Source organism: Acuticoccus kandeliae (genome assembly GCF_003073115.1).
Genome location: NZ_QBBV01000004.1, coordinates 345710 through 461052 on the forward strand (window position 1 = coordinate 345710; position 115343 = coordinate 461052).

A 115343-nucleotide genomic window follows, 5' to 3' on the forward strand; every position below is an offset into this window, starting at 1 on the left:
CGAGATCGTCGTTGAGGAGCTGGAGCCGCGCGCCGGTCTCCTCCAGGACCTGGAGGTTGCGCCGCGTGACGATGATCGTGAACACGGCGAGCACCACGAGGAGGACGCCCGTCACGAGGAGGACGAGATAGGTGAGCTGGCCCGAGGCGTATTGCTCGCGCGTGCGGTCCGCGAGGAGGACGCGCTCCTGCTCGATCATCTCCTGCGCGACGCGGCGGAGCTGGCGCACGGTCTCGATGTCGGTGTTGTCGAAGATCGCAGCGGCCGAGGTCTCGGTCCCGCCGTCCGCCCTCTCCTGCATCGAGCGGCGCATGATCCCGACATGCTCGGCCCAAAGCTCGACCACCCGGTCGAGCCGCGAAAGCTGGGTCGGATTGTCGAGAAGGAGGGCGCGCAGCGTCTCGGCCGCCATGTCGAAATTGGCGAGGTTGCGCTCGAAGATGCTGGTGTTGAACTCGCTCGGGTCGATGAGGAAGGAGCGGCGGCCGATCTCGGTGCGCTCCACATAGAGCTGCAGCTCCGCGATCGCCGTCTCCACCTGATAAGTGTGTCCGACCCATCCGGCGATCCGCTCGGTCCGCTGCATCAGCACGGCCACCAGGATGGCGGCGCACGCGAGGAGGACGAAGCCCGAGACGACCGAGGCGAAGATCAACCGTCTCGTTCGCTTTGCGGATCGCTGCATCATGGCCCCGGGCGGTGCCGGCGTCCCGAGGGCCGGTCGTGATGGACGCGCGAACGGGATCGTTTCGCCGAGGGATCGGCAGTGCGCGTCCGCCATATAGGGCGCTCGTCCGCCGCCGTCGACGGCAGACCGGCGCGTCAGTAGGTTTTCGGCTCCCAGTTCAGGCAGAAGCCGACATTGCCAGGCATTCCGCCCTGGGTTGGGCACAACCTTCAGAGGGCCGCGCGCGCGATGGATGCGCTTGGACACGGAACGCGGCATGATCGCGGGAGGCTGTCATCGCGAGCACGCGAACCATGGGAGGAACCGATGGGCAAGAAGGACAAGCGCAAGAAGAAAGAGGCTGAGGCGGAGGCCGCCCTCGCGGCGGCCCCGGATTCGGCAGAGGGGGCGGCCGAAGCGCCCGTCTCGAAAAAGGCGCGCAACAAGGCCTACGAGAAGGAACTCGCCCGCCTCCAGGTCGAGCTCGCGCACCTCCAGGCCTGGGTGCAGGCGACGGGGGCGCGCATCATCATCGTCTTCGAGGGGCGCGACGCGGCGGGCAAAGGGGGCGTGATCAAGCGCCTCGTCGAGCGGGTGAGCCCGCGCGTCTTTCGCGTGGTGGCCCTCCCCGCCCCCAGCGACCGGGAGAAGTCGCAGCTCTACTTCCAGCGCTACATGGCCCACTTCCCCGCCGCCGGCGAGATCGTGATCTTCGACCGCTCCTGGTACAACCGCCCCGGCGTCGAGCGGGTGATGGGCTTCACGCCGGAGGAGACGGTCACGCGTTTCCTGGAGATCGTGCCGCATCTCGAAGCGCTCATCGTCGAGAGCGGGATCACCCTCCTCAAATATTTCCTCAGCGTCAGCGAGGACGAGCAGGAGCGGCGCTTCCGCCAGCGCATCGACGACCCGGTCCGCCAGTGGAAGCTGAGCCCGATGGACCTCGAGAGCTATCACCGCTGGTGGGACTACACGAAGGCCTATGACGCGATGATCGATGCGACCGACACGCCGCGCACGCCCTGGTGGATCGTGGAGTCGGACGACAAGAAGGCCGCCCGGATCAACTGCATCAGCCACATCCTCGGCGCGATCCCCTACGAGCGGATCAAGGCGGACGAGCCGAAGCTCGGCAAGCGCCAGAAGCGCCCGGACGACTATGCCGCCCCGAAGACGGCGCGCAACGTGGTGCCGGCCGTGCTCTGAGGCGGCGGGGCGGCCTCCCGGCGCGCCGACAGGCGCTCAGCCCGCGACGGAGACCTGGTTGCGGCCGCCCGCCTTCGCCTCGTAGAGGGCCTTGTCGGCGCGCTGGATGGTGTCCTCGATGTCGCGGTCGGCGCCCTGTGCGAGCGCGACGCCGATGCTGACCGAGACCGTGAGGTGCGGGTCGATCGTGTCGAGGGGCATCGTCGCGATCTCCTGGCGCAGCCGGTTCGCGAACGCCTCGACGTCGCGCTCCGCGGTCTCGCGCAACAGGACCACGAACTCCTCGCCGCCGAAGCGGGCGACCTTGTCGGTGTCGCGCATGTCCGCCTGGATGACGCCGCCGACGCGCCGGATCACCTCGTCGCCGGCCGCGTGGCCGAACGTGTCGTTGACGCGCTTGAAATGGTCGATGTCGAACAGCAGCACGCCGATATTGCGGTGATAGCGCTTCCAATAGGACATCGCCTCGTCGGCCGCCGCCAGGAAGGCGCGGCGGTTGAGGAGGCCGGTGAGCGGATCGGTGTCGGCGAGGAGGCGCAAGGACTGAAGGTCGGTGTCGAGGCGGCGCGTCACCGCGTCGACCTGCTCCTCGCGCACCCGGATCTCGCGCCGGAGGTCGGCGACCTCGACATTGGTCGCCTCGATCTGCGCCTCCGCCGTGCCGATGCGGCGCAACAGCGAGCGGATCGTGGAGGAGAGCTGCACGAGGTCGAACGAGCCGTCCTGCCGCCCGATCGCCGTCACCTTCGGCTCGCGGCCGATGAGGTCGAGATTGCGCGACAATTCCGCGAGCGGCCGCGTCACGGTCCCCGCCACGAACCAGGCGAGGATCACGGCGATGAAGGCGATCGCCCCGCCCGCGACGAGGATGCGCGTGCGCAGCGCGTCCGCCGGCGCCTCGACGAGGGCGCGCGGGCGCTGCGCCGCGACGACCCAGCCGAGGCCGGGATAGGCGCCGAGCCCCGACGTCGCCGCGAGCGCGGTGATCATCGGCCCGCCTGCATCCTCAACGATGATCGGGCGCTCCCGCCGCACGGCCGCGACGAGGTCGGCCCCGTCGGTCACCGTCTCGGGTCCGATCAGCACCTGCCCGTCGCGCGACAGGACGAGGAGGTCGGTCGCGGGCGCGACGCCGGCGCGGCTGAGGATCGAGGCCTGCACCTCCTGCGCCCAGCGCCAGCTGAGATGCGCCCCCACGACGCCGGTGAGCCCTCCGTCCGGCGCGTGCACGGGCGCGGCGACATCGACGAAGCGGAACGGCGCCTCGTCCGGTGAGGTGCGCAGGTAGGAATCGAGGAGTTTCGCGGCGTGGACGTCCTGGACGGTGACGCCCTTCAGCCCCTCGATGAACCAGGGCCGCTCGGCGACCGAGACGCCTTCGAGGAGGCCGCCGGTCGCGACCCTGACGGTCCCGTCGGGCGCGGCGAGGCCGATCCAGGCATAATCCGGGACGGTCTTCTGGAGCTGCTGGAGGAGGTTGCGCGCCTCGTCGGGCCGGCTCGCCCAGATCGGCCGCAGCGGCTCCAGCCCGATGATGTTGACGACCTCGCGATAGCGCTCGAACATGTGCTGGTCGAGCCGCGCGGCGAGGGTCTGTGCGAGTGTGACGAGCTCACGCTGGCTGCCCTCGATGGCGGCCCGCCGCGCGACGCTCCCCGACCAGAGCGCGGCCATCATGACGGCGGCGATGCACAGGAGCGCGGTAAACAGCGCCGTCTGCGCCCGCAGGCTCAGCCGGTTGCGCAGGACCCGCGCAAAACTCGTGATCCGCCTGATCAATTCCATGCAAGATGTCGGGGGAGTTGCAGCCGAGTGGAGGGGTGTTTGTAGCGGGGGAAATTGGACCGGACAACTGGGTGCGGGGTTTGGTTTCGCGTTGGCTGGACATTGTCGGTTGCGCGGCGTGCCGGTTCTCAGAGGTGGGAGCTGGTGATCGGGACGATGCTTGGAACGGTGGCGAGATGCGAACGTAGCAAAACAGTTTACATTAGAAGTCTTTCCAAAATTGGCGATTATTGCGAGGGACATGATGTCAGCCGGATCTATCACAGTCGCCGACCTGTCGCGCGGTCTATACGATCACGAGCAGCATTTATCCGTGCGAGACCGGGGCTGGCGGCGATATCATCCGTTTGTCTACGACTTCGACTCCACGCCGATGATCCTCGACGAGCCCGGGGAGAACTGGACAGAAGAAGCGAAGGCGCTCCATATCGATAATCAAAACAAGGCGATTGCGAAACTTAAAGTCGATTATGGTGAACGCCGCCATGAACAGGTAGTACAAAATACTAAAGACCTTGGCCCAAAAGCAATATCTATAGTTAGTTATCACAATGATATGCATGAGCAGGCACGAAATTCGTTCGTACTAGGTCTATATTTTCCTGCTCTGGTCGCGACCTGCGCCATCGGCGAACGCATCCTCAACCACCTCATCTTAGATCTTCGCGACTGTTACAAATCGTCACCGCACTACAAGAAAATCCATCGCAAAGCGTCCTTCGATGACTGGCGCTTCGCGGTAGACGTGCTAGAGGATTGGGGAGTTCTTATACCAGATGTCGGACTGACTTTCATGGAGCTCGCGGCGCTACGGAACCGCTCGGTCCATTTCAACGCGGCAACTTACAATACGTTGCGGGAGGACGCCCTATCGGCGCTAGTGAAGCTTGGTCGGATTATCAAATTACAATTTGGACTCTTTGGCAGCCAAAAATGGTTCATTGAGGACACACCTGGGGCTCAATTTATTAAAAAGACACATGAAGACACTCCCTTCGTGAGAACTTACATCATACCTCTGAGCGGATTTGTTGGAATACACTACGGAATGGAATTCACGGAGCGTGGTTGGTGCCATCTGGATTACGAAGACTATGGCACGGGAAGTGTTGACGACGCTGAGTATGCGCGTCTCTACCGCGAACGAGATCATAGCAAAGTTGTGACCCGCAATATGGTAGAGCAGGCTGCGCGCTCGCAGGCGTTGGCCGCGGCCCGAGAAAAGTCGGACTGTCGCGATCAGTGAGATGCTCCGCCGTCGAACTCACAAATCGCCTTGAAACAGAATTCATGACTCAGTTTCAAACCACACCAACGCCGGTCCGTCGGGCACAGCAATCTCGACCTTGACCTGCGCATCGAGGACGGCATCACGCCACGCGCCACTCCCCTTCGCCACCCCAAATCCACTTTGCCATTACCGAGAATTCATGTATCCATGAATCATGGATCATGACCTCGACGCAGACGCCCTCACCGCCCTCGGCCATCCCGGCCGCCTCGCCGTCTTCCGCCTCCTTGCCCGGCGTGCGCCGCATGGGGTGCGGCCGAGCGAGATCGCGGAGGCGCTCGACCTCAAGCCCAACACCCTCTCGGCCTATGTCACCACGCTGACCCGCGCGGGCATCCTCACGACGTGGCGCGAGGGGCGGTCGGTCTATTATGGCGTCGACCTGAAGCGGGTCGGGACGCTGATCCAGTTCCTCGTCAACGATTGCTGCCGCGGCAGGCCGGAGCTGTGCGAGCCACTCGCCGCGCGATCGCTGGAGCGGCTCGCCGCACGCCAGGCCGGCGGCACGCGCAACATCCTCTTCGTGTGCTCGGGCAATTCGGGGCGCTCGCAATTCGCCGAGGCGATCCTCAATCGCAACGGGGATGGACGGTTCCGCGCCTATTCGGCGGGGACGCGGCCCGGCCGGCGGCTGAACCCGGAGGCGGCCTCCGTCCTCGCCGCGCACGGCCACGACACGGGCGGCCTCGCGCCGAAATCCGTCACGCGCTTCGAGGCGACGGACGCCCCCCGCATGGACTGCGTCATCACCGTCTGCGACCAGGCCGCGAACGAGGATTGCCCGCCCCTACCGGGCCTTCCCCTCACCGCCCACTGGTCCATCGCGCGCCCGAGCGCCGTCGAGGGGGCCGACCGCGCCGCCGCCTTCGCCGCCGCCTATGACGCGATCGAGGCGCGGGTGACACGCTTCCTCGCGCTCCCGGTCGAGACCCTCGACGCGCTCGCCCTCCAGAGCGCGCTCGACGCCATCGGCGCGACCCGCGCCGCCGGAAAAGGAGCCTGAGCGTGGCAAAGATCGCGATCGACGGGCACGGCCGCCTCGACGCGCTCGCGGGCGATCCGGCCCGGCACGCGATGCGCCCCCGGTTCGACGACCTGCGTGTCCGCCGGCCTGCCGCACGCGCCAACGAAGCGGATGCGCCCATGGCCGCGTCGCGCGTCGTGCGCACCGGTCAACTTCAAAGAACGATGGTCGCCGCGCCGGGTGGCGTCTGACCGACCTCGCAGCTCTCCGGGAGGAGCTCATGGACCCCATCGCGCGAAACCTCGCCTCCGCCCTCATCGCGATCGGCGCCGCCGTGCTCGCGGGCGCGGCGGCGGCCGAGACACGCGACCGCCTCCACATCGTCGGCTCGTCGACCGTCTATCCCTACACCAACGCCGTCGCCGACCGTTTCGCGCAGGCCGGCCGGTTCCTGCGCCCCGACATCGAATCGACCGGCACCGGCGGCGGCTTCGAGCGCTTCTGCGTCGGCAGCGGCCTCAACACGCCCGACATCACCGGCGCCTCGCGCCCGATGCGGCTCGAGGAGTGGGAAGCGTGCCGCGCGAACGGCGTGTGGCCGATCACCGAGGTGCCGATCGGATATGACGGCCTCACGCTCGCCGTGTCGAAATCCTCCCCCGACACCTTCTCCCTGACTCTGAAGGACCTCTACACCGCGCTCGCCGCGCAGGTGCCGGTCGACGGCGCCCTCGTCGACAACCCGCACAAGGCGTGGTCGGACGTGCGCCCGGATCTGCCGGACGCGCCGATCTCGGTCATCGGCCCGCCCGCGACATCGGGCACGCGCGACTCCTTCGTGGAGCTCGCGCTGCATGTGGGGTGCCGCCACTATGGCGCGCTCGTGCGCCTCGAGGCGAGCGATCCCGCCGCCTGGCAGGCCGTCTGCTCGACGATCCGCACCGACGGCGCCTATATCGAGGCCGGCGAGGACGACGAGGCGATCGTCGCCGACATCGAGAAGGCGCCCCATACGCTCGGCATCATGGGGTACGGCTATCTCTTCGAGCACGAGGCGACGTTGAAGGGCGTGCCGATCGAGGGCGTCACCCCCGATTTCGGCACGATCTCGACGCTGGACTATCCCCTCGCCCGCCCGCTGTTCATCTACCTGAAGAACCAGCACGCGAGCGCCATCCCCGGCATGTCGGAGTTCGTGCGCGAGTATGTCAGCGGGATGGACCCGAGCGGCTATCTGTTCGCGCTCGGCCTCGTCCCCTACTTCGAGTTCGTGGACTTCGAGCAGGTCGCCGGCGACGCGATCGACGGAAGGCCGATGCGCCCGCCGACCCATTGAGGGGGCGGAGCCCATCGATGTGCGGCGGGTGTGCCCCGCCGCCTCAACTTGTCCGGCCGAAACGCCTCACTCGGCCGAGTGGATGGCGTTGTAGAGATCGGCGAGACGCCCGCCCTCGAACGTGTCCGGCAGCGTCGAGACCTTCTCCTGGAAGGTCGCAAGGTCCGGCTCGATGACGTTCATCCCGTCCGCGCGGAACTTGTCGACGAGGCTCGCCTCGGCGTCGAGGATCAGCTGGTCCTGATAGTCGCCGGCATCGTGCGCGGCCTCGGTGATGAGGGCGAGCTGCTCGGGCGACAGGCGGCTGTGCGCGTCCTCGCTCATCGCGATGGCGAACGTCGCAACGATGTGCCCGGTGAGCGTCAGATTCTTGTGCACGAGGGGGATGCCGACCGACTGGATGACGGGGAGCGGATTCTCCTGCGCGTCGACGACATTGGTCTCGAGCGCGGTGAAGAGGTCGCCGAAGGCGATCGGCGTCGGCACCGCGCCGAGCGCCCGCCAGCCCGCCTCGTAGATCGGGACGGGCAGCACGCGCACCTTCATCCCCTCAAGATCCGCCGGCGTCTCGACCGGGCGGTTGGAGGTGAGATGGCGCGTGCCGAAATACCAGGAGCCGTCGACCGTGCGGATCGAGGTCTCGTCGTAGAGGGATTCGGCGAGGCGCTCGCCGATCTCGCCGCGCATGACGCTCTTCATGTGGGCCTGGTCGCGGAAGGCGTAGAGCATGCCGAGGACGTTGAGGTCGGGGGCGACGGTGCCGAAGCCCGCGCCGACGGTCATCGCCATGTCGACCGCGCCGAGCTGGAGGCCTTCGATCAGCTGCTGCTCGTTCCCGAGCCCGGCCCCGCCGATCACCTCGATGGTGATCTCGCCGCCGGAGCGCTCGTTGACGAGCTCGGCGAAGCGCAGCGCGCCCTGGTGGTTCGGCGTGTTGATGGCGAGGCCGTGGCCGAGCTGGAAGGTCAGGCCCTGGGCCGAGGCGGGCGTCCCGGCGAAGCCGATCCCGGCCGTCAGGACGACCGCTGCCGCGGCACGGATTCGAAGTGCGAGCATGGTTGCTCCTTTCACGATGATGCGGAGTAGGTGAGAGACGGGACGAGGGTGACGAGCCCGGGCCAGGCCATCATGAGGATGAGGATCGCGACGAGCGGGACGAGGAACAGCGCGGCGGCGCGCACCACCTGCTCGAAGCCGAGGCCCGAGACCTGGCAACCGACGAAGAGACACATGCCCATGGGCGGCGTGATGAGGCCGATGCCGAGCCCGTAGACGATGAAGACGCCGAGAAAGACGGGGTCGACCCCGGCGGCGACGAGCGGCGGCACCAGCACCGGGGTGAGGATGATGATCGCGGCCGACACCTCGAGGAAGGTCCCGGCGACGAGGAGCACCAGGGTGACGATCGCGAGGAGGACGAACGGCTCCGCGCTGACAGCGAAGAGGATCTCGGCAAGCTGGGCCGCGATCTGCTGGCGCGCGATGATGTAGCCGAGCGGCGCGGACAGGCCGATGATGAGGAGGATCGATCCCGACAGGACCGCCGTCGTGGTGAGCGCCTGGAGGAGCTGGGCCGGCCGGATCTCGCGATAGACGAGGACGGAGACGAGCGCGGCGTAGATGGAGGCGAGCACCGCCGCCTCCGTGGGCGTCGCGTAGCCGGAGAAGAGCGCGCCGAGGAGGACGATCGGCGTCATCAGGGCCCAGAAGGCGCTGCGGAAGGCGCGCCAGAGCGAGACCTGGACGATGACCGGCGCGACGACGCCGCGGCGGCGATAGAGAACCGCGAACGTGATCATCAGGGCGATGCCCGCGAGCACCCCCGGCAGCACCCCGCCCATGAAGAGGAGGCCGACCGGGACGCCGGCGATGCTGCCGTAGATCACCATGTTGATGCTGGGCGGGATGATGGGGCCGAGGGTCGCCGAGGAGACCGTGAGACCGACGCTGAGATCGTCCGGATAATGGCTCTCGCGCATCGCCTTGATCTCGAGCCGCCCGAGGCCGGCGACGTCGGCGACGGCCGAGCCCGACATCCCGGCGAAGATCATGCTCGCAAGGACATTGGCGTGGCCGAGCGCGCCCGGAATGCGCCCGACGACGGCGAGCGCGAAGCCGAAGATCCGGCTCGTGATGCCGCCCGTGTTCATCAGCTCGCCGGCGAGGATGAAGAAGGGGATCGCGATGAGCGGCAGCCCGCTGATCTGGCCGATCACCTGCTGCGGGTAGACGATGAAGTTCGCGCCCGAGATCCAGAAGAAGACCAGCGAGGCAAGGCCGACGGCGAAGGCGACCGGAATGCCGCCGACCAGCGCCAGCGCGAGAGTGAAGGCGGCGGCGATCATCGCGCGGCGCCCGTCCCGCCGGGAAGCTGCACGGTGGCGGCCGGGCTTTCCCAGAGTTCCTCGAGGAAGACGAAGGAGTGGCGGAAGAGCTTCGTCTGCACGAGGCGGAGCGCCATCAGCACCACGAAGACGGGCGCGGCCGCATAGCACCAGGCCCAGGTGATCGGGAGAGGCGAGGCGATGGTGCGCACGCGCGAGGTGAGGCGGAAGCCGTAGCGGCCGAGGACGACGAGAAGCACGGCGATCGCGACCAGCCCGACGATCTCCACGATCCGCCGCGCCGGCACGGGCAGCGCGCGGACGACGACATCCACCTGCACGAGGGCGGAGCGCTTCGCCGCCCCGACCGCGCCGAGGAGCGAGGCCCACACGAGGAGGAATTGCGACACGACCTCGGGCCAGCCGAGCGGGTTGTCGAAGACGCCGCGCAGGACGAGCTGCAGCGCCATCACCGCGCCGATCCCGAGGAGACACGCGATCGCGACGATCTCTTCCGCGTTGTCGAGGAGGATGCGGGCAATCGAAGGGGCCGGCGTCGCCATGCACTCTCCTGGGCTCGAACCAATGAGGGTCTTGTACCGCTGGCACGCAGGTTATCTTGCGCAAATTGGTATGCAAGATGATTTTTTGGGTATGCCTAAAAATGCCGCGTAGCGTCTGACAAATAAGCGAAATTCGCTCGCACCGACGACAACGCTGGCCGAAATCGCATCTTTTCATGCCCTCGGTGTCGCGAGGCGCTGACAATCATGCGCTTTCGGCATCCCAAGACATTGACAAAGGTATACCTAATTGGGTGGTGATAGGAACCAAGCCGACCAACCGGCTCCCGCCCCCCGCAACGCCACGTCAGGATGACCCGCCATGCCGAACGTTCCCGCCCAGGACTACGTGGAGATCCTCAACCTCTACGCCGAGTACAACCTTGCGAGCGACGCAGGTGACTCCGAAGTCTACGCCTCCTGCTTCTCCTCCGACGGTCTTCTCGAGCTCGTGACGCCCGGCATCACGGTCTCCGGCCACGAGAACTTCGTCGCCTTCAAGAATCGCGACAAGGCGGGGCGGCCGCACATCTATCGGCGCCACTGGAACGGCTCGATCCACCTCGAGCTCCTCGATGACGGCGCGGTCCGTGGCCGGGCCTATCTCCTCGCCTTCAACGGCACACCGGGGGATCTCCCCATCATCGCCGACTGCGGCGTCTATGAAGACCGGATCGTCAAGGAGAATGGCGCGTGGAAGTTCGCCCACCGCTATCTCGTGATGGACGGCACCACCTTCGCCCTGAAGGACAAGGCTGAGTGAGCGAGCTCACCGAGCTCAGCGCCGTCGCCATCGCCGAGAAGGTCGCGCGGCGCGAGCTCAGCGCCGAAGCGGTGGCGACGGCGTTCCTCGCGCGCACCGAAGACCTCAACCCCGCGATTGTCGCCATCACCACGATCAACCCGCGCCTCCTCGACGAGGCGCGGGCGGTCGACGCGCGGCTCGCGTCCGGCGGCGCGCCGCGCCCGCTGGAAGGCGTGCCCTTCGTCGTCAAGGACATCTTGCCGACGCGGGGGGTCCGCACCACCTACGGCTCGCGCATCTTCGCCGACCATGTGCCCGAAATTTCCGCCATCTGCGTCGAGCGCCTGGAGGCGGCGGGCGGCGTGCTCCTCGGCAAGACCAACACCCCTGAATTCGCGACCGACATCAACACCACCAACGCGCTCTTCGGGATGACGCGCAATCCGGTCGACCTCAATGTCAGCACCGGCGGATCGAGCGGCGGCACGGGCGCGGCGATCGCCGCCGACATGGCCCCGATCGGCATCGGTACCGATCTCGGCGGGTCGATCCGCATCCCGTCGGCCTGGTGCGGGATCGTCGGGATCCGGCCGTCGCCGGGCCGTGTTCCGATCTGGCCGGCCGAGTTCGCGTGGGACACGATCGTCGCGCATGTGCAGGGGCCGATGGCCCGCACGGTCGCCGATCTCGGCCTGATGCTGAAGATCATCAGCGGCCAGGACGATCGCGACCCCTCCTCCCTCCCCGACCCGACGCAGGACTATGCCGCCATCGCGCGCGCGGGCATCGCGCTCGAAGGGCGCCGGATCGCCTATTGCGAGAGCTTCGGCGGCCTCGTTCCGGTCGACCCGGAGGTCGCGGCGGCGACGCGCAAGGTCGCCGACGACCTCGCGAGCCTCGGCGCGATCGTGGAGCCGATCGAGATCGACGCGTCCGATCTCAAGGCGATCATCGCCGGCACGCGCGGGTTCGGCATCGTCGCCCGCTTCGCCGAGCACGCCGAGCGGCACCGCGATGTGATGGCGGGCCAGCTCCTCGGCCAGGTGGAGGACGCGCTGAAGCAGGATCTGCGCACCCTCGCGCATGCCGAGCGCCTCCGTTCGGCCTATTGGGGCCGCGTGCGCGGTGTGCTGGAGGGCCACGATTTCGTCCTGACCCCGACCATCGGCGCCCCGCCCTTCCGCCTCGACCAGCCGCTCCCCACGACCGTCGGCGGGAAGCCGGTGGACCGCTTCTACGACGTCTTCCTCGCCGCCTACGCCTTCACCGTGCTCGGGCTGCCGGCGGCCTCGGTGCCTGCGGGATTCACCGCGTCCGGCCTGCCGATCGGGGCGCAGATCGTCGGACGGCGGCTGCGCGAAGAGGAGGTCCTCGGCGTTGCCGCGCGCCTCGAGGCGCTGCATCCGGAGCGGATCGCGCGGCGGCCGATCGACATCAACGGCGCGGTGCTCGACTACACAATCGAGACGCCGGGGATGCGCACCACCTAGCCGGTGCAACGTGGCATTCGACCTCCCGCCCGGTTCGACCTACTAGGCGATGGCGGGAGGCGGAAAACGGAGAAACTGGTGGGGAATGATTCGGAGACGGCGCGGCCCGTCGAGATCGAAAGCCAGCGGGAGCGCGTTCTCCGCGAGATGGAGACCGCGATCATCAACGGCGAGTTCGCACCCGGCGAGCGGCTGGACGAGCGGATGCTCGCCGAGCGCTTCAAGGTGTCCCGGACGCCCGTCCGCGAGGCCCTGAACAGCCTCGCCTCGACCGTCCTCGTCGAGAATCGCGGCCGCCAGGGGTGCTATGTCGCCACCCTTTCGGTCGCGGAGATGTTCCAGGCGTTCGAGGTGATGGCCGAGCTCGAAAGCTACGCCGCCCGCCTCGCCGCGCTGCGCATGAGCGAGGAGGAGCGCACCGCGCTGATCGCGCTCGCCGCCCGCTTCCCGCTCGACGGCCCGACGCTCGACCTCGCCGACTACATCGCGCACGCGGAGGCCTTCCACCGCGCGATCTATCGCGGCGCGCACAATCCGGTGCTGGAGGAGATCGCCCTCCAGGTCTACCGGCGCACCCTGCGCTATCGCCGCCAGACGCTGGTCGACAAGGGCCGCATGTACAAGTCCGCCGCCGAGCACCGTGAGACGGCCGCCGCCATCGCGAGCGGCGACGCAGAGAAGGCGGCCAACGCCATGTCGCACCACATGGACATCCGCCGCCTCGACCACGCGGATTTCGTGTCCCTCATCATGCGCATCAGCGAGCAGCGCCCCCAGCCTGTGAAGGACTAGTTCATCCCGCGCTCGTCCGAGCGCGAGGATGATCGATCAACCAGCGTCTCGGCATCCGAGCGAAGGGCGCTGGCTCGGCGGGCGCACCGTGTCGCCCCGCCTCCGGCCGTGGCCGCAATGCGCGTGGGCGTCCGTCTGAGCCAAGGGCCGGCATCTAACTTGCCGTGGCGGCTATGAAAAAACCTAATGAAACGCCCAGATCTTTTCTCTTGCCACTCACCCCGGAGCCCCTACTGTCCTCGTCTAAACATGCAGTAGTGTCAAAGTGAAATTCGTTCCGACCGGACGAATTACTTCCTTGGAACAGTCGTTCCTTCCCCTCCGCTTCCCGGCATTTGCCTCCATCGTCGGAGCAGGCCGGCGCGCTGCCGGGACCCCGGCGGCGGTTGTCACCACACTCGGAACGCGAGGCGATCACATGATTGGGACCAGAAACCTTACCTCCGCACTGGTCGCGACGTTCGTCGCGCTGGTTCCGGCCGCGATGGTCGGTCCCGCCCAGGCGGCCGACGACGTGGCCTTCGCGCTCAACTGGATCATCAGTGGGCGCAATGCCGGCTACTTCGTCGCACTCGACAAAGGTTTCTACGCCGACAAGGATCTCAACGTCACGATCACCCGCGGCCGCGGCTCGGGCGACACGCTGAAGCGCGTCGCGATCGGCGAATCCGATTTCGGCCTCGTCGATTCCACGGTGGTCACCACCGGCGTCGCGAACGACCAGGTTCCGGTCAAGATGATCGGCATGATGTATTCGAATGCCGCCATGGCCGCGATCTACCCGAAGAATACTGGTATGACCGTTCCGAAGGATCTTGAAGGCAAGACGATCGCCCGCGCCGCCGCCGGTGCGGCCGCGAACATGTGGCCGGTTTTCCTGAAGCTCAACGATGTCGATCCGACGACCGTCTCCGAGGTGATCGCCACCTCCTCCACCAACGTGCCGCTGCTCCTCTCCGGGCAGGTTCAGGCCGTGGTCGACCAGAGCTCCTATCTCGGCCGCTACCAGAAGGCCGCCGACGCGCAGGGGCTCGACCTCACCGTCTTCCGTTTTTCCGACTATGGGCTCAGCCTCTATGGCGACGCGATCGTCGCCTCCGACGAGACCATCGCCGAGAAGCCCGACCTCGTGAAGCGCTTCCTCGAGGCGACGCTGGAAGGCAACCTCTACGCCTTCGAGCATCCGGACGAGGCGATGGAGATCCTCGTCAAGCACGCCGAGGAGGTCGAGGCCGATGTCGCCAAGGCCGAGCTCCTCGACACCAAGGAGATCGCGATGACGAGCGAGGTCGAGGCGAACGGCTACGGCTATATCGACCCCGCGCGCATCACCGAGATCGTCGAGCTGATCAACGAGCCCTTCGGGATGACCCGCAAGGTGACGCCGGACGAGGTGATGACGGACCAGTTCCTGACGCGCTGAAACCGGATACTCTCGAACTCATGCAGCAGGTTATCCTGGAAGCATCCGACGTAGGCATGACCTACACGATGCAGTCGGGGCGGGAAGTCACCGCCCTCAGCGAGGTGTCACTGTCGATCCGGCGTGACGAGTTTCTGACGATCGTCGGACCGAGCGGGTGCGGGAAGAGCACGCTCCTCAAGATCCTCGGCAAGATCATCCCGGCGACGAGCGGCGAGGTCCGGCTGAACGGGGAGACGCTGACGCGCCCGACCGCCGACATCAGCATCTGCTTCCAGCAATCGCTGCTCTTCCCCTGGCGCACGGCCGAGGAGAACATCCTCTTCCCGATCGAGATGCTGGGGCGCTCGAAGAAGGCCTATCGCGACGCGGTGCGCGAGCTGATTCAGATGGTCGGCCTCACCGGGTTCGAGAAATCCTATCCGCGCGAATTGTCAGGCGGGATGCAGCAGCGCGTCGCCATCTGCCGCGCGCTGGTGACGGACCCGCCGATCCTCCTCATGGACGAGCCGTTCGCAGCGCTCGACGCGATGACGCGCGACGAGATCGGCATCGAGCTCCTGCGCATCTGGAACGAGCGCAAGAAGACGGTCGTCTTCGTGACCCATTCGATCCCCGAAAGCATCCTCCTCGCGGACCGCGTCATGATCATGTCGGCGCGGCCGGGCAAGATCGACCAGATCATCGAGATCGACCTGCCCCGCCCGCGCACCCTCTCGATGGTCTCGACCCCCGAGTTCGGCCGCTATGCGGAATTCATCCGCGGCCGGATCGCGGCAGCGCGGCAGGCGGCGGCCTGACCATGAAGCGCAATTTTGCCCGCAAGTGGGGCTCGTCCGCGATCTCCGTCGGCGTCATCGTCGGCCTCATCCTCTTCTGGGAGATCATCTGCCGCGCGATGGCGGTGCCGAGCTGGCTCCTGCCCACCCCGTCGGCCATCCTCGCGATGACGTGGGAGAACCGGGACCGCCTCCCCCGCCACTTCCTCGCGACCCTCAACGCGACGCTCGGCGGGTTCATCCTCGCGGTCGCGGCGGGCGTGCCGATCGCCATCGCGATCACCGCCTCGCGCATCCTGCGCAACGTGATCTACCCGGTGCTCCTCGTGTTCCAGTCCGTGCCGAAGGTGGCGCTCGCGCCGCTGATCCTCCTGTGGGTCGGGTTCGGCCTACCGTCGAAGATCGTGGTGGCGGCGATCACGGCCTTCTTCCCGATCGTCATCAACACCTCGGCCGGCGTCTCGTCCGTCTCGGAGGAGATGCTGCAGCTGACGCGCTCCTACAATTCGCCGGCGCTGCGCACCTTCCTCAAGGTGCGGCTGCCCTTCGCGATGCCCTACATCTTCAGCGGCATGAAGATCGCGATGACGCTCGCCGTCATCGGCGCCGTCGTCGGGGAGTTCGTGGGATCGGATGTCGGCCTCGGCTTCATCATCCTCACCTCGTCGAGCACCATGAACACGGCGCTCGTCTTCTCCGGGATGATGCTCCTCTCCATCATGGGCATCACGCTGTTCTACTGCATCGCGCTGATCGAACGCGTCGCCTGCCCCTGGTACCAGTCCAACGACCAGAACCTGCGCTGACGCGACGGAGACCGAGCCCATGACCGCCCCACAGGTGCCCATCGCGGTCGACCCGAAGACCGGGATCTGGACCACCGACGGCCTGCCGATGATCTACCTGCCGCGGCACTTCTACGTGAACCACCGCGACATGTTCGAGGCGGCCTTCGGGGCGGAGGCCGTCGCCAAGGTGTTCTGGGACGCGGGCTACGCGTCCGCCTGGCAGTGGTGCGAGAAGGAGTCCGCCACGCACGGCCTTTCGGGGCTCGACGTGTTCCGCCACTACATGAAGCGCCTCTCACAGCGCGGATGGGGCCGGTTTACGGTGCTCGATGTCGACGCCGAGACGGGCGCCGCCCGCGTCGCGCTCGACCATTCGATCTATGCCGAGCACCGCGGGACGGCGGCGGGCGGCCGCGCCTGCGGGCCGTTCGCGAGCTGGATCGTGGGGTCGCTGGAATGGGCGGGCCGCGACATGGGCCGGCCATGGCACCTCACCGCCGAGGAGACGGCGTGCGCCTGCGAGGGCGCACCGCGATGCCTCTTCACCGCGCGCCCGAAAGACGCCTGAACAGGGGGGCGGTCGTCAGGCCTCGATCACCTCGCGCGGGACGTGGTTGACCGCCTCGCACCCCCGCTCCCCGACGATCGCCGTCTCGCCGAGACACATGCTGGAGCCGCTCTCGCGGTCGAACAGCGTCATGTGCAGGAAGAACACCATCCCGGTGTCGATCACCTGCGGATTGCCGGCCCACACCATCGGCCAGTCCATCCAGGTGGGCGGATACATGGCCCCCAGCGTGTAGCCGCAAGCGCTGAGCGCCTCGGCGCCGAACCCGTGCTCGGTGAAGGCGCGCTTGTAGGCCGCGAACACGTCCCCGACGGTGCGGCCCGGCCGCAGCGTGTCCTGGCAGGCCTCCAGCGCCGCGGAACAGGCGGTGTGCATCGCCCGGTGCTTCTCGCTCACCCCGCCGGTCAGAATGTTGTACATCGCGCACGCATGATAGTGGCGGTAGGCCGCGCCCGGCTCGAAGCAGACTTGGTCCGTCTCACCGACGATCTCGTCCCCGGTGTGATAGCGCGCCATCATCGCCTGCGGGCCGGCGCCGAGCGGCCAGCGCGACGCGGCGGGGTCGCCCCCGTTCACCATCAGCGTGCGCATCATCTCACCATAGATGGCCTTGGTGGAGGCGCCCGGCCGCGTGTGGGCGATGCTCGTCTCGACCACGAGGTCGCACAGTTCGCCGGCCTTCCTCACATAGTCGAGCTCGGCCGGGCTCTTCACGAGGCGCAGCAGGCGCACGAGGTCGGAGGCGTCGCTCAGCGTGCAGAACGTGTCGAGCGCGGCGTCGACCATCTTCGCCCGCTGCCCGGTCAGGCCGTAGGCGTGATACTCGACCCCGACCCGCTTGCCCTCCATCCCGTGGTCGCGAAGCATCTCGCGCACATCGAGGGCGGGGTCCACGTTGTCGCCGTCATACCAGATGCGGATGTCCTTGATGATGGAGGTCATCTGCGACTGGAGCCGGTCGATCGGCCGCGTCACCAGCGCGCAGCGCCCGTCGGCGGAGAGGAACATCGCCTGGAACATCGTGTAGCCGGCCGTGTCGTAGCCGGTCAGGTAGTACATGCTCTCCTGGCGGAAGATGAGGAGGCCATCGAGGCCATCGGCCGCCATCTGCGCGCAGGCGGCCGCCTGCCGGGCCAGGAGCTCACGCTCGGAGAAGAAGATCGTAGCCATGCGCGTCTCCGTGCGGCCGCCCCGGACCGGGCGAGCGCTCTAGTCGATGTCGGGGCGGTCGTGGAAGGGCAGCCCGTCCTCCGTCGGCGTCCATCGGCCGGCGGCGATCATGGCTTCCACATGGTCGTAGACCGCGCCGAGGGGGGCCAGCCACGCGCCGCCACGCTCGCGGATCCGGTCCACGAGGTCGAGGATGGCGGTGAGCCGCGCCGGGCGGCCGGACAGGAAGGGGTGCCAGACGGTCACCCAGTGTCCGCCATAGCGCCACGCGGCCTCGAACTCGGCCTCGTAGACCTCGACCGCGCGCTTGGGGGCCGAGATCGGCATCATGAAGCCGAAATCGCGGCTGTGCATGTAGTGCGGCCAGTCGTCGGAGGTCCAGTCGATCGGGAACTCGATGAGGCGTCCGTTGCGGCCATTGAAGACGCAGGGCATGTCGTCGCCCATCAGCGAGGAATCGTAGCGGAAGCCGGCATCGATCAGGAGATCGGCCGAGTGCTTGGAGAAGGTGAAGCCGGGCGCGCGCCACCCGCGCGGACGCTCGCCGACCCGCGCGACATAGGCCGCCAGTCCGCGCTCGAGCGCCGTCGCCTCTTCCTCCGCCGAGATCTCGCACATGCGCTCGTGCAGGTAGCCGTGAAGGCCGATCTCGTGGCCGTTTTCGAGGAGGAGGTCGATCGCGGCCGGATAGCGCTCGATCACCCAGCCGGGCACGAAGAAGGTCTGCACCATCTCCCGCTCGCGCAGCACCTCGACGAGGCGCGGGATCGCGATGCGGGGCCCATAGCGCAGCTGCGTGCGCGTCGCGACGAGCTGCTCCATCCCTTCGCGATGGCGATAGGCGAGCCCGCTTTCGGCGTCGATGTCCCAGGTGATGGAGACGCAGCAGCGCGCGTCGTCAGGCCAGGGGATGGGGTTCGCGAGCATGATTGTCCCTCGGCATGTGGATCGGGCGGCGGTCGATCAGGCGGTTCCGGAGACGGGCGTGCCGGCGATCGGCACGTTCATCACGTCGTAGGCGAAGAGCCATTGCGGGTCGCGCGCGCCGCGGCCGATCTTGTTCTCCTGCGAGGCGATCTGCACCTCGGCGGTCCGCTCATAGCGCGTCGCCTCGTAGAGGCGGAACGCCTCCGGCACATCCTCGCCCTCGACCGCCTCCAGGCAGCGCATCAGCATCGCGGCATCCTCCACCGCCATGCCGCCACCCTGGCCGAGATGCGGCGTCATCGGGTGCGCGGCGTCGCCGAGGAGGGTGATGCGCCCGCGGCTCCAGCCCGGCTGCGGCGGCCGGACCATCATGGGCCAGCGGATCACGTCGATGCAGTTCTCAAGGACGAGCTGCGTGTCGTCGCAGAACTCGGTGAACATCGACCGCATGTGGTCGGCGGACATCGGCATCGGATGATACTCGTCCGGCGTCAGCGCCTCCGCCCCGGACGCCACGATGTTGTAGACGTCCCGGTCCTCGTTCATGCAGTAGATGAGGACGTAGCGCTCCTGCGGCCCCCACCAGCGGATATAGTCCTCGAGCCCGACCTTGCGGATCGCCTCGGAAGGCACGATGGCGCGGTACGCGACGTGCCCAAAATAGACCGGATCCTGCGGCCCGAAGAGGTGCTCCCTCACCCTTGAGCGCAGCCCGTCCGCGCCGACCACGGCGTCGACGGTCACCGTCGTCCCGTCCTCGAACGACAGGACGACATCGTCCTCGCGCGCCTCGATCCCCTTCAGCCGCTTGTTCATCTCGAAGCTGTCGGGGTCGACGGCGCTGTGGAGCATGTCGTGGAGGTCGGCCCGGTGGAAGGCCATGAACTCCGAGCCGTACGTCTCGAGGAGGCCCCAATTGTCGAAGGCGAAGAATTGTTCGCCCGTGTCGAACGTGCGGTTGGCCTTGATCTTCGGGTGGATTCCGACGGACCGCATCACGTCGCCGAGCCCCATGGCGTGGAACACGCGGGTGCCGTTCGGCGCGAAATTGATGCCCGCCCCGAGGCGGAGGAACTGGGACGACTGCTCGAAAACCGTGCAGCGGTACCCGGCTTTTTGCAACAGAGCGGCCGCCGTGGTCCCGCCGATCCCTGCACCGATGATCGCGATATGCGGGCGGCGTTTCGTTGTCATCGGAGAACTCATCGGGTCGAGGAAAGTGCTGGCGGGCGGCAGGATGTGCCGAATGCTGAAAGCTTATTGAGGCGCTGGATGTGCGCCAAATGATTTTACGTCATGCGCCGATCCAATTGCCTCATCTGCATGCAACGCATCCGCGCCGGATCGGGACCGTCACCTGCCCTTCAAACAGGCAGCCGCTGCAAGGACTTCACGCTTGACCCGGATCAGGCGCTCGGGTGCAGTCTCATGTCGACCGTCGGCGGGGCGCCTGGCGTGCGGAGCGGCCCGCGAGCGGCGCTCGGCAGGTCCACGCGCCCGGCGCGACGAACCAGGTGCCAACTCCAGGTGTGATCCATGTCTCGCCTCCCCCCGCTGAATTCCTTGAAGGCGTTCGAGGCCGCGGCCCGGCATCTCAGCTTCACGCGGGGCGCCGAGGCGCTGAACGTGACCCAGTCCGCGATCAGCCATCAGGTCCGCCAGCTTGAGGAGCACCTCCAGAAGCCGCTGTTCAACCGGTCGGCGACGGGGCTGAGCCTCACCGAGCACGGGCGGACCCTCTTCGAGACGGTCCACACCGCGTTCGGCAGCATCCTCGCGACGGTGAACGAGCTCGAAGGCGGCTCGCGCGGCGAGATCCTCACGGTGAGCCTGCGCCCGTTCCTGTCCTTCAACTGGCTGTCGCCGCGCATCTCGGACTTCTACGCGCGGCACCCGAACGTCACGATCCGCCTCAGCCACACCTACGAGCAGCCCGATCCGTCGGCCGACGATGTCGACCTCGCGATCCTGCTCGGGACCGGCGACTGGCCGGACGCCGACGTTCAATATCTGATGCCGTGCGACCTCACCCCGGTGTGCAGCCCGCTTCTATGCGAGCGGCTCGGCCGCCCGATCGAACTGTCGGACCTGCGGACCCAGACCTTCATCCACGAGCGGACCTACGGCCACTGGCCGCGCTGGCTGACGCTCGCCGGCGACCCGACGCTCGGCGCCAAGCACGAGCTCTTCATCGACGACACCAATGTGCGGATCCAGGCCGCGATCCGCGGGCAAGGGATCCCGATCAGCAACCCGCGCCTCCTCGCCAACGAGTTCGCCTGCGGCAACCTCATCGCCCCGTTCGACATCCGCCTCACGGACCTCGCCTACTATGTCGTGAGCCCGAAGAAGGCGCGCCCGCGCGAGAACGCGCACGTGCTGCGCGAATGGCTGGTCGCCGAGGCGCAGCAGATGACGCTGCAATAGGCGGGGCCCCGAGGGGCGCGGATCAAGCCGGCCGGAAGACCCGGACCGCCCGGAAGGCGGCGAATTTCCAGCCATCGTCACACCGCGCGAAGGTCGCGAAATAGCGCAGGATCCCGGCCGGGATGGCGGGGATCGGCGGGGCGGACCCGTCCGCGCCGCGGGTCGCGGCGAACGCGAGGGCGTAGCAGCTCCCCTCCCCCCGCTCCGCGCTCTCGAAGGTGACGAGCACGTTGCTGACGAAATGCTGGCACACGAAGTCCGGCCCGCGCCCACCGAACAGCGCCCTGGCCGTGGGGACGATCTCGGCGCTTCCGACCAGCGGCGCGTCGTTCATCGGGCGGTGCCAGGCGGCATCCTCGGTGAAGAGCGCCAGGAAGGCGTCGACGTCGCCGGTGTCCTGCGCCAGCGCGTATCGGGAGAAGAGCGCGGCGCACGCCTCGTGCGGGGTCGCGGTGGGAATGGTCATCGCGAGGCCTCTCTGCGGCGCGGGGACAGGAGATAGACGAGCGCCGCGCCGATCAGCGTCAGCACCAGGAGGATCGAGGCCAGCGCCGCGATCTCCGGCGTCACGCTCTGCTGCAGGTAGCCGAACATGCGCACCGAAAGCGTCGGCTCGACGCTCGGGCCGATGAAGATGGCGAAGGTCGTCTCGTCCCACGCCACGTTGAAGGCGAGGAGGAAGGCGACGATCAGCGCCGGGGCGAGGAGCGGCGCCATCACGCGGCGTGTGGTGGTGAGCGGCGAGGCGCCGAGCGAGCCGGCCGCGGTCCACAGGAGCGGGTCGGTCGCCGCGAAGGCCGGCACCAGGACCGACATGGCGACCGGGATCGACACCGTCCCGTAGACGAGCGCCAGAGGCCAGTGGGACTCGAAGTCGACGCCGAGAAAGAGCATCACCGCGAAGAGCCCGGATCCGACGATGATGTGCGGCGCGAGGAGCGGGATCATCAGCGCCCCCTGCACGGTCCGCGGCAGGCGGCCGAGCCGGTAGATGGCGAGCGCCACGCAGAAGCCCGCGAAGGTGCCGATCGCCGCCGCCATCGACGAGATGGAGAGGGAGACAAGGCCGGAATTCAGCCACGTGTCGTCGGCGGCGACCTCGGCATACCAGTCGAGAGTCAGGCTCGAGGGCGGGAATTCCAGGATCGTGCCGGTCGCAAGGCTCGTCGGCACGATGAGGAGCGCCGGCAGGATGAGGAGCGCCAGGAACCCCCAGGCGTAGACGGCGAGGAGGCCGCGCAGGGTCCGGTTCATGCGCGCCTCCTGACGGCATAGGGCTTGGCCGACAGCACCGCCACGACCGAGATCACGAGGAGGACGAGCGTCAGGATCGTCCCCGCCGTCGAGGACAGCGCCGTGCCGTTGCGATAGTCGTTGACGAGGTCGCTCTGCATCACCTGGCCGAGCATGGCGTTGGTGGGACCGCCGAGGAGCGCCGGAGTGACGTAAATCCCCGCCGACAGGACGAAGGTCAGCACCGCGCAATAGGCAAGGCTCTGACGGATCTGCGGCAGGTAGGCGAGGAAGAAGGTGCGAACGGGACCGGCCCCGAGGGAGCGCGTCGCGAAGACGATGTCGCCGTCGACCTTGCGCATCCCCGCGAACAGCACCGCCGCGGTGAGCGGTGCGACGATCTGCACGGTGCCGATGACCACCGCGGGCGTCGTGTAGAGGAGGTTGACCGGGCGTTCGATGAGCCCGGACTGCACGAGCAGGTACATGATCGGCCCGCCACGGCTGAGGAGGATGCTCCAGGCGAGCGTCTTGATGAGGGCGGAGACGATGAAGCAGAGGCCGAGCCCGGCGAGGAAGACGTTCTGCAACCGCCGCGAGCCCGACGCGAAATAGGCGCAGGCCGGAAACGCCCCGAGGACGCACAGGAGCGTCGAGGCGAACCCCACGATCAGGCTGTTCTTGAGCGCGAAGAGATATTGTCCGCGGCTGAAGAAGGTGACGTAGGCCTGAAGGCTCGGCACGTCGTCGTAGAAGAAGGAATTGTAGATCCCCGCGCCGATCGGCAGGAGGATCGTGGCGCACACGAGCGCCAGCGCGGGGACCACCAGGAGGAGCCCCACCACAAGCCGGTCCGTGCTGATGCGCGGCGGCGGCGCGGCTTCGGTGACGGGGTCGGTCGGGGATCGGAGCGCGGCCGCGTTGCCGCTGGGCGTGTCGGTCGGCATGGCGGAACCCTCAGGCAGCGTCCGGATCCTCGGGAAGGAGCAGCGCGTCGTCCGGCGCGAAGGCGATGCGCACCGCGCCGCCCTCCGGCGGCAGCACGGTGCGCCCGTGGAGCGCCGCAATCACCGTCCGCCCGCCGCAGATCCCGAGGCGCACCTTCTGCCGCGCGCCGACATAGGTGACCCCCTCGATGGTCGCCGGGAGGCCGGGCGCGGCGGGGTCGGCCGACACGCTCACATTCTCCGGCCGCACCACCAGCGTGCCCGTCGCGGGCAGCGGGTTCAGCAGCGTGCGCGCGCCGAAAGCCTCGCCCTCGGCCGTGCGCACGGTGGCGTGCGCCCCCTCCCGGCCCGTGACGGTCACCGGGAAGGTGTTCGCCTCGCCGAGGAATTTCGCGACCCACACGCGGGGCGGGTCGTTGTAGACGCGCGTCGGCGCCGCGTTCGCGACGATGGCGCCGTCCTTCAGGACGACGATGCGGTTCGACATGTTCATCGCCTCCTCTTGGTCGTGCGTGACGTAGAGGGTCGGCACCCCGGTGGAGCGCTGGATGCGCTTGATGTCCTCCTGGAGCGCGTCGCGCAGCGCCCGGTCCAGCGCGCCGAGCGGCTCGTCCATCAAGAGAAGCTTCGGCTTGAAGACCAGCGCGCGCGCGACGGCGACGCGCTGCGCCTGTCCGCCCGAGATCTCGGACGGATATTTGTCGGCATGCGCGGCGAGGCCGACGAGATCGATCATCTCGAGGACCGCGCGGTCGATCGCCGCCTTGTCCAACTTCCGGATGGACAGCGGGAAGGCGATGTTCTCGGCGACGGTGCGGTTGGGGAACAGCGTGTAGCGCTGGAACACCATGCCGATATCGCGCTTGTGCGGCGGCGTCGTCGTGACGTCCCGGCCGAACAGCTTCACCCGGCCGCCGTCGGGATAGGTCGCCCCGGCGGCGATCGACAGAAGCGTTGATTTTCCCGAGCCGCTCGGCCCCAGGAGGGTGACGAACTCGCCGTCCCCCACTCCCAGCGTGACCTCACCGACCGCAACGTGCGCCCCGTAGGTCTTGCGCACGGCCTCGAAGGAAAGGGCCGTGCCGGCCTCGCTGCCCGGTGCCAGCATCAGAGCGACACCGACCCCGTCGTCACCCACTCGCGCCACAGCGACTGGACGCGAGCGATGTTGTCGGTCCACCAGGCACCGTCGAGCTGGATCGCCTTGGCGACGTGCTCGGTGGAGGTGGCAAGGTTCGCCGCCACGTCGGGCTCGACGAGGGTCTCGGGCGCCGCGATGGCGCTGGTGTAGCCGGTCTCGATGGCCATCTGCTTCTGGATCTCGGGGCGGTTGAGGAAGACCATCAGGGCCTGCGCCGCCTTCGGGTGCTGCGCCTTGGCCGGAATGACCCCCCACACCGTGGACAGGATGTTCTCGTTCCACTGGATGGCGATGTCGTAGCCTGCGGCGATGCCGTTGAAGGCACGGCCATTGTAGGCGCTCGACATCACGAAATCACCCTTCGCGACGCCCTGCACCGGCGCGTCGCCGGCGGTCCAGAAGGCGCGGATCTCGGGGCGCAGCTCATCCAGCTTGGCGAAGGCGCGGGCGAGCTTCTCGTCGTCGATCGGGTAGATCTCGTCCGGCGACAGGCCGTCGGCGATCAGCGCGGCGATGATGTTGGTCGGCGAATCCTGCAGGGCGCGCGGACCGGGGAATTTCTCCGTGTCCCAGAAGTCGGCCCAGCCGGACGGCGCCTCGGAGAATTCCGACGTCGAGTAGATGATGACGTTGGCGTAGGCGTTGTTCCAGTAGCCGTATTCGTTGAACGCGCCGGGAGCGAGGGAGTCCGCGACGGGATCCCAGAAGCCCTCGGGGAGCGCCTCGAAAAGGCCCTCGGTGGTGCCGATCTGGAGATCCCAGGGCGTGTTGATGGTGACGAGATCCCAGGGCGAGCCGCCGCGGCGGATGAGGGCGCGCAGTTCGTTCAGGTTGCGGTTCGGGGTGACCGTGAACGTCACGTCCACGCCGCACTCCGCCTCGAACGGGCCGGCGACGATCGCCTCGAACTTGTCCCAATAGGTGCCGCCCGTGCCCTGGATGACGAGCTCGCTCTCGAGCGGCGCATCGTCCGTGGCGGGATAGCAGGCCGCCGACGCGCCCGCGGTCAGGGCGAGAAGGGCCGCGGCGACGCTCGCCGGGCGCATGATCAGAGGGGGCATGGTCTCATCTCTCCTGTTCGGGTTGGTCGATGGGGGGAGCGCCGGTCACGCGGCGGTCTCTGCGGTCAAGGTGGAGCGGGCGGCGGTCGGCGCCGCGCCGGACAGGTCGTCCGCCACGACGAGGCCGTAGACCTCGCGGGCCTTCTGCCGCGACAGGAAGCCGAGCCGCACGTCCTCGACGACGGCGTCGGGCGCGCGGGTGAGCGGGTCGCCGAAGCCGCCGCCGGAGGCCGTGTAGTGGGTAACGGTGTCGCCAGTGGCGATGGGCTCATAGTCGCCGATCGCGTGGTCGAGGACGCGCTCGCCCGGCAGCCCCTCGTTGACGATCCAGCGCCCGCCCTGGCCGGCGAGGCCGCCGGCGATCCCCTGCGGATGCGTCACCGTCTTCTGCGAGGTGTGGGCGAGCTGCGCCTTGCGGCCGAGCACGCGATAGGTCAGCACCTGCCCGTTGCCGCCGCGCATGCGGCCGGCGCCGCCGGAATCGACCTGGATCTCGCGGCGCAGATAGAGCACCGGATTCTCCGCCTCGATCGCCTCGATCGGCGGCAGCGGCGCGTTGGTGACGTGGCAGGACATGACGTTGGCGCCGTCCGCCTTCGCCGTCGCGCCGAGCCCGCCGGGCATCGCCTCGCCGAACATGGAGATGCGCCCACCGCCCTCGCGCGGTTCGCTGGCGATGAAATTGTAGATGCAGCCGCAGCTGTCGGCGACGACCCGGTCCGGGATCACCTCGGCGAGCGCGCCCATCACGAGGTCGACGATCGTGTGGCACGTCACCATGCGCTGGAAGACCGCCGCCGGGCGTTGGGCATTCACGAGCGAGCCGGGGGGCGCGATCACGTCGATCGGCGTCTTGCAGCCCTCGTTGCTCGGCACCTCCGGGTCGGTGATGCAGCGCATCACGTAGAAGATGGCCGCCCAGGTCGCGGAGAGGGGCGAGTTGATCGGCCCGTCGATCTGCGGATCGGTCCCGGTGAAGTCGAAGAGGATCGAAGAGCCCTTCACCGTGATCGCGACCTTCAGCGTGTAGGGCCCGCCCTTGGCGCCGTCGTCGAGGATCCGCTCGGTGTGCCGGTAGGTCCCGTCGGGGATCTCCTCGATCACCATGCGCGTGCGCGTTTCGGACTGGGCGATCAGCGCGGCGAGCCCGGCATCGACGGTCGCCACCCCGTAGCGCGAGAAGAGGTCGCGCATCTCGGCGGCGCCGGCGAGGATCGACGCCATCTGCGCCTTGAGGTCGTTCTCCATCGTCTCGGGGAGGCGCGTGTTGTTGAGGATCACCGCGAGGATGCCCTCGTCCGTCACCCCGCGGCGGGCAAGCTTCACCGGCGGGCAGCGCAGCCCCTCGTGGAAGATGTGGAGGTTCCAGCCGCGCGTGCCGGGCGTCGCCGCGCCGATATCGAGATGGTGGACCATCAGCCCGACGAAGCCGACGAGCTCCCCCGCGACGAAGACCGGCGTGAACAGGATGTAGTCGTTGGTATGGGCGCTCGCGAGGGAGGTCTCGTGCGAGTAGGTGTCGTTGGTGCCGACGATGTCGCCCTCGGCCCAGTCCTCGACGGGGATGTGGTTGGCGAGGATGCTCTTCAGGCACACGCCGACGCAGTTGAGGTGGATCGGGATGTTCGCCGACTCGGCGAGGAGCCGCCCCTCGCGGTCGAACACGGCCGCCGAGCAGTCCTCCATCTCCTTGACGATGAACGAGGTGGACGCGCGGATCATGCGGCCGGTCGTGCGCTCGGCGATGCCGCGCACCGCGTTACGGATGATCTCGATGAGCACCGGTGTCAGCGCGCCGCCGGCCTTCGCCGCCTGCATCATGGTGATGGCCTCGCTCATTGGGCCTGCTCCTGGCGTGCGATGATGTTGAGGAAGCGGTCCGTCTCGCAGCGCCAACCGGGCGGCACGTAGAGCGTGGAGCCCGGATATTCGACGATGATCGGGCTTTGCAGCGTCGCGCCGGCCTTCAAGTCGCCGATGCGGAAGACCGGCACCTCGACCCGCTGGTCCGGCCCGACCGCCACCATGCGTGTCGATGCCGGGACGGGCGCCGCCGCCTCGCCCGAAGCCGTTTCCATCGGCGTCACCTTCGGCACCGTGCCGATCGCCGAGACGCGCACATTGACGATCTGGACCGCCTTCGCCGCATCGGCATAGCCGAAGCTCGCGCGGTGCTGGGCGTGGAAGCGGTCCTTCAGTGCGGCAAGGTCAATGGCGCCGTCGACGGAGGTGAGCGGCACGGAGAGATCGTGCGCCTGGCCCTTGTAGCGAACGTCCGCGCTGAGGAGGAAACGGCGGTCCGCCAGGGCGACGCCCTCGGCCTCCAGCGCCGTGTCGGCCTCGGCCACCAGCGCGTCGACCGTCGCGACGAGCGCGGCCGGGTCGACCTCCTCGATCGTGGCGATCACGCTGCGGACGAGGTCGTGGCGGATGTCGGCCGCGATCAGCCCGAGGGCGGACACGTTGCCGGGTGCGAGCGGGATGATGACGCGGCGGATGCCGAGCTCGGCCGCCAGCGCGACGGCGTGAAGCGGCCCTGCCCCGCCGAACCCGACGAGTGCGAAGGTGCGCGGATCGAGCCCGCGTTGGACCGAGACGAGCTTGATCGCGTCGACCATATAGGCCTCGGCGATGGCGATGATGCCGAGCGCGGTCTCCTCGATCGACATGCCGCTCGCGTCGGCGATCCGGCCGATGGCCTCGCGCGCCTTCTCCTCATCGAGCGCGCGGCGCCCGCCGAGGAAATAGCCGCCATTCAGCCGCCCGGCGACGAGGTTGGCGTCCGTCACCGTCGCCTCGGTCCCGCCTTGGCCATAGCAGGCGGGGCCGGGCCGGGAGCCGGCCGAGCGCGGGCCGATCTTGAGGCCCTTCACCGGGTCGAAGGAGGCGATCGAGCCGCCGCCCGCGCCGATCGCGATGAGGTCCAGCATCGGCACGAGCAGCGGATGGCGGCCGATCGAATTGCGGTTGGTGAGCGTCGGCGTGCCGCCCGCGATCAGCGAGACGTCCGCGCTCGTGCCGCCCATGTCGAGGGTGATGAGGTTCTCCTCCCCCGCGGACATGCCGACGAGGAGACCGCCCACGATGCCCGCCATCGGCCCCGAATGGGTGATCGCCGCGGGCAGGCTCTTGGCGAAGTCGAACGACATGACGCCGCCATTGCCGCGCATGATGTGCGGCGCGGTCGGAATGCCGTCGGCCTTCAATTCCGCGCCCAGCTTGTCGAGATGGTGAGCGATCGGCGCCTTCACGAAGGCGTTGATGACGGTGGTGCTCGCGCGCTCATACTCGCGGAACTCGCGGGCGATCGCCGACGAGATCGACACGTTCATGTCCGGGTGGCGTGCCGCGATGATGTCGCGTGCGGCCTCCTCGTGGACCGGGTTGGCGTAGGCGTGGAGGAAGCAGATCGCGACGGAGGTGACGCCCTGCGCCTTCAGCGCGTCCGCGGCGGCCGCCACCTCGTCCGCGTCGAGCGGGGTGACGATGGTGCCGTCGAAGGCGATGCGCTCGGTGACGGTGCGCCGCTTGTCGCGCGGGACGAGGGGGCGGGCCGGGCGCCAGTTGATGTCGTAGACGTTCGGCCGGCGCGAGGCGCGGCCGATCTCGAGGAGGTCGCCGAACCCGCCGGTGCCGATGAAGCCGACCGGGACGTTGTCTTCCTCGATGATGATGTTCGTGACGAGCGTCGTCCCGTAGACGAAGCGGGCCGTGTCCCCGGCCGTCTTGCCGATGCTGCCATAGAGGTCGGCGATGCCGCTGCGGATGGCGATGTTCAGGTCATCGGGCGTCGTCGGGACCTTGAGGGTGCTGATGGCGCCTGTCGTCTCGTCGAACACCGCGATGTCCGTGTGTGTGCCGCCTGTATCCACTCCGACCCGGACGCCCACGTCATGCTCCTTTGTTCACCATGCTTAAAAAGTTGACACCCCCGTCACACGGCCGTCAAACTAATAATTTCTATGTAAAAAAGTAGCTGGAGTAATATTTGGATGAGACCCGATCCGCAGGGGCTGGAGGCCTTCCTCGTCATCGTCCGGCACGGGACGATCAGCGCCGCCGCGACCCGGCTGGGGCTGACCCAGTCGGCCGTCAGCCAGCGGATCCGCCGCCTCGAGGACAGCATCGGCGCGCGCCTCCTCCACCGCCACCGCGGCAAGGCGCTGATCAGCCTGACGTCGGACGGCGAGCGCTTCCTGCCGCTCGCCCAGCGGCTCGAGGACCTGCTCGGCGAGATCGCCGACGCCACCGAGGACCGCCGCCCCGTCCTCAGGGTCGGCGGCGCGCACACCTTCTCCGACTTCATGCTGGCGCCGCTGGTGCCGGACCTCTTGTCGCGCGATCGCGGCATGCGCGTGGACCTCAGGTCCGCCCACTCGCTGGAGCTCTACGCCCAGCTGAAGCGCATGGAGCTCGACGTCGCCTACGTCACCTACCGCCAGCCCTCGCCCGACCTCGTCGCCGATCTCGTCTTGGAGGAGCCGTTCGTCGTCGCGACGACGCTGAGCGCGGTCGACGGGCCGATCGACGTGCGGACGCTGCCGCTGGAGCGGCAGATCCTGATCGTCTACGGACCGGAATATCAGGTCTGGGCGCGTGACAAGTTCGGCGCGATGGTGATGCGCTCGGTGTCGATCAACGACATCCGCCTGGCCCTCACCCTCCTCCAGAACGGCGCGCTGTGGTGCATCATGCCGCTGTGCGTGGCGAAGAGCTTTGCCGCCCGCACCGGCATCGCCTACGCGCCGATCGAGGCGCCCCCGCCCCCGCGCAGCATCTACCGCGTCTTCCGCCGCGACCTCGCCGACGAGCTCGACGCCTGCCGCCGCACCGTGGACGGGTTGATCGCGGCCTCAACCGGGTTTCGGGGTGAGGCGCGGGCTGAGAGGGAGTAGGCGGCGCATCGGAGAGCCGGCGCGGACCATCCGGCTGTGGCTCGGGTCTGGTCGGGGATGGGTGTAGAAGGGCTGGCGCGCTCCAAAGGAGGCATGCGCCTTATTCCGAAGCGGCCAACCTGTTGAAAAGGTTGGTGGGTGCACAAGGACTCGAACCTTGGACCCGCTGATTAAGAGTCAGCTGCTCTACCAACTGAGCTATGCACCCCCGCTTGGGAAGGTCGACATAAGGGACCGGGGCGGCGGCGTCAACCGCCTTGCCGATATTCGATGTCAGGCGGCCTGGTCGTCGGCCTTGCGCAGGTAGCAGCCGGTGATGCGCCACTCGCCGTTCGGTTGCTTCGCCAGCGTGTAGAGCGCCGTCCACGACTTGCCGGTGTTGTCGGTGAAGCCGACCTCCTGGGCGAAGCCGTCCCCCTCCATCGCCTTGGAGCGCAGATAGACGACCGACTGGGCGTGATAGACCGGACCGTAGCCGCGGCGGACCATGCGGATGAAGCGCTCCGGCGTCGGGAACATGCGTTGGAGCTTGGGTCCGGCGAGCGCGTAGGCGGCATCGGCATTGCCGGTGCGGAACGCCTCGAGCTGGGCTTCGATCGTCTCGCGCACGTCGAGAGGATCGGCTTCGACAGGAGTTGCGAAAGCAACGAACGCCGCGAAAACGGCAGGTACAAACACTGACTTCATGTTCACTCTCCTTGCCTGGCTAACAGCATAGCAAAGAGCGTACCAACCTGAAGCTACAGATTGCGCCCGGTGCGCGTTTGGCGTGGAAAAGCGCCATCTCGGCAACAGCTTCGCACCGCAAGCGGCGCCGGGTACCGGCTGGGTCCTGCACCTTCAAGGCTCGGGCGCGACCATCGCCGCGCCCGCCCTCGAGGGGCGCGCGGCGGGGCCGCGCGCCGTGTGCCGTGTGCCGGGATCAGCCGACGAGGTCGCGGATCGTCTCGCGCAGGAGCGGGCCGAGGTCGCCGCGATCGAGGCCGTAGGCGAGGTTCGCGCCGAGGAAGCCGATCTTGGAGCCGCAGTCATAGGTCGTGCCCTGGAAGCGCAGGCCCATGAAGCCGTCCTCGCGCATCAGGGTGAGCATCGAGTCGGTGATCTGGATCTCGCCGCCCGCGCCCTTCTCCTGCTTGGCGAGCAGGTCGAAGATGCGCGGCTTCAGGATGTAGCGGCCGGTGATGATGAGGTTGGACGGGGCCGTGCCCTTCGGCGGCTTCTCCACCATGCCGGTCACCGGGAAGACGTCGCCCTCCCCTTCGATCTCGACGACGCCGTACTGGTCGGTCCGGTCCGGCGCGACCTCCTCCACGGCGATCACGTTGGTGCCGTGCTCGTTGTAGACGTCCATCATCTGCGCCATGCAGCCGCGCTCGCCCTTGATGAGCACGTCCGGCAGGAGGAGCGCGAAGGGTTCGTCGCCGACGAGATGGCGCGCACACCAGACGGCATGGCCGAGCCCGAGCGGAGCCTGCTGGCGCGTGAAGGACACGTTGCCGGCGGGCGGCAGCTCGGCCTGGAGCTGTTGGAGCTGGGCAGTCTTGCCGCGCTCGCGCAGCGTCGCCTCGAGCTCATAGGCGATGTCGAAATGGTCCTCGATCACGCCCTTGTTGCGGCCGGTCACGAAGACGAATTGCTCGATCCCCGCTTCGATCGCCTCGTCCACCACATATTGGAGGACGGGCCGGTCAACGACCGTGAGCATCTCTTTGGGCATGGCCTTGGTCGCGGGGAGGAAGCGCGTGCCGAGGCCGGCGACGGGAAGTACGGCTTTGCGAACGGGCTGCATCTAATCGCCTTCGGTGTCTCTCTCTGATGCCGCTGTGGGCGGCGGTCCCCTATGGCTTAAGGCTTAACAGTCGATAGCGAAAGGTCCTTTCGCAGAGCATACCGATCGAGAATGCCCCGATCACCCATCCGCCATAGTAGTAAGGATCGAAGAAGGTGCTCGTGAACTCGGGGAAGAAAAACATTCGACAGAGTTCCGTCGAATGCATGAACGGATTCCAATAGAGAATGTTTTGGATTTTTGTCGGCATGGATTCCGCTGTGTAGAACATACCCGACATGACCGACAGCGGGGCGGTCATGACTGCGAAGAGGCGTGCCCAGAACGGAAACCACGACTTGATGACAAGGTTTATTGCGGCGATCCCGATGCCGATGATCATGTTTCCGATCAGCGGGATCATCGCGAGAGTCAGATTTTCGGGGCTGTCCGTGTTGTAAACTATTTTAAAAAACATCGTTATAGAGACGAAAAGTGCTGCAATCATGACCCAATTGGCGAGCGCGCCGCCGAAAATAAGATCCATGGGGCGCAATTGCGGCAGCGCGAGCGACTTTCGCATCTTGTTGAAGCCCATCTCCGCGCCGCTCACGATGTTGCGGAAGCAGGAGATCGGCAGAATGCCCGTCATCAGGAAGATGAGGACGAAGTCGCCCATATCGGCCGTGCGCAGGCGGATCGCGGTGAAGACCAGCGTCATGATCAGGATCTGCGCCAGCGGCTCCAGGAGGCCGGACAGAACGCCGATGGGGGACTCGCGGTGCTTCATCTGGATGTCGCGGACAGCCAGCGTGTAGAAGATCCGCGCCTGCGAGCCTATCGAGCGACCGATCGCGCTCATATTTCACCCCTCCTCTGGCGTCGCCGCCAGCAGAATACGCAAGAACCCTGCGCCGACCCGCCCCAGCGCCGCCCTGCCCGACGGACAGGGATCATCGCAGCCGGAAATCCGCGGCGAGCGGATCGGACGCCTCTGGATAGCACGGATCGGCGTCGAGATAATCGCCCCAGAGTTGGCGGAACGCGTCGGCCTCGCCCGCACGCATCCAGCGCCACACCGGTCCGCCCCGCGCGAATAGGTCGCCGGTCCGCGGCCGGCCGATCGAGGCGGACTCGTGGTGGACGGCCATCGATTCCGGCACGAGGCGGTTTTCGAGCCCCCTTGCGTGCGCGCGGAGGCAAAGGTCGATGTCGTTATAAAGTACGCCGAAACGGGCGCTGTCGAAGCAGCCGAGGCTGAAAAACAGCTCTCGCCGCAACGCCATCAGCGCGCCGGTGACGCCCGCGACGCGGGTCGTCTCGCGCTGGCGGCCCGCGTGCCCCGGCCGGTTGCCGGGCAGGAAGCGCTCGGCGTGGCGCACGCGCGCCTCTCCGGCGAGCACCAGCCCCGCGTGCTGGACGCGGCCGTCCGGATAGAGGAGGCGCGCGCCGGCAAGGCCCGTCTCCGGGCGCATCGCCTCGGCGAGGAGGGCGGCGAGCCAGCCGGGGTCGACGAATTCGAGGTCGTTGTTCGCGAAGACCAGGATTTCGCCCCGCGCGGCGCGGGCGCCGAGATTGGAGAGGGCGGCGAAGTTGAAGGGGCGGCCGTCGCGGATGACCTGCACGCCGGGGCGCGTCGCGGCCTCGGCGAGGAGGGCGAGCGCCGCCGCGTCCGTCGTGCCGTTGTCGACGAGGATCAACTCGTGCGCCTCGGGCGTGTTCGCGAGGCTCGCGAGGAAGCGGGAGAGGTGGTGCGGCGCGTCGCGCGTCGCGACCACGATGCTCGCGGACGGCAGGGTCGCGGCCGGGCTTTCCGGGGAGCGCCCGCGCGGGCGCGGCGCTTCGATGCGGCCGAGCCAGTCGACCGCCCGCCCGCGCACGTCGCGTGCGGCGAGGCGGACGGCGTGGCGCGCGGCCGCGAGCGGCTGGCGCTCGACGCGGAGGCCCCGGACCACGATATCGCCCCGCTGCTCGCGCGGGCGCAGGAGGAGCGTCGCGGTGGGGCGGTCGAGGCGGATGAAGCCCGCATGGGAGCCGCGCCCGTCCACCGGCCGCAGGATGCGCAGCGTGTCGAGCGGCGAGGCCGCGCCGCCATCGGCGAGGAGACGCGGCTCGACAAGCGCGGGCTCACCCCCGGCGGTGAGGAAGGTGGCGGCGAACCGGTACGCGCCGGGCTCCAGCGGCGGGTCGAAGCGGAGGCGGAGCACCCCCGCCTCCCCCACGGCCATGCGCTCCCCGTCGACCGTTACCGCCTCGGCGGCCTCGATCCGCACCCGCCCGTCCCAGCTCGCGGGGGTCTCGACCGGCGCGGCCGGCGCGGGGTCGGCACGCGGCGGGAGGCGGAGCGGGCCGACGTTCCAGTCGGGCAGCATCGAGACCCAGGGCGCCGCGGGGGCGAGGTCGAAGGCGCGCACCTCGATTGTCCCTCCCTCGACGGGGAGGAGGCGGAGGGCGGTGAGCGGCTCGGAAAGGGCGAAGATGGCGTTCGCGCGCGGGCCCTCCGCCGCGAGACGGAGCGGCAGCGGGCCGGCGGTGGTGAGGATCTCGGCGCGGAGCGCGGCCGGCGCGGCGAGATCCAGCGACAGGCGGTAGGTTCCGGCCCGCCGGTCGAGCGCGACGGTCAGCCAGGCGGCGTCGGCGGGAAAGGCGAGGCGCGGGCCTTCGGCGGCGATCCCCGCGTCGATCCGCGCCCGGCCCGCGAAGGCGGCGAGCGCCGCGGGCGGGCCGTCGGCGTCAGAAGACGGGGTCAAGCTCGGCGAAGGACGGGAGGATCCGGTCCTTTTCGGAGAGCACCGCCGCTGAATTGTCGATCCCCCAGTCGATGGCGAGGTCGGGATCGTCGAACCGGATGCCGCCCTCGCTCGCCTTGTCGTAGAAGTTGTCGACCTTATAACAGACAGCGGTATTCGGCATAAGTGTCACGAAACCATGCGCAAATCCGCGTGGGACGAGCAGTTGAGCGCCGTTCTCGGCCGTCAACTCGGCCGAAACCCATCGACCGTACGTTGGCGAGCCCGAACGGATATCGACCGCGACGTCGAGGATCGCGCCGGCGACACAGCGCACGAGCTTGGCCTGCGCAAAGGGAGGGGCCTGGAAATGAAGGCCACGCAGCGTGCCTTTCGGCTCGGACAGGCTCTGATTGTCCTGGACGAAGTCGAGCGCGAGCCCGGCATCCTCCATCCGGCGGCGGCTCCACGTCTCCTCGAACCATCCGCGATCGTCACGGAAGCGTCTCGGGGTCATCAGGACGACCTCGGGCAACTCCAACGGGATGAACTCCACGCAACGACTCCTCTAGGCATTTGGTCTTTTCACAAGAGCGTGTATGACGGGGGGCACTACGAGGTAAAGCGGGGTGTCGCTGCGTGAGCCGGCCACTCATCCTATTCGACCTGACGCGGCTGTTGAGCGCTTCGGGGCGATCTGCCCCCACCGGCATCGAGCGGGTCGAGTTCGCGTACGCGCGGTGGCTCCTCTCGCTGAAGCACGCGCACGTGCGCTTCGTGGTGACGATGAACAGCTCGGTGCGCCTCGTCGCCGACAGTGAAGTCCCCGCCTTCCTCGACAAGCAGGCCCGCACCTGGGCGCGCGGCGCGCAGGGCTTCTCCGCCAACCGCGCGCTCGCCAACGTCAATCATTTCCTCCAGGGCGGCGGCGCACCGCCCGCCCCGCGCCTCGGCTACATGTCGCGCGAGGAGCGCCTCCAGCGCCGCCAGTCGCTGACGCCCGACCGCAAGCGCGGCCCCCTCGCGAGCTGGGCGCAGCAGATGGCGGCAAACTGGGCGCGCGAGCCGCTGGCCCCCCTCCTCCAGCGCTGGGCGCGGCGGCGGCCCGTCATCTACCTGCGCGCCTCGCTCGATCGCATGGAGCGGGCTGGCCCGATCGAGCGGATCAAGGCGTTCGAGGGGGTGAAGATGGTGACGATCTGTCACGACATCATCCCGCTCGACTTCCCCGAATTCGTCCGCCCCAACGCGGTGGCGCTCTGCGCGGCGCGGGTCGAGACGATGGCGCAGCATTCGGACGGGATCATCGTCTCCTCCCGCTACAGCGCGCATCGCCTCGCCCCCTTCCTCCAGCCGCACCGGCCGCGCGTGATGGTCGCCCATATCGGCATGGACGCCCCGCCCGCTCCGACCATGGAGCTACCGGATGTCGCGGAGAAACCGTTTTTCCTCGTGATCTCCACGATCGAGGCGCGGAAGAACCATCTCCTCCTCCTCAATCTGTGGCGCCGCCTCGCCGAGGATCTCGGCCCCAACGCGCCGAAGCTCGTCATCGTCGGCAAGCGCGGCTGGGAGGCGCAGACGCCGATCGCGATGCTCGACCGGGCCGACCAGCTCTCCAACCTCGTCTACGAGGCGGGCGCGGTGCCGGACAACGCGCTCGACGCGTTGCGTCGCAAGGCGACGGCGGTGCTGATGCCCTCCTTCGTGGAAGGGTTCGGGATGCCGGTCGCCGAGGCGCTCGCGGTCGACACGCCCGTCATCGCCTCCGACATTCCCGTCTTCCGCGAGACGACGGGCGACGCCGCCGAGCTCATCGACCCGCTCGACGGCCCGGCCTGGCGCCAGGCCATCCTCGACTATGCCGACCCGGCCTCCCCCCGCCGGGCCGCCGCCGTCGCCAAGGCGAAGGCCTACACCCCGCCCTCGTGGGAGAGCTATTTCGACACCGTCGGGGACTTCCTCGACCAGTTCACCGGCGAGCCCGCCCCCTCCCTGACCGAGCGCGCGCGCCGTGCGCTCGGGCAGGTCGCGCTCGACGGCGCCGATGCGACCCCCACACCTCAGAAGCTCTGAGATCCACACCTCGCGCGCGCCGACGGTTGCCACCGGCGCTCCATTCAGGCTTTAGCTTCGTCGCGCCCGCATTGGACCGGGGCGCAGCCGTCGCTTGACGCCAAGCGGCACGACCGATGGGAGACGCCCTTTGACCGCCATTATTGACATCGTTGGCCGCGAGATCCTGGACAGTCGCGGCAATCCCACCGTGGAAGTCGACGTGGTCCTGGAAGACGGGACGCTCGGCCGCGCCGCCGTCCCCTCCGGCGCGTCGACCGGGGCCTACGAGGCCGTCGAGAAGCGCGACGGCGACGCGCGCTTCGGCGGCAAGGGCGTGCGGGAGGCCGTCGCGGCCGTGAACGGCGAGATCTTCGAGACCCTCTCCGGCCTCGACGCCGAGCGGCAGCGCCACATCGACAGCCTGATGATCGCCCTCGACGGGACGCCGAACAAGGCCCGGCTCGGCGCGAACGCCATCCTCGGCGTCTCGCTCGCCGTCGCGAAGGCGGCCGCGATCGCGAACAACGAGCCGCTCTACCGCTATCTCGGCGGCGTGAACGCCTCGATCCTGCCCGTCCCGATGATGAACATCCTCAACGGCGGCGCGCACGCGGACAACCCGATCGACTTCCAGGAATTCATGGTGATGCCGATCGGCTACCCCTCCTTCTCGGAAGGGCTGCGGGCCGGCGTCGAGATCTTCCAGTCGCTGAAGTCGCGCCTCAAGAAGGCCGGCCACAACACGAACGTGGGTGACGAAGGCGGCTTCGCGCCGAACCTGCCGTCCGCGCGCGCCGCGCTCGACTTCATCATGGAAGCGGCCGCCGACGCGGGCGCGGCCATGGGCAAGGACGTCTTCCTCGCGCTCGACTGCGCGGCGACCGAGTTCGTGGCCGACGGCCAGTATCGCCTCGAAGGCGAGCAGCGCACGCTCCAGCCGGCTAAGATGGTCGACTATCTCGCCGAGCTCGTCGAGGCCTACCCGATCGTCTCCATCGAGGACGGCATGGGCGAGGACGACTGGGAAGGCTGGGCGATGCTGACCGAGCGCATTGGCGCGAAGTGCCAGCTCGTCGGCGACGACCTCTTCGTCACCAACGAGGCGCGCCTTGCCGAAGGGATCGAGAAGAAGGTCGCGAACGCGATCCTCGTGAAGGTGAACCAGATCGGCACCCTCACCGAGACGCTCGACACCGTGGACCTTGCCCACCGCAACGGCTACCGCGCCGTCATGAGCCACCGCTCGGGCGAGACCGAGGACGTGACGATCGCCGACCTCGCCGTCGCCACCGGCTGCGGCCAGATCAAGACCGGCTCCCTCGCCCGCTCCGACCGGACGGCGAAGTACAACCAGCTCCTGCGCATCGAGGAAGCGCTCGGCCCGAGCGCGCGCTACGCTGCGCGAGGCTTGCCAGTCTGACGCGAGGCTTGCGACTCTAACGCGAGCGATCTTTACCTAAAGTTGTTCAGCGCTCATGGTCTTCCCGTGAGCGCGGTGACGAGCTCCCGCCTCTCCTCCGAGATGAAGCGGGAGACCCGTCATGGACACCGTCACGATTTCCGGGCCGCGCCAGTCGACCGACTTTTCGCGGCCCGGCTACGTCATCGCCGCCAGCGAGACGCACTATCGCTTCACGCCGAACGCCTACGTCACCGCCACCTCCGACGCGGTGAAGGCCGACAATCACACCAAGAATATCCTGGAGATCGAGGGCACCCTCACCTCCACCGGCGCGTCGGCCGTCTATCTCGCCGGGGGCGGGCAGAACACGGTGAATGTCGACCAGGGGGCGACCGTCGTCTCCGCGAGCGTCGCGCTCGCTGTCAGCGGCAACAGCAACACCATCAACAATTCCGGCCGCGTGGTCTCCCAGCGCGCGAACGCGATCAGCCTCACCGGCAACCAGAACATTTTTGACAATCGCGGCGTCATCGAAGGCGCGACCAACGCGGTCTTCTTCGGCGGCGCCGGCAATCGCGGCACTAACTCGGGCGAGCTTCTGAGCGGCCTCTCCGCGATCTACATCAACGGGCGCAACAGCCGCTTCGACAATGAGGGGCTGATCGACTCGGGCGATGTCGGCCTGCGCGTCGCGGGCGACTCCTTCACCTTCGTCAATTACGGCACCGTGCGCGGCGCCTATGGCGCGGTGGAGACCACCAGCGGCTCCAACCTCAACCTCCAGAATGCCGGCACGCTGTCGGCCGCCTCTGGCGCGACGGTCCTCATCGGGCCGAGCACCGCGAATGCGGCGAATATCAACAATGTCGGCGTGATCGACGCCGCCGCCGACGGGGGCGAGGCGATCCGCGGCGCCGACGGGGTCGAGACCGTCAAGAATTCCGGCATCATCCGCGGCGATGTGCTGCTGAATGGCGGGCCCGACCAGTTCACCTATGTCGACGATGGCAGCGTCACCGGCCGCGTCGATGGCGGCGCGGGCAACGACACGATCACCGGTGCCGCCCGGCGCGATTCCTTCGAGGGCGGCGAAGGCGACGACTCCCTCTCCGGCAATGGCGGCGACGATCGCATCCTCGGCAACGAGGGGGCCGACCTCATCTATGGCGGCGGCGGGTTCGACACGCTGATCGCCGGGAACGACGACGACCGCGCCTATGGCGGGGACGCCGGCGACCGCATCCTCGGCGGCGCGGGGCAGGACCGGCTCTTCGGCGAGATGGGCAACGACCAGCTCTATGGCGACGAGGACGCCGACACGATCTATGGCGGCAACGGCGAGGACCTCATCTATGGCGGCAGCGGCAACGACCTCGTCGAAGGCCAGGACGGGTCGGACACCGTCTATGGCGACGACGGCAATGACCGCCTGCTCGGCGGCACCTTCCGCGACTTCCTCTATGGCGATGACGGGGCGGACCGGGTCGAGGGCGAGGCCGGCAACGACGTGCTCGGCGGCGGGAAGGGCAACGACACGCTCCTCGGCGCGGCCGGCGACGACACGCTGATCGCGGACGACGACCGCGACTCGCTGGAGGGCGGCGATGGCCGCGACGTGCTCCACGCCGGCAACGGCGACGACTATCTGAACGGCGGCGCCGACGCGGACACGCTGAACGGAAATGTCGGGTTCGATGTGTTGGACGGCGGCCAGGGGAACGACGTCCTCAATGGCGGCCCGCAAGGCGATCTCCTCAACGGGCAGCAGGGCATCGACACGCTGCGCGGCGGCGACGGGAGCGACACGCTCTATGGCGGCGCGACGGGCGACCGGCTCTTCGGCGAAGAGGGCAACGACCTCATCATCGGGACAGAGTCGGCCGACACGCTGGATGGCGGGGTCGGCAACGACACGCTGAGCGCGGGCCGCGGCAACGACCGGGTCATCGGCGGCGCGGGCGTCGACCAGATCCTCGGCTTCGTCGGCAACGATACGCTCTATGGCGGCGCGCAGAATGACAGCATTTCCGGCGGCGGCGCGAACGACAGGATCTTCGGCGACAAGGGCAATGACCGCCTCTTCGGCGACGCCGGCAACGACACCCTCTTCGGCGGCCCCGGCCGTGACGGGATGACGGGTGGCGACGGGGCGGACCGGTTCATCTACACGCCGAAGACCGGGTCCGACAGCATCCACGATTTCAGCCCGCGCATCGACACGCTGGACCTCACCGCCTTCGACCTCACGCGGGCGGATCTGCGTGACTATGCCAGCCAGTCCGGCCAGAACCTCGTGTTCAATTTCGGCAAGGGCCAGATCCTGACCGTCGAGGACGTCAAGCTCGGCGACATCCTCAACGACATTCTGATCTGAGCGTCAGCCCCAGACGGTGCGCAGGCGCGCGGCGGTCGTGGCGAAATCGCCGGCCTCGATCGCCTCGCGCAGCTCGCGCATCAGGCGCTGGTAGAAGGCGATGTTGGTCCAGGAGAGGAGCGTCGCGGCGAGCGGCTCGCCGACGCGGACGAGATGGTGGAGATAGGCGCGCGAATAGTCCTGCGCCGCCGGGCAGTCGAGCGTCGGGTCGAGCGGGGCGGTGTCCTCGGCGAAGCGCGCGTTCTTGAGGTTCAGCTTGCCCTCGCTCGTGTAGGCGACGCCGTGGCGGCCGGCGCGCGTCGGCATCACGCAGTCGAACATGTCGACCCCGCGCTCCACCGCGCCGATGATGTCGCCGGGCGTGCCGACGCCCATGAGGTAGCGCGGCGCGTCCGTCGGAAGGCGCGGGGCGACCTTGCTCACCGCCTCGAACATCTCCGCCTGCGGCTCGCCGACCGCGAGGCCGCCGATCGCGTAGCCCTCGAACCCGATGGCGACGAGGCCCTCGGCCGAGCGCGCGCGCTCGCTCTCGTCGGTCCCGCCCTGGACGATGCCGAACTGGAGGCGCCCGGCCGGGGCGAGCTCCTGGAAGGTGCGGCGCGCGCGGGCGGCCCAGTCGAGGCTCAGCGTCACCGAGCGGCGGATCGCCTCCGGCTCGGCCGGCAGGCGGACGCACTCGTCGAGCTGCATCTGGATGTCGGAGCCGAGCTTCAGCTGGATGTCGACCGCCCCTTCCGGGGTGAGGCGATGCATCGAGCCGTCGACATGGCTCTTGAAGGTCACGCCGTCGGCGTCGATGCGCCGGAGGTCGGAGAGCGACATCACCTGGAAGCCGCCGGAATCGGTGAGGATCGTCTTCGGCCAGCGCATGAATTCGTGGAGGCCGCCGAGGCGGGCCATCCGCTCCGCGCCAGGCCGCAGCATCAGATGATAGGTGTTGCCGAGGACGACTTCGGCGCCGGTCGTGGCGACGTCGCGCATCTGCATCGTCTTGACGGTCGCCTGCGTGCCGACGGGCATGAAGGTGGGCGTCTCGACGGTGCCGTGCGGCGTCACGAGCCGCCCGCGCCGTGCCCCGCCATCGGTGGCAAGGAGGGTGAAGCTCATCGGGTCTCCGGGAAGAGCAGCGAGGAGTCGCCGTAAGAATAGAAGCGATAGCCGGAGCGGACGGCGTGATCGTAGATCGCGTGCATCCGCGGCAGGCCCACAAGCGCGGCGACCAGCATCAGGAGCGTCGACCGCGGCAGATGGAAGTTCGTCATCAGCGCGTCGGTGACGTGGAAGCGGAAGCCGGGGCGGATGAAGATGCTGGTCTCGCCATTGAAGGGCGCGAGCGTCCCGCACGCGGCCGCGCTCTCGACGAGGCGGAGCGCCGTCGTCCCGACGCAGACGACCCGGCCGCCGGCAGCCTTGGTGGCGCGGATCTCCTCCACCGTCTCTGGCGCGATCTCGCCGGTCTCGGCGTGCATCTCGTGCTCGTCGAGCCGCTCCACCTTCACCGGCAGGAAGGTGCCGGCGCCGACATGGAGGGTGACGCGCGACAGGCCGATCCCGTCCGCAGCGAGGCGGGCGAGGAGATCGTCGGTGAAATGAAGCCCGGCCGTCGGCGCGGCGACGGAGCCCGGCAGGTTGGCGTAGACGGTCTGGTAGTCGTCGAGGTCCTGCGCGTCGGGCGCGCGCTTCGCCGCGATGTAGGGCGGAAGCGGCATCGAGCCTGCCGCGAGCGGATCGAGCGCGAAGCGGATCGTGACCGTCGGCCCCTCGCGCGACAGGACATGCCCCTCGATGAGGCCGCCCGCGCCGAAGCGGATGACATCGCCGGGCCCGACCCGCTTGGCGGGCTTGGCGAAGGCCTGCCACACACCGGGGTCGGTCTCGGCCAGAAGCGTCAGTTCCACCCGCGCCGTGCCCCCTGCCCGCACGCGCTCGCCGGTGAGCCGCGCCGGGATGACCCGGCTGTCGTTCACGACGAGGCGGTCGCCGGGGCGCAGATAGGCGGGGAGGTCGCGCACGCGCGCATCGTCGAGCCGCCCGTCCGGGTGGGAGACGAGGAGGCGCGCCGCGTCGCGCGGCACCGCCGGGCGAAGCGCGATGGCTTCGTCCGGCAGGTCGAAATCATAGTCGGAAACGGACCCGCCGTCGGCGACGGCGAGCCCTTCGGCCGGTGTGATCAACCGCCCTGGCCGTCCGCGGCCACGCGCGCCTTCAGGATCTTGTCCGGATTGCGGACCGCCCCGTTGTTCTGCATCGTGCCGGCGTTGAGGTTGTCGATGTGGTTCATGCCGTCGACGACGCGGCCGAACACGGTGTACTGGCCGTTGAGGCTCGGCGCGCTGTCGAACATGATGAAGAACTGCGAGTTGGCGCTGTTGGGGTCGCTGGTGCGGGCCATCGACACGATCCCGCGCACGTGCGGCTCGCGGTTGAACTCGGCGTCGAGGTCCGGAAGGTCCGAGCCGCCCGCGCCCGTGCCGGTCGGGTCGCCCGTCTGGGCCATGAAGCCCGGGATCACGCGGTGGAAGGGCACGCCGTCATAAAAGCCCTGGCGCGCGAGCGTCTTCAGCCGCTCGACGTGGTTCGGGGCGAGGTCCGGCAGCAATTCGATGACGACCTGGCCGTCCTCGAGCTCCAGGATGAGCGTGTTCTCGGGGTCCAGCGTCGCCGCATGCGCGCTGGTGCACAGCGCCATGGCGGCAACGGCAAGCAGTCGTGACATCATAGGGTGTTTCCTTATTTCAACGGGCCATCGTCCAACCGGCCTCAGACACTCGCCGTGGATCGCCTCGGCGGCCCGGCCTATTTCGCGTAGCGCGCCCCGAGCCGCTCGGCCACATCCGAAGGGACGAATTCGGAGACATTTCCGCCGAGCTTGGCGATCTGCCGCACGAGCGTCGCCGTGATATGGCGCACTTCGGGGGACGCGGGAAGGAAGATGGTGAAGATCTCCGGCCGCAGCGTCCGGTTCATCCCGGCCATCTGCATCTCATAGTCGAGATCGGTGCCGTCGCGCAGGCCGCGGATGAGGAGCGTCGCTCCCACCTCCGCCGCCGCCTCCGTCGCGAGCCCCTCGAACGCGATCACATCCAGGCGATCCGCGAGGGTCGGGTCCGCCTCGGCGATCGAGGCGCGCAGCATCGCGACACGTTCATCGAAAGTGAAAAGCGGCGTCTTTCCCGGATGAACGCCGATGCCGACGGCCACCCGGTCCGCAACGGCGAAAGCTCGCAAGAGCACATCCATATGACCGTTCGTGACCGGGTCGAACGAGCCAGCATAAAAGGCAACGCGCATCGATTATTCCAATTGTCCGGATTTCATTAAGGTTTTCGCTACCTGCGAAATCTTAACCATTTGGGCGGGGATAACGCATTCGTCGATCATACTAAGGTAAACAGCGAATGATCATTTTACATCTGGAATCGTGGAACACATTGACTATTTGCACGTTGTTCCGACACGAGCCGGATGGAAGCGCCGCCTGAAATTGGAGCGCCCGGCCCGGGAATAAGGGTCACCGCCCCGCGTTGGTGCAGTGACCGCAAAGTGGCGAACCTGACGATCTGTGACGTAGATCACTTAGGAACGCCGCATCGAAGTTTAAATTGTGTGTGTGAGAAAGAACCCTTTGGAGGGACACATGAGCGCGAAGAACCGGATCCTGAGCCCCGTTACCGCCACGATCATCGCCGGCGTTGTTGTTGCCGCGGCGACCCTCGGTGGCTCATTCGCATCCGACGCGCCTGCCACGAAAGGCGACCGGTTCAAGGTGATGGGCGACAATCTGTGCGCCGGTCAGGCCTGGCCGAACCTTTCCGCCGAGTGCCTTGCCTGGTCGCAGGGCGAGACCACGCCGCAGACTGTTCGCTATGTGACGATCGCCAATCATGACCGTGACAATGGCGTGACGACCCTCGCGCGGGTTCAGGACGAGCACTTCACGAACTGAACACGTGAAGTGTTATCGGGAAGATTCGTTTGAATCTGTTAATCACCCGTTGCGCATGGACGCCGGCCTCCTACATGGCAAACACTCAATTCTGAACCTGAGATGTACGAGGGCGACATGCGCCGCGTGTTCGTCAAAAGCTCTGTCGTTGCCACCGCAGTCGGGGTCGGCCTGCTTGTCGCGGCCCTGACCGCGAGCAGCCTGTCCGTGCCCGGCGCGCCGGCGGAAAAGTCAGACCGACTTTATCCGCTCCAGCCGTCGGCCTGCCCGGCCTGGAATTGCGACGATCAGGAAATGACCTACTCGACGACCGTCGAGACGGATGCCGAGAACGGCGTCACGACGCTCATTCGCTCGGCCGTCCCCGTCAAGTAAATGTGATCCGGACCTCTAAGGGCCCGAAGGTCACGCGCCTCGGCGCGCAACCTCCGTTCTTCCGGCCTTATTCGGTCGCGTCCGGCCCGGCCTCGTCGCCGGGCGCCGCGCCGTTCTCTTCGCCGTCTTCGTCCTCGCCTTCGGCCTCTTCCGTGATCCGCTCGACCGAGACGACGCGTTCGTCCGCGGCCGTGTCGAACACGATGACGCCTTGCGTCGCGCGGCCGGCGATGCGCACGCCGTCCACCGGCACGCGGATGAGCTGGCCGGCGTTGGTCACGAGCATGATCTGGTCGCTGTCGTCGACCGGGAAGCTCGCGATCAGCGGGCCGTTGCGGTCGTTCACCACCATCGCCGCGATGCCCTTGCCGCCACGGCCGGTGACGCGGAACTCGAAGGACGAGGTGCGCTTGCCGTACCCGTTCTCCGACACGGTGATGATGTGCTCTTCGGCGGCGCTCATCGCGGCGTAACGCTCGAGGCCGAGATCAAAGCTGTCGTCGACAGTCTCCTCCCCGGCCGCTTCCGGCCCCTCGACGGCCTCGACCGCCTCGCCGGCGACGGCGCGTCGACGCTTCAGATACGCGGCGCGTTCCTCCGGCGAAGTGTCGAAGTGGCGCAGCATCGACATGGAGATCACCTCGTCCTTCTTGCCGAGCGCGATGCCGCGCACGCCGGTCGAGGTGCGGCCGGCGAAGACGCGCAGCGCCTCCACCGGGAAGCGGATCGCCTGGCCGAGCGAGGTCGTGAGGAGAACGTCCTCCTGCGGCGTCGCGATCTGGACGCCGACGATACCGTCCCCGTCATCGAGCTTCATCGCGATCTTGCCCGCCCGGTTCACGTTCGTGAAATCGGACAGCTTGTTGCGGCGGACATTGCCCGCGCGCGTCGCGAAGAGAATTTCATAGTCGCCCCAGCTCGTCTCGTCCTCGACGAGGGGGAGGATCGAAGTGATCGTCTCCCCTTCCTGGAGCGGCAGGATGTTGACGAGCGCCTTGCCGCGCGCCTGCGGCGCCGCGAGCGGCAGACGCCACACCTTCTCCTTGTAGACGATGCCGCGCGAGGAGAAGAACAGGACGGGCGTGTGCGTGTTCGCGACGAAGACGCGGGTCACGAAATCCTGGTCGCGCGTCGACATCGCGGACCGGCCCTTCCCGCCGCGGCGCTGGGCCCGGTAGGTGTCGAGCGGAACGCGCTTCACGTAGCCGGCATGGGACACGGTCACGACCATGTCCTCGCGGTTGATGAAATCCTCGTCCTCGAGATCCGGCCCGCCTTCCTGCAGCTCGGTGCGGCGCGGGGTGGCGAACTGCTCGCGCACGACGCCGAGCTCGTCCTTGATGATCTGCTGGACGCGGCTGCGCGAGCGCAGGATGTCGAGATAGTCGGCGATCTCGTCAGCGAGCTTCTTCAACTCGTCGCCGATTTCGTCGCGCCCGAGAGCGGTGAGGCGCTGGAGGCGCAGATCGAGGATCGCGCGGGCCTGATCCTCGGAGAGGCGGATCGTGCCGTCCTCCTGGAGGCGGTGGCGCGGATCGTCGATGAGGGCGATGAGCGGCCCCATGTCGTGCGCGGGCCAGTCGCGGCTCATCAACGCCTCGCGCGCGGTCGCGGGATCGGGCGACGTGCGGATGAGGCGGATGACCTCGTCGATATTGGCGACCGCGACGGCGAGGCCGACGAGGACGTGCGCGCGGTCACGCGCCTTGCCGAGCAGGAATTTCGTGCGCCGGGCGATCACCTCCTCGCGGAACGCGATGAAGGCGGACAGGAGGTCCTTGAGGTTCAGCTGCTCGGGCCGGCCGCCATTGAGGGCGACCATGTTGCAGCCGAACGAGGTCTGGAGCGGCGAGAAGCGGTAGAGCTGGTTGAGGACGACGTCCGGATTGGCGTCGCGCTTCAGCTCGATGACGACGCGCATGCCGTCGCGGTCGGACTCGTCGCGCAGGTCCGAGATCCCCTCGACGCGCTTGTCGCGCACCAGATCGGCGATCTTCTCCACCATGGTGGCCTTGTTCACCTGGTAGGGAATCTCGTCGACGATGAGGGCGACGCGGTCGCGCGCCATCTGCTCCGTGCGCACCTTGCCGCGCATCAGGACCGAGCCGCGCCCGGTCTCATAGGAGGAGCGGATGCCGGCGCGGCCGAGGATGATGCCGCCGGTCGGGAAGTCCGGCCCCGGCACGATCTCCATGAGGTCCGAGATCGTGAGCGCCGGGTCGTCGATCAGCGCGACCGTCGCGTCGATGATCTCGCCGAGATTGTGCGGCGGGATGTTGGTCGCCATGCCGACCGCGATGCCGCCTGCGCCGTTGACGAGAAGGTTCGGGAACCGCGCCGGCAGGACCGTCGGCTCACGCTCGGAGCCGTCATAATTGTCCTGGAAGTTGACGGTGTCCTTGTCGATGTCTTCGAGAAGGGAGCCCGCGACGCGCTCGAGACGGACCTCGGTGTAGCGCATCGCCGCCGGGGCGTCGCCGTCGACCGAGCCGAAATTGCCCTGCCCGTCCACGAGCGGCACGCGCATAGAGAAGGGCTGCGCCATGCGCACGAGGGCGTCGTAAATCGCCTGGTCGCCATGGGGGTGGTACTTACCCATGACGTCGCCGACGACGCGCGAGGACTTCTTGTAGGGCCGATTCCACTCATACCCGTTCTCGTGCATCGTATAGAGGATGCGCCGGTGAACGGGCTTGAGGCCGTCGCGCGCGTCGGGCAGCGCGCGACTGACGATGACGGACATCGCGTAGCCGAGGAACGATTTCTCCATCTCGGTCGTGATGGAGATCCCGGAGATGCCGTCGCCACCCGATGAAGGAGGCGTGCCGCCCGGGTCCTGCGGCCCGCCGGCGCCTGCGTCTGCGGAACTGTCGTCGCTCACGAAACTCTGCCTGTCTGTTGGGAGTCCTCTTTAGCTAGGCGATTCAAGCGCAATTTGCCACCCATCGCGGCGCAACATCCACGCATGGGAGCTGGCCGCGCGGGGTTCGGGCCGCCTGTTAGCCCTGCCGCATCCGTCCGCCGCGCTCGCGCAGCGCCACGATGCGCAGGATGATCTTCGCATCCTTGCCGTAGACGGGGCGCCCGGCGGTGATGCCGAAGGCGGTGCGGTCGATCATGCCTTCGAGGCGCATGACGACGCGGCGCGGGTTCGAGCGCAGCAGCGTGCCGGTGAGCTCGACCGGGCGCGTCACGTCCTTGATGGTGAGGAGGCCGGTCATCACCACGCGATCGCCCTGCACGCTGCCGGTCGTGGATTCAAAGCGGGCGAAGGGGTAGCGGCTGGAATCGAAGCCATACCGCCCCTTGAGGGTGGAGACGCTGGAGGCGTTCTTCGTCGAGACCGAGCCGGTGTCGATGTCGGCCCGCGCGTTGACGATCATGCCGCCCTTGTCGAACGTCAGTTCGCCGAGCTGGAAGTTCATGTCGGCCGCGAGGTTGCCCTTCTGGCCGGGCACCACGACGCGCGCCATCGTCCGGTCGAGGACGAACATGTAGGTCCCCGGCTGGATGTCGGCCGCGCTCGCCGTCGCGACGAGGAGCGGGAGGAGGAGTGCGGCAAGGATCGCGCCTGCGGCACGGCTGAGAGCGGCCGGTATCAGGCGGCGGCTGTTCGGGGCGGCGGGCAGTCCGGCGAGGGCTTCGGTACGCGACATCAACTCAATCCTCCAAAGTTGGCCTTCGGACGATCGGTCAGCCGACCTGAACGTCACCGAAACGGACGAGCAAGGCGGTCGCATCGTCGGAAGGCTTGAAGCGAGGATAGCGCAGCCCCTCGGGGTCGTCGCGCTCGGCCGCGCGGATCGCGGCGAGCGGGCCCGGAAGCCCGCCCCGCGCCGCGTTCACGAGACTGGCGGGCGAATAGAGGCAATAATCCTCCACGGCGGCGTCGAACCCGTCGGTGACGAAGAGGGCCTCGCCGGACGGGGCGGCGTGATGGTGGCGGCGCGCGTGGCGGGCGGCGTCGGCGTCGGGCGCGAAGATCGGGTAGCCGCCCGGCGCGTTCGCCCGGTTGCGCGCGGCGCGCAGGAAGGCGAGCACGTCGGGATCGTCGCGCCGGGTCGCGCCGTTGAGGCGCGCGGCGCTCGACCGCTCCCCCGCCCGGCCCCGCGCGCTCCCGCCATAGCGCGCGACCGCGCCCTCGGCGGCGACATAGAGCCCGCAATCGCCGAGCTCGACGAGGTCGATCCCCTCCCCCGCGAACCGCGCGAGGAGGACGGAGGCTGTGGGAATCTCGTAGCGCTCACGCGGGGCGCGGATGCGTTCGGCGTGGAAGCGGGCCTCCACCTCGGCCGCCGCCGCGACGAGGAGCGCGGCCGGGTCGGGCGCATCGTGCGCCAGCGCGGCGAGCGCCGCGCCGAGCGCGGCCGCGAGCCAGGCCGCGTCGCTCGGTGCATCGAGGAGCGGCGTCTCGGCGAGGCCGGTCGCCCCGTCGATCACCCAGGCATAGGCGCCGCACGCGCCGAATGCGTCCTCGTTCGCGCGGTCAGGGTGTCCGGGCTCGCTGAGCCCGTCGACCACCCGTAGGATCAAAACGGGATGTCGTCGTCGAACGGCTCGTCGGCCGGCATCGGGCGCGGTCCGCGATCGCCGCCGCCGCTATAGCCGCGATCACCGCCGCCGCCATAGTTCCGGTCGCCGCCGCCACCGCCGCCGGCGCCGCCGCCATAGCCGCCGCCCGAGGCGCGGTCGAAGTCGCCGCCGGCAGCACCGCCGGCCCGCGTGTCGAGCATCTGGATGGTGCCGCCGAAATTCTGCACCGCGACCTCGGTCGTGTAGCGCTTCTGGCCCTGCTGGTCTTCCCACTCGCGGGTCTGGAGCTGGCCCTCGACGTAGATCTTCGAGCCCTTCTTCAGATACTGCTCGATCACCCGGCACAGCCCCTCGGAGAACACCACCACGCGGTGCCACTCCGTCTTCTCGCGCCGCTCACCCGAATTGCGGTCGCGCCAGGTGTCGGTCGTGGCGAGACGCAGGTTCGCGATGGGGCGACCGTCCTGGGTGCGGCGGATTTCGGGGTCCGCCCCCAGGTTGCCGATCAAGATCACCTTGTTGACGCTGCCAGCCATCGTCCCGCTCCATTCTGGTTTGCGTTGTCCGTTTCGCGGCGCCGGGACCCATGCCCCGCCTTCGCGCACAACGGGCAGCGCCCCACAAAATCAATCCGACCACCGTCTAACGAGGATGGCGCGGTGCGCCACCCCAGTTCGGCGCGGAGTCACAGATATGCGCCGCCGATCCTCATGTCATGGGTCAGGCGAGACCGGGACGGCGCCGCTTGCGCACCACCTCCGCCGCATGTGCGCGCTGCTGGAAGCGCTCCTCCAGCTCATGCGCGCGCCGCTCCGGCCGCGCCGGGCGCGGCTTGAGCAACGCCCCGAGGCCGAGCTTGCCGAGCGTCTGCGCGAAGGGCTGCGGCGCGCGGTCGACCTCGCGCGCGAAGGGCGAGGCGAGGCCGACGATGCGCGAGGCGGGCGAGCGGTCCCACGCGTCCATGTGGCGCGAGGCGTCCATCATCACCGCCGCGAGCGAGGCGAGCTCCGCCTCAGACAGCTCGACCGGCGGCGACGGCCTATCGGTCGGCTCGGGGAGCACGATCCCGTATTCGCGGTTGAGGAAGGCGAGATGGGGCTCCGCCATCGCCGCCACCATCGCGAGCGAGTGCTCCGGCAACACGTAGCGCGGGCCCGCCACCGCCTCGAAGATGCGGATGAGGCGCTGGGGAAGCGGCGGCTCCTTCGCCGCGCGGTTCGCCGCGTCGATGAGGTGGATGCCGAGGACCGAGAGCCCTTCATTGACCATCACGCGCGTCATCGCGGGCGCGGCCTCAGGCACGCCGATCGCGTCGAGCACGTCGTCCACGATGTCGCCATTCGTCAGAAGCGGCCGCGCGAAGGGCCGCACGATGAGCCCGTCCGCCCCCGCCGCCTCGCGCCAGACCTCGACGAGCGCGGTGAGGTCGACGATGCGCGGATCAGCGATCACCGCCTTCAGGCTGCGGCCGACGCGCACACCCTGGTGCGCCGCGCTGCTCGCATAGCTCACCGGATGGCGAACATAGAGGAGAACGCGCACCCGCTTCGCGTGCTGGCGGAAATAGGCGACGATGTCGCGCGCCTCCTCAGCGGTACATCGCACGAACGTTTCGGAGCTGATCAGCGCCTTCGACGCGCCGCTCGCCGCAATATCGCCCACCAGCTCCTTCAAGGTGCGCGACTGCGCCAGCGGCGTCGGCCGCCCGTGCAGCACCCGGGCGATCCGGTGATGGGTCCGCTGCCGCGTGTCGTAGTGGATTCCGTGCGCGAGGAGGGCTTTCGCGCTGGCAAAGAACGTCGCTTGCAAGGAGCTCGTGCCCGTTTTGGGCTGGCCGATATGCAACGTCAGCTCTTCGATCACGCAACTCGCCTTCCGTAACGTGGATATGGGTCAAAACGAGAACGAATCTCGTTGTCAAGGATTGACCGCGGCGTCCTGGAGCGCCACGTTGCCCTCGGTCCCTCATTTTCAATGCGATAAGCCATGTCAGAGCGCAAGCTCGTCGTCCGCGGTGCGCGAGAGCATAATCTCAAGAACGTCGACATCGAGCTGCCGCGCGACAGCTTGATCGTTTTCACCGGACTTTCGGGCTCCGGCAAGTCCTCGCTCGCCTTCGATACCATCTATGCCGAAGGTCAGCGGCGTTACGTCGAGAGCCTTTCGGCCTACGCGCGCCAGTTCCTTGAGATGATGCAGAAGCCGGACGTCGACCAGATCGACGGCCTCTCGCCCGCCATCTCGATCGAACAAAAGACGACCTCGCGCAACCCGCGCTCCACCGTGGGCACTGTCACCGAGATCTACGACTATATGCGCCTCCTCTGGGCGCGGGTCGGCGTGCCGCACTCGCCGGCGACGGGTCTGCCGATCGAGAGTCAGACGGTCAGCCAGATGGTCGACCGCGTGCTCGCACTGCCGGAGAAGACGCGCCTTTACCTTCTCGCCCCGATCGTGCGCGGGAGAAAGGGCGAGTATCGCAAGGAGCTCGCCGAGCTGCAGAAGAAGGGCTTCCAGCGCGTGAAGGTCGACGGGACCTTCTACGAGATCGAGGACGCGCCGGCGCTCGACAAGAAGTTCAAGCACGACATCGACGTCGTGGTCGACCGCGTCTCGACCCGGCCGGACCTTGCGACCCGCCTCGCCGATTCCATCGAGACGGCGCTGCGCCTCGCGGACGGGATCGCGATCGCCGAGTTCGCGGACGAGAAGGACGGCGATGATCCGCGCCGCATCGTCTTCTCCGAGAAGTTCGCCTGCCCCGTCTCCGGCTTCACCATCGCCGAGATCGAGCCGCGCCTCTTCTCCTTCAACGCGCCGACCGGGGCGTGCCCCACCTGCGACGGTCTCGGCACCACCCTCTCCTTCGAGGCCGACCTCGTCGTCCCCGACACGAATCTCACCCTCGCGGGCGGCGCGATCCTGCCCTGGGCGCGCACGGGCAACACGAGCCCCTATTACACCCAGACGCTCCAGGCCATCTGCGCCCATTTCGACGCCGACATGACGACGCCCTGGCACGCGCTGCCGGAGGCGGTGCGCAACACCATTCTCTATGGGTCGAAGCGCGAGAAGATCAGCTTCACCTACGATGACGGCCTGCGCTCCTACACCACCAAGAAGACGTTCGAGGGGGTGATCACCAATATCGAGCGGCGCTGGAACGAGACCGACTCGCAGTGGGTGCGGGATGAGCTGTCGCGCTACCAGTCCGACGCGCCCTGCCCCTCCTGCAGCGGCTACCGGCTGAAGCCCGAAGCGCTGGCAGTGAAGATCGCCGGCCGGCACATCGGCGAGATCGCCCAGCTCGCGATCCGCGACGCCGCCCCCTGGTTCGGCACGCTCGACGAGAGCCTCACCCCGCAGCAGCGCGAGATCGCCCGCGCGATCCTGAAGGAGATCCAGGAGCGGCTGCGCTTCCTCGTCGATGTCGGCCTCGACTATCTTCAGCTCTCGCGCGGCTCGCGCACCCTGTCGGGCGGCGAGAGCCAGCGCATCCGCCTCGCCTCGCAGATCGGCTCTGGCCTCACCGGCGTCCTCTACGTGCTCGACGAGCCGTCGATCGGCCTCCACCAGCGCGACAATGACCGCCTCATCGAGACGCTGAAGCGCCTGCGCGATCTCGGCAACACGGTGATCGTGGTGGAGCACGACGAGGACGCGATCCTCGCGGCGGACTATGTGCTCGATGTCGGCCCCGGCGCGGGCGTCCATGGCGGGGAGATCGTCGCCCAGGGGACGCCCGCCGAGGTGATCGCCAACCCGAACTCGCTGACCGGCCAATATCTCTCCGGCGCACGGGAGATCCCGCTGCCGGAGAAGCGGCGCGCCAAGAAGAAGGGCCGCGCGATCGAGGTGGTGAACGCCTCGGGCAACAACCTCCACAACGTGTCGGTGGAGATCCCGCTCGGCCTCTTCACCGCCGTCACCGGCGTCTCGGGCTCGGGCAAATCCACCCTCATCATCGAGACGCTCTACCGGGCCGTCTCTCGCAAGCTCAACAAGAGCCGCGAGCAACCGGCCCCGCACGAGACGATCAACGGCCTCGAGAATCTCGACAAGATCATCGACATCGACCAGTCGCCGATCGGCCGCACGCCGCGCTCCAACCCGGCGACCTATACCGGCGCCTTCACCCCGATCCGCGAGTGGTTCGCCGGCCTGCCGGAGGCGAAGGCGCGCGGCTACGGGCCGGGCCGCTTCTCCTTCAACGTGAAGGGCGGGCGGTGCGAGGCGTGCCAGGGCGACGGCGTCATCAAGATCGAGATGCACTTCCTGCCGGACGTCTACGTCACCTGCGACGTCTGCAAGGGCAAGCGCTACAATCGCGAGACGCTGGAGATCGAGTTCAAGGGCAAGTCCATCTCCGACGTCCTGGAGATGACGGTGGAGGAAGGGTGCGAGTTCTTCGCCGCCGTCCCCGCCGTGCGCGACAAGCTGGTCACGCTGCGCGAGGTCGGGCTCGACTATATCCGCATCGGCCAGCAGGCGACGACGCTGTCGGGCGGCGAGGCGCAGCGCATCAAGCTCGCCAAGGAGCTGTCGAAGCGGGCAACCGGGCGCACGCTCTATATTCTCGACGAGCCGACGACCGGGCTGCACTTCCACGACGTCGCGAAGCTCCTGGAGGTGCTTCACCAGCTCGTCGATTCGGGCAACACGGTCGTGGTGATCGAGCACAATCTGGAGGTCATCAAGACCGCGGACTGGATCATCGATCTCGGTCCCGAGGGCGGTGACGGGGGTGGCGAGATCGTCGCGGCGGGCAAGCCGGAGGCGATCGTGAAGGCCCCGCGCAGCCACACGGGCGCCTACCTCGCCGAGCTCCTGGAGCGGCGGACGGTCGCGAAGGACGCCGCCGAATAGGGCGTCGTCCTGCCGCAGCGCAAAATGGATTGGCTGCTATGCGCATTCTCGCGCGCTGAGCAGCCATGCTTCGGCGGGTGATTACGCACTGCACACAAGCGCCTAGATCGGTGGCAACGAAAGTTCCAGACGACTCTAGGAGTTTTAACTATGCTGCACCGCATCAGCCGCGCCCTGCACAATTGGCGCGCATCCGTCGAGACCGCCGAGCAGCTGTCCCGTCTTTCCGACGAACAGCTCCGTGACATCGGCCTGACCCGTGGCGAGATCCCCTTCGTCCTGCGTCAGCTCCAGACCAGCGCCGCCAAGTACTAAGGCGCCCAACGGGACGGCCGGCCGCCTTCGGGCGGCAGGAGGACGATCGAAGCTCACGCTATGAAGGCGTGGGCCTGTCGGCGTCTCGAATGAGACGATAAATCCGTGCCGATCCGGCGGCCCGCCATACAGGCCGGCCGCGATCGGCCCGCCCTCCCCTCGGAGGGCAGGGGTCCGGCTCCACTTTGGGGTCTCAACTACAAAAGAATGCCACGATCGCCGCGCGGCCTTAGACGCCGCGCCGATTCGATCGCCGCCGGGGCGAGGGTAAGCTCAGCTCGCGGCGGACCGGGCGAACCACGTCGACAAGGGCAGCACATTCGGCGGCACCCCGTTGCGGTGCGGCCACGAATCGATCGCCCACGGCGTGCCGCCATCGTCCACGACGACCGCCGTCGCATGCGGGTAGCGGCCGTCGAGGAAGAATCCCCGCGCGACGGGGCTGCCCACCGTGTGGAAGCGCAAGAGCCCGTTCTTGTCCGCCATCATGAGGTAGCTCGTCGTGTTCGCGGCCTCGTCGATGCAATCCATCTGGCCGTGAACGCCGGAATTCATCAGGTCGAGTCCGCCGACATCATCCTCGGAGCCGACCTCCGGCGCGACGCGCTTCTCCGCCCACGAGATGTAGCGCGCGATCGCCGCACGCTCCTGCGCGGCCGATTTCGGCTTCCCGAAAATCCCGCGCATCTTGCGCAGATCCGCGCTGCCGAACGCCACCGACGTCTTCAGCTGGCAGCCGAAGCCGTGGCAGACCGACACCTTGTGGGTTTGCGGCAAAACCGCGCCATGCGCCGCGTACCAGACCTGGGGCTGGCCTTTGTGCTGCTCGACGCACCCGGAGAGGGCGACGGCCGTCAAGGCGATCAGAAGGGCTCCGCGACGCAAGACCGTCTCCTCTTGGTCTTCTTTCCTAACTCAGACCCCTACCGGCGTCGTTCGAATTTTACCGTTTTCCACGTCACGGCTGCTTGATCGTCAACCCCGCCTCATCCAAATTCGCCCCATGGCAGACATCGACGTGATCGGCGGGGGCCTTGCGGGGTCGGAGGCAGCGTGGCAGCTCGCGCAATCCGGCCACCATGTGCGCCTCCATGAAATGCGGCCCGTGCGCTCCACGGCGGCCCACAAGACGGACGGACTGGCCGAGCTCGTGTGCTCGAATTCCTTCCGCTCGGACGACGCGCAGAACAACGCGGTCGGGCTCCTCCACGCGGAGCTGCGCGACCTCGGCTCGCTCATCATGTCCTGCGCGGACCGGCATCAGGTGCCGGCCGGCGGCGCGCTCGCGGTCGACCGGGAGGGCTTCTCCGCCTCCGTCACCGAGGCGCTGCACGGCCATCCGAACATCACCATCACGCGCGAAGAGGTGCTGGCGCTGCCGCAGACGCCCGCCATCGTCGCCACCGGCCCGCTGACGAGCGACGCGCTCGCGGCCGACATCACGCGCCTCACCGGCACCGACCGCCTCGCCTTCTTCGACGCCATCGCGCCGATCGTCTATCGCGAGAGCGTCGACATGGACATCGCCTGGTTCCAGTCGCGCTACGACAAGCCCGGCCCCGGCGGCTCCGGCGCGGACTATCTCAACTGCCCGATGACGAAGGCGGAGTATGACGCGTTCGTCGACGCCCTCCTCGAGGCCGAGCGCGTCGCCTTCAAGGAATTCGAGGACACCCCCTATTTTGACGGGTGCCTGCCGATCGAGGTGATGGCCGAGCGCGGGCGCGAGACGCTGCGCTACGGGCCGATGAAGCCGATCGGCCTCACCAACGCGCACAAGCCGGACGAGAAGGCCTACGCCGTCGTCCAGCTCCGCCAGGACAACGCCCTCGGCACGCTCTACAACATGGTCGGCTTCCAGACGAAGCTGCGCTACGGCGCGCAGACGGACGTCTTCCGCCTCATTCCGGGCCTCGCCGAGGCCGAGTTCGCCCGCCTCGGCGGCCTCCACCGCAACACCTATATCGACAGCCCGCGCCTGCTCGACGCGACGCTTCGCCTGCGCGCCGCGCCGAATTTGCGCTTCGCCGGCCAGGTCACCGGCTGCGAGGGCTATGTCGAGGCCTCGTCCACCGGCCTCCTCGCCGGCCTCTTCGCCGCCGCCGAGCTCGACGGGCGCGCGATGACCCCGCCGCCCGTCACCACCGCGATGGGCGCCCTCCTCGGCCACATCACCGGCGGACATATCAGCGCGGAAGAGGAAGGTTCTCCCCGCTCTTATCAACCGATGAATGTGAATTTCGGCCTTTTCCCGCCCGTGGAACCCGCGAAGCGCGAAGGGCCGGCGCGCCGGGGTGACAAGAAAGCAAGGCGGAAGGTAGCCTACACGGAGCGGGCCAGGACGGACTTCGCGGCCTGGAAGCCACAGGACTCCCGCTCTAAGGCCGCATGATTGTCGCATTTGGCCGCTACCAATTGCCGATCGTGCTGAAACACTAAATTAACGATCTCGACGCACAGATTTGTCTTGTGTACTGGCGACGTAGACGAATAAATACCTACCGCAATAGCTCCTCACGCGGAGCGGCTGACGTCAGCATCCCCGGCGGGTGCTGACATGGGGGATTGTGTGCGCACGGCGGTGTCTGACCCCTCGGTCCACTATCGCGATATCGTGAATTCGCTGCCGACGGCCATGATGGTCCTCGACGGCAATCTCGTCGTGCAATACGCCAACCTCGCCTACTATCAGCTCTTCGGCGGGAGCGAGGACGATACGCTCGGCCACACGATCTTCGATCTGCCGAGCGGCGTCTGGAACGATGCGGAGATGCGCTGGCTGCTCCAGGCCGTGCTGCCGCACGATGTCGCCATCAAGGGCTACCTGATCGAGCAGACCTTCCCGGTCATCGGCGCGCGGATCCTGAACCTCACCGCCCACCGCGTCGTGCGCAACGGCGCCGGCACCGACCAGGTGCTGATCGGCGTCGAGGACGTGACGAACGCCGAGAAGGCGTCCCGCGCCGCCGAGGAGACGATCCAGAAGATCAACGCGATGATGACCGAGGTCCATCACCGCGTGAAGAACAACATCGCCTCGATCCTCTCCATGCTGCGCATCGAGGGTCGCGCGCTCGACGACGCCGTCGCCAAGGACGTGCTCGACCGCGTCGCGCTGCGCGTGGAATCGATGGGCTCCCTCTACGAGCTTCTCGCCGTGAACGAGAATTCCGGCATGGTGCCGCTCCTCCCTTATTTCGAGCGCGTCTGCCGCTCGATCGAACAGGTGGGCGGGGCGAACCAGTTCGGCTGGACGATCGAGGTGAAGGGCGAGGCGGTGCTCGTCAGCGTCGACACCGCGATCTCCATCGGCGCCGTCGTCAACGAGCTCGTCGCCAACGCCGCGAAATATGCCTTCAGCGGCCGCCAGGATATCGGCTCGATCCGCGTCAATTGCGTCGAGCGCGGCGGCGAGATCCACATCAGCGTCACCGACAATGGCGTCGGCTTCGACAAGACGCAGGTGGATCCGAAATCGACCGGCCTCGGGATGCGCCTCGTCGACATGTATCTCGATGCCCTCGGCGGGACGATCGAGCGCGACACCGGCCCGCAGGGCACCGCCTGCTATATCAAGATCCCGAACAATACGCGGGAAGACGACCTCGCCTCGGCCGGGACCTTCCACGTCGAGCCGAAGCTCGCGAAGCCGCGCCCCATCGGTGCCGCGCTGGTGAAGCCGACCCTCGGCGCGCCGCGCCAGGACGGTAAGTCGAGCCTCGGCCGCGCCGGCGCGATGGCAGGGCCCGAGACCTCCTAGCGGTCCGACCGAGACGGATGGTTCCCATCCGGCTCGGATCACCGGACCACGACGCCATCGATCAGACCACTAGAGCCTCACTGGGGCTCCGGCGCCGCCTCTCGCCCGGCGCCCTCCTCCCCTGACGGCGCGTCCGCGTCGCCGTCGAGGTCGACCATCACCGTGATCGCCGCATGGCGAAGGCGCGGTGCCTCCGGGTCCACCACCATCTCGATGTTCGAAATCCACAGCGAGATCGCCCCTTCGCTGAGGACCAGCGGCTCCGTCCCCTCGACCGGCGCGCTCTGGCGGCGGAAGGGAAGGCGCGGCCGGGCCGGCGCGGCGGGCGCAGTGCGCTCGCGCCAGTCGGCGAGCGCGGCCGCGACATCGAACGCCGCGACACGGTCGCCCGCCTCGATCGTGATGGTGCCGCCGTCGAGGATGAGGGCGAGATCCTCCGTGCGCGACTCGATCGACGTCATTCCGGCGAAGAGGTTCACCGGTCCCCAGACGATCGCCGGCCCGTCGGTGCGCACCGCATCCGACAGCGCCGCATATGAGACGATCACGTCCGCCGCCACGCTTCCATAGGGGTAGGCGCAGAGCGCTTGCAGACCGGGGTCCGTCTCGCCGATCCGCGCCTCGAACGCGCCGAGCGTGCCGACCTTGCGGAGCACCTCGACGCTGGAGCAGATCGGCCGCCGCTCCGGCGGCGTCATCGCCCGCAGCAGTCCCGCGATGTCGCTCTGCGGCAGCATCCGCACCAGCGCATCCGACTGGCTGCGCGTCACGATCGGCACGAGGCTCCACGGCCCGACCGCACCGAGCCCCAGCACCAGAACCAGCGACACCGGCAGAAGGCGCACGTCCGCCCGCCAGCCGCCGAGCGTGAAGGCGACCGCGTTCATGCCGAGCCAGGCCGCGACGAGGATCGCGTCGTACCGGCTCGGGGTGATGCCGTAGGCCTCGATCCGGATCGCGAGCGCGATGACGAAGAGGGCGACGGGGAAGAGCGTCAGCGCGAACCAGCCCGCGACGAAGGCGCGCGACATGCGGCCGGGATTGGGCAGCGAGGCCATCGCGAGGAAGGTCACCGCGCCCGTCACGCCGAAGAGCGGCACGATCCAGCCGATCTCGTTGTTCGGCAGCTCCCAGAAAGCGAGGATCCGGACGGTGTAGAGAATGAGCACCAGCGCGTAGATCGCGAGGAGCGGCGTCAGCACCAGCCGCGCAAAGGTCTGCGCGACGAGGCCGAGCGCGTCGGCGACGCGGTCCTCTCCCCCCTCGAGCTGCCGCTCCGAGAGCGACAGGAACACCACCGGGGCGAGGAAGCCGAGCGCCAGCGGGACGATGACCTGCCGCGTGAGGTCGCGGAAGTCGAAGCCGAGCAGCGCCTCCGCGCTCAATTCCAGCGAATAGACGCCGAGGATGACGAGGCCCGCCCCCACGAAGGCGAGCACCGCGGCGGTCGTCGCGCGCACGAGGCGACGCCAGGCTTCGGTCCGGTCCATCGCCTCGCCCACCACCGGCGCGACAAGCGCGGCAAGACCGAGCGCCGCGATCAGCATCGGCCGCGAGACCATCAGCGCCTCGTGAAAGGCCATGGCGAGCGCCGCGGCCACCGCGACGGCGAGCGCGAGGAGGCTCCCCCGCAGCGTCTGCCCCACCACCGCGCCGAGGAAGGCGGCGACGCTCGCATAGACGAAGCGCGTCTCGAGCACGTCCGCCCACGAGGCGGAGGCGATGGTGAGGAACACGCCCGTCATCACCATCGCGGCGAAGACGGGAACAGGAGCCCGCCGCATCGTTTCGTTGACGGGGACAAGCGAGAGGAGGCGCATCATGGCCCTCCATGTAGCGTTGCCCCGGCCAAAGCGAAATCGACGGCCGGGCGGGTGCGTTCAGAGGGGCGCTTCGGCCCGGATGATGCCCCAGTCGAGATGCCCGTCGGCCGCGGCGCGGATCCAGTCGCCCGCTCCCCGCGCGATGCGGTCGAGATCGGCCGCCGACATCCCCTCCGCGAGGAGCCTCTCGCGCGCGCTCTCGAGGTCTTGCGCGACGCGGCGGAAATGGATTTCGAGATGCTCGGCGAGCGGCACGAACGGGAGAACCTTGAGGCCCGCCGCCGCGAGCGCCGCCTCGGTGTCGACGCGGCTGCGGAAGGCGGTGAGGCAGAGGCGCTCGGCGATCGGGGCAAGCGCGGCCTCGTGCGCGCCGCCCTCGCCCTCGCCGCTGAAGATGTCGGTCGCGATCAGCCGCCCGCCGGGCTTCAGGACGCGCGCCACCTCGCGCGCGACGGCGTCGAAATCGGCGGCGTGGAGCAGCGCGTCCTCGCTCCAGACGATGTCGATCGTGTCGCGCGCGATCGGCACTGCCTCGAAGGAGGCCGCGACGATGCGCACGCGGTCGGCGACCGGCGTCGCGTCGGTGCGGGCCTGGTTGGCGCGGTTCTGCCCGGAGGAGAGGTTGAGGCAGATGGCCTCGATCGGATAGCGCGCGGCGAGGCGGCGCATTGCCCCGCCATAGCCCGCGCCGAGGTCGAGCACGCGGCCGCCCTTGGCAAGGCCCGGCACCATCGCGGCCATCCGGTCGATGATCGCATCGCACGCCTGGCGGATCGTCGCCGCGCCCTCATAGAGGCCGACGTGCGCGTCCTCCCCGCCCCAGATCGAGGCGAAATAGCGGTCGACGAGCGGCGAGTCGTAATACGCGGCCGCGCCGCCGGTCACTGGAGGAAGGCCTTGATCGTCTCCACGCTGAAGCGGTCCCACAGGAGCGGGGCGTGGCCCTCGTCCGGGACGACGATGGTCGTGAGCTTGCGATGCTTGCGGCGCATCGCCTCCACCGTCGCGGCGGAGAGAAGGTCGGAATTCGCCCCGCGCACGACGAGGACCGGGCGGTCGAGGAGCGCGGCGAAGCAGGGCCAGAAGTCCGGCGGCGTCGCCTCGGCGGAAAAGTTGACGAACCCCTCCGCAAGGGCCGGATCATAGTCGAGCGTCACCCCTTCGGCGGACGGCGAGGCGAGCTGCTCGGCGAAGCGGAGCCACTGGGCGGGGGCGAGGCGCGGGAAATGCTCGCTCATCGCCCGCTTCAGCGAGCCGGCGAGCTCCTCCATCGAGGGATAGTCCATCCGCGCGCCGACCGTCCCGGCGATGCGTGCGAGGCCACTCTGCTCGATCGTCGGCCCGATATCGTTCATCACCGCGCGGGCGAGCCGCACGGGGCTCGTCGTCGCGAGCAGCATGATGAGGAGTCCGCCGCGCGAGGTGCCGACGAAATCGGCCTTCTCGATCCCCCACTCGTCCATCGCGAAGGTGAGGTCGTTCAGCTCCTGGAGCAGCGTGTAGGTCTCGGCAGGCGCCCAACCGGACCGGCCGCGTCCGCGCGATTCCAGCACGATCACCCGCCGCGCGCGCCCGGCCTTGTCGTCGCGCGCGAGCATCGCGGCGAGGTGGGTAAAGTCGCGCCCGTTTCGGGTGAGGCCCGGCAGGCAGATGATGGGTGTCCCTTCACGCGGACCGAAATCGTCCGCGTGAAGCGCCACACCATCGCCGGTGCGGCAGCTGAGGCTGTTGATCAGCTCGACCTCCCCCGCTGAAGGTCCACCTCGATCGCGAGACGGCCGGTGCCGAGCGCCTCGCGGTAGACCTGGATATTCTCCATCACGCGCTGAACATAGTTGCGCGTCTCCGGATAGGGGATCTGCTCGACCCAGGCGATCGGGTCGACGCGCGGGTCGCGCGGGTCGCCGAAGCGCTCGATCCACTCCGCCACGCGGCTCGCGCCGGCATTGTAGGCGGCGAAGGTGAGGATGTAGGACCCGTTATACTGGCTGAGGCGCTTGTGGAGGTAGGCCGCGCCGAGCGAGGCGTTGTAGCCGGGATCCGTCGTCAGGCGGCTCACCGAGTGCGGCAGGCCCATCTCGCGCGCCAGCATCGAGGCCGTGTTCGGCATCACCTGCATCAGGCCGCGCGCCCCGACCGGGCTCACCGCGCCGGCATTGAAGAGCGATTCCTGGCGGGCGATCGAATAGACCAGCGCGCGGTCGAGCCCGGACGGGATCTTCGCGTCGCGCGGGATCTCGCTCGTCGGGAAGGCGAGATGGCCGACATCGAGCCCGCGCCGCTGCCCCTCCTTCGCGACCATCAGGGCAAGGTGCGGATAGCCGGCCTTGCGCGCGAGTTCGGCCGTCAGCACGAGCTGCCCCGCCGTCGGCACCGTCTCGGAGAGCTGGTCGAGGAGCGGGTAGATGCGATGCTCGTGCCCGGCGGCCATCAGCCGCGTCACGGCCTCGGCCATCTCGTTGTTGCGGATCGCGGTGCGGTCGGTTGCGCTGGGGGTCGGCGCGCGGCCGACGCCGGTGCCGGACAGGCCGAGCTCGTTGCGCGAAAGCTGGCCATAATAAGTGAAGCCGTAGCGGGCGGCGGCGTTGAAGTGCTGGCGGGCGGCCCCGTCGTCGCGGCGCAGCTTCGCCGCCCGTCCGCGCCAATAGCCGGCGCGGGAGAGGGAGATCGGCGTCGTCGCGATCTGCTCCAGTGTCGCGAAGTGGCGGTCGGCCGCGCGGCCGTCATTCAGTTTCATTGCGAACCAGCCGGCGTGGAAGGCCTCGTCCGCACGCTCCTCGGCCCCCTTGGCGAAGCCGAGCGCCGTCAGCTTGTAGGCCTCGCGCTGGTCGCCGCGCTCGGCGAGCGAGCGGGCGATGATGCGCGTCTCCACCCACCAGTCATCGCCGTCGACGATGTCGCGCCGCGGCACGGATTCGATGAGGCGCGCCGCCTTGTCGAAGGCATCCTGGCGGCGCAGTTGCTCGACCTCGGCAAGGCGGTAGCCCGGCCGGCGGCGCAGGTCCGACGGCACCTGGCCGAGGAGCGACTTCGCGTTCCCCGCCCCTTCCGCGACGGCGATGCGCGCGTCCACATAGACGCGCGGCCCCGTGCCGAGGCGCGCCTTCAGCGCCCGCGCCTCGCTGAAGCGGTGGAGGCCGACGAGACGGTCGATGCGGTCGAGATGATCATCGACGGTGAGGAACGAGCCGAAATCCTGCGCGAAGGACATCTGCAGCGACTCGCCCATCGCGCGCGTCCGCCAGATCTCGATGACGAGCGCGCGGGCGCGCGCCTTGTCGCCCTTGGCAAGCATCGCGTTCGCGAGAAGCCGCACGCCGGCCGGCGACTGCGCGGCGCCCTTCATGGAGCGGATCACCGCGTCCGGCCCCGGCCGCTCGCGCGAGAGCGCCTCCTCGGACCGGGCGCGCACGCTCTCGATATCCATCCAGTCGGGCGCCCGCAGTGCGAAGTCGGCGACCATCGCGGACGTCACCGTGTGGGACGGGGAGCGGACGAGGAAATAGTCGACGATCTTGCGATCGAGCGGATCGGAGAGGCCGTTGCGACGTTTGATCGCTTCTTCATAGCGATCCGCCTTCAGCGCATCGAGCGCGCCGGCGAGCGAGCTCGACTGGCGGCCATAGCGGGTGAAGGCGGCCTCGTCGGTCTTCACCGCGGCAGCCCGGTTGTGGCCGGCGATCATCGCGGGCGCGGGCGCGACCGGCGCCGGCGCGGCCGGGCTCTCGGGCACGGCGGCGGTCGGCGTCACCGCCGCCTCGGCCGCGGCGAAGGCGCCATCGGCCGGATTGACGGCCGCACGGGCCGCGAAGGCGGACGGGGACAGCGGAACGGCCTTGCCGTCCTCCACGCGGCCGACGACGCGCGCGGCGGCCCGTCCCGGACGGCGGGCCGGCACCGGCACCGCCCCGTCGGCGACGACGGTCACGCCATTGTCATCGGGTTTGCGCGGCGGCAGCACCATCGCGACATCGTCGATGAGCGATTGTCGCGACAAAACGAGCGGTGGTTGGAATGGGAGGCTGTGCGCCACGCCCACACCGGCCAACACATTGAGCAAAACAAGCCCACTCGTTACGCACAACCGCATTGCTTCCCCCATCTCGCTGCGTGCATTGTTGAGGGGTAACCTCTTTGGCTTTCCAATTCGGAAATCGAAACGGACGACTTGGCTCGACCCCCGTCGACGCCCTGCCATAAGAGCCAGACAACTGACCATTAGCGGAGGCTGAGCCGTGTTCAAAGGATCCATTACGGCACTTGTGACCCCGTTCCGTGACGGAGCCCTGGACGAAAAAGGATTTGTCTCTTTTGTCGAGTGGCAGATCGCGTCCGGTACGGACGGTCTCGTTCCCGTCGGAACGACCGGGGAATCGCCCACTCTCACCCATGCCGAGCATCGCCGCGTCGTGGAATTGTGCGTCGAGGCCGCGGCCGGGCGCGTGCCCGTGATCGCGGGCGCGGGATCGAACTCGACCCGCGAGGCGATCTCGCTCGCCGAGCACGCCGAGGCGGCCGGCGCGACGGGCATCCTCGTCGTCACCCCCTATTACAACAAGCCGAACCAGGCGGGGCTGAAGGCGCACTATTCGGCGGTCGCGAAGGCGACAAGCCTACCGATCGTCATCTACAACATCCCGCCCCGCTCGGTCATCGACATGAGCGTGGAGACGATGGCCGAACTCGCCTCGGAGCATTCCAACATCGTCGGCGTGAAGGATGCGACGGCGAACCTTGCCCGCGTCAGCCGGCAGCGCGCGGCGTGCGGGCCGAACTTCACGCAGCTCTCCGGTGAGGACGCGACGGCGCTCGCCTTCAACGCCCATGGCGGCGTCGGCTGCATCTCGGTGACGGCGAATGTCGCCCCGAAAGAGTGCGCGGAGTTCCAGGCGGCGTGCGCGGCCGGCGACTACAAGACGGCGCTCGCCTATCAGGACCGGCTGATGCCGCTGCACGACGCGATGTTCATGGAGCCGAGCCCCGGCGGCGCGAAATACGCCCTGTCGCGCCTCGGCCGCATCGCGAACGAATTGCGCGAGCCGATCCTGCCGGTGAGCGCGCCGACGGCGGCGATCATCGACAAGGCGATGGCCCACGCCGGCCTCATCAACTGAGAAGGCCCCGGAAGGCGCGCCCCGCGTGCCTTCCCCCCGCGGCCGCCCACAGAGCGCCGCGACCCTGGATGCGTCCCGCTCGATCCGAACAGGACCGAGCGGGACGTTTTCGTTTGAAAGATATGGCGCGATTGCCCTTCGCTCGGGATGCAGCCCGAACGGTGCGCTTAGGCCGGTCTTGTCCTCACGGAAACGCAGGGCTTTCGTCGTTCGTCCGGCGATCCCGTCGATTCATCCCGCCATGTCTCCGTGACGGGATGGCGCGTTCTAAGCCGCAGTCCGCGCGCGCCCGACGAGAAGCAAAGCCCCCCGCGCGACGAACAGCCCCACCCCGATGAGGGCAAGAAACTGGGCGACAAGCACCGCGCGCCCGCCCGTCGATTCGCTCTGCAGGAGGATCCGCTCCTTCAGCCCCCCGGCGATGAAGGCGCCACGGATCCCGTCCGCGACCTCGTGCCCGGCCGCGATGTCGGAGACGCCGACGCGGATCCGGATCCGGTCCGGCGCGAGCGACTTGACCTCGACGGTCCGCAACACCTGCATTTCGGGCGCCGTGCCCGCGACCGCCGCGCCCGCGACGGGCCGCACCATCGCGGCGACACGGTCCTCCCCGAGCCGCGCGACGACATCCTTGACCGCCGCGCGCACGTCCTCGCCATCGAGCGAGGGAACCGCGACGGGTCCGTGTGTGAAGAGATCGAGCTGGGCCATCGGGCGGTCGAGCCATCGGCTCCCGACGAGGCTCACCGCGACGAGACCGACAGCGACCACAAGCCCTCTGAACTGCTTTGCCATGATCCGCCCCCGCGCCGTTAACGCTAAGGAATCATCGGCGAGGTTGGTTAATCTGCGCTTACCAAAGCTTCATCTTGCGCGACCGCCCCAAACCCGATACTCACCCCCCCAGCGGAGCGTAGCGCAGCCTGGTAGCGCACTTGACTGGGGGTCAAGGGGTCGTGGGTTCGAATCCCGCCGCTCCGACCAAATTCGCCCAGCGCGGATACGGGTCTCGCCATCGAGCCATGACAGTGCGCGCTGCGGGCGGCATCGGGGCCATGTTGGGGCCGCCGACGGGTGCTGGCAGTGCCAGTCACGTTCACCGACCGCTCTCTAAAAAGCCTTGAGAAGGAAACGGCGCGGAAGGAATTCTTCGACGCCGGCTGCGAGGGATTGCGCGTTCGTCTCGGACCGCGTGGCCTCGGCTTCTCGCTGTCCGTGCGAGTTGACGGCGGCAAGCGAAAGCGCATCGCGCTCGGCACTACCCCGCAATATCCTTGAAGGAGGCGCGCGCCCTCGTTGGTTCCGGGGCCGCGATTGACCGCGCCAGTTCAGCCCCCGACGCGGCCGGCCCGCCCCCAATGCACGGACCGCCACGCGCATTGAATTGTGCGAGGCAAAGCTCGAGGCCATGGTGGCGGCCGGGCAGCGCGACCCTGAGGTCTACCGGCACCTCCTGGTCGGTGGCCCCTACTCGGCGGTGGCCGTGATCGGCGCTGACACGCCCGCAGCGGATGTCACACCAGACGACGTCACCGACTAGCTCAGGCAGCTTAACGATCGCGGCGTGAAGCCGCGCCATCCGCGCGCCCACCTCCACGCGGCGTTCGCGCATGCGATGGCTGCCGACTATGACCCGACCCGTCCCGTCGCAGCCGTGCGGTTCGGAATCCAGGCGAACCCCGTTACCTCCGTCGGAGGTCCTCGCACCAGCGGCGTTCGGGAACGCTTCCTCACACTCGAGGAACTCATGAGGGTCTGGCATGGATTCGGCGGCGCGGACATTGCGCCGACGATAACCGCCGCCATCCTAGGCATCATCGCCATGGGCGGCATCCGTGTAGAAGAGGTTGCCTACGCGCGGCGGGACCAACTGTTCGAGCGCGACGGCCGCACTTGGATCTCCTGGCCCAAGACGAAGAATGGCCGAGCGCAGGAGCTTCCCGTCACCAGCCCCGCGCTCGAGATCTTCACCTGGTCACAGCGGATGACGGGCGGCTCGCCGTACCTGTTCCCCTCGCCCGGCCGTGACGACGCGCACATTACCGGCAACGCCCTCCCCCGTGCCGTCCGTCGCTGGTGCGAGGCGACCGAGATGGAGCCGTGGCAACCGCGCGACCTCCGCCGGACGATGAAGACGCACCTCAACGACCGCCACCCCGATCTTCGCGCGATCGGCATGGGTCGCCAGGATGGATCCATTTCCGGGGAGCGCGAGCCCCAGCGCCTCGTTGGGGCTGTTCAGCGAGTTGACGCCAGAGCAGGAGCCGCAGGGTCGGGCAGGCCGCCTGCTCCACGGCTGATACGTCGGCGTCCATGTAGTGGAGCCGACGCTCTACAACTTTCTGCGCCTGGTGGAAGCCGTGACGGTTCCCGGTCCCGCCCCTGACCGACCGTGGGCGACACGCGGCGAGCACGGCGATCTATCAGCGGCGGCAGGCCGTGGATCGGCCAGCGGCGCATGCAGATCTCACTCTGCGCGGGGAGTACGCCCCTCAAGAACAGGACCGTCATCGTGTTTCTCGCGCCATCGCGGCCGAGCAGCCCCGCTCCTCTCTCGGACGGCCCCAAGATAGGTCAGGCCAACGCCGCAGAGGACGGCGACGACGCCGACCGCTACATTGGGGCCAGCAGGTTCGCCGAGCAAAACGTGGCCATAGATGGTCGCCGTGACAGGATTGACGGCGACCGAAACGGTGACGACGGTCGCTGTCGTGTGAGCGAGCGCGAACGCCCACAACAGAAAGATGATCGCGCCGCCAACGATAGCGAGGTAAGCCACGGCCGCCCACTGAACCGGTTCGAGTGCAGCCATCGACGGCAACGGCCTGAAAATCAGTGACATCGCGCAAAGGCAGGTCGCGCCCGCGCCCATCCCCAGTGTCGTGAAGGGCAATGGTCCGTTCTGCGAGATGAACGGGCGCGAGAGCACGCTGTAGAGCGCCATGCAGAAGGCGGCGGCGACCATCAACAGATCTCCGCGCCACGCACCCTGTGGCGCGTCCGCATATCCGAGGCCGAGCGCCGTCGCCACGCCCAGGATCGCAACCAGAACGCCGAGAGTCTTCTGCACAGTCGGGCGCTCGCGGCCGAGAATGGCTCCAATGACGACCGCCAAGAGCGGGAGGGTCGATAACGCAAGCGCCCCTCGTGCCGCCGTCGTGTGTATCAAAGCCGCGTTGAACAACAACGGGAAGACACAGAAGAACAGGACGCCAAGCGCTGCGATCGGCGGCCAGTCTCGCCGCACCGGCCATGTCCTTCGAGCGGCCGCAACGATCGCAGCAAGAATGATGAACCCCCCGCCAAAACGCAGGACACCCATCGCCACCGGGTCGAGCGCCATTGTGAGGAACCGCGTCGCTCCGATCGCTGTCCCACCCAACGCGCTCGACAGAACTGCTGCAAGTGCACCGCGAGCCTGCATCGCCTGATCCCCGTTCGACGGCTGAGGACTAGGCGGAGTTCTTCAACAACACTATCAAATTATCTGCATCGTCTTTATTGTCTTTGGTTATGAAGCCGCGTCTCGATCCCGACCTATTGCAAGCCTTCGTACTCGTCGCCGAGTTCGGGTCCTTCACGAGGGCGGCACAGCGCCTCAACCGATCGCAGGCGGCCGTCAGTCAGCAGATCAAGCGGCTCGAAGAGCGCGCCGGGCATGCCCTGCTCCTTCGCTCCACTGCGTCGGTGGAACTGACGGCGACGGGGCGAGACTTTCTAGGCGATGCCCGGCGCCTCGTTGCGATGCATGAAGCCGTGTTGACCCGGCTTAACGGCGACGGCGTGGCTGGTCGCGTGCGTTTGGGTGTCATGGAGGACTACGGCACCAAACGTCTTCCGCCCCTCGTCGCCGATATCGCCGCGCGCTTTCCCGACCTCGACATCGACATGGAGGTGGGATTGACCGCGCCGATGCTGAAGCGTCTGGGAGACGACTTCGAGATCGTCATCGCGATGCACGCGTGTGGCGGATCAGACGGCGAGCTTATTCAGATCGAGCAGGCGGTGTGGGCGGGCTCGCGCAAGACATTGCCGCTTGGTCGAGGTGCACTCCCGTTCGCGCTTTCGACGACGGATTGCCTGTTCCGCAAGTGGGCGAGTGATGCCCTCGATGCGGCCGGAGTGTCTTGGCGCCTCGCCCACACCAGCGCCAGTCATGCGGCGGTCGAAGCGCTCGTTTGCGAAGGGCTGGCGCTCACCGTGATGAAGGGGAGCATGGTTCCGACGGCGCTTCGGAATGTTGGCGACCTCTACGATTTGCCGTCTCTTCCCAATGCGGAGATTCGGCTCCATCGCTCGCCCACGCTCAGCAATGTCGGCATCATCGTCGCGAACCACATTCGCGACCGTTTGCGGACCACGTCCTGACATCGCGATAGAGCGTAGGCTGGGGATTTCAGAACGTATGCGGAAGGAGGTTGCGATGGGGGGCCTTGGGGCGTCACCAGAACACCAGCACGGCACCACCCTGCCCTTGCCGGCGATCAAAAATACATATGACAATATCCTTTATCCATCAGCCCCTTAGGGGCTTTTAGCCCCGTCGCCCCTTCTGTCCCGCAAGCGCCTGAAGCGCGTCGAGGTCTGGGCCGGCAGACTGGCGTTGATGCCATCCATCACCGACCGCGTCGCGCGGTCCCATTCGGCGACGATCAGGATGTCCGGTGCCGAGGGCATCGATGGCGCGCTCGAGCTGAGGACGGTTCTTCACCGCCTTGCCGGATGCTCTGCCGAATACAGCGAGTCGACGAGGGTGCGCAGGGCCGTTTCGCGATCCTGAGCCCCCATCATCTGCCCTTTCTGGCCCTGTCCGGAGCGCATCTGAGGGCGATTGCATAGACGTTTCGGCTTATCAGCCCGTCGGAGGCGCTCGGGACACGTGCTGAACCGCGCCCGCGCGATACACGCGAATTCTAGTGGCGAGATTGCGACCTTCCGAAGAGGAGTTTTCTGCCAAGCTCTCGGTTGCGTGGTAGTGGCCGCTGCCGCAACGTTCGTTCGGAGAGGCGACATGCATCCTGCCAAGCTGGCGCTCGCCGCCGTCGTCATTGTCGACATGATGGGACAAGGGCTGGCGCTGCCGATCTTCGCGACCCTCCTCACCGACCCCGCCGCCGGCTTCCTGCAGCCGGCGATGGCCCGGCGGGCCGGCGCGTTCGACTACAGCCTTCTCATCGGCCTCTTCTTCCTCGCCTGGTTCCTCGGCGTCGTGTTCGTGAGCCGCCTGTCGGACGCCATCGGCCGCAAGCGCGGGCTCCTCGTGTGCCTCACCGGCCTCATGACGGGCTACGGCCTCACCCTCCTCGCGATGGCGATCGACAGCTTCCCGCTTCTCGTCCTCGCGCGCTGCATCGCCGGGTTCACCGCCGGGACGCAGCCGATCGCCCAGGCGGCGATGGTGGAGCTGTCGGCCGACGAGGCGGAAAAAGGGCGCAACATGGGCCTCGTGGTGCTCGGTGGCAGCCTCGGCCTGATGGTGGGGCCGATCATCGGCGGCACCTTCTCCGACCCCGACATCGTAGGCTCCATCGCGTCGCTCTGGCTCCCATTCGCCATCGGCGGCGGCCTCACCCTCCTCGCCATCGCCCTCGTCCTCGCCTTCTTCCGCGAGGGGCCCGGCGAGCGCATCGCCTTCACCTTCCGTCCGTTCGACGTGGTGGGGCTCCTCCTGGAGCTCCGCCACTTCCCGGCCGCGCTCAGGATCTCGGCGGTCTATTTCTTCTTCATGGTGACGCTCAATGTGGCGTTCGTGTTCATGGCCACCTACCTCTCGGGCCGGTTCGGCATGTCGGCGACGGGAACGAGTATCGGCCTCCTGGTGTTCGGCACCGTCACCGCGGCGACGAGCGCGCTCTTGGTAGGGCCGGTGCAGGCGCGCCTCTCCAGGCTGGTGATCGTCTTGATGGGAACCGTCGGCATGGCGGCCGCATCGCTGATCTTCGTCGCGACGGCGTCCGCGCTCGTCGCCTACGCCGCCCTCGGCCTGCTGGGACTCAGCTTCGGCCTCGGCTACCCGATGCTTCTCGCCATGTATTCGGCGAGCGTTGAAGCGACGCGGCAGGGCTGGATCATGGGGGTCTCTGCCGCGCTCTTCACGCTCGGCGCGGGGCTCGCCTCGCTCCTCAGCGGCGAGTTGATGGCGCTCGGCCAGCGCACGCCCTTCTATCTCGGCGCGGCGAGCGCCGGCGTCGCGCTCCTCCTCCTCGCCCTCCTGTGGCAGACGCCGCGCCTTCGCACCCTCGCGGGCTCGGCGTGAGGGGGCGGGCGTGGCCCGGACGCCGCCGGCGAAGGCGCTCGCCGTCGCCTGGTCGAGCATCGGCTCGCATGCCCCTTAACCGCCGGCATGCCGATAGCGGACCAATGGCCGCTCCAGAATACCCAAAAGTCTTCGCAGAGGAACGGAGGAGACCCTTCGAGAAAGGGCCAGCGTCAGACTTGTCGAGAGCAAAGGGCATTATCGCGACAACGACGGACTATTGGATCGTTCGTCGTCCATTGGCGCCGCAGAACTGCGCGGAGTGCCCATTAGGATTTCGTCCCGCAAATGTCCTCCCAGGAGAGTTCGAAGCGGTTGAGGTACTTGCGCAAGCGATCCGCGTCGTTGCGGCTCGCCTTCCGAGCGCGTGAGACGGCGAAAAGGGCGCGGCCGGCGGCGCTGAGGTTCGGGGCTGTGCGGCAGGCGCGAATCACGGCTGCGAGCTGTAAGCGGTCGAATGGGTCGATCGCAGCGGCGCGCTCACCGAGAACGGCCTCGACAAGCTCGGCGTCGGGATCGTGCACCTGTGCCGTCCATTGGGCGGCGAGGAGCGCCACTTCCTCCTCCACCATGACGAGCGTGATCCGTCCGCGCGGGGCGAGGACGCAGAGCCGCTCCACCGACGCGCGAAGGTCGCGGAAGTTGCCCGGCCACGCCGCACGCGGGTCGAGAGCGAAGCGCAGGTACTGCTCGCGCGCGTCGGCGTTGAAGCCGATTTTGGTGCCGGTCGTCCGCGCCATGCGGGCGAGCTCGTGGTCGAGGTTCGGCTCGATGTCCTCGCGCCGGTCGGCGAGCCGAGGGAGGAGGAAGGCCCACAGGTTCAGCCGGGCGTAGAGGTCCGACCGGAAGCGACCCTCGGCGACGAGCCGGCCAAGGTCGCGGTTTACGCCGGCGATGACGTGGAAGGCGGAGCTGACCGGCGTGTCGGCGCCGACCGGCAGGAACGAGCCGCTCTCGATCGCGTCGAGGATCATCGCCTGCTCGTCCAAGCCGACGGCGTCGATCTCGTCGAGATGGCATTGAAGGCAGGATTCCGCGTCTCGATCCCGGCTTTCAGGAGGCGGTTATGGCTCTCGGTGACGAGATCGAAGCGCTGCTGGATGCGGTCATAGCGGCTGAGGTCGAGGTCGATGATCTCGAGTGTCCCCACCTCCTCCCCCCCCGGACGAGGGCCGCGCCTATTGGGAGGCGGCTTCAGCTCGTCCGCGCATGGACGAAGATGAACCACGCGGTGCTCCATGACCGGACCGCGGCGGCACTCGGGATCGAACCCGTCGATCGCGTCTGGAACGAGCACAATTTCGTCTTCCGCCGCCGCGGGCTGTTCCTCCACGGCAAAGGCGCAACCCCCGCCTTCGAGGGCTACGCTGAGGACGCCTCGGGCCTGACGCTGATCCCGCTCAACATGGCCGAGCCCGTCCTCGTCACCCGCGGGCGCGACGCCGCTCACGCCCTCGGCTTCAGCCCGCATGGAGCGGGGCGGAATTTCTCGCGGTCGGAACACCGTCGGCGGATGGGCGGCCGGACGCCGAGGTCCCTCCTGGCGGAGGAGACGGCGGGGCTTGACGTCCGCTTCTTCTGCCGCCGCATCGACCCGTCCGAACTTCCCTCAGGCTACAAGCGTGCGGATGTGGTGGTGAGTCAGATCGAGCGCTACGGCCTGGCGACGATTGCCGACCGGATCCTTCCCTACGGTTGCATCATGGCAGGCGATGTGCCGGCGCCGTGGCGTGAGCAAGAAGCGGCGCGTGCTCGCACCTGAAACAGGGCGGTTTTTGAGGGCGCCCTCCGTAGAGGAGATCACCAGGACCGGAGAGCGCTTCTGGCTGAGCGAGGAAGTGTTCACAGGCCTGGCTCCACAGTTGCCGACCGACACGCGGCGGCAAGCCGAGGGTGGATCATCGCCGGGTGATCGGCGAGAGCGCCCACGTCCTGAAATCCGGCTGCCGCTGGAAAGACGCGCCAGAGGTCCGACAACCCGTTCGGTGACGAGGGGAACCGCCCGCTGGGCATCCTTCACATCGACGATCTGCTGCGCGGTGGGACCGGCTGACCGGCCCCCTCCTCAGTCGTCGCCAAAGATCTCCTCAATGCTGTCGCCAGGGGTGTGCGCGGTCATCACGTGGCCCACGCAGTTGCCCGCGTCGTCGACGGCGATCCAGGAATGGCCGACATAGGTCGGCTGCCGGTAGTCCTGTCCGTGGGCCAGCTCCTGGTACAGCCGGCGCTCGCCTTCTTGGTCGATCCAGTAGATCCGCAGCGGCCGGAAGCTGCTGTTGGCGATGTGAAGCGTGGCCGGCTGGGAGGATTGCGCGGACCTCAGGCTGCCGGGAGCGGGGCAGCCGTCGGCTCGGGCCCCAGCAGGATGGACGGGCGCCGCCCGGTCGCCCGCATTGGCGTCGCGGCCGCGCTCCACGCACTCCTGCACCTTGAGGCTCGCCGCGGTCACCCCGGCGAGGGGGATGTCGTAGTCGAACTTTTCGACGCCCAGCACGGCCTCGTTGCCCTTGCGCAGCCCGTTGAGCTCGGCCTGGCCGAGCCAGGCGATCGTCCACCCATCGACGGACGTACCGGAGATATAGTCGCCGCCCCGGCCGTAGCCCTGCCCGCTTCCGCGGCCGTCGATCCGCAGCGTGCCCTGCCAGTCCGGCCGCGAGGCGACGGGAACCGCGAGTTGCCACTGATGCCCGTCCCACCCCAGCCGGACCGGCGATCCGTCGCTCCGGCTGATCTCGGCGACGCAGTATGCGTGCCCGCTGCGCGATCCCGCCGTGAACACCAGCCAGCCGCGCGTCTCCGCGTAGTCGATCTCATCGCGCTGCATTGGCCCGACGATGTCGTGACCTCCGTACGCGTTCTGCTGGGCGTGGGCGGGCGCGGCGATGCTGGACACGAGAGCAGCGAAAACGGCGAGGAAGCGGGGCGTCATGAGACCTTCTCGGCAGGGGAAGACCGCGCATGCGGCGCGGGTGTCGCTACGCATGAAACGTGTCCAGTCACGTCGCGCATCACTGGAGCACACGTCACAGGAGTACGGATCGCTCCGTGCCAACACGATCGGGTCAACGTCAAGCGACTTTTGGCGAGTGGCTTCGTTCGACCACTCTTGAATGGCCAGTCTGGACGATAACTCCGGCTTCGGCAGCTATCGGGTTGGCGCGTTGCGGGTGATCGCTCTCACTCGCAATAACTAAGGCTTTTGAGTCATGACTTCGACCCTAAGGGGTTCTGAGTCTCTCAAAACAATCTCTTGTAATAAACCCCTCAAATCACACGCAGTCGAGCGCTGACCGTGCAACACCGATCAGCGGAGATGCGTTGTCGGCGGCAGTAAAATATCCTCATCATAATACTCAAAATAAGGGCAGATACCGTACGCCGGCCTGGATGAGCCACGGGGGTCAGAGCAGGCTCGGCAATCAATCTGCCGGTGCATCTCTATGCCGAGGTGCAGGCCTACTTCTCAGCGCGCACCAAGGCTCGCGGCGTCGAGGTCGGGCAGCTCGTCAATGAACTTCTTAAGAAGAACATAGAACTCGTCGAGGCGGCCCGATAGTCACCGATGTAGAAACGTCCGCACGGAGCGGGCGCTTGCGGAACAAACACCTCCACTATTGTGAGCGGGCGGACCACACTGCGTTCCTGTAGAACGTGATCGCCGCCCGCAGTAGCATCGATAGATCGCTTCCATCCTGACGGAAGAATGCTTCACCAAGACATGGGCCAGAAACCACCACGGTATATACAGCCCCGTCAGGACGAGCTCCGTCAATTTTCACTACAGCACTCACGCCATCTCGTCCGATTGCGTCGAATACCGCCATCAGGCCCGCAACGTCACGCCACAGCGCTGCCTGCTGCTCACTAACATGTCCCTCGGACATCAACTCACTGACTAGTTTTTGGTTGTGCATTTCAAAATCTCAATGACCGAGAGCCTTGGCAATGTCCTCGACACTTCGCAGATTGCCCGTTGCAACGCTGTCAATGGTAGACCGAATCCTCGCTGGATCAGCCCCAGAACCAAGTAGCCGTTCAGGTGTAGTGGCCCATCCCGGTCTTGAAGGTGAGGTTGCCGTTCGCGGCGTAGGTGTTTCACGAAAAGGCCTCGGGGGCGCAGCGCGATCGGCCGGAGCTCGCCGCCGCGGCCCACTATATTCGCAAGGGCGACACGCTCGTGGTCTGGACGCTCGACCGCCTGGCGCGCTCCATGAAGCAGCTCATCGAGACGGTCGAAGCCCTTGAGGCCCAGGGCATCGGCTTTCGCTCCCTGACGGAGGCGATCGACACGACCACCTCCGGGTGCAAGCTGGTCTTCCACATTTTCGGCGCCCTCGCCGAGTTCGAGCGATCCATCATCCGCGAGCGGACCCGCGCCGGACTCGACGCCGCGAAGGCGCGCGGGCGTAAGGGTGGTCGGCCGAAGACGTTGAATGATGCGGACCTCAAGGCGGCGCACGCCATGCTTGCCGAGGATACATTCACAGTGAACGACGTCGCCAAGCGTCTCAATGCTCCACCGGCAACGTTCTATCGTTATCTGCCGCCTGCAAGAGCCGGGGCCACTCGGAGACAAGCTCACACGTATTTTTGACGAAAGTTCAATTTAAAATACGAGCAAAATACCTTAACATTATTCTTACATATTATAAGATATATTTATTATTCATTAAATTTAATCGATCTTTCGCAACACTGCCTGTTCAAACTTTTGAATGAAACGCGTATCGCCCTCTCTGAAATACCTTAAGCATTTATTGCATCTAGATAATATAATATCCAAATCAGATTCAAGATCACCAGAAACTGGTAAACTATTAATATCCAATAAGTCTATTATTTCGCTTGGTAAATTACATGAACCGGGCAGGATCCAACACACGCTCATCATCCTTCTTACGTCGAATACGGTAGTGTTATTAACATGCGCTAGAAAAAAAATCCTCTCCCCAGCATGACGTTTAGCTAGTAATTCAGATGAAGGAAAAGCCTCCTTGACCTTTCTCTCCCCCCTATAAACTGACAATCTATTATGCATTATATCTAAAGCATAAGTTATAATATACAAACTTGATTCAGAAATGGCACCCTGATCTGCATTCAGAACACTTAATAAATCATCGGAATCGTCTACGAAGAAATCTTCAGCCATAAATTTCTTAAAGAGAATATACCTTTCTCCTCGGCCCAAATCATTCGTAGCCATAGTGGTTTACCTTTGGATCGTTAAAGTGACGGACACGATTCTGCGTTGGATCGTCCTCGAAAGACTCCCCATTTCTATCGTCCCTGATCTAAACTTTGTCTCCTGCCCATCGACAGCTCCCTCTCCGCGCCGATTCCCTTCTTAATTTCTCGCCAAGGCCGCACCGCTGTCGCGCCCTTCTCCCGATTGGAAAGCGTCTGAACGGATCGCCGGAAACGCTCTGTCGTTGTCTTGCCGGCCGAGCGAATCAGGGCTCCTCGTGAAGAGACCTTTTTTCCGCCTGGCAGGCACACGCCCACTGTCTTTCTGACGGCCCGTGCCCTGGAATTCACTTCAGACATGAGCCTTCGATTCCGCCCCCTCGCGAAAAACAAACGTTGGGTTCGACGAACTGATTTACATTAAAATGGAAAAACTATTCATTGCTCCCACTCGGCCAAAATTCGCTGATAACGAACGAAACAAGAAGCAGCATCCAGATCGCAATTGATATCGCGCCTGACCATAGAATTGCGTCTCTTGTAAGAAGGCCATACTTGATCGACCCAGCAATTACAAAGAATATTGCGAAACAGACACCATACTTGATTGATTGAATAAACTTCTCAATCAACCTCGGTACGACCGCTCTTTTCTGATCCATGGGCCTACCGAAATTCATGAATTGATCAACAGTTCATGGAAGGTCGCTCAACGGTGGTGCCTGTACGCCAGACAAGACGTCGATGTCCACGGCCCCAGCCGTTCGGAGGGGGCGGACCGGTCGCCTACACGCGAGGCGAGAGGCCTCCACATCGTCGATGACCGCATGGACCGCTTGTGCGCGACCATGCCGAGCCAGGGCAGTTACGATTTCACCCACGCTGATCGACAATTTCGGTAATGCGCTGTATCGGCACAGTTCTAAAACTCTCAGGCACATCCTCGCGAATTGAGCAAGACTCGACGATAGCTGATACCCTAAATCTCAACATCAACCACCGGAGAACCAACCGAACTCTATCATTTTCTTCACTTAATATATTCCACTTAGGAAATTCGTCATATCTTTTTATTAAAATATTCCCGACAATGTATGATGAAAACATAACCGCCACCCAGCCTTCGTCATCTGGGCTGAACTTGATTTCGCCAAAACTCCGAAGAGCACCTATAACAGACAACTCCGCAAATATTTCTTCATCAATATCCAACGAAGAAATCAAACGCCAATATCTCTCATACAATTCCGTTGGTATTCCTGACGCGCATTCGCGCGAAAAATCCACTTTCTGCACTTAATTCTCCTATGCATAACGCCATAGTAGGGAGTGCGCTCCTTGCCCTGCGCGCCGCAGACCTGCGCTGCATTGCCCCCTTGCGCCGGGAAGAACGCTCGCAAGGTGGTTCCGCGCGTTGTTCACCAGTGTCTCGCGCCGTCTTTTGCGCACCTTTTCAACACGCGACGCCACGCAGCAACCAGCCCTTGCGCGCCATGACACACGCCTGAGGCATCGGACTTCACCGACCACCCGCCGCCGCCGCATCGGAGTCTGGCCGATCCATGAGCATGAGCCGGATCAGACGGAAGAGACAGGGGCAGATCGGTGGATTGCAGCCGCCGCCTCGCCCCAACGACGGCTAACGCGGTGCTCACCCTTTCATTATCTCGTTGACTTTCTCATATTTTGATAATATTGGATACATTAACGATCTAGATTACCAAAAAGGTGCTCCGGCATGGCTGAGTCCATTCCCGCGATCCAGGCCTCGGCCTACCTCCACCACGTCGCCATGGAGAGCCCCGATCCGGAGCGGCTCGCGGCGTTCTACGGGACGATCATGCAGATGCGTGCCGCCCCCGCGAGCGCGGGGGAGTGGCGGTGCGAGGGGCCGGCGCGGCGCTTCGTGGCGGTGAAGGGTGCGGCCCGGAAGATGGCCTATGCCGGCCTTGCCTGCCGGGACGAGGATGCCGTGCGCGGCCTCCGGGCCTACGCCGAGAAGAACGGGCTCGAGGTGCTGGCGAGTCCGAGCCCCTATTTCGGCAACGAGGCCTTCGCCGTCCGTGATCCCGACGGCCATCTCATCTGCTTCGGCACCGCGCGCTCGCAGGAGCGGTCGGAAGGTCTTCACGCGCCGACCCAGCATCTGACGTTCGCGAGCTTCGACGTCGAAGCCTTCCGCGACTTCTACCATGACAAGCTGGGCTTCGCCGTCTCGGACATCGTGGTCCATCCGAATGGGAGTCTCGCCACCTGCTTCACGCGGTCCAATCACGAGCACCACACGATCGCCTGCTTCAAATCCAACCGCATGGGCGTCGACCATCACTCCTATGAGGCGGGCGACTGGGACCGGATCCGGGACTGGTGCGATCATTTCGCGGCCCACGACGTCACGCTGATGTGGGGACCGGGACGACATGGCCCGGGCAACAACCTCTTCGTCTTCATCGAAGACCCGGACGGAAACTGGATCGAAGTCTCGGCCGAACTCGAAATCATCCACGACCGGCAGGTTCAGTCGTGGCCGCATGAAGCGCGCACCCTGAACCGCTGGGGCGACGCGATCCTGCGGTCCTGAGGAGGTCGAGATGCGCTATTTGAGCTTTGTCCGCACCGGGGTCCCCGGCTTCGGAATCATGGTCGATGGCGGGATCGTCGACCTCACCCGCCGCGCACCGGGGGGCGCGCGATCGCTGCGCGATGCGATCGCGGACGGACGCGGCGACGAGATCGCGGCGCTCGCACGGGGTCGCACGCCCGACTTCTGCCTGTCGGACGTGACGCTGCTGCCGAGCATCCCGGACCCGGCGAAGATCCTCTGTGTCGGCCTGAACTACGAGACTCACCGCGCCGAGACCAAGCGTCCGGACGCCAAGCATCCCACGATCTTCACCCGTTTCGCGGACACCCAGGTCGCGCACGGGCAGCCGATCGTGAAGCCGCCCGTGTCCGACGCGCTCGATTTCGAGGGCGAGCTCGCCGTGATCATCGGACACGGCGGCCGCAACATTCCGCCGGAGCGCGCCTTCGACCATGTCTTCGGATATGCCTGCTACAACGATGCGACGATCCGGGACTGGCAGCGCCACACGCACCAGTTCACCCCCGGCAAGAACTTCTCCGCGACGGGGGCCTTCGGTCCGTTCATCGTCACGCCCGACGAGGTGGGCGACCTGCGCGAACAGACGATCGAGACGCGCCTCAACGGCGAGACCATGCAATCGGCTTCGCTCGCCGACCTGATCTTCCCGATCGAGACCCTCATCGCCTACTGCTCGGCCTTCACGCCGCTCTCCCCCGGCGACGTGATCCTGACCGGCACGCCGGGTGGGGTCGGCGACCGGCGCGACCCGCCCCTCTACATGAAGCCTGGCGACGTGGTGGAGGTGGAGATCTCGGGCGTCGGGCTCCTGTCCAACCCGATCGTCGCCGAATCCTGATGCTCGCGACAGATCGCCCGACGCCGGCGCTCGATGCCGACATCATCGTCGTCGGCGCCGGCCCGACCGGGCTCGTCCTCGCGAACCTGCTCGGCCAGCGTGGCGTGCGCACGCTCCTCCTGGAGCGCAGCGCCACCACCGTGCAGGAGCCGCGGGCGGTCTCGATCGATGATGAATCGATGCGGACGATGCAGGCGATCGGCGTCGATGACGAACTGATGCCACTCCTCGCGCGCGGCTACGGCTCGCACTATCGCGGCCCCGACGGCGCCGTCTTCGCGATCGTCGAGCCGAACTCCACCGAGTTCGGCTTCGACAAGCGCAACGCCTTCCAGCAGCCCGAGCTCGAGGGGATCCTGGGGGAGAACCTCAAGCGGCACGCCTCGCTGGACGTCCGCTTCAATTGCAACGTCGTCGCGGTGGCGCAGGACGAGACCGGCGCGAGCGCGATCGTCGAGGACCGGGGTGGCCACACGACGCTGCGCGGGCAATATCTCGTCGGCTCCGATGGGGCGCGCTCGCTGGTGCGAAAGTCGCTCGGGATCAACCTCACCGGGTCGAGCTTCGAGCAGCAGTGGCTGATCGTCGACATCTTCAAGACGCGCAACCGATTTCGGCACACCGAGGTGTTCTGCAATCCGCGCCGGCCGGGCATCACCCTCCCCGGCCCCCGCGGCACGCGCCGCTATGAGTTCATGCTGCACCCTCACGAGACCGAGGCGTGCGCGCTTCAGGAAGACTTCGTCAGGACGCTCCTCAACGAGGTCGGACCCGACGGCGATGCACCATTGCGGCGCGTGAAGGCCTACATGTTCCACGCGCGGGCCGCCGAGCGGTGGCGCGACCGACGCATCTTTCTCGCCGGCGACGCCGCCCACCTGTCACCCCCATTCGCCGGGCAGGGCATGAACAGCGGCATTCGCGACGCGCATAATCTCGCCTGGAAGCTCGCGGAAGCCGCGCACCGGGACGTACCGGCCGCCTTCCTCGACAGCTACGAGGCGGAGCGCAAGCCTCATGCGCAGGCCATGATCGACCTCGCCCTCAGCATGGGCCGGGTCATGATGCCCCGCTCGCGCCTGCGCGCGGCGCTGACACGCACCGGCTTCCGCCTCCTCGGTCTCTACAAGCCGGCGCGCGATTACGTCTCGCAGATGCGCTACAAGCCCAAGCCGCGTTTCCGCGAGGGGCTGCTCTGGCCGGACGAAGCGGACGGCAGGGACATCGTCGGCCGCCTGTTCCCGCAGCCGATCGTTGAGGACGCGGACGGCGTCCGCGTGCGCCTCGACGATGTGCTTTCCGTCGGAAGCGCCGTCATCCTCTTCGGCACCGACCCGGCCGCACTCGCCGCCGCGCCGGACTTTCGCGCGGTCGCGGACACCGGCGTCACGGTCGTCGGGATCACCCCCAATTGGATCAACCCGGCTGAGGCGCCGTTCAAAATCGTGCGCGACGCATCCGGCGGTCTGTCGGACCTCGCCCGGACCAGCCACCTCGACCACGCCATTCTTCTGCGCCCCGACCGGTATGTCGCGATCGCCGTCCGGTTCGAGCGGATCGGCGCGCTCGTCCCCGCCCTTTCGAAGATCGGCGCTGTCACACCGGCCGCGGCGGAAGCCGTGCCGCTCGCTCGACAAATCTGATAAATTACTAAGTGAATATTTGACAAATTACCATAAAATGATAATCTGAATGAACGAAATCAGATCCTGAAACACGAAATCTGAACTGACGATCTAGGGAGATACGGATGAAAAACGCTCTTGCTGCCGCGCTCGTCGGCCTCACCGCCGTCATGGGCGTGTCGACCGGCGCCACGGCCCAGACGGTGCTGAAATACGCCCAGGGCCTGTCGATGACCGACAATCACCAGGCGGTCGGCGTGACGGCCTTCCAGGAGGCGCTCGAGCGCCTGACCGACGGGCGCTACACGCTGCAGATCTTCCCTTCCAGCTCGCTCGGCGGCGAGCGCGCGATGGCGGAAGGTCTTCAGCTCGGCACCATCGACCTCGCGCAGCTGACGATCGGCCCGCTCGGGAACTGGGTGCCCGAGGTCGACATGCTGACCATGCCCTTCCTGTTCCGCGACCTCGACCATGCGCGAGCGGTTCTCGCCGGACCGATCGGCGACGAGCTCCTGGCCAAGTTCACCCCCGAGACGTTCATCGGCCTCGCCTGGACCGAGGACGGTGGCATGCGCCATCTCTTCAACAAGCTGCGGCCGGTCCGCACGCCCGAGGACATGGCGGGGCTGAAGATCCGCGTTCAGGAGAACAAGGTGCAGACGCTGGCGTTCGAAGCGCTCGGCGCGCTGCCGACGCCCATGGCCTTCCCGAACATGTTCAGCGGCATCCAGCAGGGTGTGATCGACGGGGGCGAACTGTCGCTCACCACGATCCGCTCGAACAAGTTCCCGCAGGTCGCGCAATATCTCTCGCTCACCGGCCACTTCTACAGCGGTGCGATGTTCCTGATGGCCCCCTCGACTTGGGCGGGCCTCAGCGATGAGGACAAGGAGAACTTCCGCGAGGCGGCCCGGATCGGTGCGCAAGCAAGCTACAAGTACATCGACGACACGTTCCAGAGCAACATCGACCAGTTCCGCGAAGGCGGCATGGATGTGATCGAGGACGTCGACATCGAAGCCTTCGAGGCGAAAGTCGCGCCCGTCTATGAGAACAACTACAATGAGATGTTCGGCGCCGATCTGATCGAACGTATTCGCTCCACGGAATAGTTCCCACTCCAAGGCTGCGCACGGCGGGTCGACGATCCGCTGTGCGCCGGCCCCTTTCGCGCAGCGTCACGACGCGCATCCGCCTTGGAAGGTTCGATCATGCTCGCTTTCATTCAGGCCGTGGATCGCTGGTTCTTTCGCATCCTGCTGATCATCGGCTGCCTGATCCTCGCGACGCTGGCCGGCGTCTGCTTCTACCAAGTCTTCTCACGGTTCGTGCTGCAGGTCCCCACCATCTGGTCTGAAGCGCTGGCACGCACGCTGATGGTCTGGGCCGTTTTCCTCGGCACGCCCGTCGCGGTCCGGCGCGGTTCCGCGATCACCATGAACGTCCTGGCGGATATGGCGCCGCCGCGCCTGCGCAGGGTCATCGATGGCGTCGTCACGCTCGCCATCGCCGCGGTCCTCGTCATCACCTTATGGCAGGGCCTCGCGCTTCTCGATCGCATCTCGAACCAGCGCCTCGCCGGGCTGAACGTGCCGATCGTCTGGGCCTACGCCGCGATCCCCGTCGGCGCCGCGCTCAGCCTCGTCGCCCTCATCTGCAACGCGATCGAGCGCGCCGGCCAGCCGCCCCACGCCGCCTTCGAAGGAGACACCCCGTGAGCTTTGGGATCATTCTCGTCGCGGTGATGGTCCTCCTCATGATCGCGAGCATCCCGATCGGTTTCGCGATCATCCTCGCCAGCATCTTCGGCCTCTGGCATGCGGACCTGTTGCTGATCATCGTCCCGCAGAAGCTCTTCCAGTCGCTCGACTACGAGTCCCTCCTCGCCCTGCCGCTCTTCATCCTGGCCGGGAACATCATGGAGGCCGCGGGCATCTCACGCCGGCTCGTCGAGTTCGCGAAGTCGATCGTCGGCGGGGTGCAGGGCGGACTGCCTTTGTCCTGCGTCGTCACCTGCATGATCTTCGCCGCGGTCTCGGGTTCGAGCGTGGCCACGACTTTCGCCGTCGGCTCGATCCTCATCCCGGCGCTCGTCCAACACGGATATCCCCGCCCGTTCGCCGCATCCGTTCAGGCGACGTCCGCGGAGCTCGGCGTCATCATTCCCCCGTCGATTCCGATGATCCTCTATGGCGTGACCGCCGAGGTCTCGATCGGCGAGCTGTTCATCGCCGGCATCGGGCCGGGCGTCCTCATCGGCCTCTCGCTCCTCGCCTACGTGTTCATCTGGTGCCGCGTCACCGGCCACGGTCTGGAGGATCGCAAGGAGCGCCTCCCCTTCTCCAAGGCCGTGGTCCAGGCCGCCTTCCCGCTCGGCATGCCCGTCCTCATCCTCGGCGGCATCTATGGCGGGATCTTCACCCCGACCGAGGCGGCGGCCGTCGCGGTCATCTACGCTCTGATCCTCGGCGTGTTCGTCTACCGCCAGATCGGGTTCGCGGACATCGCCCGCGTGTTCGAGAGGTCGCTTCTGTCGACGTCGGTCATCATGCTGATCATCGCCGCCGCGGGTCTCTTCGGCTACCTCGTCACGCTGTCCGGCGCCCCCACCATGCTGACCGGCTGGCTGATCGAGTTCTTCCACGCGCAATGGTCGTTCCTGCTCGCGATCACCGTCTTCCTCTTCATCGTCGGCATGTTCTTCGAGACGAGCGCCGCGATCCTGATCCTCGTCCCCATCCTCGCTCCGGCCGCGACGGCGTTCGGTATCGACCCGATCCATTTCGGCATCCTGATGATCGTCAACCTGGCGCTCGGGATGGTCACGCCGCCCTTCGGCGTGAATCTCTTCGCCGCGAGCGCGGTCGCCAATGTCCGGGTCGAGCACATGATCCGCTCGCTGGTGCCGTTCGTGCTCGTCGTCCTCGCCTGCCTCTTCGTCATCGCCTACGTCCCCGCGGTCCCGCTGTTCCTGCGCGACCTCGCGTTCCGCTGAACCAAAGCAAGGAATAAGTAGAATGCAGAATAAGTTGAGCCTCGAAGGGGCCAACATTCTCCTGACCGGCGCTGGCGGAGGAATCGGAACGGCGACAGCCCGGGCCTTGGCCGCCGCCGGCGCCCATCTCATCCTCGTCGACTTCCGGGACATCGGCGCGCTGGCGGAGAGCCTCTCCGCCGAGGGCGCCTCCGTCGAGACCCACATCTGCGACGTGACCGACCGCGCCGCCGTCGAAGCCTTGTGCGCCGAGGTCGGCCCGCGCGTTCAGGCGGCCGTCCTCAACGCGGGCTCCAACCCGTTCAACGACTGGATGGCCCCGGACTTCGACAAGGCCTTCGCCGACCTGATGGCGGTCAACATTCTCGGCCCGATCAACTTCGCGCGGGCCCTGATCCCGCCAATGCAGGCCAACCAATATGGCCGGCTGGTGGTTCTGGGCTCCGTCGCCGGCTTCAACGGCGGCAGCATCGCCGCGGTGCCGCCGGACTATGTGATCTCGAAGGGCGGTGTCCACACCATGGTGCGCTGGCTCGCCAAGGTGGCCGGCGAATTCGTCACGGTGAACGCCGTCGCGCCGGGCGTCGTGGACACGGCGATGACGGCGGGCTCCACCTTCACGCCCCCCGCAAGCCAGCCGATCAAGCGCAAGGCGACGCCCGAGGAGATCGCCTGGCCGATCGCATTCCTCTGCTCGCCGGGCGCGAGCTACATCACCGGCGCCGTCATCGACGTGAACGGCGGCCTCGTCTTCCGCTGATGGGCAATCCGAACAGGACAGGGCCGATGAACACCTACCCGATCATTCGCTTCACGGCGCGACACGGCGCGATCATCGCCTGGTCGGGCGCCCTCCTCGCCCTCGCGGCCGCCATCGCGCTGGCGATCGCCTTTTCGAGCCTCGTCGTCATGATCGTTGGAGCAGGCGTCGCACTCGTCGTCCTCGTGCTCCTCTACAGCTACACCGAGCTCGTCCGCATCATCGCGGACACGCTTCTGCCGAGATAGCGCGGCCATGAGCGATGCCACTCTGGCGGGCCGGGTCGATCTCGCCGTCATCGGCGGCGGGATCGCCGGGATGATCGCGGCCAATCGAGCGGCCGAGATGGGCCTCAGAACGGCCGTGCTCGAGAAGGGTGCGGAGGATCGATATCTCTGCAACTCACGCTTCACCGGCGGTGTCTTCCACGTCGCGTTCCACAACCCGATGCGGCCCGCCGCCGACCTGCGCAGGATCATCGACGCCGCGACCGAGGGCGCGGCCGACCCGGCGATGGCCGAGGCGCTCGCCACCCATCTCGCCCCGACCATTCGCTGGCTTCAGAGCGAGGGGATCCGCTTCATCAAGGCGGGTCCGGCCGAATGGCAGGACTTCATCCTGTCACCGCCGCAATATCCCCGCGCCGGACTGCATTGGCCGGGCAGAGGGGGCGACGTGCTGCTGCGCACGCTGGAGCAGCGCCTTCTCGAACGCGGCGGACGTCGCGTCCGCGGCTGCCGCGTGGTCGGCCTCGCCCGCGATGAAGACGGGTTCGCGCTGGACCTCCTGCGCGACGGGCGGCCCAGCACGCTGGCGGCCCCGGCCGTCGTCATCGCCGATGGCGGATTCCAGGGAAATCCGGCCATGCTGGAGGCGCATGTCACCAAGAATCCCCAGGCACTGCGCCAACGCGGGGCCGGGACGGGATGCGGCGACGGGTTTCGCCTCGCGAGCGCAATCGGCGCGGCTGTCGTGCCGAGCGGCCAGTTCTACGGCCATGTGCTCTCCCGTGACTCGCTGCGCAACGACAAGCTCTGGCCCTATCCCTGGATCGACGACCTCGCCGGTGCGGGGATCGTGGTGGACGGCGCCGCGCGCCGCTTCGCCGACGAAGGCCGCGGCGGCGTCGTCCTTGCGAACGCCATCGCCCGCCTCGCCGACCCGAGCACGGCGATCGCGATCTTCGACGATGCGATCTGGCGCGGCGTCGGGACCGACATGCTGATCCCCGCAAACCCTCTCCTCGAGGTGCACGGCTGCGAGATCCACGCGGCCGGGACGGTCGACGCGCTGGCGGCATCGCTGGGCCTCGATCCGGTCGCCCTTCGCGAAACCGTCGACCTCTATAACGGCGCCCTCGCCGCCGGCCGGCTCGACACCCTGGTGCCGCCCCGCGAACAGCGGCGCTTCGCCTCGAAGCCGATCGTGTCACCGCCATTCCGGGCCGTCCGCGTGTGCGCGGGGATCACCTACACGATGGGCGGCATCGCAATCGACGGCGCGAGCCGCGTCCTCGACACGCAACGCCAGCCGATCCGCGGCCTCTACGCCGCCGGAGCGACGACGGGCGGCCTCGAAGGCGGCGAGGCGGTCGGCTATGTCGGCGGCCTCACCAAATCCGCGGTCACCGGCTTCCTGGCCGGCGAGACCGCGGCGAAAGAAACAATCCGGAGTTGATGGCGGGACGCTGGCCTCAGCCGGCGAAAGCAGGAACTTGCCCGCCAGAGCACTTCACGAACGGCAATACGACACTTCGTCTTCTTGAAGAGATATCAAAAAATGATAATCTTGATATCGTCGAACGCACAATTGAACTCAAAAGGTCCAAACCGAACACATGTCGGGTCTTCGCCGCTTCGTAGACATTCTGAAATTGTTCGGAATCGAGCAGAGCGATTGGACGGTACAACAGATCTCGGAGCGCCTCGGCGTTCCGGCGAGCACTGTCTACCGTTCGGTCCGGGAATTGGCGGCGACCGGCTTCATCGAACCGTCGATCGAAGGGCACTATCGCCTCGGCGCGAGCTTCATCGAGTTCGACAGGCTGGTCCGGCTGACCGACCCTCTGGTGCGCAAGGGCACGCCCCTCCTCGCGGACATCGTCGATCAGGCGCAGATTCCGTGCGTGGCGGTGGTCGCGCGCCTCTACGACAGCCGGGTGATGTGCGTCGCGGATCGCGCCTCCAAGGGGTCGACCATCCACACGAGCTACGAACGCGGGCTTCCGCGGCCGTTGACGCTCGGCGCCACCTCCAAGGCCATCCTCGCCCAACTGCAACCGCGCAAATTGGCCAAGCTGATCGAGCACGAGGACTGGTCGAGCCGACCCGGCACGGCGGCGACGAGCGCGGAGGAGTTCCGCAAGGAACTCGCCGCCATCCGCAAGCGCGGCTACTGCATCGGCCGGGGCGAGGTGGACGAGGGTCTTGTCGGCATCGCGGCCCCGCTGTCGGTCGCGGAGCGTGCGATCACGGGCAGTCTCAGCCTCGTCGTGCGCGCGTCGGATGTCGATGCGAGCATCGAGCGCCGCCTCATTCTGCTCGTGGTCTCATCCGCGGGCCTGCTCTCGGACGAACTTCGCTCCGACCTTCCCTGACGCACGCCGATCCGTACCGGGCCGCCCGGGCGCGCACGCCTGCGCGCGCGAACGACCTTGCGTGCCCTCCCCCTTCATCCCCGATCGACCTTGGAGCCTTCCAATGACCATCCACGCGCATCTTGAAAAGCTGTTCTCGCTCGATGGAAAGGTCGCCGTTGTGACCGGATCGGGTCAGGGCCTCGGCTGGGGCATCGCCGACCTCCTCGCCAAGGCGGGCGCGACGGTGGCGATCAACGATCTCGATCCCAAGACGGTCGATCGCCGGGTCGGCCAGATCACGGACCAGGGTTTGAAAGCGACGCCCTTGCCGTTCGACGTGACCGATCACGCCGCCGCCCGCACCGCGATCGACTCCCTCGCCGACCGGCACGGATCGGTCGACATCGTCGTCAACAATGCCGGGATCCAGAACCGGAAGCCGATCGTCGACTATCTCCCGCACGAGTGGGATGCGCTGCAGCAGACGCACGTCGGCGGCACGTTCAACGTCACCCAGGCGGCCGCCCGGCACATGATCGCCGGCGGTCGCGGGGGCCGCATCGTGAACCTCGGATCGATCGCGACCCTGAGCTCTCGCGTGCCGATGGCCGCCTACGCGGCGGCGAAGGGGGCGCTGACGGCCGTCACCCACGCCCTCGCCTCCGAGCTCGGCCGCCACGGGATCACATGCAACGCGCTCGAACCCGGCTTCATGGCGACCGAGTTCACGAAGTCCCTCACGGAAAACGAGGAATTCTCCGCATTCGTGAGAACCCGCGTCCCCGCCGGGCGGTGGGGAACGCCGGACGACATCGCCCCGGCGGTGCTCTATCTCACATCCCCGGCCGCCTCCTACGTGAACGGGACGATCCTCAGAATTGATGGTGGGACGCTTTCGTACCTTTAGTGACCATGTCGCGGCATGACTGGAGACGACTTCGTACCACCTCAACAGGCGTCGGAACCCCGGGATGACCTCCAGGCCGAACGGCGATTTCGCGCCAAGCCTCGATCTTTGCGCTAGCATCCTCCCCGTCACAGCCCGGCAGTGCGCGAGAAGGGACGCCGATATGGCCATGCAGAAGCATGACGGGGTCGCGGTCATCAGGCCGGGAGAGACCTATGTCGGGAAGCAGGGATTCACCTATGGCGCCGGCGCATCGATGGAGACGGTCGGCGCCCTGAAGGTGTGCATGAATATTCTGCCGATGCCGCCAAGGGTCGTCGCCAAGGCGCACTATCATGAAGGGATCGAGACGATCGCGTACATGCTGGAGGGCGAGTGCGCGGTCTATTATGGCGAGCATCTGGAGAAGATGGTTCGCGTGCGCGAGGGCGAGCAATGCTTTGTCGCCGCCAGCGTGCCGCACGCTCCGCGCAACGAGAGCGGCAGGCGGTGCACCTGGATCGTGGTCCACTCGTCCGGGAGCGACCAGGACGGGATCGTCCTCCTCCCCGAACTCGATGAGGAACTCGCGGCCCGTCTCGCTGGCTAGGGGCAAGGAACCGGGCCGCCTCTCCGCTTCGCCGCTTCGCCACTCCCCACTCACCGTCTCCTCCCGGCCGCTGGCCCCTTCCCTCGTCGCCTCCCGGCTCCGGCCCCTCGCCGCCGCAAATCGTCCCCCTCACCCCAGTCGCCCGCCTCTCCGGACCGCTCGCGATCAACCCTCGTTTCCCAGACATTCACCAATTTCCCCCTCAATCGCGGCATGGAACGATTCCGCGAAACCGACCTCTATCCGCCGGTCAAAGGCTTTCTCGAAGGCCAGGGCTTTGCCGTGAAGGGTGAGGTGTCGGACGCGGATGTTGTCGCCTGCCGCGGGGACGATCCGCCGGTGATCGTCGAGCTGAAGGCGGGGTTCTCGCTCGCCCTCCTGCACCAGGCCGTGGCGCGGCTTGCCATCACCGATGCGGTCTATCTGTGCGTGCCGCGGCGCTCGGGGCGCGTCGCGTGGCGGGCTTTGCAGGACAATGTGAAGCTCTGCCGCCGGCTCGGGCTCGGGGTGATGAGCGTGCGGCTCAGCGATGGGTTCGTCGAGGTCCATTGCGATCCGGGACCCTACGCGCCGCGCAAGTCGAAGCCGCGGAAGGAGCGGCTGCTGCGCGAATTCACACGGCGACGGGGGGATCCGGCCTCGGGCGGGGCTACGCGCGTCGAGCAGGTCACCGCCTACCGCCAGGACGCGATCCTGATCGCGGGCCATCTCGCCGCGACCGGGCCCTCCAACGGGATCGCGGTCGCCCGCGCGACCGGCGTCGAGAACGCGACGCGGATGATGCGCGACGACCATTATGGCTGGTTCGAGCGCGTCAGCCGCGGCACCTACGCGCTCACGGACGCTGGCCGGGACGGCCTCGCCCGGTACAACGCCGGGCCTCGCCAGTAAGACGCCCCTTGCCTTTCGGCAAGAAAAAGCTCGCATCCGTTCCATTGAATTTTTGACTTCCGTCAACGCGCTCAAGCCGCGTGGCAATATTCTTCAAAAAGAACAACAAGAAATGAGGAATATTATGCCTCGCATCATACTATCCTCCTTCCTCTTCATGCTGGTCTTGCCGGTCTCGGCGCAGGAAATCCTGCCCTTTCCGCCGACGCCCTCCGGAAGCACGGCCGAGGAGACGATGCAGGGGTCCGTCTACAGTCCCCTGCCGCCCGTCAGCCATCTTCCCAAGGACGCCCCGAACATCCTCATCGTCCTCATCGACGATGTCGGCCCGGCCCAGGCCGACACGTTCGGCGGCGAGATCCACACGCCGACCTTGAGCCAGATCGCCTCGGAGGGGATCGCCTTCGCCCGCTTCCACACGACGGCCATGTGCTCGCCGACGCGGGCCGCCCTGCTGACCGGGCGCAATCACAACCGCGTCGCCAACGGCCAGATCGCCGAGCTCGCCAACGATTGGGACGGCTATCGCGGCATCATGCCGAAGAGCAGCGCCACCGTCGCCGAGGTGCTGAGGGATTATGGCTACAGCACCGCCGCCTTCGGCAAGTGGCACAACACGCCCGCCAACCACACCACCGCCGCCGGCCCGTTCCAATACTGGCCGTCCGGTTACGGCTTCGAATATTTCTACGGCTTCCTCGCCGGCGAGGCCTCGCAATACGAGCCGATGCTCGTGCGCAACACGGCCTTCGTCGAGACGCCGCACACCTCGGGCGGGCATGACTACTACCACCTCAGCGAGGATCTTGCCGACGATGCGATCGGCTGGCTGAAGACGCACAAGGCCCTCGCCCCGGACAAGCCCTTCTTCATGTATTGGGCGAGCGGGGCCTCGCACGGGCCGCATCAGGTGCCGAAAGAATGGGCCGACAAATATAGCGGCAAGTTCGACGACGGGTGGGACCAGTATCGCGAGCGCGCCTTCGCACGCGCCAAGGCGCAAGGCTGGATCCCCGAGACGACCGCGTTGACGCCGCGCCCGGCGACGCTCGCCTCCTGGGACTCGATCCCGGAGGGCGAGAAGCCGTTTCAGCGCCGCCTGATGGAGGTGTTCGCCGGCTTCACCGAGCATGTGGACGCCCAGGTCGGCCGCGTGGTCGAGGAGATCGACCGGCTCGGCTACGGCGAAAACACGATCATCTTCTACATCTGGGGCGACAACGGCGCCTCGGCGGAGGGGCAGAGCGGCACCATCAGCGAGCTGCTCGCCCAGAACGGCATCCCCGTCACCACCGAGGCGCAGATCAAGGCGCTCGACGCGCTGGGCGGGCTCGATGTGCTCGGATCGCCGAAGACCGACAACATGTACCACGCCGGCTGGGCCTGGGCGGGGAGCACGCCCTACCAGGCAACGAAGCTCATCGCCTCCCATTTCGGCGGGACGCGCAACCCGCTCGCCGTCCGCTGGCCCGCCCACATCGCGCCGGATTCGCGCCCGCGCGCGCAGTTCCTGCACGTGATCGACGTGGTGCCGACCCTCTACGATATCCTCGGCATCACGCCGCCGCGCGTCGTCAACGGCATCACCCAGGACAGCTTCGACGGCACGAGCTTCGCCGCAGCGCTCGAGGACGCCGACGCGCCGGAGGTCCGGCACACCCAATATTTCGACATCATGGGCAGCCGCGGGATCTATCGCGACGGCTGGATGGCGTCGGCGTTCGGCCCGCGCGCCCCCTGGGTCCCCGGCATCCCCGAAGGCATCCTCGACTGGAACCCGGATGAGGACCAGTGGGAACTCTACGACATCACGAAGGATTGGTCGCAGGCGAACGACCTCGCCGGCGCGATGCCGGAGCGGCTCGCCGAGCTGAAGCGGCTCTTCCTCATCGAGCTGACGCGCAACAACGGGTTGCCGGTCGGGGGCGGGCTCTGGATCCCGGTCCTCCATCCTGAGCTGAAGATATCGCCGCCCTACACGTCATGGACCTTTCCGGGCGCGATCACGCGCGTGCCGGAGTTCGCCGCGCCCACCCTCGGCAACAAGCACAACCGCGTCCATGTCGAGCTCGACGCGCCGGCCGGTGCGAACGGCGTCATCTACGCGCTCGGCGGCTTCTCGGGCGGGCTTGCGCTTTACGTGAAGGACGGGGTGCTGTCCTACGAGTACAACCTCTTCGAGGTGCAGCGCACCCACATCCGCGCCACCGAGCCGCTGCCGGCCGGCAAGGTGACGATCGAGGCGGAGACCCGCTATCTGGAGCGCAGGCCGGCGGGGCCGCTTTCGGTCGTCCTGAAGGTGAACGGCGCGGAGGTCGCCTCGGGCGTGGTGCCGGTCAGCGCGCCGCTTGGCTTCACGGCGAACGACGCGCTCGACTTCGGACGCGACCTCGGCTCCCCCGTCAGCGTCGACTATTTCGACGAGGCCCCGTTCGCGTTCAACGGCACCATCGAGGGCGCGACGGTCGCCTATCTCGGCGCCGACGCCACGCTCGACGGCGCGGCGGAGCGGGAGATCGAAGCGCCGATGCCCGTCGCGGACTGAGACGCCCGCCGCCGGTACCCTCGGCGCCGGCGGCGGGGGCTTCCCTCTCAATCGTCGTCGTCGCGTCGGCCTTTGCCGCCCCTGCCGCCCTTGCCGCCCGTGTCGACGAGGGCGGCAGCGGGGGCGTTCACCAGCATCTCGTCGAGGGTTGCCGACAGGCGCGCGCGCACTTGGTCATACGCCTTGTCCGTCACGCGGTTGGTCGTCTCGTGGGGGTCCACGGCGTAGTCGTAGAGCTCCTCCTCCCGCGCGGGGCCGCTGCCATAGCGGGTGTAGCGGTAGTGGTCCCACCGCAGCGACCAGTTGCCGGGGTTCCAGGCCGAGAGCACCGGCGCGGCCTCGGACGGCGCGTCGCGTCCGATCAGCGGGAGGAGCGAGCGGCTGCAATAGGCGGGATGGTCCGGCACGGGCCAGCCGCAGAGGTCGGCGAGCGTCGCGAAGGTGGATGTGGTCGACACCGGCGTCTCGATCGCGCACGGCGGCGGCAGGCCGCGCGCCTTGCGGATCGCCTCCGGCACGCGCACCAGGAACGGGACGCGCAGCGAGCGCTCCCACAGCGTGTACTTGCCCCAGTGCTGCATCTCGCCGAGATGGTGCCCGTGGTCGGTCCACACGACGACGATGGTGTTCTCGTCCCGCCCCGCATTCTTGAGCGCGGCCCAGACGAGGCCGAACATGAAGTCGGTCCAGTAGATCGAGGCGAGATACCAGCGCGCCGCCTCCGCCCACTGGCCGGACTGCTTGATCACCTCGTGACGGGTCCCGCGCACCGGCGGCTCCCCTGCGCGGCCCGGCCAATAGACGAAATTCGCCATCTTCTTCACCCAGTCGACGGCCGTGCGCGGGAGACGTGCCGCCGCCGGGTCGATGTCGGGCCCGACGGGGATGTCGCCGCCGAGGAACGGGGCCGCGAACTCCGGCGGGACCTGCCAGGGCAGATGCGGCTTGTTGAAGCCGACGCCGGCGAAGAGCGGCTTGTCGCGCGGCACGGTGAAGAGCTTCTCGGAGATGTGGCGGACCGCCTTCGCGTCGCGCCAGTCGTTCATCGGCCGGTCGAGGCCGCCCCAGTCGAACGGGGCGGGGTTCGGGTTGGCGGGCCAGCCGCGATAGATCGCGCTCGCGGGCTCCCCCTCGGCGGACGGGTTGGTGCCGACATCGAAGAACTCGTCCCACGCGTCGGGATCCTCGCGCAGGACCACCTTCGGCATGACGCTGTGCCAGAGCTTGCCCGCGCCGACGGTGTGATAGCCCTCGCCGTGGGCGGTGCCGGCGATGGTCCTGTAGGGCGCGAGCGTGCTCATCCAGTCCGCCACGTCCTTCGATATCAGGCCCGAGACGTGCGGGCTCGTTCCGAGCATGACGTTGAGGCGCGAGGTCTTGCAGTAGGGCGTCGGGCACATCGCGCGGTTGAAGCGGAAGGATTGGGCCGCGAGCGCGTCGAGGTTCGGCGTGCGCGCCCAGGGGTGGCCGCCGAGCCAGCCGGTCCAGTCGTTCATGTCATCGATGGCGACGAAGAGGATGTCGGGTCGGGTCAGCGTCGCCTCCACGGATCGGTCCGGGCCCCCGCCGTCGCGACAGCGCCGAGGACGTGCCGCCTAGAAATTGGATGGAAGCGCGGCGCTTGTCACCTGCCTCAGCGCCGCTCCCCGCCTCATCCCGCGAACTTCCGCACCGAAACGCCGCGCTCTCGGCTTTCGGCTGACGAGCACGCAGGTTCATCCCGCCATGCTTCCATGACGGGATGGCGCTCTCTAGGACTTCGCGAGGAGCCCCGTCGCGAGGGCGCGGAAGGCATCCACGACCTTCGGCAGGACCGCCGCCGGGTCGTCGCTTGCGGCGACCCAGAGCGCCGCGTTGAGCGCCGCGCCGTTGAGAAGGCGCGCCGCCGCCTCCGGGTCGACGGGCTTCATCGTCCCGTCTTCGATCATCCGCCGCACGGCCTCCAGCGTCGCCTCCAGGCACGCATTCTGGCTCGGCCAGCGGGACGGGTCGCCGAGCACGGCCGGCCCGTCGAGGAGGACGATGCGCTGGATCTCGGGATCGAGCGCGAGCTCGATATAGGCCGCGCCCTCCTCCATCAGCGCGTCCCACTCGCTCGCCGCTCCCGCGGCCCGCGCCCGCGCCGCCGCCGCCATCTCCCCGTCGATCTCATGGACGACGGCCGCGAGGAGACCGCGCTTGTCGCCGAAATTGTGATAGAGCGCGCCGCGCGTGAGGCCCGCCTCCGCCGTCAAATCGTCCATCGAGGCCGCCGCGTAGCCCTTCTGCGCGAAGGCCTTGCGCGCCGCGCCGATCAGCTTCGCCCGGTTCTCCGCCATCGTCTCCGCGCGCCGCCGCGCCATCGCCCGCCCCCAGATTTCAAATACGCGACGTATGTGGATTGACATACGCGCCGTATGCCCAATATCTCGCATACGCCACGTATTTCAACCACCGGACGGCGCGCGACGCCGCCCTCCGTGGCCCCATCCGTCTTCAAGGAGCACACGATGCCCCAGCGCGACATCATCTTCCCGGCGGGCCGCACCGCCCTTTACGAGAAGCACGCCTATTCCGCCGCGATCCGCTCCGGCGACCTCCTCTTCGTCTCCGGCCAGGTCGGCAGCCGCGAGGACGGCTCGCCCGAGCCCGATTTCGGCGACCAGGTGCGTCGCGCCTTCGACAATCTGAAGGCGACGCTCGCGGCCGCCGGCTGCACGCTCGACGATCTCATCGATGTCACGACCTTCCACACCGACCCCGAGCGCCAGTTCGAGACGGTCCTCGCGGTGAAGGACGAGAACTTCCCCGCCCCGCCATTTCCGAACTGGACCGCCGTCGGCGTCACCTGGCTCGCCGGGTTTGATTTCGAAATCAAAGTGGTCGCCCGGATCCCGGACGCCGGCTGACCGCCGCCTCTCGCGCCGGATCAGCCGGACGTTGCCATCGACGCCCCCTCGCGCTTTAGGATGGACCATCGCGAGGAGACCCACGATGGCACGGACCCGATCTCGATTTTGGCGCAGCGGCGTGACGGCGATCACGGTCGCCTGCCTCGCCCTCGCGGGCGCTCCCGCGGGGGCGCAGGACCTCTACCAGGGCCCGGCCGCCAAGCAGCTCAAGGCCGACTTCTACGCCTGGTACCGTGCGCTCGCCGCCGACTTCGCGAGCCGCTACATGGAGCCGAGCGGGCGCATCTTCGATCCGGAGAATGGCGGCATCTCCCACTCGGAGAGCCAGGCCTACGGCATGGCGATCGCCTTCTCGGCCGACCTGCCGGAGGCGTTCGACCGGATCTGGAGCTGGACGCGGGACAATCTGCGCAATGCGGACGGCCTCCACGCCTGGAAATATGTGCCGGGCCAGGGCGTCGTCGACCGGAACAACGCGACCGACGCCGACCTCATCATCGCCGCGATGCTGAGCCTTGCCGCCAAGCGCTGGAACCGGGGCGACTATCTCGCCTACGCCGCGCAGACGGCCGACTCGCTCGGCAAGTCCGTCCTCGTGAACCACAAGGGCCGCGTCGTGATGCTGCCGGGAAAGGTGGGCTTCATGCCCCCGTCGCAGCCGGACGGGCCGGTGGTGAACCTCTCCTACTATCATTTCGACATGATGCAGGTGGTGGCGGACCTTGCCCCGCAGCACCCCTGGGGCGCGGCGATCGAGACCGGCTGGTCCTTCTATCTGAGGGTGCTCCAGGCCTGGAATCCCAGCGACTGGACCTCGGTCGCAGACCCGGACCATCCCGTCCCCGCGCGCAACTTCCCGAAGCGCTCGTCCTATGACGCGATCCGCGCGCCCATCAACATCTTGTCGACGCCGTGGGCCGCGCGGCCGGATGTGCTGAAGATCATCGACGACCGCTTCAAGCAATATGGCGGCATCCCCGGCATCTTCGATCCGGGCCGCGGCGAGCGCGTCGGCCATATGCAGAATTCGGGCTACCGGCTGATCGCGGCCTCGGTTGCCTGCGTGGCCTCTGGTGAGGCGATCCCGATCGAGCTCCTCCAGTTCCGCCCGGAGACCTATTTCAGCTCCGCGCTCCATCTGATCGTGATCCACCAGCTCTACACCAAGCACCCGGAGTGCATCCGCTTCTGATGGATGCGCGCCCCGGCCGCGTCGGACCGGGGCGCTCCGCGCGGTGGAGCGGCGCTACTCGGGCACCATCTCGCCGGAGCCGCCGAACTCGGCGGGGAAGTCCTTCAGCTTGGGCAAGCCGTCCTTCATGGGCAGGACGGTCTCGGCGTAGTTCACGTGGACGCCGGGATGGAACGCGACGGTGGGCAGGATCGCGGCGTAGACATCGACGAGGTTGATCGTCGGATGGCCCGCCATCAGGTGGCCGCCGCACAGCGCGCACCACTTGCGGTCCGTGAACGCGGTCTTGCTGAAGACCTTGAGATGCTCCTCCCCCTTGACCACGCGGACCGTCTCGGGGGCCCACAAGGTAAATGCATTTACGGGACCGGCGGACCACTGCCGGCAACTCGTGCAATGACAATATCCCATCGCGACGGGGTCCCCCGTCACCTCGATCTTGACCGCGCCACAGAAGCAGGAGCCTTCGTGCGTATTCGCCATCATGTCCTCCCAGGATAAGGGCGCGAAAGGATAGCACGGACGGCGGCCATGATCCGGCCAGAGGGCGTCTGCGAGGCGGGCGTGTGCGCGAAGGGCGTCTCGGTCTATTGCGGGATCGTGAGCGCCCCGTCCGCGTCGAGGTGCCAGAAGGGGTTGTGCGCGACCTCCCAGACGTGGCCGTCGGGGTCTTCATAGTAGCCCGAATAGCCGCCCCAGAAGACCTTCTCGGGCCGCTTCAGCGGCCGCGCCCCGGCCGCGAGCGCGGCCTCGAAGGCGGCGTCCACCGCGGCGGCGTCGGGGAAATTCTGCGCGAGCGTCACCGCGCCGGTGCCGAGCGCGGCGTCCAGCCGCCCCTGGTCCTGCGCCAGATCGGCCTTGCCGAAGAGCGCGAGCGCCGAGCCCGCCATCCTGTAGAAGACCACGCTGTCGGTCTCGCCCGGCACCTCGACCCAGCCGAGCGCGCCGTAAAAGGCCCGCGCCCGCGCCATGTCCTCGACACCCAAGGTGATGAGCGTCACCCGTTGCGGAGTCATCTCCGTCCCTCCCTGCCGTCGCGCGCCGCACGGACGGCGCGGCACAAGGGACCACATAAAGGCCTCCGCCGATTTGTCGATCCCGGGCGCGGAGAGGCCCGCGCAGTATTGCCGCAGGATGAGAAAAGCCCATGCCCCAACCTGAAGAAATATACAATTCTCTCTTATATTTCAGATGCTTAACGGAAACCCCCGGTGTCATTTCACTGTCAAATATTAAAATTAGACGTATTCTGACCTTGGCATCCAGCCGAGGATTTTGCTGCTTCGCAGGAGTGTCGAATCTTGGAACCGATCAACAAGACAAAGCTTTCGGCCGACGAGTGGGATGAGCTGAACTTCCCCCGCCCCGAGGTCCAGGAATTTGACCGGGTCGTCGAGCGCGCCATCTCCCGGCGCGGCTTCCTCGGCGGCACTCTCGCCTTCGGCTCCGGCGCGCTCGTCATGGGCAGCGCCTTCGTGAAGGGCGGCACCGCCGAGGCCGCGCAGACCTCGCGCTTCGCCTTCGAGCAGATCGCCGCGCAGACCGATTCCACCATCCACGTTCCGGCCGGCTACAACTGGAAGGTCCTCGTGCGCTGCGGCGACCCGCTCTTCTCCGACGCGCCCGCGTTCGACCCGAAGGCCGGCATCCCCAACGCCGGCGCCGACCGCGTCTTCGGTGAGAACACCGACGGCATGGAGCTCTTCCTGGTCGACGGCCACGAGATCCTCGCCGTCAACAGCGAATACGTGAACAACGACATCAACCTGCCGCACACCGCCGACGGCACGCCGGCGACCGCGGAAGACGTCGAGCTCCTGCAGAAGCTCCAGGGCGTCGCCGTGATGGAGATCGCCGAGGGCGAGGACGGCTGGACCGTCGTCACCGACAGCCCGTTCAACCGCCGCATCACGCACCTCTCCCCGATGGCGATCGACGGCCCGGCCGCCGGCCATCCGCTGCTGCAGACCGAAGCCGACCCGACCGGCACGCAGTCGCTCGGCACCTTCAACAATTGCGGCGCGGGCCAGACCCCCTGGGGCACCTATCTGACCTGCGAAGAGAACTTCAACGGCTATTTCGGCGCGAACGGCGACCTGCCGTCCGACGAGACGGTCGCCAACGGCTACAAGCGCTACGGCATCAACGCCAAGGGCGCGGGCTACAACTATCATGCGTTCGACGCGCGCTTCGACGTGACGAAGAACCCGAACGAGCCGCACCGCGCGGGCTACATCGTCGAGATCGACCCGTCCGACCCGACCTCCACGCCGGTGAAGCGCACCGCGCTCGGCCGCATCAAGCACGAGAACGCCGCCGCGGCGATCGCGCCGGACGGCCGCGTCGTCGTCTATATGGGCGACGATGAGCGTGGCGAGTTCATCTACAAGTGGCTCTCACGCGACATCTATGTCCCGGGCGGCGACACCTCGACCCTCCTCACCGAGGGCCAGCTCTATGTCGCGAAGTTCAACGACGACATGACCGGCGAGTGGCTCGCCCTCACCCCCGAGACGACGGGGATGGACGCGGCCATGATCGCGATCTTCACCCGCACCGCGGGCTCGGCCGTCGGCGCCACCACCATGGACCGCCCGGAATGGGTCGCCGTGAACCCGACCGCGATCGAGGCCTATTGCTGCCTCACCAACAACAGCCGCCGCGGCGCGAAGACCGATGACGGCAAGATCCGCACGAATGCGGGCGGCGACGCGATGACCCTCAACGCGCCGAACCCGCGCGAGACCAACGACTACGGTCAGATCGTGCGCTGGCGTCCGCACAATGACGACCACGCCGCCGACTCGTTCGACTGGGACCTCTACGTGATGGCCGGCAACCCGACCGTTCACGCCGACACCCCCTATGCCGGCACGGCGAATATCAACGCGGGCAACCTCTTCAACTCGCCCGACGGCATGAAGATCGACACCTCGGGCCTCATCTGGATCCAGACCGACGGCGACGATTCCAACGAAGGCGACTTCGCCGGCATGGGCAACAACCAGATGCTCGCGGGCGACCCCTTCACCGGCGAGATCCGCCGCTTCCTGACCGGCCCGAACGGCAGCGAAGTGACCGGCATCGCCTGGTCGTCGGACCGCCGCACGATGTTCGTCGGCATCCAGCACCCCGCCGCCCCCTTCCCGGACGGCGAAGGCAGCCTGCCGCGCTCCGCGATCGTCGCGGTGAAGCGGGACGACAAGGCCCTCGTCGGCTGATCGGCCCTACAGGGACGCCGCACCCCGGCGTCCCCTCCACCCGGCGGCCGACGCCCCCCGCATCCGGCCGCCGGGTGCGCGCCTGTCCCGCCGCACCGCCGCGGATCGCCCCGAAAGTCTCGGGATCGGCCGGCCATGTCCCGCGGCATAGTCTCCACGCCTCTTTTGCATTGGACATCGCCCGCGCGGCGATGATGGCATCGGCGAAGGGCGGGTCCTCCCCACCCGGTCGCCCGGACCGGCCGCCCGCCGGAGACGAGAGTGCGGCCCACACCCACCCCACCGGTCAGGCTCGTCCTGATCCTCGGCCTCTTCACGGTGGTCGGCCCGCTCGGCATCGACATGTACCTCCCGGCCTTTCCGGCGATCGCGGCGAGCTTTTCGGCCGACGCGGGGGCGGTGCAGCTCAGCCTTGTCAGCTATCTCCTCGCCCTCTCCTTCGGCCAGGCCATCTGGGGCCCGCTCGCCGACGTCTATGGCCGTCGCCGGCCGCTCGTCGCGGGCCTCCTCCTTGCCACGACCGCCTGCCTCGGCGCGGCGGTGGCGCCCTCGCTGGAAGCGCTCGTGGTGCTGCGCTTCTGCCAGGGGCTCGGCGCGTGCGCGGCGGTGGTGATCGCCCGCTCCATCGCGCGTGACACCGGCGAGGGCGACTCCGTCGCGCGCCTTCTCGCCACGATGGCGATCATCCAGGGCGTCTCGCCGATGTTCGCGCCCTTCCTCGGCTCCGTCCTCCTCATCGTCGCGCCATGGCCCGCCATCTTTCTCGTCACGGGAGCGCTCGCGGCGACGGCGCTTTTCTTCGCGCGCTTTCGCCTCCCCGAAACGCTGCCTGAGGCGCGGCGCGCGGCGAACGTGCGCGGCGCCTTCGCGCGCTATCTCGACCTCCTGCGCGACCGCCACTTCATGCTCACCGTGCTCGCCAACGCCGCGGCGAGCGGGATGTTCTTCTCCTACCTCTCCGGCTCGCCGCACGTGCTCATCACCCTCAACGGGATGTCACCGCAGGGGTTCGGCATCCTCTTCGGGGCGAACGCGATGATGATGATCGGCGCGGCGCAGGTGGGTGCGCGGATCATCCGGCGGGCGCCGGTCGCCCGCGTGCTGCGCGTGGTGTCGCTCTTCACCGTCGCCGCCACGCTCCTCTTCGTGGTGGCCGCCCTCTCCGGCGCGCCGCCGCTCTGGCTCGTCATCGCGCTGATCTCCGCCCCCCTCGTCATCCAGGGCACGCTCCACCCGATCAACGCGATGCGCGCCCTCTCCAACTACCCGCACGCGGCGGGCGCGGCCTCTGCGGCGATGGGCATCATCCAGTACGCCTCGGGCTCCATCGCCAGCGCCATCGGCGGCCTCCTCGCCAACGACACCGCCGTCCCGATGGCGGGGATGATGGCCCTCTACGCCATCGCCTGCGCGACGCTCGTGCGCTTCAGCCTCGCCGCCGAACGCACCCGCGCCAGCGTGTGAGATCCGGCTTGACGCGGGCCGAAAAGGCGCGTCCCAGTCCTGCCGCGATCGCGACCCGATGGCCCGGCGCTCAGACGCCGGCGGGGTCGCCGCCGACCGCCAAGAGCGTCCCGGTGCGCCGCCGCGCGCCGCATGAGAGGTTGGCCGAAGGCCGCCTCCGCCTCGCCCGCATCATGCTTTCAATGCGGCAAATGCATTTCGATTGGTCGCGCCTAACTTCTACTCTTCGCCCACGAAGGACGCAGCATTCCCGGCCTCGAACAGGCCCCCCAACACGACAGATCGAAGGATGGCGGATATGAAAAAGCGGTTGATCGGCTCGGCTGGATCCATGGCGCGTCCGGCAAGCCGCCGTACGGTTCTGAAGGGCATGGGCGCCGCGGGCCTCGCCGGCGCGGCCTCCCTCTCGATGCCGTCGATCGTGCGCGCGCAGGACAAGACCGTTCAGTTCTGGACGACGCAGCGCGGCCCGACCCAGCAGCCGGTCTATGAGGAGATCTGGAAGGCCTTCGAGGCGGCGAACCCCGGCGTCACCGTCGCCATCCAGTACACGACCGAGGAGGAGTACCTCCCGAAGCTGACCGCCGCGCTCGCCTCCGGCAACGCGCCGAACCTCATGTCCCACATGCCGCCGGAGTTCGCCGTCGCCCTCAACGAGCGTGACCTGTGCGCGCCGATGGATCCGGTGATCGACGCGGTCGGCAAGGACGACTTCTTCGCGAACTCGCGCGAGCTTCTCTTCGATGCGGAGAAGGGCTTCTTCCCCGCCATCTCGATCGTGAACTCCACCACGACCGGCGCGCTCTGGTACCGCAAGGACCTCCTCGAGAAGGCCGGCGTCGGCGTCCCGACCAACTGGGAAGAATATCTCGCCGCCGCCAAGGCGATGACGGGCCGCGGCTTCTTCGGCAACGTCTACCCGTTCGGCAAGACGAGCATGGGCGACAAGCTCTTCCTCCAGACGATCTGGCAGGGCGGCGGCTTCGTCTTCGACCCGGACCTCACCATCACCTTCAACAGCGACGAGAACGCGGCGACGCTCGAGTTCATCCAGGAGGTGGTGCAGTACTCCCCGCCGTCCTCCGCGACCTACGCCTACGCCGAGACGATCAACGCCTTCGTCCAGGGCCGCATCGGCATGGCGCCCTATTCGGGCCGCGTCCTGTCGACGATGGCCTCCAGCAACCCGAACCTCGCCGACCAGATCTCCGTCACCGGCTGGCCGCAGAAGCCGGGCGCGCGCGAGGTCTATAATGGCGACTTCCAGTCGCTCGTGATGCCGGCCGCCGCAGCCGACCAGGAGATGAGCCAGAAGATGGCACTCTGGCTCTTCCAGCCGGACAACTACATCAAGTTCCTGCACGCCGTGCCGGGCCACAACCTGCCGAACCTCAAGTCGATCGCCGAGTCGCCCGAGTACCAGAACGACCCGCTCCTCCAGAAATACGCGACCGAGTCGCAGACGCTTGTCGACCTCACCTCCAAGTCGCGCTCCTTCCTCAAGGAGACCGAAGCGCACAAGATCAACAAGAAGGCCGGGTCGATCTACAACTCGCGCATCCTCGTCGAGACGGTGCACGACGTCATCGTCGGCGGCATCGCGCCGAAAGACGCGCTGTCCCGCGCGACCGACAAGATCGCGGCGGTGATGCAGAGCTGATCTTGGCCTCTCCCCGAAATGCCGGCGGCGCGCCCTCCCCGCGCCGCCGCGCCCGCGCCCATCGCCGGCGCTGCAACGGCAGGGCGCGCGGCGGCGAAGCGGCTTTCGCCGCACGCGGCCCCGCCCCACCGGACCGACACGTCGCCAAGGACGCACGATGAGCACTGAGACCCCCGCCCTGCTCGCGGTTCCCCCGGCCGATGAGGGACGACGGCGCTGGCGGATGCCGGACCCGCTGTTCGGCTTCCTCCTCCTCCTACCCTCGCTCGCCCTCTTCCTGGGACTGATCGTCTACCCGATCGCGCAAGCCTTCCTCATCTCCTTCCACGACGTGTCGACGCTGACGCTGACCGGCCCCTATACCGGCCTCACCAACTACAAGACCGTCCTCGCGCAGCCGGAATTCTGGCGCTCCTTCGTCAACACGATCATCTGGACGATCGGCTCGCTCATCGGTCAGATCGGGCTCGGCATCCTCATCGCGCTGCTCCTCAACACGAAATTCCACGGCCAGTCCTTCGCCCGCGGCGTCGTGATCCTGCCCTACATGCTGAGCTCGGTCGTCGTCGTGATGATCTGGCAGTGGATGCTGAACGACCTCTACGGCGTCATCGACGCCAAGCTGATGGAATGGGAATTCACCATGATGCCCGTTCCGTGGCTGACGCGGATGCCGAACGCGATGATCACCCTCATCGTCATCGGCACCTGGAAGCTCTTCCCGTTCGTGGTGATCACGATCCTCGCGCGCCTCCAGTCGATCCCCGGCCAGCTCTACGAGGCGGCGCGGATCGATGGCGCCGGCGCCTTCTCGCGCTTCCGCGACATCACCTGGCCGCACATCAAGTCGCTCCTCCTCTTCATCCTGCTCCTGCGCGGCATCTGGGACTTCAAGGAGTTCGATCTGATCTTCCTGCTCACCGGCGGCGGGCCGCAGATCGGCACGCAGACGCTCCCCCTCCTCATCTACAAGGCCGCCTTCGGGCAGCTGCACCTCGGGCGCGGGGCGGCGATCGCCATCCTGATGCTCCTCATCATGACGGTCATGTTCGCGGTCTATTTCTGGTACAACAATCGCCAGGAAAAGCGGGGCGCGCTGTGAGCTACGCCCTGCGCAACGCGCTTCGCGCGCTCCGTCTCCTCGCCATCTGGGTCACCATCGGCCTCATCGCCGCGCCGATGGTCTGGGCGCTGATCACCTCACTGAAGCCGGCGACGGAGACGCTGACCTTCCCGGTCACTATCTTGCCGTCGACCTTCACGCTGGAGAGCTACCGCAACCTCTTCTTCGAGACGGTCTTCTTCCGCCTCTTCCTCAACAGCGTCTTCGTCGCGACCGGGACGACCGCGCTTGTCCTCCTCGTCGGCACGCTCGGCGCCTATGCCCTCACGCGCTTCCGCTTCCGCGGCGCGGAGCTCGGGGCGGCGGCGATCCTCTTCACCTACTTCCTACCGCCGACCATCATCGTGGTGCCGCTCTACCTCACCATCAACCGTCTCGGCCTCGCCGACACGCTGACGGGCCTCATCATCGCCTACACCACCTTCGCGCTGCCGTTCGCGATGTGGATGCTGCGCCTCTTCTTCCGCACGCTGCCGATCGAGGTGGAGCAGGCGGCCCGCGTCGACGGCGCCTCGCGCCTCGGCCTCTTCTGGGAGATCGTGCTGCCGCAGGCGCTGCCGGGGCTCATCGCCACCGGGCTCTTCACCTTCATCATCGCCTACAACGAGTATCTTTTCGCGTTCATCTTCATCAATTCGGACGCCAAGAAGACGCTCCCCGTCGGCATCAACTTCATCGTCCGCACGTCCTACGAGATCGACTGGAACCTGTTGATGGCGGCCTCGATCGCAATGACCGTGCCCATCATCGCCGTGATCGTGAGCTGCCAGAGATATCTGCTGTCCGGCTTCGGCGTCGGTAACACCAAGGGATAAAGCTCGACCCATGGCCAACGTTCAACTTGCCGCCCTGCGCAAGGTCTTCGGCAACAACGCACCGGCGGTCGACGTCGCATCGCTCGATATCGAGGAGGGCGAGTTCCTGACCCTCCTCGGCCCCTCGGGCTGCGGCAAGTCCACGCTCCTGCGCATGATCGCCGGCCTCGAAACGCCGACGAGCGGGGACATCCGCTTCAACGGCAAGCGGGTGAACCGGCTCGACCCGGCCGAGCGCAACGTCGCGATGGTGTTCCAGAATTACGCGCTCTACCCGCACATGACGGTGGCGCAGAACATGGGCTACCCGCTGAAGAAGCGCGGCATCCCCGAGGCCGAGCGCAAGGTCCGGATCGCCGAGATCGCGGCGCTCCTGAAGATCGACCAGCTCCTGGAACGCCGGCCGCGCGAGTTGTCGGGCGGCCAGCAGCAGCGCGTCGCCCTCGGCCGCGCGATGATCCGCGACCCGGCCGTCTACCTCTTCGACGAGCCCCTCTCCAACCTCGACGCCTCGCTGCGCGCCTACATGCGCAACGAGCTGATCCGCCTGCGCTCCAAGGTGAAGGGCACGATGATCTTCGTGACCCACGACCAGGTCGAGGCGATGACCATGTCGACGCGCATTGCGGTGATGGAGGCCGGCCGCATCCAGCAGCTCGCGACCCCGGACGAGGTCTATGAGCGCCCCGCGACCACCTTCGTCGCGAGCTTCGTCGGCACGCCCTCGATGAACATCTTCCCCGCGATCGCGGGCCCCGCGACGGGCGAGACGCGCCCCCTCACCTTCGACGATGTGACGATCACGGTCCCGGCCTCCGCCGTGCCGGAGGGGCCGGTGACGGTCGGCGCGCGGCCGGAGGACGTGCTCCTGCGCCAGGGGAGCCGGTCCGTCCCGGTCACGGTGGTGGAATCGCTCGGCAACGAGCAGATCGTGACGATCGACACCGGCCCGCGCGAGCTCGTCGCCCGCGTCACGACCGGCCCGAAGGTGGCGATCGGCGAGACGCTCACCTTCGATCTCAATGCCGAGAAGCTGCACTTCTTCTCGCCGGAAACGGGCAGGCGTCTCAACGCCGCCTAAGCCCGACGAATCTCAAGAGGGCCCCGAACGGGCCGAGAGGAAACGATGAACGAGTTTGTCTTCGAGAACCTGCGCCTCCTCGATCCGGAGGCGGGCCGGCTCGTGGCCGGCATGAAGGTGTGGGTGCGCGGCGATCGCATCGTCGCCGTGGGGCACGATGTCGAGCCGCCGCCCGGCGTCGCGCGCGTCGATCTCGGGGACCGCGTGCTGATGCCGGGGCTGATCGACTGTCACATCCACATCATGTCGATCAAGACGAAGTGGGCGAACAACACGCTGATGCACATGCCGGCCTCGCTCGCGAATGCCGGCGCCGCGGTGAAGCTGAAGACTCTCCTGATGCGCGGCTACACCACGGTGCGTGACGCGGCGGGCGCGGACCGCGGCCATCGCGAGGCGGTGGAGAGCGGCCAGCTCCTCGGCCCGCGCCTCTTCGTCAGCGGGCGCGCGGTCAGCCAGACCGGCGGCCACGGCGACGCGCGCACCATGGTCGACCACGCCTTCCCCTGCGCCTGCCAGCACCTCGCGGTCGGCACCACGGGCGGCATCTCGCGCATCGCCGACGGCGTCGACCAGGTCCGCCGCGCGGTGCGTGACGAGATCCGCCTCGGCGCGGACGCGATCAAGATCTTCGTCTCCGGCGGTGTCGGCTCGGACGCCGACCCGATCCACTTCATGCAATTCTCGCCCGAGGAGATCCGGGCGGTGGTGGAGGAGTGCGAGAACGCCGACACCTACGCGCTCGCCCACGCCTACACGGCCGACACGATCTATCGCGCGGTCGAGAATGGCGTGCGCTCCATCGAGCACGGCAACTTTCTCGACGACCGGGCGGCCGAGCTGATGGTCGAGAAGGGCACCTATTTCGTGCCGACCCTCGTCGCCTACGAGGCGACGATGAAGTTCGGCCGCGAGCAGGGCTACCCGGAGCGCAACTTCCTGAAGAATGAGCGTGTCCTCGCGGTCGGCACCAAGTCGCTCGAGGTGGCGCGCAAGGCGGGCGTCAAGATGGCCTTCGGCACCGACCTCATCGGCGAGCTCGACGACCACCAGAGCGAGGAGTTCGAGATCCGCTCCCGCGTCCTCCCCAACGCCGACATCATCCGCAGCGCGACGCTCGTCGGGGCGGAGGTCGTGCGCAGGGTCGGCGAGATCGGCGTCATCGCCAAGGGCGCCTATGCCGACATGATTCTCCTCGACAAGGATCCGCTCGAAGACATCTCGGTGCTCGCCAGCGGCGGCAAGGACATTCGCATGATCATGAAGGGGGGCATCGCCCACAAGGACGAGCTGTCCCTCTTCCCGGCCGAAGCGGTGATGGCATGAACGACGTCGTCTTCCACAATCTGCGCCTCCTCGACCCGGAGGCCGGACGCCTCGTCGGCGGCATGAGCGTGCGCATGCAGGGCGACCGCTTCGTCGACATCGCGGCGGGCGTGGAGCCCTCCTCCGACCACATCGGCGTCGATCTCGGCGGGCGCGTGATGATGCCGGGCCTCATCGACAACCACGTCCACGTCACGTCCATCAGGACGCAGTGGGCGAACAAGAGCTACATGCACCTCCTCCCCTCCGCCGTCGCGGCCGCGACGTGGAACCGGATGAAGGCGATGCTCCTGCGCGGCTTCACCACCGCGCGCGATGTCGGCGGCGCGGACCGCGGCCATCGCGAGGCGGTCGCCGAAGGGATCGTCATCGGCCCGCGCCTCTTCGTGGTCGGCCGCTCGATCAGCCAGACCGGCGGGCACGGCGACCAGCGCACGCGCGTCGACCACCCCTCGCCGGACGAGAATTTCCACCTCGTCCCCGGCCATTCCGGATTGCGCCGGGTCGTCGACGGGGTCGCCGAGATGCGCCGCGCGGTGCGCGACGAGATCCGCCTCGGCGCGGACGCGATCAAGCTTCAGGTCGGCGGCGGCGTCGGCTCGCCCGCCGACCCCGTCCACTTCGTGCAATTCTCGATGGACGAGCTGCGCGCCGCCGTCGAGGAGGCGGCGAACGCGCACACCTATGTCGCCTGCCACTCCTACACGGCGAAGGCGGTGCGGCGTGCGGTGCTCGCCGGCATCCGCTCGATCGAGCACGCGAACTTCCTCGACGCGCCGACGGCCGAGCTGATGGTCGAGCACGGGGCGATCATGGTGCCGACGCTCGTTGCCTACGAGGCGACGATGAAGTACGGCGCGGCGCAGGGCTATCCGCCGGAGAACCTCAAGAAGAATGAGGGCGTGCTCGCGGCGGGCACGACATCGCTGGAGGTCGCGAAGGCCGCCGGCGTGCCGATGGCCTTCGGCACCGACCTCATCGGCGAGCTCGACGGGTTCCAGAACGACGAGTTCGAGATCCGCTCGCGCGTCCTCTCCAACGCCGAGATCATCCGGCAGGCGACGATCATGGGCGCGGTGGTGAACCGATGCGAGGGCGAGATCGGCGTGATCGCGAAGGGTGCCTATGCCGACGCGCTGGTGCTCGACGGCAACCCGCTCGACGATATCGGCCTCCTCGCGAGCGGCGGGCCGGATTTCCGCGTGATCCTCGCCGCCGGCAAGGTGGTGAAGGACGATCGCGCCATCGCGACCGCCGCGCCGCAGGCCGAGGGCGTGCCCTTCGGCCCGCGCCCGAACTGAGACGCGCGCCGGCTCCGGCCGGCGCATCCGCCACGAAAAAGGCCCGCGCCGGTGTCCCCGGCGCGGGCCTTTTTCGTGGGCCGTCGGCGGCGCGGATCAGATCGCGCAGGCCTTCAGTGCCAGTTCGAGATCGGCATATTCGGTGCGGTCGAGCCGGGCGAGCGGCGGGCGGACGGCATCGTTGCGGATCACGCCGAGAATGTGGAGGCACGCCTTCAGCCGGGCGACCGCGCGGCAGGCCGGCGCGCGGCGGTAGATGAGCTGGGCGAGCGGCTGGATCACCGCGTGGCACTGGCGCGCGCTCGCCCAGTCCCCCGCTTCCGTGGCGTTCCAGAGCCGGCAGATGATGTCCGGCACGACGGCCGCGAGGCTCACCTGGCTGCCGACCGTGCCGATCAGATAGTTCGCCATCAGGTGCTCGTCGCCGGAGCCGAACACCATCACCTCGGGCCGCGCGGCGTTGATCTGGTTGCGCACATTCTCCGAGGCGACGAGCTCCCAGCTCCCGTCCTTCACGGCGAGCACGCGTTCCAGACCGATGAGGCTCTCGATCACGGCTGGGCTGTAGGCGAGACGGCCCGCGGCCGGCGCCTGGTAGAGGACGATCGGCGTGCCGACCGCGTCGTGGATCATCTTGTGGTGGGTCAGGATCGACTGCGGCTCGGTGTCGACGGCCCAGTTGAAGGGCTGGAAGACGAGGAGCGCGTCGGCGCCCGCCTCCTCCAGCATCCGCGCCTGCGCGGCCGCATGGGTCGAGCTCTCGGAGTAGACGCCGCTGGTGATCGCGAGGTTGCCCGCGCACGCGCGCGTGATCTCCACGATGCGGCGCTTCTCCTCGTCGCTCGTCAGATAGTTCTCGCCGGCATGACCGTTGATGAGAAGGCCAGTGATACCGGGCTGACGCTGCACGAATTCAAGCTGAGCCCGGTATCCATCCTCATCGAGACGATAATCGTCATCGAAGGGATGGACGACCGCGGCGTGGATGCCCTTGGGAAGGACAAAGGTCTGCATTGAGTCTCCAAGGGGTACGGATTGAAACCCGTCCCGATTTTCGACCGGACAGGCTCAGACCGGAAATGCATTCTCCGCATGTGATTGATGCAGCGCCTGGGACGGCCCCTCGGCGCCGAGCGCCGCATCGACCCGCTCGGCGGCCTCCTCCGCCGTCGCGATCGCCGCATCCATGCAGGGGAATTCGAGATAGTCGCCGGCGAGGTGGAGGCGGCCGAGCGGACGGGTGAGCGCCGGCTGGATCCCCGCGCGGCCGACGAAGGCGTAGGGCGCGCCGCGCGGCCAGCGCTGGACGACCATCTCCGAGACGATCCCCCGCGTCTCGGGGAAGAGGCGCTCGAGGTCGCGCTGCATCGGCCCGGTGATCTCGTCGTCGCTCTTCTCGAGGAGGGCCGCCGCCGCCGGTCCGCCGCGGAAGAGCATCAGGCTGCCCCCCGGCGTGCGCGGCCCGGTGCGCAACGTGCTCGCCATGTTGAAGAGGACGCCGAAGGCGAGGTGGGGCGTCGCGATCGCGTAGTTGTTGTCATAGGGCATCGGCCCGTCCTCGCGGGTGAGCACCGCGACGGAGAGGAAGGGGCCGTAGCGGATCGCGCCGAGCGCGGCGTCGGTCTCCTCCGGAAGGCTCTTCGTGATCGCGCGGGTGATGTCGGCCGGCGTGGCGAGGATCACCTGCGCCGCGCGCGCCTCATGCCGCACACCGCCCTCGTCCCAGGCGACGGTCACGCCATCTGGCCCCGCCTCGACCGAGACGACGCGGGCCGAAAGGCGCACCGAGGGGAGCCTCTCGGCGATCGCGAACGGCAGGCGCGCCGTGCCGCCGACGAGATTGCGGCCGAACGAATGCTTGCTCCAGACCTGCGCGAACGAAGTGAGGCCGTAGCCCGCGGCCATGCCCTCAGGGCTCGATCCGGTGCGCTCGGTGACCGTGCGCAGGATCGTCGCCACCTCGGGCGTCAGCGGTCCGACGCGCTCGGCGAGGGTGCGGCCATTGTCGAAGCCGATCTGCCGCTCACGCCGCGCGGCGGGCGCCTCCCCCGCAACCGGCGCCTGCACGGCGAGGAGATCGGAGACGCCGGAGCGCAGCTTCAGCCCCATGCGCGTGAAGGACACGCGGTCGGCGAGCGAGAGCGGCAGGCGTAGCGGAAAGGTCTCGCTGTACCCACCCGCGACGACCTTGCCGTTCAGCGCGATGCCGAGCCGGTCGCCCGGAATGTCGCCGAGCGGCATCGCGAACTCGTTGGCGAGACGGCCGGCGGGCGAGATGTCGCTGCCGAAGAGATGGGCACCCAGATTGAGCCAGAGCGAACCTCGCGGCAACGAGTGCATGCGCCCGCCCGGACGCGCCTCGGCCTCCAGCAGAAGCGTGCGCCGATGGCGCAGCCGCCAGGCCGCCGTGAGCCCGGCGATCCCGCCGCCCACGACGATCGCGTCGTAACGCTGTTGATCCATACGATCCGGATACTCCAGAGGATTCAGGCAATATGCTGAAAAACCATGCGGGCGGAGTTGATTATTTAATCAATTTTCCATCTTGACTATGCACCGCGCTGGATCATGATTTCAAGTATTGGTTTGTGATGAAAACAATGAGCAGTCTGCATAGTTTCGTTTCGGGCCTAGACCTCAGGAAAATCAGGCACATGCTGGCCCTGGCCGAGCATGGCTCCTTCTGTCGCGCGGCTGAGGCGATGAACATCACCCAGCCGGCGCTCAGTCGAAGCATACAATCTCTGGAAGATTCACTCGGCGTGCAGCTGTTCGATCGCAGTACACGCAAGATAAAGTTGACTCCGATCGGCGAAGTCAGCATCGAAGCCGCGCGCCAGATCCTGCGTAGCGCGGCGGAGTTCCACAGCAAGATCGGCAACACCGAGGCGGACGAGATCGGCGAGCTGCGGATCGGCCTCGGCAGCGTGACCTCCTCGCTTTTCGGTGCGCCGCTGCTGCGGGCCTACGCCCAGCGCTTCCCGAAGATGCGCATCAGCCTGCGGGTGGATCAGCCGGAATCGCTCTACAAGATGCTGCTGCGCGAGGAGCTCGACGTCGTGGTCGGCAACACCGACGCGATCGAGAACGCGCACGATTTCGACTTCGAGGTGACGCCGAGCTTCACGCGCGGCTTCTTCGCCCGCGCCGCCCACCCCCTCGCCGGCCGCCGCAATCTCGACACGGACGACCTCGCCCTCTACCCCGTCGGGACGACCGACCCGCTGCCCGCGCCCGTCGTGCGCGCGATCAAGAGCACCTACGGGTTCGCCTCGCTGGATTCCTTCTTCCACCTGCGCTCGAACCACTATTCGGCGCTGGTGGACCTGATGCTGCACGGGGACGCCGTCGTCTTCGGCGCCAACATCGCCTACCTCCAGGAGGTGCGGCGCGGGCTCGTCGTCCGGCTCGACGTGAAGCCGGAATTCCCGATGGACATGCCCCTCACCATCGCGACGATCGCCGGGCAGCGTCCGAAGCCGGCGACCGCGCTCGTCGGCGAGGTGGTGCGGGCCGAAATCGCCGCCTGAGGCGGCCGCCGGGGCCTATTCGGCGGCCATCGCGGCGCGCGCGCAGAAGCAGGACGCCGCCACCATCCTGTCCGCGCGCGCCTGCGCGAACGACAGGCGCTGGCGCACGAGACGGCCCTCCGCCGTGTCCTCCATCTTGCGGCGGCGGAGGCAATCGTCGAGGCCGCGCAGGCTCCACACATTGTCCGGATGGATCGTCGCCCGGCTCAGCGTGCCGGTGAGGCCGAGATCCTCGCGATAGACCGCCTCCGCCTCCTCGACATGGCCCTGCTCCAGAAGGAGCGCGCCGAGCGCGTGGCGCGTCGGCTGGATCCAGCCCCACGGCTCGTCATAGGGCAGCCCGTCATCGAGTTCGACCGAGCGGCGCAGATGGGTGAAGGCCGCCTCGTAGTTGCCCCTGCGGTACTCGATCTCCCCGTCGAGCATCGCCTCGGCGATCGCGAAAAGGTCGAGGCAGACATTGTTGTGGAGGAGGCGCGTGTCCGGCACACGCCTCCGCGCGGCGAGGAAGAGCGCCTTCTCCCGCTCCGCCGACGCGACGTCGCCGAGCGCCGCGTGGGCGACGCCCTTCGCGTAGTGGATGCTCGCCGTCGTCACGCAATAGAGCGCCTGATCCTCGGGGAGCGGCTCGGCGATGATCTCGCGCCATTTGCCGAAGCGGATGAAGACGTGCTGCTTCATCGACAGATAGCTCTCGATGAAGTCGGCCATCGGCGGCGTTTCGAGCCGCAGGAGCGCTTCCGGCACGGTCGCGATCAGCTCGTCCGCCGCCGCCAGCGCCGGCTCGTACTGGCCGAGGAACATCGCCCCGTAGATGGCGAAATGGTAGTTGTGGATGCGGTAGGCGGTGTAGAAATTCATCGCGCCGGCCGCGTCATAATATTTGCGGTCCGCCTCGATCCCGCGCTGATTGTCGACGAGCACCGCGCGGTAGTCGCCGCACAGGACGTCGATATGGGTCGGCATGTGGATGAGGTGGCCGGCGTCCGGCACCAGCGTGCGCAGGACGTCTGCCGCGGGCAGCGCAAGCTCCGGGAAGGGCGACATCTCCATCAGGTGGACATAGAGGTGGAGGATGCCGGGGTGCCGCATCGCGTCCGGGTCGGTGCGCATCGCCCGCTCCAGGACGTCGCGCGCCTCCTGTGTCCCCGCCCCGGCCGCGATCGCGCCCGCTTTGAGGTCCCACATCTTCCACGGCGTGCGGTTGAGGATCGCCTCGGCGAAGATCGTCGTGACCTCGAGGTCGCCGGGGTTCGCGCGATAGGCGACGCGCATGGCGTCGGCGAAATCGTCGTTCCAGGGCGCCTGGTCCTCGATCGTACTGCGCTGCGGGTAGCGGGCCTGGAGCGCCTCGATCAGCGCGCGCTCGGGCGCGGTGACGCCGCCGGCGAGTGCGAGCGCGGCCTTCGTCTCGTCGAAGGCGGTCGCGAGCGCCTGCGCCTTGCCCGCCGGGTCGAAGTGGCGCCACTCCATGTTGTAGTTGGGGCCGACGGCGTAGGCGATGCCCCAGTGCGCCATCGCGCAGTCGGGATCATGCTCCAGCGCCTTGCGGAAGCAGGCGATCGCCTCCTCGTGGTGGTAGGCGAAGGTCCAGATGAGGCCGCGGTCGAACCAGACCTGCGCTTCGGGCGACACGGTGGTGACGGGCCGGCTCATCACGTCGATATCGTAGTAGGACATGGCGGCATTCCCTGTCGGATATGACGCCGGAGCGTCGCAGGTGCGGACCCGCGACGCAACAAGTCATGGCGCGACGGCGCGGCCGGTCAGGCGGGCTTCCGCCCTTCCGCGAGCATCGTCATTTCCGGGATCATAGGCCCGATCGCGACGTCCCCGAACCCGGCGCCCGAGAGGGCCTCGGCGAGCCATCCGGCATCGAGCGAGCGGGCGCGCGGCGTGAAGGCCGTGTGCTGGAGCTGCCAGAGCGCGGCATTCTTCGGCCCGGTGCGGTCCGCCTCCACGATGAAGTCGTGGATGAGGATCCGCCCGCCCGGCGCCAGATGGTCATGGGCGCGCTTCAGGAGGTCCTTGTGCGCGTCCCCGTCGACGCCGGAGAAGAGATAGCTCATCAGGATCACGTCCTGCCCCTTCGGCCATTCGGCCGTCAGCGCGTTCTCGTGGACGTAGCGGATCCGGTCCGAGAGGCCGGCGTCCGCGACATAGGCCTCGCCGAGCTTGGCGACGTTCGGGAACTCCACGACCGTCGCGCTGAGGTTCGGATAGGCCTTGCACAGCGTGATCGAGAAGGCGCCCGTGCCGCCGCCGACATCGAGGAGGGCGCGCGCGGCGGAGAGGTCGATGGACTTCGCAAGCCCGCGCGCCGGGCCGAGCGAGCCCGCATGCTGGCTCTCCGAATAGATGCGCGCCTCGTCCTCGTC

103 protein-coding genes, 2 tRNA genes and 2 pseudogenes (2 of these 107 running past the window's edge) are annotated in these 115343 nt (G+C 67.5%); 57 read left to right on the plus strand and 50 right to left on the minus strand.

Annotation, left to right across the window (positions count from 1 at the left end):
• Positions 1 to 655 carry the 5' portion of a sensor histidine kinase gene (locus DBV35_RS24795; RefSeq protein WP_170135033.1) on the minus strand. The gene continues 791 nt to the left of window position 1, outside the view, so 655 of the gene's 1446 nt are visible here — the first part of the coding sequence; it begins with the start codon at positions 653 to 655; its stop codon lies off the left edge, out of view.
• Between the two features lie 339 nt (positions 656 to 994).
• Here DBV35_RS24795 and ppk2 point away from each other — a divergent pair, with 339 nt between their 5' ends.
• Positions 995 to 1873, plus strand: a complete 879-nt coding sequence (ppk2, locus tag DBV35_RS24800; protein ID WP_108663078.1) for a polyphosphate kinase 2 — start codon at positions 995 to 997, stop codon at positions 1871 to 1873.
• 36 nt (positions 1874 to 1909) lie between these two features.
• Here ppk2 and DBV35_RS24805 read toward each other — a convergent pair whose 3' ends face one another.
• Positions 1910 to 3658 carry a sensor domain-containing diguanylate cyclase gene (locus DBV35_RS24805; protein WP_157961960.1) on the minus strand — a complete coding sequence of 583 codons (1749 nt, stop codon included), beginning with the start codon at positions 3656 to 3658 and terminating at the stop codon, positions 1910 to 1912.
• Between the two features lie 160 nt (positions 3659 to 3818).
• On the opposite strand from DBV35_RS24805, the gene DBV35_RS30370 reads away from it, so the two are divergent.
• The 4 genes from DBV35_RS30370 to DBV35_RS24825 all read left to right on the plus strand — a co-directional run bounded on the left by DBV35_RS30370 (position 3819) and on the right by DBV35_RS24825 (position 7249).
• Positions 3819 to 4904 (plus strand): hypothetical protein, encoded by a 1086-nt coding sequence (locus tag DBV35_RS30370; protein WP_170135034.1) that lies wholly within the window; start codon positions 3819 to 3821, stop codon positions 4902 to 4904.
• 199 nt (positions 4905 to 5103) lie between these two features.
• Entirely contained in the window at positions 5104 to 5952 is an 849-nt protein-coding gene (locus DBV35_RS24815) for an arsenate reductase/protein-tyrosine-phosphatase family protein (RefSeq protein ID WP_108663081.1), read from the plus strand.
• A 2-nt stretch (positions 5953 to 5954) separates the two neighbouring features.
• Positions 5955 to 6164 (plus strand): hypothetical protein, encoded by a 210-nt coding sequence (locus tag DBV35_RS24820; RefSeq protein WP_108663082.1) that lies wholly within the window; start codon positions 5955 to 5957, stop codon positions 6162 to 6164.
• 29 nt (positions 6165 to 6193) lie between these two features.
• On the plus strand, positions 6194 to 7249 hold the full coding sequence (locus DBV35_RS24825) for a substrate-binding domain-containing protein (protein ID WP_108663083.1): 1056 nt from the start codon (positions 6194 to 6196) through the stop codon (positions 7247 to 7249).
• Positions 7250 to 7315: 66 nt separating this feature from the next.
• Here DBV35_RS24825 and DBV35_RS24830 read toward each other — a convergent pair whose 3' ends face one another.
• Genes DBV35_RS24830 through DBV35_RS24840 form a run of 3 tightly spaced genes read right to left on the minus strand, consistent with a single transcriptional unit; the run spans position 7316 to position 10136 of the window.
• A complete protein-coding gene (locus DBV35_RS24830) occupies positions 7316 to 8305 on the minus strand; it encodes a TRAP transporter substrate-binding protein (protein ID WP_108663084.1) in 990 nt (329 codons plus the stop codon).
• Positions 8306 to 8316: 11 nt separating this feature from the next.
• Positions 8317 to 9594 (minus strand): TRAP transporter large permease, encoded by a 1278-nt coding sequence (locus tag DBV35_RS24835; protein WP_108663085.1) that lies wholly within the window; start codon positions 9592 to 9594, stop codon positions 8317 to 8319.
• Positions 9591 to 10136 (minus strand): TRAP transporter small permease, encoded by a 546-nt coding sequence (locus DBV35_RS24840; protein WP_108663086.1) that lies wholly within the window; start codon positions 10134 to 10136, stop codon positions 9591 to 9593. The genes DBV35_RS24835 and DBV35_RS24840 overlap by 4 nt, the downstream gene beginning before the upstream one ends.
• Before the next feature lie 322 nt (positions 10137 to 10458).
• On the opposite strand from DBV35_RS24840, the gene DBV35_RS24845 reads away from it, so the two are divergent.
• The 7 genes from DBV35_RS24845 to DBV35_RS24875 all read left to right on the plus strand — a co-directional run bounded on the left by DBV35_RS24845 (position 10459) and on the right by DBV35_RS24875 (position 16721).
• On the plus strand, positions 10459 to 10899 hold the full coding sequence (locus DBV35_RS24845; RefSeq protein ID WP_108663087.1) for a nuclear transport factor 2 family protein: 441 nt from the start codon (positions 10459 to 10461) through the stop codon (positions 10897 to 10899).
• The gene (locus tag DBV35_RS24850) at positions 10896 to 12371 is read left to right on the plus strand and encodes an amidase (protein WP_108663088.1); all 1476 of its coding nucleotides are present in this window, start codon (positions 10896 to 10898) and stop codon (positions 12369 to 12371) included. The genes DBV35_RS24845 and DBV35_RS24850 overlap by 4 nt, the downstream gene beginning before the upstream one ends.
• Positions 12372 to 12449: 78 nt before the next feature.
• Complete coding sequence (locus DBV35_RS24855) at positions 12450 to 13163, plus strand: GntR family transcriptional regulator (RefSeq protein WP_108663089.1); 714 nt, start codon at positions 12450 to 12452, stop codon at positions 13161 to 13163.
• A 418-nt stretch (positions 13164 to 13581) separates the two neighbouring features.
• Positions 13582 to 14586, plus strand: a complete 1005-nt coding sequence (locus tag DBV35_RS24860) for an ABC transporter substrate-binding protein (protein ID WP_108663090.1) — start codon at positions 13582 to 13584, stop codon at positions 14584 to 14586.
• Positions 14587 to 14642: 56 nt separating this feature from the next.
• Positions 14643 to 15386 carry an ABC transporter ATP-binding protein gene (locus DBV35_RS24865; RefSeq protein ID WP_245944078.1) on the plus strand — a complete coding sequence of 248 codons (744 nt, stop codon included), beginning with the start codon at positions 14643 to 14645 and terminating at the stop codon, positions 15384 to 15386.
• A gap of 2 nt (positions 15387 to 15388) precedes the next feature.
• Positions 15389 to 16171 (plus strand): ABC transporter permease, encoded by a 783-nt coding sequence (locus tag DBV35_RS24870; RefSeq protein ID WP_108663092.1) that lies wholly within the window; start codon positions 15389 to 15391, stop codon positions 16169 to 16171.
• 19 nt (positions 16172 to 16190) lie between these two features.
• Complete coding sequence (locus tag DBV35_RS24875) at positions 16191 to 16721, plus strand: DUF5943 domain-containing protein (RefSeq protein ID WP_108663093.1); 531 nt, start codon at positions 16191 to 16193, stop codon at positions 16719 to 16721.
• A gap of 15 nt (positions 16722 to 16736) precedes the next feature.
• Here DBV35_RS24875 and DBV35_RS24880 read toward each other — a convergent pair whose 3' ends face one another.
• From DBV35_RS24880 to DBV35_RS24890, 3 genes are read right to left on the minus strand one after another with little or no spacing between them, the layout of a single operon-like run.
• Complete coding sequence (locus DBV35_RS24880) at positions 16737 to 17891, minus strand: M24 family metallopeptidase (protein ID WP_108663094.1); 1155 nt, start codon at positions 17889 to 17891, stop codon at positions 16737 to 16739.
• A 39-nt stretch (positions 17892 to 17930) separates the two neighbouring features.
• Positions 17931 to 18818, minus strand: a complete 888-nt coding sequence (locus DBV35_RS24885) for a polysaccharide deacetylase family protein (protein ID WP_108663095.1) — start codon at positions 18816 to 18818, stop codon at positions 17931 to 17933.
• Between the two features lie 36 nt (positions 18819 to 18854).
• Positions 18855 to 20012, minus strand: a complete 1158-nt coding sequence (locus tag DBV35_RS24890; RefSeq protein ID WP_157961962.1) for an FAD-dependent monooxygenase — start codon at positions 20010 to 20012, stop codon at positions 18855 to 18857.
• A 342-nt stretch (positions 20013 to 20354) separates the two neighbouring features.
• Between DBV35_RS24890 and DBV35_RS24895 the strand changes: the two genes are divergently transcribed.
• Positions 20355 to 21245, plus strand: a complete 891-nt coding sequence (locus DBV35_RS24895) for a LysR substrate-binding domain-containing protein (protein WP_108663097.1) — start codon at positions 20355 to 20357, stop codon at positions 21243 to 21245.
• A gap of 22 nt (positions 21246 to 21267) precedes the next feature.
• Here DBV35_RS24895 and DBV35_RS24900 read toward each other — a convergent pair whose 3' ends face one another.
• Genes DBV35_RS24900 through DBV35_RS24930 form a run of 7 tightly spaced genes read right to left on the minus strand, consistent with a single transcriptional unit; the run spans position 21268 to position 29517 of the window.
• Positions 21268 to 21711 (minus strand): nuclear transport factor 2 family protein, encoded by a 444-nt coding sequence (locus tag DBV35_RS24900; RefSeq protein WP_108663098.1) that lies wholly within the window; start codon positions 21709 to 21711, stop codon positions 21268 to 21270.
• Complete coding sequence (locus DBV35_RS24905) at positions 21708 to 22499, minus strand: ABC transporter permease (protein ID WP_108663099.1); 792 nt, start codon at positions 22497 to 22499, stop codon at positions 21708 to 21710. Before DBV35_RS24905 ends, DBV35_RS24900 begins: the two co-directional genes overlap by 4 nt.
• Positions 22496 to 23425 (minus strand): ABC transporter permease, encoded by a 930-nt coding sequence (locus DBV35_RS24910; RefSeq protein WP_108663100.1) that lies wholly within the window; start codon positions 23423 to 23425, stop codon positions 22496 to 22498. The genes DBV35_RS24905 and DBV35_RS24910 overlap by 4 nt, the downstream gene beginning before the upstream one ends.
• A gap of 10 nt (positions 23426 to 23435) precedes the next feature.
• The gene (locus DBV35_RS24915; RefSeq protein WP_108663101.1) at positions 23436 to 24533 is read right to left on the minus strand and encodes an ABC transporter ATP-binding protein; all 1098 of its coding nucleotides are present in this window, start codon (positions 24531 to 24533) and stop codon (positions 23436 to 23438) included.
• Positions 24533 to 25627 (minus strand): ABC transporter substrate-binding protein, encoded by a 1095-nt coding sequence (locus DBV35_RS24920; protein WP_108663102.1) that lies wholly within the window; start codon positions 25625 to 25627, stop codon positions 24533 to 24535. The genes DBV35_RS24915 and DBV35_RS24920 overlap by 1 nt, the downstream gene beginning before the upstream one ends.
• Before the next feature lie 45 nt (positions 25628 to 25672).
• Positions 25673 to 27466, minus strand: coding sequence for a hydantoinase B/oxoprolinase family protein (locus DBV35_RS24925; RefSeq protein WP_205648856.1), 1794 nt, complete (start codon positions 27464 to 27466; stop codon positions 25673 to 25675).
• A complete protein-coding gene (locus DBV35_RS24930) occupies positions 27463 to 29517 on the minus strand; it encodes a hydantoinase/oxoprolinase family protein (protein ID WP_108663103.1) in 2055 nt (684 codons plus the stop codon). The genes DBV35_RS24925 and DBV35_RS24930 overlap by 4 nt, the downstream gene beginning before the upstream one ends.
• Before the next feature lie 102 nt (positions 29518 to 29619).
• Here DBV35_RS24930 and DBV35_RS24935 point away from each other — a divergent pair, with 102 nt between their 5' ends.
• A complete protein-coding gene (locus DBV35_RS24935) occupies positions 29620 to 30522 on the plus strand; it encodes a LysR family transcriptional regulator (RefSeq protein ID WP_108663104.1) in 903 nt (300 codons plus the stop codon).
• A gap of 132 nt (positions 30523 to 30654) precedes the next feature.
• Here DBV35_RS24935 and DBV35_RS24940 read toward each other — a convergent pair.
• The 6 genes from DBV35_RS24940 to rfbC all read right to left on the minus strand — a co-directional run bounded on the left by DBV35_RS24940 (position 30655) and on the right by rfbC (position 35575).
• Positions 30655 to 30730: transfer RNA gene (locus tag DBV35_RS24940), tRNA-Lys, on the minus strand.
• Between the two features lie 65 nt (positions 30731 to 30795).
• Positions 30796 to 31209: a DUF4864 domain-containing protein gene (locus DBV35_RS24945; protein WP_108663105.1), complete on the minus strand. Its 414-nt coding sequence runs from the start codon at positions 31207 to 31209 to the stop codon at positions 30796 to 30798.
• Between the two features lie 235 nt (positions 31210 to 31444).
• Positions 31445 to 32311, minus strand: a complete 867-nt coding sequence (gene galU / locus DBV35_RS24950) for a UTP--glucose-1-phosphate uridylyltransferase GalU (RefSeq protein ID WP_108663106.1) — start codon at positions 32309 to 32311, stop codon at positions 31445 to 31447.
• A gap of 49 nt (positions 32312 to 32360) precedes the next feature.
• Positions 32361 to 33152 carry an ABC transporter permease gene (locus DBV35_RS24955; protein WP_108663107.1) on the minus strand — a complete coding sequence of 264 codons (792 nt, stop codon included), beginning with the start codon at positions 33150 to 33152 and terminating at the stop codon, positions 32361 to 32363.
• 91 nt (positions 33153 to 33243) lie between these two features.
• Entirely contained in the window at positions 33244 to 35040 is a 1797-nt protein-coding gene (locus DBV35_RS24960; RefSeq protein ID WP_108663108.1) for a glycosyltransferase, read from the minus strand.
• Positions 35024 to 35575, minus strand: a complete 552-nt coding sequence (rfbC, locus tag DBV35_RS24965) for a dTDP-4-dehydrorhamnose 3,5-epimerase (RefSeq protein ID WP_108663109.1) — start codon at positions 35573 to 35575, stop codon at positions 35024 to 35026. Before rfbC ends, DBV35_RS24960 begins: the two co-directional genes overlap by 17 nt.
• An 83-nt stretch (positions 35576 to 35658) precedes the next feature.
• On the opposite strand from rfbC, the gene DBV35_RS24970 reads away from it, so the two are divergent.
• The 3 genes from DBV35_RS24970 to DBV35_RS24980 all read left to right on the plus strand — a co-directional run bounded on the left by DBV35_RS24970 (position 35659) and on the right by DBV35_RS24980 (position 40853).
• Positions 35659 to 37095: a glycosyltransferase family 4 protein gene (locus DBV35_RS24970; protein ID WP_157961963.1), complete on the plus strand. Its 1437-nt coding sequence runs from the start codon at positions 35659 to 35661 to the stop codon at positions 37093 to 37095.
• Positions 37096 to 37225: 130 nt separating this feature from the next.
• Complete coding sequence (gene eno, locus DBV35_RS24975) at positions 37226 to 38497, plus strand: phosphopyruvate hydratase (RefSeq protein WP_108663111.1); 1272 nt, start codon at positions 37226 to 37228, stop codon at positions 38495 to 38497.
• 121 nt (positions 38498 to 38618) lie between these two features.
• Positions 38619 to 40853: a calcium-binding protein gene (locus DBV35_RS24980; RefSeq protein WP_108663112.1), complete on the plus strand. Its 2235-nt coding sequence runs from the start codon at positions 38619 to 38621 to the stop codon at positions 40851 to 40853.
• A gap of 3 nt (positions 40854 to 40856) precedes the next feature.
• Here the strand turns inward: DBV35_RS24980 and tgt are convergent, their stop codons facing one another.
• The 4 genes from tgt to coaD form a co-directional block, all read right to left on the minus strand.
• Positions 40857 to 41960 (minus strand): tRNA guanosine(34) transglycosylase Tgt, encoded by a 1104-nt coding sequence (gene tgt, locus DBV35_RS24985; protein ID WP_108663113.1) that lies wholly within the window; start codon positions 41958 to 41960, stop codon positions 40857 to 40859.
• A complete protein-coding gene (gene queA, locus DBV35_RS24990; RefSeq protein ID WP_108663460.1) occupies positions 41957 to 43024 on the minus strand; it encodes a tRNA preQ1(34) S-adenosylmethionine ribosyltransferase-isomerase QueA in 1068 nt (355 codons plus the stop codon). Before queA ends, tgt begins: the two co-directional genes overlap by 4 nt.
• Positions 43024 to 43569 carry a peptidylprolyl isomerase gene (locus DBV35_RS24995; protein WP_205648894.1) on the minus strand — a complete coding sequence of 182 codons (546 nt, stop codon included), beginning with the start codon at positions 43567 to 43569 and terminating at the stop codon, positions 43024 to 43026. Before DBV35_RS24995 ends, queA begins: the two co-directional genes overlap by 1 nt.
• Before the next feature lie 80 nt (positions 43570 to 43649).
• A complete protein-coding gene (gene coaD / locus DBV35_RS25000) occupies positions 43650 to 44144 on the minus strand; it encodes a pantetheine-phosphate adenylyltransferase (protein ID WP_108663115.1) in 495 nt (164 codons plus the stop codon).
• A 346-nt stretch (positions 44145 to 44490) separates the two neighbouring features.
• Here coaD and DBV35_RS25005 point away from each other — a divergent pair, with 346 nt between their 5' ends.
• On the plus strand, positions 44491 to 44799 hold the full coding sequence (locus tag DBV35_RS25005; protein WP_108663116.1) for a hypothetical protein: 309 nt from the start codon (positions 44491 to 44493) through the stop codon (positions 44797 to 44799).
• 102 nt (positions 44800 to 44901) lie between these two features.
• Positions 44902 to 45174, plus strand: a complete 273-nt coding sequence (locus tag DBV35_RS25010) for a hypothetical protein (RefSeq protein ID WP_108663117.1) — start codon at positions 44902 to 44904, stop codon at positions 45172 to 45174.
• Between the two features lie 67 nt (positions 45175 to 45241).
• On the opposite strand, the gene gyrA is transcribed toward DBV35_RS25010, so the two are convergent.
• From gyrA to DBV35_RS25035, 5 genes are all read right to left on the minus strand, one after another.
• The gene (gene gyrA / locus DBV35_RS25015; protein WP_108663118.1) at positions 45242 to 48055 is read right to left on the minus strand and encodes a DNA gyrase subunit A; all 2814 of its coding nucleotides are present in this window, start codon (positions 48053 to 48055) and stop codon (positions 45242 to 45244) included.
• 118 nt (positions 48056 to 48173) lie between these two features.
• Positions 48174 to 48830, minus strand: coding sequence for a YceI family protein (locus DBV35_RS25020; protein ID WP_157961964.1), 657 nt, complete (start codon positions 48828 to 48830; stop codon positions 48174 to 48176).
• 37 nt (positions 48831 to 48867) lie between these two features.
• Positions 48868 to 49707, minus strand: coding sequence for a protein phosphatase 2C domain-containing protein (locus tag DBV35_RS25025; RefSeq protein ID WP_108663120.1), 840 nt, complete (start codon positions 49705 to 49707; stop codon positions 48868 to 48870).
• Positions 49704 to 50243, minus strand: a complete 540-nt coding sequence (gene ssb / locus DBV35_RS25030; protein WP_108663121.1) for a single-stranded DNA-binding protein — start codon at positions 50241 to 50243, stop codon at positions 49704 to 49706. The genes DBV35_RS25025 and ssb overlap by 4 nt, the downstream gene beginning before the upstream one ends.
• Positions 50244 to 50427: 184 nt before the next feature.
• Complete coding sequence (locus tag DBV35_RS25035) at positions 50428 to 51516, minus strand: hypothetical protein (protein ID WP_157961965.1); 1089 nt, start codon at positions 51514 to 51516, stop codon at positions 50428 to 50430.
• 177 nt (positions 51517 to 51693) lie between these two features.
• Between DBV35_RS25035 and uvrA the strand changes: the two genes are divergently transcribed.
• Together uvrA and DBV35_RS25045 are read left to right on the plus strand one after the other, a co-directional pair.
• A complete protein-coding gene (uvrA, locus tag DBV35_RS25040) occupies positions 51694 to 54573 on the plus strand; it encodes an excinuclease ABC subunit UvrA (protein ID WP_108663123.1) in 2880 nt (959 codons plus the stop codon).
• Between the two features lie 150 nt (positions 54574 to 54723).
• Entirely contained in the window at positions 54724 to 54888 is a 165-nt protein-coding gene (locus tag DBV35_RS25045; protein WP_108663124.1) for a DUF1127 domain-containing protein, read from the plus strand.
• Positions 54889 to 55161: 273 nt separating this feature from the next.
• Here the strand turns inward: DBV35_RS25045 and DBV35_RS25050 are convergent, their stop codons facing one another.
• Entirely contained in the window at positions 55162 to 55773 is a 612-nt protein-coding gene (locus DBV35_RS25050) for a hypothetical protein (RefSeq protein ID WP_108663125.1), read from the minus strand.
• A 109-nt stretch (positions 55774 to 55882) separates the two neighbouring features.
• On the opposite strand from DBV35_RS25050, the gene trmFO reads away from it, so the two are divergent.
• Both trmFO and DBV35_RS25060 read left to right on the plus strand, forming a co-directional pair.
• On the plus strand, positions 55883 to 57280 hold the full coding sequence (gene trmFO / locus DBV35_RS25055; protein ID WP_425428501.1) for a methylenetetrahydrofolate--tRNA-(uracil(54)-C(5))-methyltransferase (FADH(2)-oxidizing) TrmFO: 1398 nt from the start codon (positions 55883 to 55885) through the stop codon (positions 57278 to 57280).
• Between the two features lie 189 nt (positions 57281 to 57469).
• On the plus strand, positions 57470 to 58648 hold the full coding sequence (locus DBV35_RS25060) for a sensor histidine kinase (RefSeq protein ID WP_170135035.1): 1179 nt from the start codon (positions 57470 to 57472) through the stop codon (positions 58646 to 58648).
• A gap of 77 nt (positions 58649 to 58725) precedes the next feature.
• Here DBV35_RS25060 and DBV35_RS25065 read toward each other — a convergent pair whose 3' ends face one another.
• The 4 genes from DBV35_RS25065 to DBV35_RS25080 are packed head-to-tail and all read right to left on the minus strand — an operon-like array spanning position 58726 to position 64468.
• Positions 58726 to 60468, minus strand: coding sequence for a DUF4153 domain-containing protein (locus DBV35_RS25065; protein ID WP_205648857.1), 1743 nt, complete (start codon positions 60466 to 60468; stop codon positions 58726 to 58728).
• Between the two features lie 60 nt (positions 60469 to 60528).
• Entirely contained in the window at positions 60529 to 61356 is an 828-nt protein-coding gene (locus DBV35_RS25070) for an SAM-dependent methyltransferase (protein WP_108663129.1), read from the minus strand.
• Complete coding sequence (locus DBV35_RS25075) at positions 61353 to 62171, minus strand: alpha/beta fold hydrolase (protein ID WP_157961966.1); 819 nt, start codon at positions 62169 to 62171, stop codon at positions 61353 to 61355. Before DBV35_RS25075 ends, DBV35_RS25070 begins: the two co-directional genes overlap by 4 nt.
• A gap of 32 nt (positions 62172 to 62203) precedes the next feature.
• Positions 62204 to 64468 (minus strand): lytic transglycosylase domain-containing protein, encoded by a 2265-nt coding sequence (locus DBV35_RS25080; RefSeq protein WP_157961967.1) that lies wholly within the window; start codon positions 64466 to 64468, stop codon positions 62204 to 62206.
• A 238-nt stretch (positions 64469 to 64706) separates the two neighbouring features.
• On the opposite strand from DBV35_RS25080, the gene dapA reads away from it, so the two are divergent.
• Positions 64707 to 65585, plus strand: a complete 879-nt coding sequence (gene dapA, locus DBV35_RS25085; RefSeq protein WP_108663132.1) for a 4-hydroxy-tetrahydrodipicolinate synthase — start codon at positions 64707 to 64709, stop codon at positions 65583 to 65585.
• Between the two features lie 267 nt (positions 65586 to 65852).
• Here the strand turns inward: dapA and DBV35_RS25090 are convergent, their stop codons facing one another.
• Positions 65853 to 66356 (minus strand): hypothetical protein, encoded by a 504-nt coding sequence (locus tag DBV35_RS25090; protein ID WP_108663133.1) that lies wholly within the window; start codon positions 66354 to 66356, stop codon positions 65853 to 65855.
• 136 nt (positions 66357 to 66492) lie between these two features.
• On the opposite strand from DBV35_RS25090, the gene DBV35_RS25095 reads away from it, so the two are divergent.
• The 3 genes from DBV35_RS25095 to DBV35_RS31490 all read left to right on the plus strand — a co-directional run bounded on the left by DBV35_RS25095 (position 66493) and on the right by DBV35_RS31490 (position 67971).
• Positions 66493 to 66569 (plus strand) — tRNA-Pro (locus DBV35_RS25095).
• Between the two features lie 99 nt (positions 66570 to 66668).
• On the plus strand, positions 66669 to 66863 hold the full coding sequence (locus tag DBV35_RS30375; RefSeq protein ID WP_157961968.1) for a hypothetical protein: 195 nt from the start codon (positions 66669 to 66671) through the stop codon (positions 66861 to 66863).
• Between the two features lie 337 nt (positions 66864 to 67200).
• Positions 67201 to 67971 carry a tyrosine-type recombinase/integrase gene (locus DBV35_RS31490; RefSeq protein ID WP_425428497.1) on the plus strand — a complete coding sequence of 257 codons (771 nt, stop codon included), beginning with the start codon at positions 67201 to 67203 and terminating at the stop codon, positions 67969 to 67971.
• A gap of 81 nt (positions 67972 to 68052) precedes the next feature.
• Here DBV35_RS31490 and DBV35_RS25105 read toward each other — a convergent pair whose 3' ends face one another.
• On the minus strand, positions 68053 to 69009 hold the full coding sequence (locus DBV35_RS25105; RefSeq protein ID WP_108663134.1) for a DMT family transporter: 957 nt from the start codon (positions 69007 to 69009) through the stop codon (positions 68053 to 68055).
• Between the two features lie 89 nt (positions 69010 to 69098).
• Here DBV35_RS25105 and DBV35_RS25110 point away from each other — a divergent pair, with 89 nt between their 5' ends.
• Positions 69099 to 69953, plus strand: coding sequence for a LysR family transcriptional regulator (locus DBV35_RS25110; protein ID WP_108663135.1), 855 nt, complete (start codon positions 69099 to 69101; stop codon positions 69951 to 69953).
• A gap of 643 nt (positions 69954 to 70596) precedes the next feature.
• On the plus strand, positions 70597 to 71841 hold the full coding sequence (locus DBV35_RS25120) for an MFS transporter (protein WP_108663136.1): 1245 nt from the start codon (positions 70597 to 70599) through the stop codon (positions 71839 to 71841).
• Positions 71842 to 72110: 269 nt separating this feature from the next.
• Here the strand turns inward: DBV35_RS25120 and DBV35_RS25125 are convergent, their stop codons facing one another.
• Positions 72111 to 72830 carry a sigma 54-interacting transcriptional regulator gene (locus DBV35_RS25125; protein WP_211100048.1) on the minus strand — a complete coding sequence of 240 codons (720 nt, stop codon included), beginning with the start codon at positions 72828 to 72830 and terminating at the stop codon, positions 72111 to 72113.
• A complete protein-coding gene (locus DBV35_RS30905) occupies positions 72812 to 72991 on the minus strand; it encodes an RNA repair transcriptional activator RtcR family protein (RefSeq protein ID WP_211100049.1) in 180 nt (59 codons plus the stop codon). Before DBV35_RS30905 ends, DBV35_RS25125 begins: the two co-directional genes overlap by 19 nt.
• Positions 72992 to 72993: 2 nt before the next feature.
• Here DBV35_RS30905 and DBV35_RS25130 point away from each other — a divergent pair.
• Positions 72994 to 73603 (plus strand): annotated as a pseudogene (locus tag DBV35_RS25130) (RtcB family protein); the annotation flags it as partial.
• Positions 73604 to 73640: 37 nt separating this feature from the next.
• A pseudogene (locus DBV35_RS25135) lies at positions 73641 to 73821 on the plus strand (IS5/IS1182 family transposase); the annotation flags it as partial.
• Between the two features lie 85 nt (positions 73822 to 73906).
• Here DBV35_RS25135 and DBV35_RS25140 read toward each other — a convergent pair.
• Positions 73907 to 74770 (minus strand): VHL beta domain-containing protein, encoded by an 864-nt coding sequence (locus tag DBV35_RS25140; protein WP_205648858.1) that lies wholly within the window; start codon positions 74768 to 74770, stop codon positions 73907 to 73909.
• A gap of 1161 nt (positions 74771 to 75931) precedes the next feature.
• Here DBV35_RS25140 and DBV35_RS25145 point away from each other — a divergent pair.
• Positions 75932 to 76435, plus strand: coding sequence for a recombinase family protein (locus DBV35_RS25145; RefSeq protein WP_108663138.1), 504 nt, complete (start codon positions 75932 to 75934; stop codon positions 76433 to 76435).
• An 81-nt stretch (positions 76436 to 76516) separates the two neighbouring features.
• Here DBV35_RS25145 and DBV35_RS30380 read toward each other — a convergent pair whose 3' ends face one another.
• Both DBV35_RS30380 and DBV35_RS30385 read right to left on the minus strand, forming a co-directional pair.
• Entirely contained in the window at positions 76517 to 76993 is a 477-nt protein-coding gene (locus DBV35_RS30380) for a hypothetical protein (RefSeq protein WP_205648859.1), read from the minus strand.
• A gap of 908 nt (positions 76994 to 77901) precedes the next feature.
• Entirely contained in the window at positions 77902 to 78324 is a 423-nt protein-coding gene (locus DBV35_RS30385; protein WP_157961970.1) for a hypothetical protein, read from the minus strand.
• Positions 78325 to 78766: 442 nt separating this feature from the next.
• Here DBV35_RS30385 and DBV35_RS25150 point away from each other — a divergent pair, with 442 nt between their 5' ends.
• The 14 genes from DBV35_RS25150 (at position 78767) to DBV35_RS25215 (ending at position 93361) form a co-directional block, all read left to right on the plus strand.
• Positions 78767 to 79609, plus strand: coding sequence for a VOC family protein (locus DBV35_RS25150; protein ID WP_108663139.1), 843 nt, complete (start codon positions 78767 to 78769; stop codon positions 79607 to 79609).
• Positions 79610 to 79619: 10 nt separating this feature from the next.
• Positions 79620 to 80471, plus strand: a complete 852-nt coding sequence (locus DBV35_RS25155; protein WP_108663140.1) for a fumarylacetoacetate hydrolase family protein — start codon at positions 79620 to 79622, stop codon at positions 80469 to 80471.
• Positions 80471 to 82114: a bifunctional 3-(3-hydroxy-phenyl)propionate/3-hydroxycinnamic acid hydroxylase gene (locus DBV35_RS25160; protein WP_108663141.1), complete on the plus strand. Its 1644-nt coding sequence runs from the start codon at positions 80471 to 80473 to the stop codon at positions 82112 to 82114. The genes DBV35_RS25155 and DBV35_RS25160 overlap by 1 nt, the downstream gene beginning before the upstream one ends.
• Positions 82115 to 82221: 107 nt before the next feature.
• On the plus strand, positions 82222 to 83208 hold the full coding sequence (dctP, locus tag DBV35_RS25165; RefSeq protein WP_108663142.1) for a TRAP transporter substrate-binding protein DctP: 987 nt from the start codon (positions 82222 to 82224) through the stop codon (positions 83206 to 83208).
• A 99-nt stretch (positions 83209 to 83307) separates the two neighbouring features.
• Positions 83308 to 83814, plus strand: a complete 507-nt coding sequence (locus DBV35_RS25170) for a TRAP transporter small permease (RefSeq protein ID WP_108663143.1) — start codon at positions 83308 to 83310, stop codon at positions 83812 to 83814.
• Positions 83811 to 85091 carry a TRAP transporter large permease gene (locus tag DBV35_RS25175; protein WP_245944080.1) on the plus strand — a complete coding sequence of 427 codons (1281 nt, stop codon included), beginning with the start codon at positions 83811 to 83813 and terminating at the stop codon, positions 85089 to 85091. The genes DBV35_RS25170 and DBV35_RS25175 overlap by 4 nt, the downstream gene beginning before the upstream one ends.
• Positions 85092 to 85113: 22 nt before the next feature.
• Positions 85114 to 85851, plus strand: a complete 738-nt coding sequence (locus DBV35_RS25180) for an SDR family NAD(P)-dependent oxidoreductase (protein ID WP_108663144.1) — start codon at positions 85114 to 85116, stop codon at positions 85849 to 85851.
• Between the two features lie 26 nt (positions 85852 to 85877).
• Complete coding sequence (locus DBV35_RS25185) at positions 85878 to 86099, plus strand: hypothetical protein (RefSeq protein WP_108663145.1); 222 nt, start codon at positions 85878 to 85880, stop codon at positions 86097 to 86099.
• 7 nt (positions 86100 to 86106) lie between these two features.
• The gene (locus tag DBV35_RS25190) at positions 86107 to 87528 is read left to right on the plus strand and encodes an FAD-dependent oxidoreductase (RefSeq protein WP_108663146.1); all 1422 of its coding nucleotides are present in this window, start codon (positions 86107 to 86109) and stop codon (positions 87526 to 87528) included.
• Positions 87529 to 87688: 160 nt separating this feature from the next.
• Positions 87689 to 88447: an IclR family transcriptional regulator gene (locus DBV35_RS25195; RefSeq protein WP_108663147.1), complete on the plus strand. Its 759-nt coding sequence runs from the start codon at positions 87689 to 87691 to the stop codon at positions 88445 to 88447.
• Positions 88448 to 88550: 103 nt separating this feature from the next.
• Entirely contained in the window at positions 88551 to 89336 is a 786-nt protein-coding gene (locus DBV35_RS25200; RefSeq protein WP_157961971.1) for an SDR family NAD(P)-dependent oxidoreductase, read from the plus strand.
• A gap of 163 nt (positions 89337 to 89499) precedes the next feature.
• Complete coding sequence (locus DBV35_RS25205) at positions 89500 to 89925, plus strand: cupin domain-containing protein (RefSeq protein WP_205648861.1); 426 nt, start codon at positions 89500 to 89502, stop codon at positions 89923 to 89925.
• 213 nt (positions 89926 to 90138) lie between these two features.
• A complete protein-coding gene (locus tag DBV35_RS25210; RefSeq protein ID WP_108663150.1) occupies positions 90139 to 90816 on the plus strand; it encodes a DUF2161 domain-containing phosphodiesterase in 678 nt (225 codons plus the stop codon).
• A gap of 124 nt (positions 90817 to 90940) precedes the next feature.
• Entirely contained in the window at positions 90941 to 93361 is a 2421-nt protein-coding gene (locus tag DBV35_RS25215; protein ID WP_245944081.1) for an arylsulfatase, read from the plus strand.
• Between the two features lie 47 nt (positions 93362 to 93408).
• Here DBV35_RS25215 and DBV35_RS25220 read toward each other — a convergent pair whose 3' ends face one another.
• On the minus strand, positions 93409 to 94908 hold the full coding sequence (locus DBV35_RS25220; RefSeq protein WP_108663151.1) for a sulfatase-like hydrolase/transferase: 1500 nt from the start codon (positions 94906 to 94908) through the stop codon (positions 93409 to 93411).
• 204 nt (positions 94909 to 95112) lie between these two features.
• The gene (locus DBV35_RS25225) at positions 95113 to 95703 is read right to left on the minus strand and encodes a TetR/AcrR family transcriptional regulator (RefSeq protein ID WP_108663152.1); all 591 of its coding nucleotides are present in this window, start codon (positions 95701 to 95703) and stop codon (positions 95113 to 95115) included.
• A gap of 147 nt (positions 95704 to 95850) precedes the next feature.
• Between DBV35_RS25225 and DBV35_RS25230 the strand changes: the two genes are divergently transcribed.
• The gene (locus DBV35_RS25230) at positions 95851 to 96249 is read left to right on the plus strand and encodes a RidA family protein (RefSeq protein WP_108663153.1); all 399 of its coding nucleotides are present in this window, start codon (positions 95851 to 95853) and stop codon (positions 96247 to 96249) included.
• Between the two features lie 121 nt (positions 96250 to 96370).
• Positions 96371 to 97444, plus strand: coding sequence for a family 8 glycosyl hydrolase (locus DBV35_RS25235; RefSeq protein ID WP_157961972.1), 1074 nt, complete (start codon positions 96371 to 96373; stop codon positions 97442 to 97444).
• A 54-nt stretch (positions 97445 to 97498) separates the two neighbouring features.
• On the opposite strand, the gene DBV35_RS25240 is transcribed toward DBV35_RS25235, so the two are convergent.
• Positions 97499 to 97927 (minus strand): GFA family protein, encoded by a 429-nt coding sequence (locus DBV35_RS25240; RefSeq protein ID WP_108663464.1) that lies wholly within the window; start codon positions 97925 to 97927, stop codon positions 97499 to 97501.
• A 104-nt stretch (positions 97928 to 98031) separates the two neighbouring features.
• Positions 98032 to 98460, minus strand: a complete 429-nt coding sequence (locus tag DBV35_RS25245; protein WP_108663155.1) for a VOC family protein — start codon at positions 98458 to 98460, stop codon at positions 98032 to 98034.
• Between the two features lie 285 nt (positions 98461 to 98745).
• On the opposite strand from DBV35_RS25245, the gene DBV35_RS25250 reads away from it, so the two are divergent.
• From DBV35_RS25250 to DBV35_RS25285, 8 genes are all read left to right on the plus strand, one after another.
• Entirely contained in the window at positions 98746 to 100665 is a 1920-nt protein-coding gene (locus DBV35_RS25250) for a PhoX family protein (RefSeq protein WP_108663156.1), read from the plus strand.
• Between the two features lie 261 nt (positions 100666 to 100926).
• Positions 100927 to 102129 (plus strand): multidrug effflux MFS transporter, encoded by a 1203-nt coding sequence (locus DBV35_RS25255; protein WP_108663157.1) that lies wholly within the window; start codon positions 100927 to 100929, stop codon positions 102127 to 102129.
• Positions 102130 to 102427: 298 nt separating this feature from the next.
• The gene (locus tag DBV35_RS25260) at positions 102428 to 103789 is read left to right on the plus strand and encodes an ABC transporter substrate-binding protein (RefSeq protein WP_157961973.1); all 1362 of its coding nucleotides are present in this window, start codon (positions 102428 to 102430) and stop codon (positions 103787 to 103789) included.
• A gap of 157 nt (positions 103790 to 103946) precedes the next feature.
• Positions 103947 to 104891: a carbohydrate ABC transporter permease gene (locus DBV35_RS25265; RefSeq protein WP_108663159.1), complete on the plus strand. Its 945-nt coding sequence runs from the start codon at positions 103947 to 103949 to the stop codon at positions 104889 to 104891.
• Positions 104888 to 105727: a carbohydrate ABC transporter permease gene (locus DBV35_RS25270; RefSeq protein WP_108663160.1), complete on the plus strand. Its 840-nt coding sequence runs from the start codon at positions 104888 to 104890 to the stop codon at positions 105725 to 105727. Before DBV35_RS25265 ends, DBV35_RS25270 begins: the two co-directional genes overlap by 4 nt.
• Positions 105728 to 105737: 10 nt before the next feature.
• Positions 105738 to 106808 carry an ABC transporter ATP-binding protein gene (locus DBV35_RS25275; RefSeq protein ID WP_108663161.1) on the plus strand — a complete coding sequence of 357 codons (1071 nt, stop codon included), beginning with the start codon at positions 105738 to 105740 and terminating at the stop codon, positions 106806 to 106808.
• A gap of 45 nt (positions 106809 to 106853) precedes the next feature.
• Entirely contained in the window at positions 106854 to 108134 is a 1281-nt protein-coding gene (locus DBV35_RS25280; RefSeq protein WP_108663162.1) for a metal-dependent hydrolase family protein, read from the plus strand.
• Positions 108131 to 109435 (plus strand): metal-dependent hydrolase family protein, encoded by a 1305-nt coding sequence (locus tag DBV35_RS25285; protein ID WP_108663163.1) that lies wholly within the window; start codon positions 108131 to 108133, stop codon positions 109433 to 109435. The genes DBV35_RS25280 and DBV35_RS25285 overlap by 4 nt, the downstream gene beginning before the upstream one ends.
• Positions 109436 to 109531: 96 nt before the next feature.
• Here the strand turns inward: DBV35_RS25285 and DBV35_RS25290 are convergent, their stop codons facing one another.
• Complete coding sequence (locus tag DBV35_RS25290; RefSeq protein ID WP_108663164.1) at positions 109532 to 110449, minus strand: dihydrodipicolinate synthase family protein; 918 nt, start codon at positions 110447 to 110449, stop codon at positions 109532 to 109534.
• Between the two features lie 54 nt (positions 110450 to 110503).
• On the minus strand, positions 110504 to 111898 hold the full coding sequence (locus tag DBV35_RS25295) for a protoporphyrinogen/coproporphyrinogen oxidase (protein ID WP_108663165.1): 1395 nt from the start codon (positions 111896 to 111898) through the stop codon (positions 110504 to 110506).
• Between the two features lie 137 nt (positions 111899 to 112035).
• Between DBV35_RS25295 and DBV35_RS25300 the strand changes: the two genes are divergently transcribed.
• On the plus strand, positions 112036 to 112965 hold the full coding sequence (locus DBV35_RS25300) for a LysR family transcriptional regulator (RefSeq protein WP_281262245.1): 930 nt from the start codon (positions 112036 to 112038) through the stop codon (positions 112963 to 112965).
• 15 nt (positions 112966 to 112980) lie between these two features.
• Here the strand turns inward: DBV35_RS25300 and DBV35_RS25305 are convergent, their stop codons facing one another.
• Together DBV35_RS25305 and DBV35_RS25310 are read right to left on the minus strand one after the other, a co-directional pair.
• Positions 112981 to 114645, minus strand: a complete 1665-nt coding sequence (locus DBV35_RS25305; RefSeq protein ID WP_108663167.1) for a tetratricopeptide repeat protein — start codon at positions 114643 to 114645, stop codon at positions 112981 to 112983.
• A gap of 86 nt (positions 114646 to 114731) precedes the next feature.
• Positions 114732 to 115343, minus strand: the 3' portion of a protein-coding gene (locus tag DBV35_RS25310) for a methyltransferase (protein ID WP_342752399.1). 462 nt of this gene lie beyond the right edge of the window; 612 of the gene's 1074 nt are visible here — the last part of the coding sequence; the start codon falls outside the window, past its right edge; the stop codon is at positions 114732 to 114734.

What these genes read in the sequence shown, in the direction of transcription:
- ppk2 (WP_108663078.1), top strand. Translation starts at nt 995, where the DNA reads ATGGGCAAGAAGGACAAGCGCAAGAAGAAAGAGGCTGAGGCGGAGGCC.
- DBV35_RS24805 (WP_157961960.1), bottom strand. Translation starts at nt 3,658, where the DNA reads ATGGAATTGATCAGGCGGATCACGAGTTTTGCGCGGGTCCTGCGCAAC.
- DBV35_RS24815 (WP_108663081.1), top strand. Translation starts at nt 5,104, where the DNA reads ATGGATCATGACCTCGACGCAGACGCCCTCACCGCCCTCGGCCATCCC.
- DBV35_RS24825 (WP_108663083.1), top strand. Translation starts at nt 6,194, where the DNA reads ATGGACCCCATCGCGCGAAACCTCGCCTCCGCCCTCATCGCGATCGGC.
- DBV35_RS24830 (WP_108663084.1), bottom strand. Translation starts at nt 8,305, where the DNA reads ATGCTCGCACTTCGAATCCGTGCCGCGGCAGCGGTCGTCCTGACGGCC.
- DBV35_RS24835 (WP_108663085.1), bottom strand. Translation starts at nt 9,594, where the DNA reads ATGATCGCCGCCGCCTTCACTCTCGCGCTGGCGCTGGTCGGCGGCATT.
- DBV35_RS24840 (WP_108663086.1), bottom strand. Translation starts at nt 10,136, where the DNA reads ATGGCGACGCCGGCCCCTTCGATTGCCCGCATCCTCCTCGACAACGCG.
- DBV35_RS24845 (WP_108663087.1), top strand. Translation starts at nt 10,459, where the DNA reads ATGCCGAACGTTCCCGCCCAGGACTACGTGGAGATCCTCAACCTCTAC.
- DBV35_RS24860 (WP_108663090.1), top strand. Translation starts at nt 13,582, where the DNA reads ATGATTGGGACCAGAAACCTTACCTCCGCACTGGTCGCGACGTTCGTC.
- DBV35_RS24865 (WP_245944078.1), top strand. Translation starts at nt 14,643, where the DNA reads ATGACCTACACGATGCAGTCGGGGCGGGAAGTCACCGCCCTCAGCGAG.
- DBV35_RS24870 (WP_108663092.1), top strand. Translation starts at nt 15,389, where the DNA reads ATGAAGCGCAATTTTGCCCGCAAGTGGGGCTCGTCCGCGATCTCCGTC.
- DBV35_RS24875 (WP_108663093.1), top strand. Translation starts at nt 16,191, where the DNA reads ATGACCGCCCCACAGGTGCCCATCGCGGTCGACCCGAAGACCGGGATC.
- DBV35_RS24880 (WP_108663094.1), bottom strand. Translation starts at nt 17,891, where the DNA reads ATGGCTACGATCTTCTTCTCCGAGCGTGAGCTCCTGGCCCGGCAGGCG.
- DBV35_RS24885 (WP_108663095.1), bottom strand. Translation starts at nt 18,818, where the DNA reads ATGCTCGCGAACCCCATCCCCTGGCCTGACGACGCGCGCTGCTGCGTC.
- DBV35_RS24890 (WP_157961962.1), bottom strand. Translation starts at nt 20,012, where the DNA reads ATGACAACGAAACGCCGCCCGCATATCGCGATCATCGGTGCAGGGATC.
- DBV35_RS24895 (WP_108663097.1), top strand. Translation starts at nt 20,355, where the DNA reads ATGTCTCGCCTCCCCCCGCTGAATTCCTTGAAGGCGTTCGAGGCCGCG.
- DBV35_RS24900 (WP_108663098.1), bottom strand. Translation starts at nt 21,711, where the DNA reads ATGACCATTCCCACCGCGACCCCGCACGAGGCGTGCGCCGCGCTCTTC.
- DBV35_RS24905 (WP_108663099.1), bottom strand. Translation starts at nt 22,499, where the DNA reads ATGAACCGGACCCTGCGCGGCCTCCTCGCCGTCTACGCCTGGGGGTTC.
- DBV35_RS24910 (WP_108663100.1), bottom strand. Translation starts at nt 23,425, where the DNA reads ATGCCGACCGACACGCCCAGCGGCAACGCGGCCGCGCTCCGATCCCCG.
- DBV35_RS24915 (WP_108663101.1), bottom strand. Translation starts at nt 24,533, where the DNA reads ATGCTGGCACCGGGCAGCGAGGCCGGCACGGCCCTTTCCTTCGAGGCC.
- DBV35_RS24920 (WP_108663102.1), bottom strand. Translation starts at nt 25,627, where the DNA reads ATGCCCCCTCTGATCATGCGCCCGGCGAGCGTCGCCGCGGCCCTTCTC.
- DBV35_RS24925 (WP_205648856.1), bottom strand. Translation starts at nt 27,466, where the DNA reads ATGAGCGAGGCCATCACCATGATGCAGGCGGCGAAGGCCGGCGGCGCG.
- DBV35_RS24935 (WP_108663104.1), top strand. Translation starts at nt 29,620, where the DNA reads ATGAGACCCGATCCGCAGGGGCTGGAGGCCTTCCTCGTCATCGTCCGG.
- DBV35_RS24945 (WP_108663105.1), bottom strand. Translation starts at nt 31,209, where the DNA reads ATGAAGTCAGTGTTTGTACCTGCCGTTTTCGCGGCGTTCGTTGCTTTC.
- galU (WP_108663106.1), bottom strand. Translation starts at nt 32,311, where the DNA reads ATGCAGCCCGTTCGCAAAGCCGTACTTCCCGTCGCCGGCCTCGGCACG.
- DBV35_RS24955 (WP_108663107.1), bottom strand. Translation starts at nt 33,152, where the DNA reads ATGAGCGCGATCGGTCGCTCGATAGGCTCGCAGGCGCGGATCTTCTAC.
- DBV35_RS24980 (WP_108663112.1), top strand. Translation starts at nt 38,619, where the DNA reads ATGGACACCGTCACGATTTCCGGGCCGCGCCAGTCGACCGACTTTTCG.
- tgt (WP_108663113.1), bottom strand. Translation starts at nt 41,960, where the DNA reads ATGAGCTTCACCCTCCTTGCCACCGATGGCGGGGCACGGCGCGGGCGG.
- DBV35_RS24995 (WP_205648894.1), bottom strand. Translation starts at nt 43,569, where the DNA reads ATGTCACGACTGCTTGCCGTTGCCGCCATGGCGCTGTGCACCAGCGCG.
- coaD (WP_108663115.1), bottom strand. Translation starts at nt 44,144, where the DNA reads ATGCGCGTTGCCTTTTATGCTGGCTCGTTCGACCCGGTCACGAACGGT.
- DBV35_RS25005 (WP_108663116.1), top strand. Translation starts at nt 44,491, where the DNA reads ATGAGCGCGAAGAACCGGATCCTGAGCCCCGTTACCGCCACGATCATC.
- DBV35_RS25010 (WP_108663117.1), top strand. Translation starts at nt 44,902, where the DNA reads ATGTACGAGGGCGACATGCGCCGCGTGTTCGTCAAAAGCTCTGTCGTT.
- DBV35_RS25020 (WP_157961964.1), bottom strand. Translation starts at nt 48,830, where the DNA reads ATGTCGCGTACCGAAGCCCTCGCCGGACTGCCCGCCGCCCCGAACAGC.
- ssb (WP_108663121.1), bottom strand. Translation starts at nt 50,243, where the DNA reads ATGGCTGGCAGCGTCAACAAGGTGATCTTGATCGGCAACCTGGGGGCG.
- uvrA (WP_108663123.1), top strand. Translation starts at nt 51,694, where the DNA reads ATGTCAGAGCGCAAGCTCGTCGTCCGCGGTGCGCGAGAGCATAATCTC.
- DBV35_RS25045 (WP_108663124.1), top strand. Translation starts at nt 54,724, where the DNA reads ATGCTGCACCGCATCAGCCGCGCCCTGCACAATTGGCGCGCATCCGTC.
- DBV35_RS25065 (WP_205648857.1), bottom strand. Translation starts at nt 60,468, where the DNA reads ATGCGCCTCCTCTCGCTTGTCCCCGTCAACGAAACGATGCGGCGGGCT.
- DBV35_RS31490 (WP_425428497.1), top strand. Translation starts at nt 67,201, where the DNA reads ATGGCTGCCGACTATGACCCGACCCGTCCCGTCGCAGCCGTGCGGTTC.
- DBV35_RS25105 (WP_108663134.1), bottom strand. Translation starts at nt 69,009, where the DNA reads ATGCAGGCTCGCGGTGCACTTGCAGCAGTTCTGTCGAGCGCGTTGGGT.
- DBV35_RS25110 (WP_108663135.1), top strand. Translation starts at nt 69,099, where the DNA reads ATGAAGCCGCGTCTCGATCCCGACCTATTGCAAGCCTTCGTACTCGTC.
- DBV35_RS25120 (WP_108663136.1), top strand. Translation starts at nt 70,597, where the DNA reads ATGCATCCTGCCAAGCTGGCGCTCGCCGCCGTCGTCATTGTCGACATG.
- DBV35_RS25140 (WP_205648858.1), bottom strand. Translation starts at nt 74,770, where the DNA reads ATGACGCCCCGCTTCCTCGCCGTTTTCGCTGCTCTCGTGTCCAGCATC.
- DBV35_RS30380 (WP_205648859.1), bottom strand. Translation starts at nt 76,993, where the DNA reads ATGGCTGAAGATTTCTTCGTAGACGATTCCGATGATTTATTAAGTGTT.
- DBV35_RS25150 (WP_108663139.1), top strand. Translation starts at nt 78,767, where the DNA reads ATGGCTGAGTCCATTCCCGCGATCCAGGCCTCGGCCTACCTCCACCAC.
- DBV35_RS25155 (WP_108663140.1), top strand. Translation starts at nt 79,620, where the DNA reads ATGCGCTATTTGAGCTTTGTCCGCACCGGGGTCCCCGGCTTCGGAATC.
- DBV35_RS25160 (WP_108663141.1), top strand. Translation starts at nt 80,471, where the DNA reads ATGCTCGCGACAGATCGCCCGACGCCGGCGCTCGATGCCGACATCATC.
- dctP (WP_108663142.1), top strand. Translation starts at nt 82,222, where the DNA reads ATGAAAAACGCTCTTGCTGCCGCGCTCGTCGGCCTCACCGCCGTCATG.
- DBV35_RS25170 (WP_108663143.1), top strand. Translation starts at nt 83,308, where the DNA reads ATGCTCGCTTTCATTCAGGCCGTGGATCGCTGGTTCTTTCGCATCCTG.
- DBV35_RS25180 (WP_108663144.1), top strand. Translation starts at nt 85,114, where the DNA reads ATGCAGAATAAGTTGAGCCTCGAAGGGGCCAACATTCTCCTGACCGGC.
- DBV35_RS25185 (WP_108663145.1), top strand. Translation starts at nt 85,878, where the DNA reads ATGAACACCTACCCGATCATTCGCTTCACGGCGCGACACGGCGCGATC.
- DBV35_RS25190 (WP_108663146.1), top strand. Translation starts at nt 86,107, where the DNA reads ATGAGCGATGCCACTCTGGCGGGCCGGGTCGATCTCGCCGTCATCGGC.
- DBV35_RS25195 (WP_108663147.1), top strand. Translation starts at nt 87,689, where the DNA reads ATGTCGGGTCTTCGCCGCTTCGTAGACATTCTGAAATTGTTCGGAATC.
- DBV35_RS25200 (WP_157961971.1), top strand. Translation starts at nt 88,551, where the DNA reads ATGACCATCCACGCGCATCTTGAAAAGCTGTTCTCGCTCGATGGAAAG.
- DBV35_RS25205 (WP_205648861.1), top strand. Translation starts at nt 89,500, where the DNA reads ATGGCCATGCAGAAGCATGACGGGGTCGCGGTCATCAGGCCGGGAGAG.
- DBV35_RS25210 (WP_108663150.1), top strand. Translation starts at nt 90,139, where the DNA reads ATGGAACGATTCCGCGAAACCGACCTCTATCCGCCGGTCAAAGGCTTT.
- DBV35_RS25215 (WP_245944081.1), top strand. Translation starts at nt 90,941, where the DNA reads ATGCCTCGCATCATACTATCCTCCTTCCTCTTCATGCTGGTCTTGCCG.
- DBV35_RS25225 (WP_108663152.1), bottom strand. Translation starts at nt 95,703, where the DNA reads ATGGCGCGGCGGCGCGCGGAGACGATGGCGGAGAACCGGGCGAAGCTG.
- DBV35_RS25230 (WP_108663153.1), top strand. Translation starts at nt 95,851, where the DNA reads ATGCCCCAGCGCGACATCATCTTCCCGGCGGGCCGCACCGCCCTTTAC.
- DBV35_RS25240 (WP_108663464.1), bottom strand. Translation starts at nt 97,927, where the DNA reads ATGGCGAATACGCACGAAGGCTCCTGCTTCTGTGGCGCGGTCAAGATC.
- DBV35_RS25245 (WP_108663155.1), bottom strand. Translation starts at nt 98,460, where the DNA reads ATGACTCCGCAACGGGTGACGCTCATCACCTTGGGTGTCGAGGACATG.
- DBV35_RS25260 (WP_157961973.1), top strand. Translation starts at nt 102,428, where the DNA reads ATGAAAAAGCGGTTGATCGGCTCGGCTGGATCCATGGCGCGTCCGGCA.
- DBV35_RS25265 (WP_108663159.1), top strand. Translation starts at nt 103,947, where the DNA reads ATGAGCACTGAGACCCCCGCCCTGCTCGCGGTTCCCCCGGCCGATGAG.
- DBV35_RS25275 (WP_108663161.1), top strand. Translation starts at nt 105,738, where the DNA reads ATGGCCAACGTTCAACTTGCCGCCCTGCGCAAGGTCTTCGGCAACAAC.
- DBV35_RS25280 (WP_108663162.1), top strand. Translation starts at nt 106,854, where the DNA reads ATGAACGAGTTTGTCTTCGAGAACCTGCGCCTCCTCGATCCGGAGGCG.
- DBV35_RS25285 (WP_108663163.1), top strand. Translation starts at nt 108,131, where the DNA reads ATGAACGACGTCGTCTTCCACAATCTGCGCCTCCTCGACCCGGAGGCC.
- DBV35_RS25290 (WP_108663164.1), bottom strand. Translation starts at nt 110,449, where the DNA reads ATGCAGACCTTTGTCCTTCCCAAGGGCATCCACGCCGCGGTCGTCCAT.
- DBV35_RS25295 (WP_108663165.1), bottom strand. Translation starts at nt 111,898, where the DNA reads ATGGATCAACAGCGTTACGACGCGATCGTCGTGGGCGGCGGGATCGCC.
- DBV35_RS25300 (WP_281262245.1), top strand. Translation starts at nt 112,036, where the DNA reads ATGAGCAGTCTGCATAGTTTCGTTTCGGGCCTAGACCTCAGGAAAATC.
- DBV35_RS25305 (WP_108663167.1), bottom strand. Translation starts at nt 114,645, where the DNA reads ATGTCCTACTACGATATCGACGTGATGAGCCGGCCCGTCACCACCGTG.